The sequence below is a fragment of the Phaeocystidibacter marisrubri genome, from assembly GCF_008933165.1.
GTDB classification, from domain to species: domain Bacteria; phylum Bacteroidota; class Bacteroidia; order Flavobacteriales; family Schleiferiaceae; genus Phaeocystidibacter; species Phaeocystidibacter marisrubri.
This window is the reverse complement of record NZ_WBVQ01000001.1, coordinates 1,553,037-1,642,620: the sequence shown is the minus strand read 5'-3', so window position 1 is coordinate 1,642,620 and position 89,584 is coordinate 1,553,037. Positions and strand designations below refer to the sequence as shown.

The window sequence follows — 89,584 nt, the reverse complement described above, 5'->3', positions numbered from 1 at the left end:
TTATTTGATGTGGTGGCCATCGACTCATGGCAAAAGCTTGGCATCCCTAACCAGCGATTTGATGAGCTGAGAAACGAATACCCAAACACGGTGTTCATTGTCATTTTCCAACAAAACGGAGAAGGTGGCACGCGCGGGGGAGTGACGGCTGATTATGATGCTCCTGTATCCATCAAAGTTCATAAAGTCGATGAAACCTTTGATTTGAATTATGCGCGATTTGAAAAGAACAGGGGAAATAGGTTAGATGACGCCTGGATTGTATCAAGTAAATCGATTGTAGATTTAGATACAGCTACGCAAAGTGCACGAGATGATCACAAATAATGTTATGTGCATAGTATGGTTTTAATCAGTTCGATACAATTTCTATGGTCTCAAAAGACGAGTAAATAATACTTGTGACTCCAAATTCAAGTTCTTTGCTTGTTAGAGTAAGAATATGGTACTCGGTGAACTTTAAAGTCTTCAATATGAACGCTTCAAAAATGTACTTCTAACTGTCTTGTTTTAGGGAAAATTACCTTCAAATGAACAATGAAGGAACCAGAAGAAATGAAAAAGTACATTGCAAATGATTGCGACTTCATCAAATCAACTGGACCTTCATTGAATGAACACAGAGTCAAGTAGTTTAAATGGCGAGAACCTACTAAAACTACATCCTACTCACCACTAACCTTGACCAAACTATACTTACTCTGTGCTACTTTCTTATGGGTAATTAATTTTTAATAGTGATTAATGACAAGCATAATCCTACCCGTGAGACACCCCGAATCTGATACATTCCATCCCTTAAGAAACTTAAATCAAGTAGTTTCGAATCATTTATCATTCTAACATCCAAAGTCAACTTTTTTCCATACAAATTGACTATTTCAATAGAATCGAATGCTTCGGTCATGTTCTCTAAAAAAATAATATTCTCTTTGTTTTGATTTATGAACCTAAAAAACATATTGACTTTCGATTCATTTCCTATTCTTATACACTCGACGTCCACCTAAAGCCATACCAGCTACAGCTAGAACTTCTATAAATCCAAAGGGAGCAGGAGTTTCCGGATCACCAGGTTGTGCCATTACTGACATCGGAAGAAAGACCACTATTAGTGTAGCAATCCATAAATATCCATTTCTTCGCATGATTATGATTTTTTTTAAAAAATAGCTAGGAGACTTCACTCTAATTAATAATTCTATGAACAGAATCAATTAAAGTATTGTAAAAACATTGCCTGAAGACTCCCAGCTATTATTCTTGATTATTAATTATTGATTGCTTTTAAAACAATTTGATTTGACTCAGAACCTTCATCAAAGAAAACACGAACCATGTAAACTCCATTAGGTAATTTAAATGAATGTCTTGTACCTTGACTAGAATTCGTGATGAACCTACCACTTAAATCATAAACATTTACACTGAAGTTCTTTTCAAGATTTGATTGCACAGTCAAGACACCATCATTTGACCAACTGTAGATACCATGGTCATTCTGAGTATTCTCATCTAATGTAAGAGAATTGGAAAAGAATATTAGAAAACGCTCACCTACAAAAGAGGTGTCATTAGTGAAAACATATGGAGAGTTCGTTAAATTATGGATTAATCCATCTCGTTTATCTTCAAGATAAACACTGCGATATGAATACAAGTCTGAATCGTCTATTTCTATAGTGCAAGTGGCCCCATGATTCCTGTGAATAAGACCGACATTAAAAATGGCAGAATCAGAAGTCGAAATTCTGTTAATACTATAAAACTCTCCGTACGCTTCTGAATAGAAAGTCGGAACCGATGGATTATTAAGTAATTTTCTAGCATCGAATTTTGAATCATAGTATTCCGTCGCACCGGCATCGAATCCAACAAACAATTCATCTTGGTTCAAAGAGTCTAGAACTTCATGCAAACTGATATATACGCCATCTGCCACATTCTTATACAACTCTTGAGCAGTATTAATTCTTAAATTCGATCTCTGAAAGTTCAAACTCATAGTACTACTACCCGGGTCTGAGTCCAACTGCACCCAAAACGCTTGAAATGGTGAAATGTATCGGCTTCCGCCATTTACAGAAACATTTGAAACATATGAACTATATCCAGTTCCATTATAAACATGTATGGCGTTATGTAAACCAGTCTGACCCACCTGACCATTCCAATCATAATAAGCAGTAAAAGGATTTGATATTAAATTCCATCCTTCAGTATTAGACACAGCTGTTCCACCAACGAATTGTAGACCAGAACTTTGTCCATCATTATATTCCAGAGAACAACTCTTATCTGCGTTATCAATCGTTCCGGTAACTTCTATTGTTCCCGCATCAGCTCTTACAAAGTCACCATACTGATTGGACCCAACATACATCGCTACACCAGTTCCAGGGTTCAGAACAGTATTTACATTGCCATTGCAAGCTGGAATCCAAGATGCATTGCTAGCATCCCACTCCCATACAGATCCTTGCGGGCTATTGCTTGTATTTAAATTTGTGCCCGATTCAGCAAAATCAGTCAATGAAACATCAGTCATTGGGGCACCTAAATAATAGTATCGTCCATCCGAACTACCTCCATCTAAATCAAGCCATGCCTGCATAGTGACATCACCATTAACAGTACCCGCACCAAATAGCGTCGATCTTACAGATGGAGAATTAACAGCAAGTTTTAATAAAGCATTAGTTTTTAATTCAGTACCACTCTCTACTTTTACATTACAATATACATCCAACATCAATCCAGATATATAAGTAACTTCTGAACCACTAAACTTTAAAGTACCTTGTCCAAGAATCCCTAATCCATTATTAACAACGGATTTATTAACCGTCACCGTGTCATTAATATTTAACGAAAGAGAAAACCCATTATCAATAATCAAGGTGCTACAACTAAATGATCCAGGAACAGCGGTGTTCGATTTAATAACAGCAACATCACTAGAAGACGGATTGTTAGGTGACCAATTCTGACCATCCCATATACAATACTCACCTTCTTTTAAAGTGATTTCCCATAATTTATTAGACAGAGTGAGTCCAAAGTTTTGTGAACCGCCAAACGAATATACTTTAGTTTGGTCATATGTAGTATTCGATACAAACCTTCTCTCAGTAAAAGCACCAAGAGAATTACTTAAATTAAATTCATTCATTGTGCCAGCATTCTCAGAAGCATTTAGCACATCGTCGCCTCCAACAAATGTCCATGTAGAATCCGATATATCATACATCCAAATGTCATTTAATGACCCAGAATTAATTCCGTTAGTTTCATAGCCTGTACCTCCAAAAATGTACATTTTATCTCCGACTAGCACAGAGGAAGTACTGGTTCTAGGCCCTGGGAACAACGTATCCGGCACTCCTAGATTGTTATGACTCCAGCTAAATGGTCCGTAAGCTCCACCTAGAAAAGTCCAATTAACTCCACTCCATTTCCATAATTCATTTGAAAATTCTCCACCACCGCTAGAACTATTAACATATCCCCCGAACATATAGATTGCTCCATTCGAGTAAACCATCGTAGCACCACCCCTTGACCCAGGATTGTTAGTGGCCGTGTTAGAATTAATTCCATCGTTATAGCTTGATTCGAGACCACTACCCGTGCCTTTAAGCCAAGTCCATTGATCATTAGTTGTGTTAAAACGCCACAAATCGGCAATCTGCGCACCGCCAATATCAGTAGCTATACCAGCACCACCATACATATATACATACCCTGCATTAACGTCGTTTGCAATTGTGCCAGAATTACGAGCAGATGGATAGTTCGTAGCACTTTCGACATTTATTGTGCCATAAGAACCTGATGAGATTGCACCTTTATCACCTACTATATAAGTCCATTTGCCATCTAACAAATTGTACTTCCAGGTGTCAGCCAATCTTGTATAGCCGCTTGTGTTGGATTGATCCATTCCGTAACCACCAAACAAATACAGATGAGTTGATGTTTGCCAAGTAGTTGTATATATCCTAGAGGAAGGTATATTATTCACATCACCGACCCTTTGGGTTCCATAAGTTGCTCTAGTATCTTTATTATCAGATGTTCCTCCAAGGTAGGTCCAGTACCTTTCTTCAACGTTATATTTCCATAAATCATTGAGGTAACCTCGCACACCATTGCTAGTTATACCTACGCCTCCAAATAAATACAAATCACCATTATCATGCATCCAGATCGCTGAAGCCGATCTTGGACCGGGGTTCCAAGTAGATCCCGCAATATTCTGCGTACCATATATGCCTCCAGCAATACGATCGTCATCACCTTTAAACCAAATCCAAGAATTTGACGACACATCGTACTTCCATAACGCGTTTATTTCGCCAAAAAGCCCCGATTTATCTTTTGCTGCACCGCCAAAAACAAACACATCGGAACTGTTGCCATCCTTCCATGCGACACCGCGATAAACACTTCCAATTAGATTAGTGCTATTTTGTACTCCTTTCGTTCCAAAAACGGGTGTCCTGTTAAGTCCTGACTGACCTCCGACCCATGTCCAATCGTCTGTACTAATGTCATAGGACCATACATCAGCTAAATTTCCAAAACTGGATTGATCATACCCAGCACCTCCGATGAGCATAAGTTTTGTATTATCTTCAACCCAGAACAAAGGTGTTTCTCTACCTCCAGGAAGATTTGAGCCATTTTCAACACCCTTTGTGCCATACGATGATTTAATATTTACTGCATATGTAGCAGTGTTTCCTTCAATTGGCTTAAACTTATTAGAAACCATACTATACTTCCACATATCTGACAGGTGTCCGTAAGTAGAAGTATTGCCATATCCTAATCCACCATAAATATAAACCACACTGTCTACAACCCAAGTAGCAGTCCGTTCTCTAGCGCCAGGAATATTTGAAGGATGATAAACACTACTTTGGTTAATTGTAGTTTGCGCACATTGACCGCTACTCCCAGAAACCCAGGTCCAAAGTTCAGTAGAGGGGTCGAATTCCCAAACGTCATTTAACTGACAATAACCACCTCCATTATAACCTCTTCCACCAAACATATAGAACTTTCCTGTGATTGGTGATTGCCAATAAGAAGCGTTCTGTCGAGCACCAGGATAATTCCCTGAAGCGGAAGTGCCTTTTGTTCCGTAAGAACCACCCCATATTCGAGTCAACCCCCCTTTGACATAAGTCCAAGTTCCATTATTCACACTATATTTCCAGAGATCGCTGCACTCACCGAAAAGAATATTTGAGTCATATGCAGCACCACCGAATATATATATACTAATATCACCACCACTCTCATCTATCCACATTGCCGCACCCTCACGACCACCCGGAAAATTATTAGATGATGGAGTTCCAGCAGTTACTGATGGATTATGACTATTGATAGTGGTCTGTCCTGAAATCCAAACCCATTCGCTTAATTGTGAATCAAACTTCCATAAATCGTTTAGATGCCCATAATTTGCATTAGCATCATACCCCAAGCCTCCAAAAAAATAAACATCTCCGTTCGAGCTCTTAGCAAAAGCAACGCCTTGACGAGCTCCTGGGGTTATTGTTCGGTAGTCTAGGCCTTTAATGCCAGGAACTGTTTTCGTTTGATTTACAAGACCGTCTATCCAGACAGGTTCAACCTGACCAAAGCCAAGTAAACTCACTAGAAAACCTAGCGTAAGAATTTTTAACTTCAAAGGCATAATAAATTTGGTTTGACGGCGATTTCACCGAATTAGTTAAAGTGTTTTTAAGGCATCGAATCTATTTCAACCAAGGGATTGAGCGTCTATTATTTCGACAGTTGGTCATAATTATGACATCAACATGAAAAAACCCTTTCGTTAAAACTGTTTAAACTTGGAACGGGAGTGTTATTCCAGAACGTTCAGAATAGCTCGTAGTTTCGACCTGAATGAAGGTCCTACGTCTAACAATAATGAACCAACCTGAACGTAATCGAACTTATCAGAAACCGTATTGACATGTTTCGAATTCACAATCGTTTTACGATTGATCCGCCAAAAACAATTAGGCAACTCGTCTGAGATTTTGGATAATGTTTTACGAATAACTTCTGATTTAATATCAGATTCGTTCTTAAAATAAATCTTCAGTTTCCTTGGTTGATCACTCTCAATCAGAACGATATCAGAAAATTTTACACTTCGAAAGTGAGAAGCCCCAATTCTCAAAAAAACGAACGTCTGACATCCTTCCATGTCAGAACAATTTGAATAAGCCATAATGGAATTTATTACCCCCCTTCACCTAGAAAGAGGTGTACTCTTGTTTCGGCAAGCTAACGTCTAGTTTAGACTGAATCGAAGTGTTTTCGATGATTGAACTGATTTCAGCATGAAGGATACCATATTCATACAGTTTAAAAATTCAGGTAAATGCCAGGGAGGAAAGCTATTCACTACTGAAGTCTTACTTAGTGTCCTAACTTATATGAGATAGGTAATCGACAGTTCCAATACATAAGGAGAGAACTAAGCTTCCCGTAAGCCTTATAAATAGGCGATAAACCCAATTTGAAAGAACTAGATATTCCTCAGGCTGGAATCGGTGTGCTATTGTCATATGTTGTTACAATTGTTGTTAGATAAGTTATTTTAAAGTGGTTAAATTGCTGATATATAAATTTTTAAGTACTCAGTGTAATCTACCTTCTAAGCAGACGGTCATAGGTTCGAATCCTATCCGGATCACAAGAAAAAGCCAAGGCGTAATTGCTTTGGCTTTTTTTGTTTAGATATATTTCTGTACTTCATCAGATGACCAAGAAATATAAAATCTCTCTGAATATCGCACTGGCTTTGTTCGCCTTGACGGTAGGAATTTTCAAGGCATTTGATCTTGAGGATGAATCTACTTGGGAAGTGGTGGTTGTACTTTTTCCATTCTTTGGAAGTGCGCTAGTTTTTATGGGTAATGCTTACTGGTATAGTAGGAGTAGGTAGAAGGTCTGCGGTCTCTAGCCATATCATACCTGAATTCTCGCCTCCTTTCGGCGTCTCTGTGAAGTCATCCTTTCACCCTCTCTATTTTCATATATTTAGAATGGACAATCATACTACCTGACTATGAATCAGTTTACACGGTCTTTCGCAGTGCTTGCGTTGGGGGTACTTTCCGCTCCTGCATTATCGCAGGGGAGATTTAACCAAAACATTATGCCTTTAGGGGATAAGGAGGCGCTGATGGCCAATACCGGAACGGGGGGACATGGCTCTTCGGGGGCCGTGTATTACAATCCGGCTGCGCTGACGGAGTTAGAAGGTTCTAGCTTTTCATTTTCGGGAAATGCCTACTTCAGTTTTGATTTTAAAGCTGATCCACTGGTAACCCTAGGGAATGATGAGTTGGATTTTGAGGGGGCAGGTTATCGCTCACTTCCCAGTAGCATGATTGGAACCCGATCCTTTGGAGATTGGGTGGTGGCTTTCTCTCTTTTGGTTCCGTATCACTTTAATTATGAGGGCAAGAATGATTGGATTATCAATAGTCCCTCAAATCCGTATAACATTACCATTACTCAGGACTATAGAGAGGAGTATTTCTTAGGCGGACTCTCTACTGCTAAGAAGCTTGGCAACGGATGGTCACTTGGGTTGACGCTGACCGGACAGTATTACTACAGCTTGTTCACCACGGGGTCGAATGGCTATTTTATCTCAGACCCTACCATTGCGAGTATTTCACAATCTCGTCAAACGCTGGAGTCGTATACGCTTTTTGGAGTGGTAGGGATCCAGAAGAAGTGGGAGGATTTTGCGCTCGGACTCCGCGTTTCTTCACCGAGTATTCGCCTTGAGGGTTCAGGAGATTATTACCAGTATTCTTACATCAACGATGGATCGTCACCTCCGACTTCAAGTGTGTTGGATCTTGTGGGTAAGAAGGTTCACCAGAAGAATCCTATGGATTTTCGATTGGGGTTTTCATATCAAGTCTCAAAGAAAATCTTTTGGGCCATGGATGTAGCGTATGCCATGGAAGTTACGCATGATTATTACGAAGGCGAGGCGCCTGTAGACCCTGTGAGTCCTGAGAACATCCGAATAAGCACAGGGTTGAACGCTACGATAAAAGAGGATATAGATTCTTACTTTGGAATCAGTTATAACCCGTACAAGGAAGTGGTAAACGGTGAGGAGAGGCAGCAGAGCTTAGTGAGTGTTTCGGGCGGAAGCCGATTGAAGATTGCAAACTCTGTGAATACCATTGGTCTATTCTACGCTGTTAGCGGCTTGGAGAGCGCGGCAAGAATTGGGTCGGAAGATTCAATTCAATACCAGAGCTATTTTGGAGTGTCTGTTGGAACCACGGTGCAATTGGATAAATAATCAGTTCTAGATAGAATGGAAGGTGCCTCCACTTAGGAAGGTACTTTTTATCAGGATCACAATTTTCTAAATCAGGTTGAAGCGGTAGTTCAAACTGAGTAGGAACTGACTTCGTTTCCCAAATACTCCCAGTTCTGTGCGCGCAATCCAGTTCTTATTGAATTGATATTGAGCCCCTAGAATGAGGTTGAAGGGCGCAGTGACTTTCTTTTGAAGTTCGTAGTCGATCGTGGCATTTCCAACATCATTCCCCTGACCAAATTCTTCGATTTTATCAATGATTTGATTGGCGACAAGTCGTTGAGCTGGCGGGAGCCCGCTGGCCCAGTCGCGCATGGTTTCTATGTTTTGTCCCGTGCCAACACTGGGGAAGATGTCAGAGATGGGCAGATTGCCTCGCGTGTCGTTTTGGAGTTTTTGATAGAAAGCTCCCACCCAGATTGCCATGGATCTATCCGGGCGTGTGGGATTGAGGAAGTTGTGGCCTACTCGAAGACTAGAATTAAAGGCAGGCACAGGTTCAACAAGTGCTTCTACATCCACGAAGTTGTAGTTGTTATCCCAAGCAATCCAGACGGGCCCCACGGCGCCAGTTAGGGTGGCACCAATGCCGTAGGATTGAGCGGTGAAATGTTGTGAAGTTTGAAAACCAATGGGTTTCAATAAGGTGACTTCTGTGGTGGTGGTTCCTCCGCCCAGAATTCCGTAGAGGTTTAGAAAGGGAAATAGCCAGATATCCGGACGAACGGTATAAGCATGCGTGGTAGCGATAGTAGGTCCAAATTCGATGAAGCTACTCATGTCCACTTTTTGTCCACCATTGAAACCTATGGACGTAGATTGAATGGTGATTTCTTGGGTTTGTGTAAAGTAGACCGGACTAATGCCTGCGGCCAATTGAAGGTCAAAACCTCTCCGATAGGCACCTTTGCCGTAAATGGGCAAGTAATAGTCGTAGTCCATCGTTTGTAGACTGTCGAAATACGCCTTGTACGCTTCGTTCTTTTCGCGATTTACACCCTGTGCCATAGAAGTTAGGCTAGAGGTGATTAAGGCTAGTAAAAGTAGCTTCTTCATACGCTATTATTCTGGGATGTCGTGTCTACCAATGGGTATGCTCACATAGATGTACCCAATGCGATTTTGTTGAATGCCGTCGTTCTTTGAAACATCCGTGAGTCCCATGTAGTAGCGAACTCCCGTTGTGATACCTCGACCGTGGAAAAGCTTGTATCCAACGCCAACAGTCAGTCCAGCATCCCATCGATGGTGTTGATTGATCAAGTCGTGTTTGTACTCCAAATCGTTATCGCCGGACTGTATTCGAAATCGATCATAGGCGGCGGTCATAAATCCCACTTGTGGACCTCCTTCTAAAAAGAGGAAATTCGGGAAACGGTAGCGAATGAAAGCGGGAAGATGAATGTATCCCAATCGTCGCGTTACCTTTGATTTGTCAAGTTGATCGTCGATAGAGCTAATGCCTGTGGTGTAGGGGGAAATATTGGCTCCACCACCTGGAGATTTCACGATAAACCCCGTGTGCAAGAACCACGATTCACGGATTCGAATATCAAAGTACATCCCCAAATTCAAGGTGTAACGAGCTTTGAGTTCTTCCGTTTGCGTCAAAGTTGGAATCGCCAATCCTCCATCCAATCCAAACTCTACACCATCCGAGTTTAACTTATCGCCAAATAGCAGGGAAATCAGTATTTGCGATTGTGCCGCTACTGACATTCCTAGAAGTGCTATGACGAATAGTTTTTTCACTTAGAGACACATCTAAATCCCAGGTGTTCTTGACCAGAATCAAAAGCAGTTGCCATTCGAGCAGAGGGGCGGTAATTGCTGCAGTATTCTGAACTACAGAGGAAAGACCCACCTTTGGTAACGCGTTTAGGGACGAGTGGGTCATTCGGGTCGTAGCTCTGCGAAGGGCCATTCGGGTTCACGCATCCACGCACTTTTGCCAACGCTTTATTGCTCCGGTGGGTATCGGGACGATACCAGTCGGAGGTCCATTCCCAAACATTCCCAATCATGTCGTACAGCCCATAATCATTGGGAGGGAAGCTCTTAACGGGAGCGGTGGTTGAATAGCCGTCGGCGGCAGAATTGCCGTCAGGAAAAGTGCCTTGAAAGTAATTGGCTAGATATTCTCCTTCTGGAGTGAGTTCATTGCCCCATGCGAAATCGCTGGGTCCATTTCCTCCAAGCGCAGCAATTTCCCATTGTGCTTCGGTTGGTAAACTCTTGCCCGCCCAATTGGCGTAGGCTTGTGCGTCTTCAAATGCGATGTGAACGACCGGATGCTGGTCTTTTCCTTCAATGGAACTGTTCGGACCGTGAGGATGCTTCCAATCGGCGCCTAATTCCCATTTCCACCACTGCGACAAATCGTATAAGTTGGCGGCTTGTGCTGGTTCAAAAATCAATGAGCCAGGCTGAAGAATAGAATCCGGTGGTCGAGGTGTGTTTGGAGGAAGTTGCTTCTTGATTTCCTCCCAATCTACTGGACGTTCTGCCACGGTTTTGTAGCCTGTAGCTTCTACAAATGCCCTGAATTGAGCATTGGTCACTTCGGTTTCATCCATCCAAAATCCGTCCACTTCAACTTCGTAAACCGGGCCTTCTACATTCTTGGCTTCCGAACCTTCGTTTCCTACACGGTATGTTCCTCCTTCAATCCAAACCATGCCCTCGTGTTCGGGATCTGGCGTGGAGTTACAAGAACTGAGAAGGCTAAATGCAACAGCTAAAAGGAGTAGCGGGTATTTCATCTATCGTGTTGATTTCTTATTTAGTTGAAGGTTGTGCTCGAATCAGAAAGATAGTTAGAATCTCTTAGCGATGCCTGCAGAAATGCCGTAGCTATCGTACGCATCTACTTTGAGATCCCAGTTAACGGCCATCACAAACTCCATATCCCACCTCATTTCTAGGGAGTAGTCTGCGCCTATTCTAAACAGTCCGTAGTTGCCCTCTTTGGCTGTTTCAAGGCCTCCGCCGATGTAAGCGAGAATCGATTTGTATTGATAACCGGCAGTGATGCAAGAGGCTATTGGTCGGGATCGTTCGATTACTATACCTTGATTTTCAGTTGATTCGTATTCGAAGGATTCAATGATGATTTCATTGTGCCATCCAAGCGTGATTCCATTGGGAAGGGCATAATTGTAATCGATCGCCCAAGAGGGAGTTATAATGGCAGTGGTTATACCGTTTTTAGCCCCCTTTGGAATGATGCTATGACCGATTAATACACCGATGGAATTGGGCTTGCCTTCAGGTTCTGTCTGACTCATTCCGGCGTTCGAAATACAAAACAACAATAGGAAGGAGAGGAGGAAATAGTGTCGAGGCATAGTGGTTAGGTTTACCACAATATACCATTTGTACGTGGAAGTCCATTGAGTCGTACAAGTGTAGTAGAGAGAATATTTCTAAATTGGACAGATTCAAAAATTCAACTGAAAACTAGATTTAATGAAGGTTATCAAATATGGCGTTGTACTATCCATCGCATTTCTAGCCTCATGTGGCTCCGCTCAATTGGCTTCCCCAACAACTTCTGATGTAGAGAGAGTAAGCACTGCTAACCCGGACCTCACGCTTGCGGAATTGACCAAAGGCTACGAGTTGTACTCTGCGAATTGCAATAAGTGTCACGGCTTAGAAGATCCGAAAGCCTATACCGAGGAGGAGTGGAGACGTCTTGTTCCAGCCATGGTTCCGAAGGCAAACAGAAAAGGTTCTACCCTCACACCTTCTGATGAGAATCTGATTTTGCAATACGTATTGGCTATGGGGCCTCATGCAAAGTAGGTAACCGTAACCTAGTTTCAGTATACGTCACCTTAGAGTTCTACCAAATCAAACGTCGGATAGCCTCTTTCTCCAACATTGTTGTAGAAATCAGTAAACCGGAGTTTGTAAATTTTACCCGATACGCTTCGAATCACATAAATGATGGAATTGTCGATTTCGTAAAGTCCTGAATCGAAGTTGTACTCTTTCCATTCATAGCCAATCACATCGTGTTGACTGGAGAAGGAGAGCGCGGTGCTGGATTCATAGGTGGTATTCTCCCATGAATCGCTAGAAATTGCCACTTCCACTTGGTGTGGGTTGATGAGAACTCCAGTAACCGAGTAGGGAAGGGGGGGATTGTGGAATACATAAGTGTAGGGCGTAAACCAAAGATCCCAACCCGCACGATGAGGCTCTATGTCAACCACAGATCGACGATCTATGCTGAAGCATGTGTAGGTAGTATTCGCTGCTTTTGCAATGGTGAAAGTGTCTTCTGAAGTCAAGGCCAAATCGGCCACTCGAATGGAGTATTCGCTTTCAGAATGACTGAGTATTTGCAGTCGAATATAGCCTCTGGAACTACCGTCAACGTTACGTCCAAGGTCTAACGCAAAAAATCCGGTAAGCTGACGGTAGTCGCCAAAAGCAGTGCTGTCTAAATCTCCCTTGGAAGAGTCGTATTTCCAATCAAGACTGTCGAGTTGAAGAGGCGATGAGAACTCTTTGTTTACATGTGCAACTGCATTGTAAAGGGCGGAATTCAAGACGATGTGATAGCCTTCTTCTGCGGATTCGAAGCCGAGATCCCATTCGGTCTTTACATTCTGACGAATCACGGTTTTTTCTTCTAAACTGTAGTACAGTTGATGGCTGTAATCAGGCCCGATTTCTACAGAATGACTTTCTTCTGAACCAGATGTATGGCCTGGAATGGCTACCTCGTCAGGCTGGCAAGCGCTGAGAAGAAGAACAGCAGTGGTGAGTATTGTGATTCTCATTTTCCGATGGTATATGATAATCCGATGAAGTAGGATCTTCCCCAGTTTTGAGGGATGGAGCCACCTCCTGAATGCGCTCCACTACTTGAGGTTGCGTTTAGTAAGGTGACGTTGAAGAGGTTTTTAGCGCCTGCTGTAAGTTTCAACTTGCGCTTAAAGAAGGAAGTTGATGCGGTTAGGTCCATGGAGTGATAGTCGTCAATTCGCGTTTGGTAAACCTGGTCGTCCGAATCTATTCCGTACCCCAGTTGCACGCCATTGTACTTGTAGAATAGGCTTAGATTGAGGTTGATGCTAGGGATGAAATACTTTAAGGTGCTCTGAATTTCTGGGCTGTAGAGTACGGGTTCTTCGGCTAATTCGATGGTTCGACCAGATTGCCCTGTGTATGCGACTCCAAGATCAATAGACCACTGCTCGTAACTCAAAGCGGTTCCCAAATTGATTCCCATGGATTGAAACTCGCCTATATTCACATAGCTGTAGAGTGTGGAACTTCCGGTCTGAGCGAGGGAGATGAGGTTTTGAATATCGTTGTAGAAGGATTCCACCCACCAGTTAAAACGACCTCCACTGAACGTGTGGTTGTGATGAAAGCTCACTCGAAAATTGTGGCCATCTTCAGGAAGAAGAGAGGTGTTGCCATGGATGTCGTGGTTGATATCTACAAAATCGAAATAGAGTTCTTTCAATGAAGGTGATCTAAATCCTCGAGCATAGGAGAAGCGCATCACGTTTTCGCGCTTTCCCCAGCGGAGTTGGAAGGAGGGAATCACAGGAATTTCGAAGGTGCTGTTGTAGCCGAAGCGTACGCCGGGGCGAAGAATCAAAGCTTCAGTAATGTTCCATTCAACATCGGTGAAGCCTGCAATATTGGTAATTTGTTGCCGTCCGTTTTCAATGCGTCTTCCTACAGTAGATTCCATGTTCATATCGTAACCCAAGGAGTATCGCACGGCATTGCTGTCGGCGGAAGAACTCCAAGTACCTCTGCTCATCCAGGAATCAAATCGAGTGGTGTCTTGGTCGCCGGAGTTCGACGATAATTCAGAGTCGAGGTTCGTGAGGTTTCTTACAAAGGTGTTCTTTGTGCGGTTGTAGTAATTGTAGGCTGTGAGAATGTTGAGTTGAGAGTTCGATGGGGTTTTCCAATTCACTCGAATGGAAGCGTCGTTTCTATCGGTTTGGTATATATCGTCAAATGCCGTTTCTCCATAGGGACCGCGAGGTAAACCCCTGTTGGTCATTTCTTCCGTGTAGATAGAGGCTCCTAATCCGATGTTGAGGTTTTGTCGTGGGTTATAGTCGTAGTTCAGACGTCCCATCCATTGGAGTTTGGGTTTCCAAGTTTGGAAGCGGGATGAATCGCTGATTATTTCAGATAGATATTGGAATTGAGGGTCTCCATTGGACCAACCGTCAAAGTATTGTCGGCCACCGTTGAATTTAACTTGGTGTTTGGAGGTGCCTAGGTTAAGGTTGAGGTGGGTGTTGTATTGTCCCACCGACTCATAGTAGGTTTTAATTTGAGCTGCGGTGACGTTGGTGTTTGGCTTGGTGATGATGTTGATGGTTCCACCGAGGGCGTCGGTGCCGTATTGCACGGAGAGAGGACCTTTAATGACTTCTATGCGCTCCACGCTGTTGGCGTCAATCTGACTAAGGTCGATGTTACCGTCTAGTCGGCCGACCACCGGGACTCCATCGATGAGAACCTTGATATTTTGTCCTGAAACGCCTTGCATTTCCATCTGGCTTCCAAGAACATTGTCTTGATAGCTTCTGAGGTTCAATTCTTTAGAGAGGATTTCGCTCACATTGTTGGCGCCCATTTGTTCAATGCGAGATTTTTGGATGACGCGAACATCGTGAACCGCAGCCTCTGCGGTGGTTGGCGCATGTTGTCCGGTAACGACGATGTCTTGTAGGATCTCAGAACGGGGTTCTAGTTGAACGGTAGCTGGGATCTGAGTAAGTCGGGTTTCGTAGGTAGAATATCCCAAGGCATCAATTGCAATCAGTTGGTTACCATCGGTTTGCTTATTGATGGTGATTTGACCTTCACGGTTGGAGAAAATCACGTTTTCAACCGTTCCACTGGGCGACTTAATCTTCACACAAGCGTACGGAACAGGCAACTTGTTTTCGTCCACAATGTGAATAGTATGCTGACTCCATGCTGTGAGGGAGGTCAGGAGTAAGAGTAGGGTGAGGGGGAACGTGCGGTTCAATTTGCTTCAGTTCAAAGTGAAACCCTGAGTCTGAAGGGTTCCAGACTCAGGGCAATTGCACAAAGTGCAACACACAACTATGCTTATTCTACAGAGCTTACAGTTGGAGTGAGTGTGACGTACTCATTCATCAGTTCTTTCAGCTCTTCACGTAATTCGGTTTCAGAAAGGTCTTTTGATTCTTCTTCAAAAGCGTACAATGCTTTCCAAAGGAGTTTGCCGTCTACAAAAGATTCAATCTCTACGTTGTTGTTCGGAAGGAGAATTTCGTCCCATACCGAACGAACGGTTCTCCAGTATGCCTTGTGCTCATTCCACCAAACTCGTGCTACCTCACATTTTGAATCATCAGTAGAGGTGTAGCGGTTGAGGCCGGCTTCGCTAACAATAGGTGTTTTCTCGCCGTCTTTCAGAACGGTTTTGATGTTTTCTTGAATGTGATCAAATCCATTTTCTGTGATTTCATGGCGGTTGGTACGCTCCATGACATTATAGTCGCTGCGCTTGGTGTATTCACGTCTAGGAAGTGGCGCGTTGGTAGTGCTTTCCCAAAAAGATCGACCATCAACGTGTACCCATGTTGCGCTTCCTTGGTAGCGGGGACTGTCATCCACTTGGTAGACCTTCTGTGTCCACTGACCTTCTGCAGAGTTTTCATCAAGCTTGACATAATCCCATTTGGAATCTCCCATGAAGTTGTGGATGTCTGTGTTTTCGAACAACCAATCTTGTCTCCAGTGTTTTACGATGATGGAATCGTTCACCACCAAAATGTGTTGAATCACAATTTTGTCATCTTCCGTTTCATCCGCAAAAATCCACTCTGCTGTGGCATGTGCATGATACGGTTCACGTCTTTCGTAGTCTTCTGCATAAATGAAGGTTTCCACGAAGTCGAATTCAACTTCTTTACAACCGCATTGCGCGAGGATGGCATCGCGATCTTCCTGACTCTGAGCAAGGGTAGGTACGCTCAAAAGGCTCAATGAAAGAAGGGCTAATTTTTTCATTTCGATGGTTTATTGGATGATGATTCTTTCGGTTTGAACGTCGGATCCACTTTGAACGCGAAGGATATAAATCCCTCTAGGCAGTGCGCTAACGTCGATGGATTGTGTGGATAGGCTGGATTTCAAAGAAGTTGTGCGTACTATACTTCCATTGGTGGAAAGGAGTTGAGCGGTAGCATTTTCATTGTAATCAGAAACAATCGTGATGATGTCTGAAGCGGGATTGGGATACACCTCTATGAAAGAAGACGATTCTTCATTTAGGCCAATGGTAGAAACCAAACTTTTATTGAAGTACATTTTTCCCGTAGATGATCCACCAAATCCTGTGAACACAACCTTGTAAATGTCCTCATTTGCTGTTTTTACGAAGTACACTGTACTGTCTGCGATATCATATCCGCCTTGAGAGAAGTTGTATGACTTCCAATCGTAGCCAATGGTGTTCATATCGCTTGAGAATCCCCATGAACCCCAGTTGGTATAGGTATTTGGATCATTTACTGGATAGGCTTTTACCGCTTGTGCATCAGGCTGAAGAAGAACACCTGTTACGTTGTATGGCATTCCGAGGTCTGCCGTGTACTTTCCGAAGTACAGATCCCAGTCGCTTTGTGGCTCTACTTGTACAGATGAATGGTTAATTAGGCTGAAGTAGCCAAAGTCGACATTTGTAAAGTCTGATTTAGTGAGCACGTGCGACATGTCCATGCTATTGTCGAGGGATGCATGATGGAAGTAGAAAGATCCTGAAGTGAGAGAGTTGATGATCAACTTTTGGTAAGAGCCATTCCCAAATTCCAATACAAAGATTCTATTTCCGGTAATGACGTGAGTGCTCATATCGTATTCACCCCAACCAACGTCCAAACCGTTTTCCAGGGAATTGAGTGCACCTTCATACCAACTGATTTCCCCGTTTGTCAATTCCGTCCATCCAGATATACCGGTTGTGTCTAGGGTTTCAAAATCAGATGTATCACCTGGATAGGCCCATGCTCGAATACCGCTTCCGGCGTTGATACGGATAGCATATCCCGTTGGAGACACATCAAATCCAAGATCCCAGATGCTGACGTTGTTAGAAGACACTTCTCCATTGGAAAGGCTGTACCATACTTCACTTTGGTAGCCTGGGTCAAGGGAAACTGAATCTTGCTGCGAGAATGCGATAGAGCTAGTGAGGCAGGCAAGGGTAACCGTGTATAAACGCTTCATTATCTTTATTTAGATTGATTTAAAATAACGAGGCAAATATAGTTGTGACGAAGAATAACGTCAAAGGAAAAGCCAATAAAATTAGAAGGATTCTAAATAGCGGTCTAAATGATTAATAATCAAACAAATGAAGTTCGATTACTGGTGTATGTTTCAAGATGTGAAGTATGAAAATGACGGTATACGTCGAAAATATCCTATACAGATGATAAGGTTCGTCGACGTGCTAATGCATGGGAAGGTACTCCCGTATTATGGGAGAGATGGAAGAACGATAAGAATACTTTATACCATTATTATATAGCGCCTCAGAATTCACTCAAATATTTAGAGAGTGAATCACCCGAGTGGATATTCAATTTTTTTCGGATTCGGTGTCGGGCTACATCCACGGAAGCGGATTTAATATTCAAGCTTGTGGCGATGGACTTAGAACTTTGGCCCAATCGCAAGAGTGTACAGATGCGCAATTCGTGAGAGGTGAGGTCGGGATGGGAGCGCTGGAGGCGTTGGAGGAACGTCTCTTCTGTAGTCTCACTAAAATGAGATTCAACGTAATAGCTGGAAGTTGCACTTTTCTTTCTTTGGATGAGTTGCTTCATCTCTTCGAGGTAGTAGGGGTCCGAAGTGCGTTGGAACGCAGAAAGGCGATCTTCAATTCGCTCGATAAAAGCGTGATGATCTTCGATGAAGTCTTTGATATGCATATTACTTCCAGTCTTGTTGATACCATCTATACGCCCAGTATTCTTTTCACGTTGGGGTGAGATCGAAAAAAAAATGAAATAGTATTCTGATTTGATTTTTACCTGCGGCAAACGGGCTGTATTGTTACGATTTCAAGTGAAATAGTATTTTTTGTAGGGTTTATCGTTCAATTTCATTGTAGAGAATCCTTAATCTGCTATATTTGGGATGCACGATTCGTTTTGAGAGGGCGAATCTTGTTAAATTATTCACACAAATTCTTCGCCATGAGAAAAATTCTACTCTGGTGTAGTGCTGTATTCGCGTTGACCTTGTCGCACACAAGTAACGCGCAATGTTCAGTATCTACATTTCCTTATTTGGAAGATTTCGATGGGGCATCTTGGGGGGTATCTACCACCTTCGATCCGTGTTGGACGAGAGTTTCGGGCACACCAGCTTGGACGGTCGACAACAACACAACTCCATCATCCAGTACGGGCCCTTCTGCCGACCATACGGGCGGTAATTACCTGTTCTTGGAAGCGTCTTCAGGTACCGCCGGTAACTACGGTTACGTGGAGACTCCTTATTTTGACCTTTCTGGTCTAAGCAATCCAGTTATTTCCTTCTATTATCACCGCTATGGTCAGACCATGGGGGATATGATTATTCAGGCATCACTGGATTCAGGTGCAACTTGGTGTACGGTTTACCGATTAACGGGTCAAACACAAACGGCATCAACAGATCCTTGGTTGTTGGATTCTGCAAACTTGACTGCGGTTAAGTCTACATACACTAAACTTCGTTTTGGTGGTGAGAAAGGATCTAGCTTCTACGGAGACATGTCGATTGACTCTGTTGCGGTTTACAATTCAACATCTGCTGTGTGTAATATGCCAATCTGTTTGGCAAATTCAAATGTAGGTTCATCTACAGCGGATATTACTTGGACTTCAACCAACAGTGCATTTGACATTGAGTACGGTCCAGCTGGTTTTACACCAGGTATGGGACTCGGTACAACAACAACTGCAACTTCAACATCAATCACTTTGACAGGACTCTCACCTGCTACGTCTTATGATGTTTATGTTCGTTCAGATTGTAGTTCAAGTAGTTTGGGTACGTCTGATTGGGCGGGACCAACTTCTTTCGTAACGTCTTGTGTTACCGTTACTTCTTATCCTTATGATGAGAGCTTTGACAGTACTAACGTTTGGTCTCCTACTACAACGTACGACCCTTGTTGGAACATTACTGCGCCTAGTTCTTACCGCTGGCAAGTAAACAGTGGTTCTACGGGTTCTAGTAGTACCGGTCCATCTTCGGATGCTTCGGGTTCAGGTCAGTATCTCTACACAGAAGCATCTTCTTCTGGTGGTGATGCTATTATGGAAATGCCTCCATTTGATTTGACTTCCTTGACTTCTCCAGAGTTGAGCTTCAAGTACCACATGTACGGACAGACCATGTCTGACTTGTATATCGAAACATCAGTAGATACAGGTACTTCTTGGTATACGGTTGACAGTTTGATCGGACAACAACATTCTGCTAGTTCAGATCCATGGTTGGAGCGAATCATTGATGTGACATATGCTAAAACTGCATACACATTGGTTCGTATTCGCGCGGTGAGAAGTACAAACTTCTACGGTGATGCTTCTATTGACGACGTGAGCATGCACGAAGCTCCACCTTGTCCTAATCCACAATTCTTCCAGTACTTCAATTTAATGCCAACTACTGTTGATGTTACATTTGTAGGTGCTGGTAGCGTTTACAACGTAGAATGGGGTCTTTCTGGATTTACTCCAGGTACTGGAACCTTTGTTTCTTCGACCAATGACACGATTTCATTGAGCAACTTACCTGCGGGAACATGCTTGGATTTCTACATTCAGTCTGACTGTTCTGCTTCGGGTAACGGTACATCTGTATGGTCGGGTCCTTTCTCTTTCTGTACTCCATGTAACGCTGCTAGCTTACCTTATATCCAAGACTTCAACACATGGCCTTTGGTCTGTGAAAACCCAAGTGCAGGTACTGCTTCATGGCAGGTTTACGGTGCAGATTGGGCACGTGCTAACTACTGGAGTAACAACAACGCAGATTTCATCATGGAAATGCAACGCGTGGACGTTACTGCAGACGCGAGATTGTCTTTCGTTTGGTCGCACTACAGAACTTCTCCAACTTCTTATCCTGATGACGACTTGGCTGTACTTGCTCGTCCAGTTGATTCAACCAATTGGGATACCTTATGGTATGCAAGAGCTGGTGATGGTAACTTCGATTCACAAGACGGCGCACTAACAACTACGCCAGGTACAGGTATTCAAGAAATTGTTCTTCTTCCTTCCCACTATACTGGGCAAGTGGTTGAGTTTGTGATTAACGGACACTCTAGCTGGGGTCCAGATGCATTCGTGAACGACTTTGTAGTTGAAGAAGTTCCAGATTGTTTGGAGCCACTTGGATTTAACCTTGTTTGGGTTACAGATTCATCTGCAGCTATCACTTGGACGGCTGATACTTCAGCCACTACTTCTAACGTAGAATGGGGAATCGCTGGCTTTACTCCTGGTACAAGTACTATTTACACAGGTACAGGTGATTCCGTTTACCTAACAGGTCTTCCTCCAGCAACGCTTTTGGATGTATATGTGAGCGTAGATTGTGCTTCAAATTCTACGTCTGTAGTTTCTGGTCCATTCCAGTTCAGAACCAATTGTCCTGCTTACTTCTCTGCGCCGTATAGTGAGAACTTCTCGTTGTCTACATACGGGACGGCAGATGCGAGTTTGGCATTTGAGAATTGTTGGACAACCAATACAAACTCTAGTTACCGTTGGGAATCGGAAGATGCATCGGGTGCGAATGAGAATTCATCTAGCACAGGTCCATTCTACGACAACACCACTCCGACTACTTCAGGTGGTGGTTACATGTTTACTGAAGCTTCATTTACAGGTTCTCCTGCAGAATTGTACTCTCCACTCATTGAATTGTCATCATTGACAACTCCAACTCTAGAGTTTGCATACCATATGTATGGTCAGACCATGGGTACACTTCACGTAGATGTTTGGAACGGTAGCATGTGGGTAGACGACGTATGGATGCTTTCAGGTGAGCAACAAACTGCCGGTAGCGATCCATTCTTGTTGGCTGAAGTTCCACTAGCAGCATTTATTGGAGATACTATTCAGCTCCGTTTCCGCGGTGAAAGAGGTAGTAACTTCTACAGTGATATGAGTATTGACGACGTATCTATCAGTAACGGTCCGGCTTGTTCCGTAGTTTCTGGTGGTTTTGCAGAGAACATTACTTCATCTGCTGGTGACCTGAATTGGTCTGCATTCTCTACTTCTGATTACAACATCGAGTGGGGTCCATGTGGATTTACTCCAGGAACGGGTATTGGTACAGTGGTTACAAACGTAGCTCCAGGGTATACCCTTAGTGGTTTGAACCCGAATACATGTTATGAATTCTACGTTTCAAACAACTGTGATGCTTCTAGTACTCAATACGGTCCATTCAGCTTCACCACAGCTTGTTTGGCTCAGTTGAATGGTGTTTACACTGTTGGTGGTACACCTGGTCCTAACAACTTCGCTGATTTGGATACGGCTATGGCTGCACTCGTTTGTGGTATTAGTGGTCCGGTAACGTATCAGATTGTAGGTACTCAGGCATTGAATGGTACGTTGACCATTGGTGAGATTGACGGTGTGAGCAATACGAATACGTTCACCATCGACGGTCTTTCAACTGGTACACTTACGTCATTCGGTCTTACACCAATGATTAGTATCGAAGACGCCAAGCATGTTACAATCACTGGATTGAACATTGTGGATAGTGCTTCTAGTGCTGCGGGTATCCGCGTATTCGGTAACTCTGATAGTATCACCATTAGCAACAACAACTTGTTGGTTGCTCCAGGTTCTACTTCAAGTGCAAGTACGGTTATCGGTGTTACCAACTCATTGACTTCTATGTCGAGCACAGGTGGTGATGCAGATTATATCACAATTGTGGATAACACAGTGGTAGGTTCTTACTACGGTATCAACGTAATGGGTAACTCAACAACTGTTCACACTACAAATGCTGTGATTGAGAGAAACCACCTTTCTGGTCAGTACTACTACGGATTGCGCGTGTATTACTACGAGGATGTAGAGATCAACGATAACTACATCGCTCCTAGCACAAACACTTCTGGTGGTTATGGAGGTTACTTCTATTACCTGCATGATTACAACGTAGTAGGAAACTACATCGCAGGTCGTACTTATGGTATCTATGCTGCTGGTTTGAACCGTTACGACGCTACGGCGAACGGATATTGGGCCAACAACATGATCATCAGTGATGGTTCTACCACTCAAAGTGCATTGTACATCACTACTTCATGTCAGAATCTGGATTTCTACCATAACTCAATTCGCAGTAATGGTTACGGTATTAGAGATTTTTCCACTTCTAACTATGACTTCCGTAACAACATTGTTGTTGCAGGCAACTTGGCCATCGACTTCAGTACCGCTCCAACAGCGAATGACACGATGGATTACAACTTGTTCTACAATACCTCTGGTGGTAACTTGGCGGAATATCCTGCAGCTTGTGCTGATCTTGCAGCTTTGCAAGCAGCTCAGTCTGGATACAACACGAACTCTGTGAGTGCGGATCCAATCTTCGTTACAAATGATGACCTTCACTTGACAGGTTCTGCAGCGAATGACGTGGGTGACAACTCCGTTGGTGTAGCTGAAGATTACGACGGTGACGTTCGTCCAGCTTCTGGTTCTACAGTGGTAGATATGGGTGCTGACGAATACACTCCACTCTTGTGGGATGCTGAAATGATGGCTATCTATGAGCCAGGTTCAGGTGGTTGTGGTGACTCTAACGTTGTGGTTTCTGTGATTGTACGTAACCTTGGTTTGAATGACATCACTAGTTTGGATGTCTTTGCAGACGTTACTGGTACCACTACGGCTAACTTGAATACTACGTACACAACGACCATCCCAAGTGCGGGAATGGATACGATTGTTGTGGGTACCTTCAATATCTACAACGGTGGTAGTGTATCGGTTGATGCATACTTATCATTGACGAATGACGGTGACTTGACAAATGATACCGCTGCTTCAGTTTCTGCGAGCTATATCTCTTACGAGCCGCAAGCAGTTGCTAGCAACGACACAGTTTGTGAAGGTGACATGGCTAATCTATACGCAGTACCTCAACCAGGTGTGATTTATGGATGGTATGAAAACACAACCGACACTGTACCTGTATCAACAGGGGATACGTTGAGCGTAACAGCTGATCCAAATCAGACTACTTACTACCTCGGTTATGTAACAAGTGGAGTGGACTCTGTTGAGACTACATTCGCTGGTGGCAACAGTTGTGGTGGTGGTAACATGTTCGACTTGACTCCTAGCAAGCCTCTATTGGTTGAAGGATTCGTAGTGAACACCACATCTAGTGTAGGTACATCCATGACTGTAAACGTTTATTACGTGACTGGTGGTTATGCTGGTAATGAAACCAACGCAGGTGCATGGACCCTTCACGAAGCCGTTGCTACGGTTTCAGCGGGTACAGGTAACGGTACTCGTGTTGAGTTCCAGAATCCATTGGTGCTTTCTGCGGGAACTACCTACGGTATGTTCGTAAACTTCGCAGCGAGCTACACAAATGGTACACAAACCATTTCTAACAGTGACTTCACTATGGATCTAGGTTTGGGACTTTGTGGTGCGTTCTCTGGTACAAACCCTGGACGTATCTTCAACGGTAGAATGCTTTACCGTGCAGGTAACTCTTGTAGCCCAACTAAGATTCCAGTTAGCTTCACGATCAACCCAGCTCCAACTGCTGCAATTACGCACAACTGGGTAGGTGGTAACGGAACGGGTCTTGTAAGATTCGATGCAACTGGTTCTACTGACGCTACAGATTACACATGGGACTTCGGTGATGGTAATACTGCCACTGGTGATACAGTTCACAACATCTATGCAAACGGTACGTACTACGTAACGCTTATCGCTAGCAATGCTTGTGGATCGGATACCATCATGGATACAGTGATGATCGAAGGAATCGGGTTGAATGAACTTTCAGGAGTTCAGAGTGTATCTCTATTCCCGAACCCTGCATCTGCTAACGTAAGCTTGAGTATTGAAATGGCAGAAGGCCAAGACATGACATTGGAAGTTGTAAACCTTCAAGGTCAAGTTCTGTACACCCAATCACTCGGAAGAGTAGAGGGTGAGTACATTTGGTCATCTGACTTGAGTGCTCTACCAAGAGGTGCTTACTTCGTCCGCCTAACAGGTGAGACTGGAGTGAAAACACTTCCTTTGACGCTACAGTAAGTCGAATTAGACTTTAAGCATAAGCCCCGGCCATTTGGTCGGGGCTTTTTTGTTTCATGAAAAACCATTTCACTTGTAATTTCCTCGTTTATTATTCTATATTTGGTATTGTCCGTAAAAACGGATGTCGCGCAATTTTTTTTCATTTTCAACACAAATTCTTCGCTATGAGAAAATCATTACGATTGTGGGGAACGCTGTTGGCACTAGGTGTCTCGTATTTGGGATACAGTCAATGTGCCGTCAATACGTTCCCTTATTTAGAAGATTTTGATGGAGCATCGTGGGGGGTATCTACCACCTTTGATGCCTGTTGGCCACGATCGTCAAGTACTCCAACTTGGTTCGTAGACAACAACACCACTCCATCATCGAGTACAGGGCCTTCTGCCGACCATACTGGCGGTAACTACCTGTTCTTAGAGGCTTCTTCAGGTACAATTGGGAACTACGGTTATGTAGAAACTCCTTATTTCGACTTGTCAAGCCTATCAAATCCAGTGATCTCTTTCTATTACCACCGCTATGGTCAGACCATGGGGGATATGGTTATTGAAGCATCTCTGGATTCTGGTGCATCATGGTGTGTCATTTACCGACTTTCAGGTGAAACACAAACTGCAAGTACCGATCCTTGGTTGTTGGATTCAGCAAACTTGTCCGCTGTAATTTCGTCATCTACCAAACTGCGTTTTGGTGGTGAGAAAGGATCAAGTTTCTACGGAGACATGTCTATTGACTCTGTTGCTGTTTACAATTCCAGCTCCAGCGTTTGTACCATGCCGATTTGTTTGAACAATAGCAATATTGGTTCTTCAACGGCTGACATCAACTGGACTTCCACGAATTCAAGCTTTGAGTTGGAGTATGGTCCCGCTGGATTTACTCCAGGTATTGGAGCAGGCACTACGATCACTGCAACGGCTACAACTGCATCGCTCACTGGTTTAACACCAGCAACAGCGTATGATGTTTATGTTCGCTCAAATTGTAGCAGTGGCGGCTTGGGTTATTCCGATTGGGCTGGCCCAACTTCTTTCGTGACCACTTGTGTTACGGTTGCTACCTTCCCTTACGATGAAGACTTTGACGGAAGCACCTGGTCTCCGTCTACAACGTATGATCCGTGTTGGAATATTACGTCTCCTAGTTCTTTCCGTTGGCAAGTAAATTCAGGTCCTACAGGTTCTAGTAGTACAGGGCCAAATTCGGATGCATCTGGTTCAGGTAAGTACTTGTACACCGAGGCTTCTAACTCAGGTGGAGATGCACTGATGGAGATGCCTCCAATGGATTTGTCTTCATTGACTTCTCCAGAATTGACCTTTAAGTACCACATGTATGGTCAGACGATGACTAACTTATACATTGAAACTTCAGTAGATACTGGAGCTACTTGGTCAACGCTAGACAGCTTGATTGGTCAACAACAATCATCTTCTACAGAGCCATGGCTTGAGAAGATTGTTGATCTTACTCCAGGAAAGACTTCTTACACGCTTGTTCGCATTCGCGGTGTGAGAAGCACGAATTTCTATGGTGATGCTTCTGTGGATGAAGTAAGCGTACATGAGGCACCTCCGTGTCCAACTCCACAAAACTTCTCTTATGCTAACCTTACTCCAAACTCTGTAGATATCACATTTACTTCTGCAGGTTCCACTCAACAAGTGGAATGGGGTCCAACAGGTTATACACCGGGAACGGGTCAGATTGTATCTACTACGAATGACACCGTGAACGTAACTATGTTGCCTCCGGGAACATGCTTGGACTTCTATGTTCAGTCGGATTGTTCGGCTTCAGGTAACGGTGTTTCTGCTTGGTCAGGACCGTACACTATCTGTACGCCATGTTTCGCTGCAAGCTTGCCATATACTGAAACATTCGACAACTGGCCTCTTGACTGTGAAGATCCAAATGTGGGCCAAGTAGCTTGGCAAGTGTATGGTAACGATTGGGCACGTGCTTATTTCTGGGGTAACAACAACGTTGACTTCATTATGCAAATGCAGAATGTTGACGTGACCGCAGATGCAAGGTTGTCTTTCAAGTGGTCACACTCTGGATTGTATGCAACCTCTTACCCGAATGACGATCTAGCTATTCTTTCACGTCCAGCGGATTCAACAGCATGGGATACCTTGTTCTACGCTCGCGCAGGCGATGGTAACTTTGACTCTCAAGACGGTGCGGGTACAACCACACCGGGTACAGGGGTTCAAGAAATCATTCTTCTTCCTTCACATTATACAGGTCAGGAAGTTGAGTTTATCATTAATGGTCACTCAAGCTGGGGTCCAGATGCATTCGTGAATGACTTCGTAGTAGAAGAAGTTCCTGCTTGTTTGGAGCCTCTTGGATTCACGACCACAATGATCAACCCTGATTCCGTGGCGTTCTACTTCACAGCAGACACTTCTGGTTCTTCTTGGAACATTGAATGGGGTCCATGTGGATTTGCTCCAGGTACTGGTCCTACTGGTACTTTGAACAATGACACATCTGGTTTAGGTGGTCTTACTGCAGCAACCTGTTATGACCTCTACATTCAAACAGTGTGTGGTTCTACAGGTCAAAGCATTTGGGCTGGTCCATTCTCATTCTACACTGCTTGTGATACATTACCATTGCCTTGGAACGAAGGTTTCGAATTGATGCCTAGCGTAGGTGCTGGTATTGTACCTCAATGTTGGGATTATTCAACCACAAGTACATTCTACTTGGGAACAGCTTCTGGAACATCAGGACAGAACCCTGGTCCAAATAGCGGAACTAAGTATTTGTACCACAGATATAGTTTCAACAACGAATGGTGGTCATTTACTCCAGAGTTCAATCTATCTGCAGGTCAGTCGTACGAGTTTAGCTTCTGGTATCAAACTGAGGGAGCTACGTCAATTGATCAAATGACAATTGCATACGGTGCGGGTCAAGACCCTAGCCAAATGACTTATTCTGTGGCATCACAAACGGGTGTGTCTGCAACGGGTTATACTCAATTTGTTGGAACCTTCATCCCACCAGTTTCGGGCGTTTACCACATCGGTATCATGACCATGACGACTGGTTTCTCTGGAGGTATCAACATGGACGATTTCCAATTGCGTCTAGATCCATCTCCATGTCCGAATGTTTCTTCATTGACAGCTAATATCATTAGTGAGAATGAAGTTGACCTTCTATGGGGAGCTACATCTAGCCATCTAACATTTGATGTAGAGTGGGGACCTCAAGGATTTACTCCTGCCACAGGTGCAGGTCGTATGGTTACTGGTCTTACTTCACCTACCTTGAATATCGATACACTTAGTGAGAACACTTGTTACGATTACTACGTAACCGGTTACTGTGCGAGTGGTGCAACCATTCAAATGGGACCTTTCACTTGGTGTACTCCATGTAGTGCGGCTCCAATGACGTACACAGAAGACTTCAACGCATGGCCACTTAACTGTGTGGACCCAGATGCAGGTGATGTAGCTTGGGCAAACGACAACGGTTGGGCTGAGGCGTACTTCTGGGGTAACAACAATGCACAATTCGTCATGAATATGCGCAACGTTGATATTTCAGTAGATGCACGCGTGAAGTTCAAATGGTCACACTCTGGCCAATATGTAGCTAGTTATCCTGATGATGACTTGGCGGTATTGGCTCGCGTATTGGGTACTACCACTTGGGATACCTTGTTCTACGCTCGTGCTGGTGATGGTAACTTCGCTTCGAACGACGGTGCAGGTACAACTACTCCAGGTACAGGTGTGAACGAAATCCTTGCACTTGACGCTGCTACCTATACAGGTAACACTGCTGAGTTTGCTATCATTGGTAATTCAGACTGGGGTCCAAGTGCGTTTGTGGACGACTTCATTGTTGAACCACTTCCATCTTGTCCGGAGCCTTATTCTGTAGATTATCTACAAGCTTCTGCAACATCTAATTCTGGTGTGATTTACTTCAGTCCAGGTGGAGCAAGCAACTTCAACATTGCTTACGGTCCTGCGTCTACTACACTAGTTCCTCCTGCAACTTGGATGAATGCAACAAACGATACTGTAACGTTGACCGGTTTGACCGACAACACTACGTATAATGTTTGGGTACGCGATAGCTGTGGAGTGGGTGACGTGAGTTTCTGGACAGGTCCAGTTCAATTCACTACACTATGTCTTCCTTACACCATGCCTTATTTCGAGGACTATAGTTCTTGGCCTCCTGCATGTATGGATATTGACAACGGTGATTACCCGTGGATCAGTTATCCAGGGTGGGCTGAAGCTGATTTCTGGTCAAGAAATGATGTAGATTATGAAATGACAACTCCACTTGTAGTACTTACAGATAGTGCTGAGTTGAGCTTCAAATGGTCGCACTCTAACCAATATGCTACATCTTATCCATACGACTCTATGCAAGTTCGCGTAAGAGCTGTTGGTGGTCCTTGGACCGTTGTATGGAGTAGAGCAGGTCAGGCGTTCGGTTCTGCCGACGGTGCGGGAACAACCGTTCCAGGTTCTGGTGCAACGGAATACATCGGTTTGGATTTCCAAGCAGGTGATACCATTCAAGTTGGATTCTTCGCGCACTCTGACTTTGGTCCGGATGTGTTCGTTGACGATGTTCAGATTTACAAGAAGCCAGCATGTGCTAGTCCTTCAAGCCTAGGTGCATTTAATGAAACTTCTACAAGTGCAGATGTATTCTGGACAGAAGGTACTTCTGGTGCCACTACTTGGTATGTTGAATACGGTGCTCCTGGATTTATGCCAGGTCAGGGTACTTCAATGATGGCCACAAATGATACTGTGACGATTTCTGGTTTGGCAAGTGCTTCTGCATTCTGCTACTATGTCACTGAAATTTGTCCTAGTGGTATGGATTCTTCTTCAACAGTGGGTCCGTTCTGCTTCGGTACGCTTTGTCCTTCTGGATTTAGTGCTCCATACTTCACGGATTTGGAAGTTCTTTCGCCAGGTCAGATTTCAACAGGTTCTTTGGAAAACTGTTGGAACTTCTACAACAGCGGTTCTACTATGCCACGTTGGGAAACGGAAGATGCTTCTGGTGCAAATGAGAACTCATTGAGTACAGGTCCATTCTATGACCATACTTTGAATGGTAGCACAGGTGGTATGTATGTGTACCTAGAATGTAGTGGTGGCTCATTGGGAGACACAGCTGTATTCCAAGGTCCATGGGTTGATGCAAGTGCTTTGAACGTTCCAGAACTAAGTTTCTGGTACCACATGTACGGTCAAACTATGGGTAACCTTTATGTTGAAGCTCGCGATGCAGCCGGTATGACTTGGATGCGCGTAGATTCAATTATCGGTCAACAACAATCTGCTGGCTCTGACCCTTGGTTGGAAAAAACAGTATTGTTGAATACGTTCAGCTCAGATACTATTCAAGTACGCTTTATTGGTGAAAGAGGTAGTAACTACTATAGTGACATGTCACTAGATGATATCTCAATCCGCGAAGCACCTACTTGTCCTCAAATCAATGCGATCAACTTTACCGCTGTGAGCACTACTGGTTCTACTGCGAACTGGACTCCAACGGTAACAGGTCAGACGTATGAAATTGAGTACGGTTCAGGTGGATTTGCCATGGGATCAGGTACTTCGGTAGCTGCAACAGGTAGCTCGTATACCTTCAGTGGCTTGCCTACTAACTTGCAACAAGAGATGTACATCCGCCCAATTTGTGGTGCGAACGATACCGGTATGTGGACAGGTCCATTCAAGATTGAATTGACTCCAATTCCATGTGACGACTTCGAGGCGTACAACACTGGTTTGGTTGATGAACAGTCTGTTCTTTGGAGCGGTTGGAACAACACCAAAGCACAAGATGGCGAGGTAGTTAGCTTCCTAGGTTCTCAAGCCATGCACATTCACGAAACAGGTACAAACAGTACTAGCGACGTGGTGGGTGTATTCGATACAATTAATTCAGGTGCTGCTGTGGTTTCCTTCGACTTTGCCTTGGCAACAGGTGCAGGTGGTTACTACAACATCCTTCATAACTACACTGGTCCGACTAACGTTTGGGCGATTGAAGTTTACATGGATGCAAACGGTACGGCAACAGTTAATGGTGGCACCAATAGTTCTGCTGTAATTGGTACATACCAATTCAACACAACAGGTTGGAACACGATCGAGCATCACATTGATCTTGATAACGATACCGCATGGATTGTTGTAAACGGTTCGGTAACGAACGTAGGATGGCAGTTCTCTTTGGGTAGTGTGAACTTCGGTGACCAATTTAACGCGGTGAATTTCTACGCTGCTGCGAATACTGGTCAAACTCCGAACTACTACATTGATAACTTCTGTGTATGTCCGTCACCAGCTGGATTTAATTCAACGAACGTGACTTGTACTACGGTTGAATTGGATTGGAGCTCTTCTGAGCCTACTTCTATCCTTGAGTACGGTCCTGCAGGATTCACCATGGGTTCTGGTACGATCATGAATGTAGCGGCTCCTTACACTGTTTCTGGCCTAATGGCGAATACAGCGTATGAGTTCTACGTGGGTAACGAGTGTAACGGCGATACAACGTTTGTTGGTCCGGTTGCAGTTACTACCGCAAATGGTCCACTACCATCGCTTAACGCGGCGTATACCATCGACTCGGTGACTGCTTCTGCTGGTTATGTATCACTGGTTTCCGGTGCTGCTAACGCGGATAGTGTTTATTGGGATTTGGATGATGCAATGACAGCGTCTACAACCGATGTGAATGCGATTTATACTTCCGGTGGTGTGAAGATGGTCATCGTGACCGCTTACAATGACTGTGGAAGTGTAACAGACACGGTAACATTCGACGTCAACATCTCCATTGTGGAAAGTGAACTTAGCCGTACGCTAAATATCTTCCCTAACCCTACAGGTGGTGTAGTAACACTCGACTTCAACTTGGATAACAACAGTGAAGTGAGTGTATCTATCATCAACGTTCAAGGTCAGGAAGTGATTAGTGAACAGCTTGGTAGAATCAACTCTTACAACGGTCAATTCGACTTGAGCAAGCTTCCTAAGGGAGTTTACATTGTCAGAATTCAGTCCGGCTCACATATTGTGAATAGAAGAGTGACTCTGCAATAAGACTTAGAGAATTCATTCTCTTTGAGAGGAAGCCCCGGTGGAAACACCGGGGCTTTTTATTTGAAAACTTGTTCCTGTGGTTTCGGATACTCTCGTGAAATGTCTCAATTTTGCAGCGTGCATGTAGGTGATCACATATTCTTTGTAGATGGTTCCGGCGGTGGAATGATCGTGGAGCTCGACAAAGGCCTTGCTTTGGTGGCAGCGGATGATGGAAGAGAGCTTTGGATCGAAGTTCATCAATTGGAGAAGTACGAAGGAACTGACTCTACATTCTCCTCCATCCAACCAGAGACTTCGTCTCATAGTGATTCAGCTGAATGGGGGGTAGGTGCTGTTGTGAGCTACTTGAATGAGCCCGGCGGAGGGAAAGTAATTGATGAAGGCGATAGAGGATACCTCGTTTTAGATTCAGATGGATTTGAACGTTGGTTTCGAAAGACGGAGCTCGTGCTCGTTTCATCCGCCATTACCGCAGCACTGCAAGAGTCGGAGACTATTAATAAAGATAGCTCTACGAAAGTCTTCAAGCCACGAAAGAAAGAAACCAATATTCTTGAAGTAGATTTGCACATCCATGAACTCTTGGAATTCGATTCCCATTTGTCGGATCATGAGAAATTGGAGCATCAACTTCGAGTAGCTAGGCATCAAGTTGAGAAAGCAAGAAAGGGGCACTACAAGAAAGTCATTCTGATTCACGGCGTTGGCAAAGGGGTTTTGAGAACTAAAATTCAAGAAATGCTGGAAGGAATGGAACGAATTGAATATTACGATGCCTCATTGAGAGAGTATGGAACAGGAGCCACCGAAGTGGTCTTTAGATAGTATGTTATACATCGTTCTTTGAAGATTTTCCGCGGACCACATCGCCAGCTTCGGTTGGAGGAAAGTCCGGACAACACAGAGCGCCACGCTTCCTAACGGGAAGGTTCCGTTATGCGGAAACAGCAAGTGCAGCAGAGAGTAGACCGCCTCGACCCTCGTGTTGGGGTAAGGGTGAAAGGGTGAGGTAAGAGCTCACCAGTACGGATGGCGACATGCGTAGCTAGGTAAACCTCGTGGGTTGAAATGTCATGTATACCGACAGTCCCGCAATGGCGGGATAAGGGCTGCTCGCCTAATGTCGGGGGGTAGGCAGATTGAGGGTGCGGGTGACCGTACTTCTAGATAAATGATGTGGATTGCTTCGGCAATAACAGAATCCGGCTTATGAGCGGAATACTTCAATACGATGTAAATCAAAAGCGACTTCGGTCGCTTTTTTTGTTTTCTACTCTAAATGGAAGGCCTTCAGACTTATCTTTGCCGTATGGGTATGCGCTCAAAAATCGGAGAGTACAAAGCTGTGTACAAGCGTGCAGGCTGGAAGGGATTGGCCAAAGAACTCGGTCCTAAAGCGGCCATTCTTCTCTTCTTATTTTTCTTGATCAAAGGCCTGGTTTGGCTTGCCGTTCTGTTTGGTGGTTACGAAGCCCTTTCCTGATCTCTACTTCTTGTAAATCTCGCACAAACAAGGTCGTGTTTGCTAAATTTTAGGCGAGGTAACGATCTATTCTTATCTTGATAGTATGAAGAAACCAACTGTAAAGAAGCCAAAGCGCGCTCGTAAGGCAAAACGTAGTGTAAAGACAGGAACAGCGCCTGGCTCACTCATCTACGTTGGTGAACAAAAGGTTGAACGAGTTAAGGCTCAATTGATCCGATATAATGAGGATGATTTTGAGGAAGATAGAGATTTGTCGTTCGATAAGCCCGTGGCTAACATGCTCCGAGATTCACATGTTCAGTGGATCAACCTTCACGGTATTCACGATGTAGATCTCATTCAGCGAATAGGTGCAAACTTCGATATCGATAAACTGATTCTCGAGGATTTGTTGGACACGACCCAACGCCCAAAAGTAGAAGAGTTTCCCAATTGCTTGTTCTTCACCTTGAAGAGTATTGTGGATATCGAAGGAACCGATTTTCAGATAGAACAGATCAGCTTTATCCTCACCGAGAACAGCGTGATTTCACTTCAAGAGAAGCCAGCGGATATCTTTGAGAATATCCGAGAGCGATTGCGCAATAAAGCGGGACTCGTTCGATTGAGAACCGCAGATTACCTTCTGTTCTTGTTATTGGACGCTGTAATCGATCAGTATTTTGTGATACTTGACGAATACGATTCACTATTAGAAGAGCTTCAAGAAGAGATTGTTACCCGTCCGCAAGACGATACCTTAGTTCGCACGGAGAAGCTCAAGCGATCATTGGTGTTGCTGAGAAAATCAGTGAACCCCTTAAAGGATACCGTGAGTTTGATGAATCATGGAAATATGCGCTTCTTAAACGATGACTTCTTGAAATACTACAGCGATCTCAAGGACTCAGCACTGGAAGTGATTGAATCTGTGGATGCCTATCGCCAAATGGTTGAAGCACTTGAAAATCTTTACCTCTCACAGCTATCACAGAAAAACAACGATACGATGCAGGTATTGACGGTGATTGCTACCATTTTCATCCCTCTCACCTTTGTGGCTGGAATTTATGGGATGAACTTTGAGTACATGCCAGAACTTCAGTGGAAGTATAGTTATCCCGTCTTTTGGGGCATCATGATTATCGTGACGGCGATTATGATTCGCTACTTTCGTCGGAAGGGCTGGTTTTAGATTTCGTTCTCTTAATCTTGATGTTCAGATAGGCGAACGCGATGCTCATCATTGGACTGAGCCAGTTGAAAATGGCGTAAATGAAGTAATCGCCTGTGGCAACTCCCAATGCACTACTCTGATACGCTCCGCAGGTATTCCAAGGAACGAGAGCGCTGGTAACGGTTCCACTGTCTTCTAATGAACGAGATAAGTTTTCAGGAGCTAGACCTCGCTCTTTGTAGATGTCTTTGTACATCTTTCCCGGAATCACGATGGCTAAGTACTGATCGGAGGCGGTTAGGTTGAGAAAGAAGCCTGTTCCGATGGTTGACGTAATAAGTCCTGCGGCAGATTCTGTAAGGGAGACGATGGCTTGTGAAATTCTGCGCAAGAAGCCCGCTGATTGCATGGCTCCACCAAAGAACATCGCTGAGATGATGAGCCAGATGGTTGTCATCATTCCCGACATACCAGAAGAATTCAACAAATCCCCAAGTACAGGATGATCTCCTCCCAATTGGGCACCCTCGGTGAGTCCTCTAAACACACCCAAATATCCAGAATAGCCATCTAGCGAGGTGACACCCGCAATTTCGGCTACAATATGAGGTTGAAAGATGAGGGCAAATACACCACCCGCAAGAGCTCCAACTAGGATGGAAATAACTGCATCTACCTTTGCTATAATCAACCCCAAAGTGACCAACGGCACCAGCATCAACCATGGTGTGATGTTGAATCGAGCGAGGATATCTTCAGAAATATTCAATGAACTTGTTCCAGTCACGTTGGTATCTCCAAAAAGACCAATCAGAGTGAAGACTATGATGGTAATGATAATACTCGGCACCGTGGTTATGGTCATATAGCGGATGTGGGTCACCAAATCTGTTCCAGCCATGGCAGGAGCGAGGTTGGTGGTGTCACTTAAGGGCGACATCTTATCGCCAAAGTACGCACCGCTAATTACTGCACCTGCTGTGATGGGAGGCGAAAACCCCAAAGCAGAGCCAATGCCCATGAAAGCGAGTCCAATGGTGGCGGTGGTATTCCAACTACTCCCCGTAGCTACCGAAATAATGGCAGAAATAATGATGGCTGCCGGCAAAAAGTAGTTCGGGTTCATGATTTGAATTCCGTAGTGCACGAATGCTGGAATCACACCACTAATCAGCCAACCACCTGCCAATGCACCAATCATCAACAAGATGAGAATGGCCTTGGTGGTGTCCATGATGCTCTTGGATACAGCTTCAAATACATCCTCCCAACTCTTTCCAAAGCGAATGGCCATTCCACCCGCAACCAAGCCGGCAATGATAAGGATCATCTGGTTACTTCCAGAAAGAGGGTCAGCACCAACTTCTTTGAACTCTTCTTTCGAAAAGATAAACACGTTTAACGCAAGGGCAATAATCAGAAAAATGACCGGGGTAAGGGCCATTCCGAGGGAGGGACGTCTGTTGGCGACCATTAGTATCTTGGATTTGAGGGCAAGATACTAAATGAAGCTAAGCGAGCTCAGGCCAATTTTGAATTGCTTCAAACACTTCCGTAGTGGGCAATCCAACTACATTGTAATACGATCCACTCAACTCTGCAATTCCAACCATCCCAATCCATTCTTGGATTCCATAGGCTCCAGCTTTGTCAAAAGGCTGATAGGTATCTACGTAATGTGAGATCATTTCCTCACTCAATTCCACAAAAGCAACTTCCGTTGTAACGTGAAAAGTGTGAAGCAATTCGCGATTGCACAGACATATACCACTGATGACCTGATGTGAAGTTCCCGAAAGTGAACGAAGCATTTCTACTGCACTTTCTCGGTTGGCAGGCTTCCCATATCTTCGGTTTTTCTTCCACACTTCGGTGTCTGCGGTGATCAATAACTCATCATCTACTAAAGTTTCACGAAGTGCTTGGGCTTTGCTTCGCGCTACCCATTCAACCGTTTCTTCCGCGGATAGATGATTTGGTGCCGATTCATCTGCATCACTCACTCTCACTTCAAAGTCATATCCCAAGTCAGCCAAGAGTTGCTTTCTTCTCGGAGAACCCGATCCTAAAATGATTTTTTGGAAGCGTTTCATAGTTATAGGGTGTAGATGAGTACAATGGGAGAGAGCAGGCCTAGAAGCATATGGATCTTAAGCCATGTAGAAATTTTGTGGTACTGGGTTGCTTTTTCAGCGAGCACAAGTGCAACGGCAATGATGACTAACGGTAGAATTAGAACGATGCTGGTCCAAATGAGGACTTCGTAGTGGTCGGGGTAGAAGAGGGATGAAACCCATAAAAGCGCAGTGATATCTAGCGTTATCAGGAAGAGAAGGACGGATTTTACCGTGCGACAATTAAACGTGATAGCGAATGTCTTGTATCCAGAAGCGGTATCTCCTTTTACATCTTCCAAATCTTTTACGATTTCCCGGATTAAGGTGGATAGGAATGCGAATGCGCTCAACACCAAGAGTGTGTTCCAGCAGGTATTGAAGATAGGTGATCTGCTACTTTCTACAGGAAGAAGGTCGAACAACGCAACGATGAGCACATTGGTGCTAGCTAGGAAGGCGATGATAATGTTTCCAATTAGAATACGTCCTTTTAGCTCCATGGAATAAAGCCAAAGCAGCACCAAATTGAAAGGGTAGATGATGACATACTCCAATTGGTCATTGAGGTAAGCAACTGCACAAAAAAAGACGAAACCTATCGTGCTCAATATTCCGAACAGCCAAAAGGCCGCATTTTCAGTGATGGTAACGCCTACACTTCGCTTTTCGGGCTTATTGATCTCATCGGTTTCCTGATCAAATACGTCGTTGATGATATTTCCAGCACAGCCAATGCAGAATAGAGAGACAAATAAAAGAAGGAGTTCAACCGTAGAAAGGCCAGATTCACCCATCAGTGGTTGTACAAAGGCATAGTGCAACACGATGGGAATTCCTCCGATGAAGAGAACATTCGCAAATCGCACCAGCTTGAACCATTCCTTTACCATGTATGGTCGCCTTCTAACATCCAGTTGTTTTGCACTTTAAGGGTCTGTTCAATGATGTCACGTACACAACCTTTTCCTCCATTCTTGGGGGAAACATAATCACAAATGGCTTTCACTTCTTGAGCGCCATCGGCAGGAGTACAAGCCACACCAGCCATTTGGAGGGCTTCATAATCTGGAATGTCATCGCCCATGTAAAGCACATCTTCAGGCTGCAAATCGTACATCAAAAAGAGTTCTTCCATGGCTTCTTTCTTGTCGGAAGAACCCATCCAGATGTCTTTCACACCAAAAGACTCCATTCGTTCTTTTACGGTAACGCTCTTACCTCCCGTTATAATGGCGATTCGATACCCCTTGCGCAATGCCAATTGTAGAGCGTATCCATCTTTGCTGTGAAACGTACGGTAGGGCTCCTGACCAGGGATGAGGAGAACGGTACCGTCTGTGAGTACACCGTCTACATCAAACACAAATGTATTGACGTGGTTGAGCTTCTCTTTATAGTTCTGTTTCATGTCTATTTTGAATGTGCTCCGAGAGCAGGCGGTAGATTTCATTTTCCGATGGACTCAATATACTTTGATGTGCCATCATGGTGATGCGGTCTTTGCGAACGGCTGGCCCTGTTTGAGATTCGCTGGCCTGACCTGATTTCGCGACTTCAGCCGTTTTATCGATCAGTGGATGTAGCAAATCAAAGGGCACGTTGTACTTCGCGCAAATGTCGGTGGCAATTGCGTTGATGTGATTGGTGAAGTTGTTGACGAACACTGCGGAGGCGTGGAGGGCTAGCCGTTTTACACTCGACATTTCGCGGATATCCGAACTCAATAGAGTGGCTAATTTTTTTAGGAGGGTAAGTCCGTCTTCCGTGTCTGATTCCAACAAAAAAGGCACTTGGCTAAAATCTGTATCCTTTCCTTTGGACATGGTTTGGAGGGGATAAAACACCCCTACCTTTTCAGATCCATTGTACAACACGTCCATGGGAGTAGGCCCACTGGTGTGTACGAGTAGGGTGTCCACGAGATCAAAACTAGCCGCCGTTGGAGCAATAGCGCCATCTGAGATAGCGAGTATGAGTACGTCTAATCCTGAAGTTTCCACCTCGGATTCGGGAATGAAGTCAACACCTAATTCGTTAGCAAGTGCACTACCTTTTTCAGGATCACGGGCACTTACCGACAATTGGATTTCGGATTTAGATTTCAACGCCTGTCCCAATGTCCATGCGGCGTTTCCATTTCCGTATATCCCAACTTTCATCATGTAGAGAATTTAGCTCTTCTTTTTGAGACGTTGGTAAACTGCCATGAAGGAGCCAATCCCCATCAAGATACAACCGATCCAAAGAATATTGATGTATGGGAATACGATGGCCTGAACGATGATGACATCTTCTTGCGCTTCGCGGTGTTCCCATGCCTTGATGATAATCTTTTGTTGATTGGCATCTGCTGAGGCAAACTGGAACTTCAAACCCACTTCTTCTATAATGGCATCCTCAAAAGATTCGCCCTCTGTGGTGATGTGATAAATCGGAATAGCGTGATAAATGCTGTCTTGCATTGTGCGAATGCTCAAAGCTGCACCCACTGTGGCGCCAGAGAACTGTCCATCGGCTGCTTGAATATCGTACACAATCACCGAGTCGAGTGTCAACTGATGCTTGTTGAAGATAAAATGTGGATCTGAAACTTCAAGTTGAGCTTCAATTTCATTCTGCCAGGGGTTGAAACGAGTGGCAGAATCTCGGAGATCCGCGTAAGTGACGTGCGTGTAGATGTCTCTATTCCAGTAGTGTTGGGTAGAAGGTTCTGGAACATTCCCCATTCTTTCATTGATTTGGAAGAAAGGTTGAACACTGAATGAGACATTTTCGTCACCTGGCTCCCAGATGTTTAGATCAAAATAGATGTTTCTGCCATCGGTGGAACGATTGGTCCACTGCATTTTATAACCTCGGGTTTCGGCTGTGTCGTTAAGCACCAAGAGTTTGTTCTTGTTGGCTGGAAGGTCATCTGCCAAAAACGATTGGTTCTGCGTAATCACTTCCTGCTGTCCTTGAGAAATAAGTGTACCCAAGAGAATCATTCCAAAGCCTACGTGCGCTACAGAAGGTCCAGAAATGCCTTTCCACTTTCTACCTACGCGGAACCAGAAATCCAAGTTGGCTATTACGGCCCATGTAGAAGTGAAGAGCATCACAATGTAGAGTGGATGTTTCATTCCGAGCGTCAATACCATCACAACGGTTAGCACCAAAGTGATGAAAATGGAAGCACTGATGCTTTTCCAGAACTGCTTTGCCGTGCTACGCTTGTACGTCAGGAATTGTCCGAAGGCTACTAGAAGCCCCGTAACAATGGCAAATGGAAGTTGGTAGCGGTTGTAGTGCTGAACTGGGTCGTTTGGATTGGCGAGTTTTTCCGTGAAAAGCGGAATCCATCCATCAGGCCCAAAGAGGCTGTTCCAAACTGGAATTGAAGTAGAGAAGGTAATTTGAAGTGAGGAAAGTAGGAGAACCATGGCTCCAATGAACATCCAAAACTCTCGAGAAGACAGCTCGTCTTCTTTCCCCATCTTTTTAAACTGCTTGAATCTCCAGAAATAGAGTGCAAACGATCCAATAACGAAACCGAGCAACACCAATAGAAGTTGAGCGTGAAGACCCAAATCCACAAAACTGTGAACAGAGCTATCTCCCAAGATTCCACTTCGAGTAAGGAAGGTAGAATAGAGAATCAACAAGAAGCTCAATATGGTGAGAAGGTAGGCAGAAGGGAGTGATCCTCCTCGGTTTTTTTGAATCAACAACAAGTGAGCGGCGCCCACCATCATCAACCAAGGAACCAAGGATGCATTTTCCACGGGATCCCAAGCCCAGAATCCACCGAAGCTCAATGCTTCGTAAGCCCATGCTCCACCCATTAAAATTCCGATTCCCAGAATTCCAACGCTGAAGAAGGCCCAAGGCAAGGCGGGTTTCACCCAATCTTTGTGGTTGCCGGTGAGCAAGCCTCCAATGGCATAGGCAAATGGAATCAAGGTAGAAGCAAATCCCAAGAAGAGGGTAGGCGGGTGAATGGTCATCCAATAGTTCTGGAGGAGGGGATTCAATCCGCGACCGTTCTTGAATTCGTCGATCAGCAATAAGTAATTCGCGTTTTTAGTCCATGGAAGTCCGATGTACTCTGGCAATTCGCGAATGAGCAAGAATGGACTCAAACCGATTTTGGTATCGCCAATGTAAATGCCGAGCAGCATGGATGCCAAGAAAGCCTGAATTACCACAATGACGCTCATCGTAGACGACTCCCATTTCTTCGCGGTGAACATCACGATGATTCCGAGCACGGCATGCCAGAACATCCACAGAAGGAAACTACCTTCTTGTCCTTCCCAGAAACTGGAGAACATGTATCGGGTAGGGAGTTCGTTGGAAGTGTGGTTCCAAACGTAGCTGTATTCGTAATAGTGATTCAGCATCATGTAGAAAAGCGTTCCTACAATGCCGAATACCGATATGGCATGCATGAGGTAAGAAGCACGGCCTAGTTTTCGCCATTCCAAACGATCTTCTCTTTGCCAGAATTTACCATAGGCGAACAAGGCAAGGATAGAGGTTGCAAAACTCAGAATGACAAAAAAGCGACCGAGGTCGCCTACAAACAAATGTTCTCCAATATATTCCACGGGTAAGAAATGTGGGATTAATCTTCAGAGCTGTAAGAGTCTGTTGCTCCGCTCATCCGGTTTTGTTCATTGTACTTTGAAGGACATTTCATCAACACTTCTGAGGCAATAAATGCAGTGTCGGTGGCAAAACCCTTCATGGTGATCTTTTCACTCTTTTCGAAGTCGGTGGGTTTTGGACTGTTGTAGTAAACCACACGCTGACTACCAGAATCGTCTACCGCGGTAAAACGAAGCATGGTGGTGTTTGGATTGAATGTGATATCGTGCTCGAGATTTAACTCTCCAACTACGGTGTACGTCTCTCCAATGTTTTGATCGGCGCGATCAAACGTAACGTACGTGCTCGCATCCTGAAAGGTGGAAATGATACCGCCAATTAAAACGGCAACTACCACAAGTAGGATGATGTGTGAAGTCTTCATGCTTTTATCTCTTTCTCAATTCGATTCATCTTTTTTTCCAATCGAACCATGTTAACAATCAAACCCACGAAAATGATTAGCAAAACGCCAACAACCACGTAAATTTTACCGTTGCTGCGCATAACGTCCGCCATTTCAATGGATTCACCAGATTCCTGTGCAAATGTGAGGGGAGAGAATAAGGTGAGGATAAGGGTGTTAATCCAATATTTCATCCGTAATTTCCTTTTGATTGATGATAGCTTCGCGAGCGGTCTTAATTCTGAAAGTGAGTTGGGCAAACCAAACTCCAATAAGGTTCCATCCAATGACAGCGGGGTAGAATACCACACGCATTCTCGAATCGAGGTCGTATTGATTGAAACCTGCATTGCCTCCGTTGCCTGGGTGTAGAGAGTCGGTGAGTCGAGGTAGAACCCCGATAAAGACAATCATCAGCACAAAAGCGAATACGTTGTAAACTGCACTGAGTCGGCCGCGTTGGTCTTCATTATTCATAGAGCCTCTCAAGATGAAGTAGGCTGTATAAATCAAAAGGGTAATGGCCGTTCCGTTCAGTTTTGGATCATTGGTCCAAAAAGTTCCCCAAGTGAATTTTGCCCAAAGACTACCCGTAACTAAGCCCATCAAGGCGAAGAACATTCCCGTTTCGGCAAAAATGCTTGCTCTTTTATCGAAGCGCGGATTTTGAGACTTCAAGAAACGAATGGAGAAGATCAGGGAAACGAGCATCATGGGAACCATGACGAACCACATACTTACGTGAAAATACAGGTTACGGATACTCTCGTTTAGAACGTCCAAACGCGGGACTTCATTCAAGAAACCTGCGTAGATACTATAAGCGACAAGCAGTACTCCAACTGCCTTCCACCAATGTTTTTTAACAGACAAAATGTGGATGTTTTTAAGCTGCCCAAATGTACGGAAAAATGAGCATCGGCAATGAAATTGTCCATGAACTCAAACACGATGTTCACGATAGTGTGTCCCTTTCGTTCAACTTGATTACGTACTTCTAGTACCTGTCGATTGACAGTAGGCAATTTGACTGTAAGTAAGAACGAGAGCTAACGCAGTGGGAATCCACTATCAACAGTAAAAATTGTTTGCTGAACTCACAGTCGTGGGCGGTTGCGGAGGGAGGTCTTTTGGGGCTTCCCTCTTTTTTATTCCCTCCAGATTTGAGGATAAAGGATGAAGGAGAGGATTCCTGTAAGCGACGAAAACAATAAGAGGAAGATGAGATAGGTGTTTTCTCCCCAATTCATTCCCAAGCTTGCCACATGACTGGCTCTTACCAAAAGTATAGTGAGGGGAAGCATGAGCGGGATACTCAATACGGCAATGAGCACAGTGTTGTTATTCGTTTTTGCAGAAATGGCGGAGAGTAGCGTTAGTGTGGTAGAGAAACCTACCGTTCCTATGATCACCACTACCAACATCTGGAGATTGTCAATAATGGGATTGCCGAGTAAGAAGGTGAACAATCCGTATGTGAACACTCCAATGATCACGAGCAAGATGGAATTGTAGATCATCTTCGCCAGAATCATCGAGCTAGGGCGAACGAGTTGGGCGTAGTACCAAAACCGATTTTGACTCTCTGCACTGAAACTACGAGTGGCAGAAGAAAGGGCTGAAAAGATGGTAATGATCCAATACAGAGCAACCCATGAAAGTCGATTGAGACTGGTTTCTCTAAAGATGAAATAAGAGAGATAAGTGGTACTGACCGCATAGAGAAGTGTGGCGAAAATCGCATACCGCTGACGAAAATCGAGCTTGAGATCTTTGGCAATAAGATATCGGATTTCTCTCCACATGCTGCGAAGATACGTGCTATCGCATCAAAAGCGTAGTATGAATTCATCGAAAGTGACACTTCTGCACGCTAACTTGCGTATTAGATGAACATGAATTTCCATCTTTCCATGAAACCTATTTATCGCGTTCTACTATTCCTGCTCGTTGCTTCTACATTAGCGATGGGGCAAGTTCGCGGAGTACATCTGGAACTCAAGGCCGTACTACCTCCCAACACAGATTTAATCAATTATAGAGTTGAGGTGATTGATAGCTCATTCACGAATCAGAGAGTGGTGCACGAGCTTTTCACCGATTTTGCGGGAGAAGTTGACTCCGTTCTTTCAGGAGCATACGATTCTGGTCAGATGATTATTCGCGTGTGGGGGTGCAACCAACAACTCGCATTTAACAAATCTGCAGCGTACGACACTATCAATGGAATCACATCAATGACGGATACAGCATATGTATCATGTGTGGATAGTTGTGAAGGGACCGTTACAGATCAGTTGACCAACAATACACTCACCTTGAGTTATGTCAATCATCCCAATTGGACAGGGCAAAACATGCGTTACTCCTTTTCAGATGGAACGACACAGAGCGGGGCCAATATTTCCAAAACATTTTCAATACCAGGGAAATACTATTGGGCTGCAGTGCATTTGGGGTGTGTAGTGCGTCAGGATACGGTCACAATTTCACCTGCCGACAGTTGTGAGGCCAAGTTTATAGTAGATACCGTCAATAGTTTTGGAGGGAACTTGGTGATTTGGAACATATCCGACTCCACCAGCTTTGGAGCCGATTCTCATACCTATTTCTGGAATTTTGGAGATGGAAATGCTGCTCAAGGTCCTTTCCCAACCCACGTTTATAGTCAGCCTGGAGCTTACAAGGTGAGTGTTCTGATGGAAGAGTACGATTCTCAAAACACACTAATTTGTTCTAGTTATCATGTGGAAACCGTAGGTATGGATGCCAATGGCGACTTGATCTACAAAACGGGGTACACCTTGAATGTGATGGATCCGTATACCATCGGCATAGAAGAAAGCGAACCCCATGAGTTTATCGTGTATCCTCAACCAGCGAATGATGTGATTAACATTGAATCAGAAGCCGTCATCCATGGGTTTTCGCTGTTTGATCTCTCAGGTCGAGAAGTGCATTCTCAAGCTACCTTTTCGAATAAAATCACAATAAATACAAATGATTGTCCCTCTGGGATGTATGTATTGCGTATTTCAAGTAGCAATCGAGTTCAGCATCTGAAAATCAGAGTTGAATAAACAAGGGTTAACTGCGCCGTGTAAGGGCATGGCGCAGTTTTTCAATGAGCTAAACCAAAATGAAAGGGCAGACCTTCGTTGATTTATTAGGTCTGTTTTCTGGAGTAGATATGTTGAACATAAAGACAGCGGGAAGAACGGTCGTTGAAAAATGCATTATTCGCTAAGAACTGCTCTTAGTTAACGCTACATCATTGGAGGTGTGCTCTGTGTACAACAAAGCGTACCTTTATTTGGCGCAATGAAGGAAACACTCTCATTTACAGATCTTGTTGTTCGTTGTCGGAAAAATGACCGACGCGCTCAAGCTATGCTGTATGAGAAGAGCTTTCCTGCGCTGATGAAAGTGTGTAGGCGCTATCGCAAGCAAGACGAAGATGCGAGGTCATTAGCCAACAGTTGTTATCTCAAAATTCTATTGAATTTGGAGAAGTATGACGAGGCACAGCCCTTTTTACCTTGGGCAATGACGGTAGCTGTTCGAGCGTGTATCGATGAATTGAGAAAGTCGAAGACATACAATGAACAGGTGTTGCTTAGCGACGAAGAACGTCCGTTTCGAGACGACTTCAACGATTCGGTTTCCAATGATGTTTTGAACACCATTTCTGCAGAAGAAGTGGATTTGGTGATGAACGCATTGCCTGAAAGACAAAAACTGGTGTTCAATATGTTTGAGTTTGAAGGGTACAAGCACGAAGAGATTGGAGAGATTCTCGAAATTTCCGTACGAACCAGCAAACGCTTATTACAAGCAGCTCGCGAAACGCTTCGCGGGCGGTTGATTCGGCGGTATCAATTGAAAGATGTGATTTGATGAAAAGCGGATTTACAAACTGGCTAAAGGCAAAACTCGATTCCTTCGAGGATACGCCAACTCCTTCCGATTGGGCGGCAATGGAGCAGATGATTAATTCTCAACCATCTCTGGTGGCGAAACCGTGGTATAGATCCCTCGGCGGCGTTTCTGGAATCGTCTTGTCCACGGCTGTGGTCATCGGATCCATTTTTTGGTTCACAAGTGAGAATGCGGAATCTACCCAATTAGATGCACAAACTGCACCCGCAATCGTCAATACCCCATCAGGATCTACTTCTAATCTTTCTCCTGCGACAATCTCAAATACTTCGTTAGAGAATAACTCTTCCACGGAATCTTCACCTTCTGTTTCTCCTTCTTCAGAAGTCACAAGCCCATTGGGTACTAATCGCTCCATAGGTGCAGATGCATCGAGTGAGAACACGATGGCTCGTGTCGGACAGAATGAAAATCAGGATGTTTATACCCGCAGGAATTCAGCATTGGAAGCAGGTGAATCGTCTCGAACACTCGCGCAACAACCGTCTTCGGAAGAAGGAGGTGCGGTTCCAACGACATCCGATGAGCGCTCCAATATCGCGTCTGCTGATCCATACGAGATCGCTTCTACGGAGTCAACTTTAGCTAATTCTTCAGATGAAAAAACGGGAAGTACGGCTGTAAATTCTGAATCCACTTTCGGGGAAAATATGGAAGTAAGAGGAGAAGGTGAAAGTATCACAACTCCTAGCCGTCCATCTTCCTCTTCTAATGATGCGAGCTCTAGTGAAGCCAATGCTGCCAGCGTTGCAGAGGAGATGAATGACAATGGAGGAGGGAATACAACGGCCACTGCCGAAGAGGCTGGAGCAAATCATCCATCGAATGCTGAGACCGAAGAAAAACCATCGTCTGCTGTCATTCGCAATTCTTCTAACCAGCCTTCACCATGGTCCATTACAGCCTATGGAACATTTGCTGCAACCTCAACACCACCAACAACCGCAGAAGGAAATGTTTTCTATGAAGTGACTTCTCCAGTGGGCTTTGGACTTGAGGCAGATTACCGCATCTATGGCTGGAAGTTCTCGAGTGGTTTGAGTTATCTCACCGAATCTCAGAAAACAACGCATTATGAGTATACCGAACAAGAGATTTTAAGCAGTCTGAGCTGGTTCGAGTGGGATACCACCTATACCCAAGTGGTCGATTCTACTTGGCAGATAACAGGGATCAATACCGGTAGGTGGGTGTACGATACCACTATGACCTACACGACTGACAGCATATTGAAAGAAAAAGGGGATACTGTTCTGGTGCGCACTGAAACAGCAGACATGAAACAAATGAATGGTTACCGCATTTCCGTTCCTCTGATGGTAGGTATGGAATGGGAATACGGGAAGTGGAGTACCAGTATTCAAGCTGGTCCCATTCTTACGTTCTCTTCTACCCAATGGTATCAAGGCGAGGTCTATCGTTCCACTCACAATAGTATAGGAGTGGATTTGGCGGCCAGAATGGAGCTGGGGTATTCCATTACACCGCACTGGCAAGGCATCTTCCGATTGGGGTATCGGACGAATGCTATGCCTTACAGCGATTATCGCAAAGCGGCGTGGACAAGAAATTCTGTTCCATTGTCATTGGGCGTTCGGTATAGGTTCTAGGGATAAAACTACAGTCACGGGTAAACCAAATGTGTAACTTCGCGTTACTGAATTAAATACAACTCCCGTGAAATACATTATTCCAATTCTTGCTATCGCAACTGCATCGTGCAATACCAGCACTGCTCCGTCGGCTTCTCAACCTGCTGAAGTTGCAGAGGCAAGAATCCAAGAACACAAACAAATGGATAGTTTCTACAGTTTTGAAATGACAACGCTTGATGGCGAACCCTTTAATTTTGAGCAATTGAAAGGCAAGCGTGTCTTGATTGTCAATACTGCTTCAGAGTGTGGTTACACTCCTCAATATGCTCAACTTCAAGAGCTTTACGAAGAGTACGGTGGAGAGAAGTTTACCATTATTGGTTTTCCAGCCAATAACTTTGGTTCCCAAGAACCGGGTTCCGATGAGCAAATTGCTACGTTTTGTCAAAAGAACTACGGGGTTTCATTTCCTATGATGAGTAAATCATCAGTAGTAGGTGAAGACATGAATCCGGTGTATCGTTGGTTGACATCAGCTTCTGCCAATGGAGTTTCCGATGGTGAAGTGAAGTGGAACTTTCACAAGTTTACCATAGATGAGAACGGCGTATGGACGGCTGAGTACCCTTCTAGTGTTTCTCCTTTGGACAATGCAATTATCGACTTTGCCTCGGGTAAATAATTCATTTAGAAGGGATATCCCACACTGTGTTTAAACATCATTTTAAAAAGAATTCCCACCTTTGCGCGGGAATTTTTTGATTCAAGACTCATGAAGTTAGATATACTTGCATTTGGAGCTCATCCAGACGATGTAGAATTGGGCTGCGCTGGAACCTTGGCAAAGGCGGCTGCCGCGGGAAAGAAGGTTGGAATTGTGGATCTCACCCTTGGTGATCTCGGAACACGAGGAACACCGGAGATTCGCTTGAAAGAAGCAGCCAAAGCTGGGGAGATCTTGGGATTGAGTGCAAGAGAAAATCTGGGATTTCGCGATGGATTCTTTCAAAATGACGAAGAGCACAAGCGCGAAGTGATTCGAATGATTCGCAAGTATCAACCCGATGTGGTGATTTGCAATGCGCCTTCCGACCGTCACCCTGATCACGGAAGAGGTTCTGAGCTTGTGGTAGAAAGTGCTTTTTATGCGGGGCTACGCAAGATTGAAACTGTAGATCAAGGTGTGAAGCAAGAAGCATGGCGCCCATCTAAGGTATATCACTACGTGCAGTTTTATGATCTAAAGGTTGATTTCAGTGTAGACGTTACAGGATTTGTAGATCAAAAAATGGCTTCGATTAACGCACATGAGTCGCAGTTCTATAACCCAAACAGCGATGAACCAAAAACGGTAATCTCATCCAAGCAGTTTCATGATTCCATAACGGGTAGAATGGTGGAATGGGGTAGAATCATTGGCGTAGAACACGCTGAAGGATTCATCGTAGATCGCACTCTTGGCGTAGATCAAATCACCGATCTTATTTAGAGCTGGCCAATTGGCTGTAGATGGTGAGCCACTGATTGGCTACCACCTCAGGTAAGAATGGCTCCACCTGCAACATTTTCGACTCTATCGTTGGATAGGGTTGAGAGGTGGATTCACGCATGCATCGCAAGAGGTCGAGATCATCGTCTACTCTGCTCCAAATGACCAGTTCATCTCGTAGGAAGGTTTCAGGGCCTCCACAACGCGTGCATATCAGCTTTTTTCCAAGGGCAATGGCTTCCAGACAAACCACAGAGAAGGTTTCCCTTCTACTGTTTACAATGACCGTCTGAACGTCATTTAAGGTCTTGAGAGAATCGTGATGATCTAGTCTTCCGTGGAAGATAACCGCATCACCGAGCTGCAATTCATCACTCAAGTCTTTCAGACGTTGTTCATCTTTTCCACCACCCATAATGTGGAGGGTGGCATCGGAATGTTCTGCTTTGAAGTTTCTAAACGCGCGAAGAGTACCGCTGATATTCTTGATGTTGTCATCCAAATCAGCTAGAACACCAAAGGAGAGTATGTTTTGCTGAGGTGGCTGGGAGTGGATACTCTCAGTGTCTACCACATTGGGGACGATTTCAATATCTTTTCGTCCGCTGGCTTTGATCATGGCATCCGCCAAGAAACCACTCACCGTGGTAACAACGTTCACTCTTTTAAGTAAAGCGATGGTCAGTGCTTTTGCAATGGCCTTTTTATTTTGAAAACGATGATCGAGGTAGCCCGACCAATGCTCTGTGAGGACAATGGGAATACTTGAGGCCTTGGCGTATTCGACCATAATCCACTGGTCATTGTCGGCAATGTGAAGATGGATGACATCAGGTTTTTGCCCCTTCCAAACCTCATTGATCAATCGGCGAATTGAACTCCACTTCTGACCCGTGTTTTGAAGCCTTTTACCTTCAGGGAAATAGTGTCTAATGGTGGGAATTCCATCTTCCGTCTCCGAGGTACATTTATACTTCTTAGCGGTTCCCCAATACAGCACGGCTTGTTCCGCAACACCTTTGCAAGCGATTATTTGATTCTTTACGAAAACTCCATTTTGAGGATCTTTTTCGTTCGGATACCACTTAGCGAGGTGAAGTATTTTAAGTGGGGTAGTGGGCAAGTGTTGAAATTGAGATTAAACCTGAGGCTGAACTAAGATAATCAAGCCAGTCATAACCGCTAGTTGAATCACGAAGATTATTACTCCCAATAGCAATCGAACAGGACCTTCTGTCCAAAGTTTACTCAACTTAATCTGCCAACCTATGGCGACCATAGCGATGGTAAGTATAATCTTTTCTATAGTGTGAACTAGATCGGTAAACGAATCTGGTAGTGGAAGAAACGCACCAATAGCGGAAGTGAGAATAAACAGCCAAAGGAAGGTAGGGATGAGCTTCAAGCTCGGCTTGTTTGTGCCATTACTTCTAGATTGGGTGAAGGCAAAAATCAAAGCGACAGGAAGCAGCATTCCCACTCGAAACATCTTAATGGTTGTGGCCCAAATTCCCACGTCGGAACCTAGTGTGTTTCCGGCGGCTACAGCCTGTCCCACGGCTTGCAACGTCCCCCCAGTGTAGAGGGCTTTTTCAATCACATTTAGATCCATATTGGCCAACACCGAAGGAATGATAATCAGACCAAGCACACCCAACAAGTTCACGATGGCGATTCCCGTGCCCGTACTCTTTGCATCCGCTTTGATAATTCCACTGATAGCAGCAATCGCAGAAGCGCCACAAACGGCATTCCCTACACCCAGAAGAATTCCATCGTCTTTACTCAGGTTGAATCGTTTGTAGAGAAGGAGTCCACTTATGATTGCAATAGTCATAACAGCGATGACGATCAATCCCGTTTCCCAGGGCGTGGAAGATTGAAATGCGATTCCCGTTTGTATTCCCATCAAGATGATGGCATAGGCAAGAACGGTCTTTTCGGAAAACACAATTCCCGGTTTCCAAGCTGAAGGTGTTTGAATCAAATTGCCACCCAGAATTCCGAGAAGCAATCCCCATACTACGCTGCCAAGTATTCCTGTAGTTTCTGATAATCCGTACGATAGGCCTGTAATGAGCACCATGACGAGCAGACCCTGAAAGTGCTGAGATTGAAGCTTCTCCATAATTCCTGCGAAGGTAAGGCAGGAAGACACAATTTTTTTGTGATAACCGTTTGGATTGTATTGTTGTTTTTACCTTATATTTGCGCCCTCAAATGGTGGTTGTAGCTCAGTTGGTTAGAGCGCTGGATTGTGGTTCCAGAGGTCGCCGGTTCGAACCCGGTCTTCCACCCGAAGAAAGCTTCATCGTACGATGGAGCTTTTTTTTTGCCTCGATTTTGCGGAGTTCCTGCAACTACCTCGCTTATTCTAGTAGAGGGGTAAAAGATTAGTTCTATGGACATTTCATCCAAAGAGTTTATCGAGAAGATATTCGACTACGAGAATGAGAAAGAGTGGTCGTTTAAAGGATCTAAACCAGCAGTAGTTGATTTCTATGCCGATTGGTGTGGACCTTGTCAGGCAATGGCACCGATGTTTGACGCATTGGCTTCCGAATACAAAGACAAGGTAGATTTTTTCAAGGTGAACGTAGATAATGAGCAGGAGGTATCGGGAGCATTTGGCATTCGAAGCATTCCTACCATTTTATTTATTCCTGAAAAAGGAGAGCCAATGATGCAGCCAGGAGCGTTACCCGCAAATGTCATGCGCGATGTGATTGAAAAGAGATTGTTGATATAAAGAGATCCACTGTAAGCAGATAGAGCTATGAAAGAGAGAGCAGTGGAAAAGCCGTCCTTAGGGGCGGCTTTCTTTTTTAGAATACAAAGTCGTATCCCTTTAATGTCATTTTGCGGTATTTCTTCTCATTGAACATGTACAGTTGAGAAGGCTTTTTGACATCTGAAGTTGGATCTGTTTTCTTCTCCAGTTCAATCAACAGTTCCGATTTTAATATTTTTCGTCTGAAGTTTCGTTTGTCGAAAGATTTGCCCAATGCACACTCGTACAAACTCTGTAGTTGATTCAGTGTGAACTCTCGAGGTAGCAGGCTAAATCCAATCGGTCTGCGCTTTACTCTTCTCTTCAGTCTTTCTCTCGCAAATTCAAGAATCTCGTCGTGGTCATATGCCAATGGAGGAACATCATCACTAGCGTACCAAGCGTGGTCATCTTTCCTCAATGAGGTTTTGAGTTGATCATCGAGTTTGACCAATCCGTAGTAGGCGATATTTACGACTCTTCCGGCTGGATTTCGGTACAGTCGCGCAAATGCGTTCAATTGCTCGAGATACCAATCGTCTTTTCCGGTGACTGTAGACAGCAATTCCTTTGCGGCTAACTCAACGGCAACTCCCGGTTGAACTACTCTGGTCGGTAAGATCAGTGCTCCACTAAAGGGTTCATTCTTCTTTTCAGCCACGAGAATTTTTAGGTCGTCGCCGTCAAAGCCAAACACTACAACACTCGTTACAAGGGCAGCGTGAAAATCCGATTCTTGAAAGTCTACTTGCATAACTTAGTGTCTAAGTTACACTTTGGAAAGAAGAATTCCACGGCCTAAGACAATAGTCCAGAAAAAAAATGTCCCGCTCGTAGGCGGGACATTCTGTTATCGTTTTGAAAACTTAGTTCGCTGCTTCAGCTACTGCATTCTCCAATTCAAATTCACTCAAATAGCGTTCTGCTTCCAAGGCTCCCATACATCCTGTACCGGCTGCAGTAATCGCTTGGCGATACACTTTGTCTTGTGCATCACCTGTAGCAAATACACCAGGTTTGTTCATAGAAGTAGATCCTGACTTAGTTTTGAGATATCCCACTTCATCCATGTCTAACTGACCTTTGAAGATATCTGTGTTTGGCTTGTGACCAATGGCTACGAAGAAACCTGAGCATTTGATCACCTTTTCTTCTCCAGATTCTCTATTCTTAACGCGAACACCTTCTACCACTTGGTCTCCCAAAACTTCTAAAGTTTCGGTATTCCAAAGCACTTCAATGTTCGGGTTGTTCATCACTCGGTGTTGCATGGCTTTCGATGCACGCAACTCATCGCGACGAACCAACATGGTTACCTTCGGACAAAGCTTGGCGAGGTAAGTTGCTTCTTCAGCGGCAGTGTCACCACCGCCTACAATCACAACTTCTTCCCCCTTGTAGAAGAAGCCATCACATACGGCACATCCAGAAACACCGTGGCCTTGAAGACGTTGCTCACTTTCAAGTCCCAAGTACTTTGCTGAAGCACCCGTAGAGATAATCACTGAACGGGCTTGAATCTGCTTCGATTGATCGATGGTCAATGTGTGATATTCACCCGGAATGTCCGTAAAGTGTACATCGGTTACGAGACCAAATCGAACATCGGTACCAAAGCGCTCAGCTTGTGCTTTGAGGTCTTCCATCATTGCCGGACCGTCAATTCCTTGCGGATATCCTGGAAAGTTTTCTACTTCCGTGGTGGTGGTTAACTGACCACCAGGCTCCATTCCCGTGTACATAATGGGTTTCAAATCGGCTCTTGCCGCATAAATTGCCGCAGTATATCCCGCAGGACCACTACCGATAATCACACATTCGTGTCTTTCAATATTGTTGTCGCTCATGACCTATATTTTGATATCGAACTTTTTCTATTGCCAAAAGTAGGGCAAAGATTATTGATGAAAGTAATGACGTCATTGATAGTTTCAGCTTACAGGGTGGGGGAGGTAATAGTGGGTTTAGTGGGTTTGTAGGGTTTAAGGAGTTTATGGGGTTTAAGGGGTTGGATGCGGGGTGACGGTTGGCGGATGCTGGGTGGAGGGTGATAGATGATTGATGACGTATGATGGGTGACGTATGATGGGTGACGGATGATGGGTTACGGATGACGGATGACGGATGACTGGAGATTGAAGTAAGGATATCGGAGGCCGTCGCCCTTAGCCTGAAGCCTATTCCGTTATTTAGACGAAGTGAGACTTTTCAACAAATTATCCAAGTGAGATTGGGACATATGTTCGCAGAAATCCTTAGTGGGTAAACAATTAGCCCACCTCCCCGTTGGTGACAACTTACGCCAATCAAACCTTCCAACCTAGCTTTAATCGAGTACAAACGACAGTATACGTTTACATACGTTTCCAGTTGGAGCAAAAGGAAACCCCGACAAAACTGTCGGGGTTGAGGTATCAAATGTGTAGCAATTAGAAATTGGCTCGAACGGACATCACAAAATTTCGTCCCGCTCCAGATATGCCTGAACTATACGGACGATAACGTTGATCCGTGAGGTTCTCGATTCCGGCGCTTACGGTCATATTTTCGGTGACATTGTAAGCCGCTTTGATGTTAAGAGTGTACCAAGATGGAGCATAGTTGTTGCCGTTGTCATCCTTGGCGTAGATCTCATCCTTCCCTTTCTCACTATCGGATAGATTGTCGTAGCTCTGTTCCCCTTGGTATTGAGTATACAACTGAAGCTGAAGCCTATTCGCGGTGTATGTCAGGCGACTTGTACCAAAGAACGGAGCAGCGTGGCGTGATGGACTTAATTCTCCATTGTCCATTTCTTCTTGACCTTTCTGGTAATTCACTCGAGTAGAGAAGCCGAATCCCGCTGGAAGTTTAATTTCAATTCCCGCTTGAACGCCATATACGCGTGCTTCAGCAGCATTTTGAATAGCCTGAACGCGACTAAGCATGCCATCGTACATCATGCTGTCAAGTCCATTAAGCTGATAGTCTCGGCGGACCAATGCGTTTTCAAGGAATGTATAATAGCCACCAAGGTCAACTCGGACGGTTTTCCCAAATGTCTTGGCGATGTTCACGTCAAAGTTGTAGGCATACTCAGCTTCCAAATTCGGATTGGGAACCACAACGGAACCGGGCTCTGAATCGAACACCTTACCAATGTCGTCTATGTTTGGTGATCGAAAGGCAGTTCCCAGATTGGCGCTGATTACCCATGTTTGACTAGGACGGTATACAGCGCCAATGCTACCTGTCAATGCGCCATTGTTCAATTTCGTTGTTGTGAATGGGAACGGATAGAAGGTGGTGTCGAAGTCGGCATTAAGCATATACTGGTTGTAACGCAAGCCTGCTTGAATCGTCGTATGCTCATTCACGTGATATTCATCGTTCAGGTAAATGGCAATAGAGGTCCAATTGGATTGCGGATACCGTGCAGGACCAACGGATTCAGCTCCAGTGGTAATGTCTGTGATTCGACCACTTGATTGGACGAGATTGGTCACGTATTCCACTCCATAAAAGAGGGTATGCCCTGGAGTTACTTCTCGGTTGAAATCAATGTTAACTGAGTACGCTTCCACTTCTTCTGCATTAGTGGTGCGATCCGACTTGTTGAGCGAACGATCAATTCTACTCTCTTCAAAGTGTTGCTGAGCCACACGTATAGTCATTTCATCATAAATTGAATTACGACCATAATGCGTGGCACTCAGGTTGTTCATCATCCAAACCTGCGGACCATACTTCCATTCGGCATAGCGAGCAGTACCGTTTCTCATGCGGTTGTGTCGGTCATACCTTCCGTACGAAGAGGTCTCTGAATAATGGAATCCATATTCAAAGTTCCAGTTTTCATTCGGCTTAAATCGAACCTTTTGCATGAAGTTTGTTTGCGAGTAGGCCGTTGGAACTTGAAGCAAAGGGTCATCTTGAGTAACAATCACATCCGTACTGTCTATTCTATTGACATGATAGGGTTTGAGGTAATCGTCGGGACCATTGGAGCCCTGACGTAGGTGATCGAAATCCCAAGTGCTAAAACTGGTGACCATCGCCCATTTTTTCCAACCGACATTTATGTGAAAGTGCCCTGTTTTTTCGCTATTGGCCGATGAATATCTAGCCGTTGCAGACCCTGTAATAAGGGGTTCTCCATCAAGCGATAACTGCGGGGTAAGCGTCTGAAAACTCATCACTCCTCCAATCGCGTCACTTCCGTAAATCACCGAGCCAGGTCCAAATAATACTTCTGTATTTTCAGTAGCAAATGGATCAAGACTAATGACGTTTTGAAGGTTCCCTCCTCTAAAGATGGCCGTATTCATTCGGACGCCATCCACCGTGTAGAGGAGACGATTGGTGGCAAAGCCACGGATCATAGGACTACCGCCACCTTGCTGACTCTTCTGAACGAAGACTTGCCCAGAGATAGACAACATGTCTGCGGCGGTTTGGGGATTTTGAAAAGCCACTTCACGTTGTGAGATGGTGGTGATTTTGCTCGGAACATTGTCCGAAGTCTGACGCCATCTCGATGCAGAGGTTACTACTTCTTGTAGTCCCATCTGCGACAGTTCAAGGCTCACTTTAAAACCCTCAACTTGTAGTTTTTGATAGGTGGTGATGACAGGAGCATAACCGAAGGTTTGAATTTCAATTTTCTCGAATCCCTTCATTTCAGAGATATCGGCTTGCCCATCTGCATTGGTGACGGCATAAGCACGTGGGACTTCACTGAAGATTGTGACGAGTTCAAGGGGTTCACCGTTTTCTGCATCAAGAACGGTAAGGGTTTGGGATAGGCCTATGGCAGACACACCCATGAATAACAAAGTGTAGATATACTTTATCATGATTGATTTATTCTGTTCAAATTTCTCCAGAGATGGAGATACAACATGCTTAGGATTGGCAGGTTGCTACGAACAGAGGAGGAGGGCTACAAATGTTGATGTGACCACTTGAAAGGTGCATCGCGTATGCCGTATTATGAGTTGAACTCAACGACAGAGGCTGCGTGAATTGAACGGTAAAATTATCCTTGTAAAGAGAGGAGTAAAAATCCTTTATCAGTACTAATTGATCTTGCTGAGTGGGATCTTTTTTGTGAATATCGATGAGCAGTGTGGCCAATTGCCTCTTGAGTTTACTCTCCGCCTCATCTCGGTAACAAACGTAGTACACACTATCCCCTTGGTTAGAGCTGCGAACCACATCGTACATCGTTTGGTTCCACTCAAATTCTGTAGCGTGTTCCCACTTCAGATCTTCTGCTTCTCTCTTTGAAAAGGATAAGTGAACCAACTCAGACTCATCCATACCCGCGAGCATCATTCGCTTTACTTCTCTTTTTACCTCTCTTTGCCGAGATTTTAAGTAGAGATAGCTCACAGCTGCAGGTGCTGCGAACGCGATTAGGAGTACTATGGAAAGAATCTGTCTTTTCAAGGGGCAATTTCTCCTTACAAAGGTACGCTCCCAGTGGAAGAATTGCTATTCCTTCCACTTTGATGTACATCACTTTCAGTATTTAGTGACGTCAATTGATGTTGAGTCTTTGTAATTTACCACCTCAAAATAATCTTCTATTCACCATGAAAAACGCTTTTGTTCCAGTTTTGATGTCTGTGTTCCTCAGTGCATTGATTTCTTGCTCGCCTTCAGACTCCGCTCCTTTAGAGAAAACAACTTCAGAAGAAGTATTTGAAATGGAGGAGGTGCCGATGGAAAAGGAGGAGAAAGAGGAGAAAGAAATGCCCGTGGTAGATTCTGTAAGCGAGGTAGTGGGTGATGAAATTACTACTCCAGCAGAACCTGCCGAAATGGATAGCCTCAGAAGGAAAATCTTGGATCGATTGCTTCAGGAAAAAACAATGAATAGAGGTCTGGATACTTCAAAATAATTAACAATGAAGAAATTACACTACAAGTTAATGTGGATCGGCACCGTTGTGTCGGCTCCACTCTTCGCCCAATTATCACCTAGTACCGAGCGAGTAATTGAGCATATCTATGAGGAGAAGATTGAATCGCGTAATGCGGAATACAATCTCATGGAGAACGCTGGTATCGAGGCGGGTTCCGGTGAAAAAAGAATAAATGGAGCGAGTAATCGCCGAGGCGCGGAGATATCTATTGCTGTCAATCCAACCAATCCAAATAACTTGGTTACCAGTTTCATGTTGGATTCAGTTGCACTTAGTTTTCCAATCTACTATAGCAATGACGGAGGTTCATCGTGGACGAAAAGCAGTTTCGATTCTCCGGGATTGCTCAGTCAGAATTATCCCGGACAGAACATTGCGGGGGGAGGTGATCCCGTCTTTGAATACGATGCGCTGGGCAATGCGTATTTCAGTTGGATTTACTTAACCTTTAATCCAAGCCGAATGGACACTGCTTACATGCGAATGTTCTGGGCGAAATCGACGGACGGCGGAGCGACTTGGACAACCCAAGGTACTACCTTGATCGGTGAGGGAGCATTTCTGTTGAATGGCGGTGGAATTAGTGGGATTGCTGAATTTGGTGATGGGATTTTCGACCGTCAGTGGTTTGATGTCGACAGAAGTGGTGGTCCAAATAATGGTACTGTTTACTGTACAACCTACTATATACCTCATGCTACAAGTGCCATGGCCAATGAAGGAATGGTAGTGAGCAAGATGACACCGGGAACAAATACTTTTGTTCGAGCTGGATATGCGGATACAGGATCTACCCAGTTCGGAAATGTGATTGTCAATCAGAAGAATGGCAATGTGAATGTGTCCTTTGTAGATGTGGCGAACAATCAGATTAAGTTTGCTTCTTCTACAGATGGCGCGCAAACTTTCAGTACTCCTGTGGTTGTCGCTCAAGGTGTGAATGTGTTTGGAGGTGGTGGTATTGTGCATGGTAGAGAAAATGCAGCAACAAACCTAGCCATTGATTCTGCGGGTAATTTGCATCTCGTTTGGAGTGATTTTACCGGTGGACAATTCGATTCATACTATTCTAGATCAACAGATGGAGGTCAGACTTGGAGCACACCTACTGATTTAAGTGTATCTCTTGCAGGTCGCAATCCATTTATGCCAACTGTCGCAGCTAGTCGCAACCGGGTTTGTATCTCGTACTATGATGTCAACTCCAATAAGGTGTCTAATTATCGCTATGCCATTTCTGATGATCTCGGCGTAAGCTTTACTGATTCCGCTACACTTTCTTCAGGAAGTACGAATTTCAGCTCATTTGGTATACAGTCTTTCTTTGGTGATTACAACCGTTCGGTAATGATGGGTTGTAAACTCTTTACAACGTGGGTAGATGGACGAAATGGTGTACCTATCGCCTATGTAGCGGTTGTAGATGTTTGTAATTCTATCGGTGTGAGCGAATACAGTGCGCTTACTCCTAATTTCAGTGTCAGTGGGGCTTATCCAAATCCTTCTAATAATGAGATTCGATTCACGGTAGATGCCTTACAGTCAGGGGATATTTCATATCGCGTCTACAACCTCACAGGGCAAGAAGTAGCGCAATCGGAAGTGTCGTATAGTACAGGCATGAATACGGTTACTATTCCTTCTGCGGATTGGAGTGAAGGTGCTTATGTGATTCTATTTGAGTCGAGCAATGGTGCTCAGTATATGCGAAAAGTTCACGTGATTCACTAAAACATCACCGCCATTTATGAAAAGCCGAAGATATCTCTTCGGCTTTTTTTGTGCCCCTCTTTCGAAATTAATGTTCAGGTGATGGTCAATTTCGATATTCATCGTAAAATTGCGATGAATTTATAAAGTCATGGGAACGACGAAGGGCGAATTGTTTACAGAAGAGCAGAACCAGATTGCTGCAATGGCCAAGGTGATCGCGCATCCAGCTCGGGTGGCCATTCTCAGTTTTTTAGTGAATGCTAAAGATTGTGTGAACAAGGATTTGGTTGCAGAACTGGGCTTAGCACAGTCTACGGTGAGTCAGCATTTGAACGAGTTGAAGAAGGCGGGGCTTGTGAAAGGAACTATTTCAGGAGTGAATACTTGCTACTGTTTGGATGTTGAAGCCTGGGAGATGTACCGTTCCACCCTCGGTGGCTTTCTTACGGAATTGAACGACTTTAATACCACTTGTTGCTGATGCATTTATACCATGAACTAGAACAGTCGATGCGCGCATTGAAATTCGATTTTAGTGAAGAGAGGAAAGCGCTATTGCGTGCAATCACGGCGAGAATTCAAGAGCAATTGGACAGTGGGGAGAAGGTGAATCTCAACTTCATCTGTACCCACAATTCCAGAAGAAGTCAGCTGGCTCAGGCTTGGGCCCAGGCTTTGGCGGTGTATTACGATATTTCTGTAGTTTGCTTTTCTGGAGGGAGCGAAAAAACAGCCTTTCATGTGAACGCTCAAAAGGCATTGCAACAATCTGGGTTTATAGTTGAAACAGAAGACCAAGCCGACAATCCTATCGTACGTGTATCCTTTTCTCCTGAAGTGAAGGGATTGAAGATGTATTCGAAGAAGTATGATGAAGCGGGAGTGGACTCCTTCATCGCATTAATGACATGCTCAGATGCGGATGAAAATTGTCCTTACATTCCTGAAGCATCGGCTCGAATAAAGTTTACGTTTGATGATCCCAAGGTTTTCGACAACACCGATCAGGCCGTTTCTGGTTATGTAGAGCGTTCGCTTCAAATTGCAGCTCAACTCAAGTTTATCTTTTCAAATCTTCATATTTAATCTACATGAAGAAGCTTAGTTTCTTAGACCGCAACCTGACCCTATGGATATTTCTCGCCATGTTTATAGGAGTGGGAATTGGATATTTGTTTCCGGGTACTCCAGATGTAATTGATTCGTTCAGTGTTGGATCTACCAATATTCCCATAGCCATCGGACTCATTGTAATGATGTACCCACCCTTGGCAAAAGTGAATTACAAACTCTTGCCCTCTGTTTTTAGAGATGTGAAAACTCTCTCTCTATCCTTGGTGCTCAACTGGCTTATAGGTCCAACACTCATGTTTGCGTTGGCCTTGATTTTCTTACACGATTATCCAGAATATATGGTGGGATTGATTCTCATCGGTTTGGCAAGATGCATTGCCATGGTGTTGGTTTGGAATGATTTGGCGGAGGGAAGTTCAGAGTATGGAGCGGGATTGGTCGCTCTGAATAGTCTCTTTCAGGTCTTTGCATATAGTTTTTACGCCTATTTATTCATCACCGTTCTACCGCCTGTGTTTGGCTTCGAGGGTGCTGTGGTTGATATCACCATTGTGGAAATTGCTGAAAGTGTTCTCATTTACTTAGGAATCCCATTTGCCCTGGGATATTTGTCGAGAGCCACGTTGGTGAAAGCCAAAGGCGAAGAATGGTACACTAAGGTATTTATCCCTACCATCTCGCCATTGACGTTGATCTCTTTACTCTTCACCATTGTGGTAATGTTCTCCCTAAAAGGTGAGCTAATTGTCAACATTCCAATGGATGTGATTCGCATCGCAATTCCACTGTTGATTTATTTCATATTGATGTTTGGGATAGGCTTTGTGGTGAGTAAAATGCTTGGAGCTAAGTATGACAAAACGGCTTCGATTGCTTTTACAGCAGCTGGGAACAATTTTGAGTTGGCTATTGCCGTAGCGATTGCCGTTTTTGGATTGAATTCCGGTCAGGCTTTTGCTGGTGTGATAGGTCCATTGGTAGAAGTTCCTGCTCTGATCCTATTGGTTCGTGTATCGTTTTGGCTGAAGAAGCGGTTTAGAATGGAGGGGTGATTACCTTTGTAGGATGAAGTATCGTAGATTAACTAAAGGAGAGTTTGAAGAGCTCCACGAAGAGTTTATCATGTTTCTTTCTGCCAATACCATTACGGGCGACGATTGGAAGAAGATTGTATCAGAAGACATTGAAACAGCGGATAAGCTGATGGATATGTTCAGTGATATTGCCTTTGAAAAAGTACTTTCATCAGCAAAGTATGTGGAACGCGTATCAGAACGAGAGGTGATGAGTGCGCGCTTTGACGATGCGGAGGCGGAGATGATCATTCTTCGGTCTACGGGGGAATCTGTCATTCCCGCAAATATGCCAGCTTTAGAAATGAAAAAAGCCTTGGAGTCCAAGGCTTTTGAATTGATCAAAGGATCAAAAAAATATCGTTTAGAACGCGAGCAAGAAATGTTTCAACTATTGATGCAGAACGCTATCATTTCTGACGGTACGTTGTTCAAACAGCTCAAATCGCTTTTATAATTCGCCTTCTATTTATTCTGCGGCCTCTTCTGCTTGAAGACTCTCTTGGTATTCATCCCAAGTTTTCTCGAGGTAAATTCCGTCTCCAAAGAATTTGGCGATAATTAAAAACTCACCTGCCTGGCGGTAGCCCGGTACAGGACTCAAGTTCTCTAAATCTGCATTGAGAAATACAACGGTTGGGTAACTCAGTTTTCCGTTCAACAAGGTGGCTGGAAGCTCATTGTAACCGCGTCTTCCACTGGCTACGTACTTAAATGTTTGCCCCTTAACGGTGATGTCATCTCGTTCTTCACCGTCTAGTTTTACATTGAGAAAATGGGAGTTCATGTAAGCCACCACGGCAGGATCTCTAAAAGTGGTTTGATCCAAGCGCTTGCACCAGCCACACCAGTCGGTATACACATCTACAAAGATGGGAAGGTTGGCGCCGTTTTCATTGGCCTCTGCCGCTTCCTCAATGCTCATCCAATTGATGGTATCATCTTCAGATTTCATGACAAACGAACTAATGCCAAAGGCCACAGTGAAAACAGTAAGGATGGAAAGTAACTTCTTCATATCAAAAGGTCTTGTGTGCTAAAATAAAAAAAGCGGGACGTCTAATGTAAACGTCCCGCTTGAAATATCCTTACGTGAATGAGTTAGTGGCTGATAACTTCAGCTTCTTCCTCAATGAGATCACGTTCTGCCTCTTCAGCACCGTGGGTTAGTTTTTTGAGTTTCTTCAAGAAGAGAATCAACAAAATACCAAAGGCTACTGTGAAGATGGTCAAATACATGAAGGTCTTGTATTCTTGATTACTTTGCTCTTCTTCAATTACGAAAGAGACACCGTAGTTCTTGCCATCACCCATGTTTTCTGTCTTCTGAACGGCATCTTTATCCTTCTCAAAAGTCAATTTTGCGTGATACACATCATTGCCTTCGGCTTTTCCTTCTTCTAGGTAGTTGTGAAGTCTTTTTTCCTGTTCATCATTGAGTGAGAAGAAATCACTGATGTCATCTCCAGAAGAAATGTCTTGGAATTGAATGTCACCGTTAGCTAGACGAACCTCAGTCTTGATAGAGAAGTTCTTATCTAAGTTGATGGGATAATCATAAACATCTTCAATCCCATTTACCGTTTTAATTTCAATGGTGTCTTGGGAAGTGTACTGGAATACTTGCTCTTTTGAAGCCACCATTTCCGTGCTGTACGGTTCAAGTTGTGAGCTTTCACCAATCGAACCTGCTAGCTTGTTTCCGAAACCCGTAGCGGCAAAATATATACCCATCATGATGGATGCATATTTAACTGGAGCCAACTTTGTGATGAAAGAAAGGGAAACTGGTGAAGTAGATAATTCACCGATGGTGTGGAAGAGGTAAGCGAGGAATACCCATACCATTGCAGCTTTACCGAAGGCTTCAGCAGAAGCTTCTTTACTGGCAAACATCATGAAGATGTAACCTAGACCCATGATAATGGTACCCACGGCCATCTTAAATAATGAAGAGGCTTCTTTGCCTGTTCTTTTGCGCCAAGCCCAAAAGCCTGCTACAAGTGTTCCGAAAATGATGATATAACCAGCGTTTAGAGACTGGAATACAGCCGCAGGGATTTCTTGTAACCAACTCAATCCAATGTTACGATCAACCTTCGCATCTGTATAGAGATTCATCAAACCACCGGCTTGTTCAAATGCACCCCAGAATACAACTACAATCAAGAATGATAGCAAGAGAACAATCACGCGGTCCTTTTCAATTTGAGTTAAAGGACGCTTAGCAATTTCAGGATCAATACCTGAATCAGAAGAACCAATGTGGTCACCAACACCTTTCAAGTGCTTTTGACCCGCCATATAAACAATTTGGCCTAAAAGCATTCCGATACCCGCAAGACCGAAACCGTAGTGCCAACCATAATAATAGGCTACCAAACCTACTGAAATACTTGAAAGGAAAGCACCGATGTTGATACCGATGTAGAAGATGGTAAATCCACTATCACGACGAATATCACCTTGTTGATACAAGCCACCAACCATGGTAGAGATGTTAGGTTTGAGACCACCCACACCTAAGATGATTAGAATAAGACCAGTGAAGAATGCCCAATCTTGTGGGATAGCCATTGTACCGTGTCCCAAACAGAGCAGAATACCACCAATCAATACGGTCTTTTTCTGTCCGAGGAATTTATCAGCGATATATCCACCAGGAATAGAGGCAACGTAAACAAGCATGGTGTACCAACCATAGAGCCATAAAGCATCTTTGTTCGACCAACCTAGGCCTGGGTCAATACCCGTTGCTGATGCGGCTACGTACAATGTTAGAATCCCGCGCATTCCATAGTACGAGAATCGTTCCCACATTTCTGTGAAGAACAAAACGTATAGTCCTACTGGATGGCCAAAGAGCTCTTTCCTCTTGATGGACTTGGTATCATTTGACATATGAATGTTCTTATTTGTTGAGGTTTGTTTTGGGCTGCGCCAAATTATAGATTTTCAAGGATAAAGTTGGTCATCTTGGTGTAGAGGTGGTAACGAGTGTTTCCGCCATAGATACCGTGATTCTTATCGGGATAGATGAAGAGGTCGAATTGCTTGTTGGCTTGTACCAAAGATTCAATCATACGCATGGTGTTTTGTACGTGAACATTGTCGTCCGCGCTTCCGTGCACCAATAAGTATGCCCCTTCTAATTTTCCTACGTGATTGATTGGAGAGTTGTCATCGTAACCGTCGCCGTTCTCCTGAGGAGTACGCATGTAGCGCTCGGTGTAAATGCTATCGTAAAATCTCCAGTTGGTTACCGGAGCAACGGCAATGGCCATTTTAAAGGTTTCGTGACCTTGCGTGATACAGTTGGACGACATGTAACCGCCGTAGCTCCAACCCCAAATACCAATGCGCTCTGAGTCGATATAATCGAGTCCTCCTAAGTACTTTGCCGCTTCAATTTGATCGATGGTTTCGTACTTGCCGAGTTGTTGGTAGGTAACCTTCTTGAACTCACTACCTCTTGCTCCAGTACCGCGGTTGTCCACACACGCCACAATGTATCCCAGTGACGCGAGGTATTGATAGTACATCCCGTTGATGGCGTCCCAGTTGTTGAGTACTTGCTGACTTCCTGGTCCACCGTACACAAACATGAGTACCGGGTATTCTTTCTCTTCGTCAAAGTCGTACGGCTTAATCATCCAGCCATTCAAGTCCACGCCTTCAGATGTTTCGAAGTTGAAGAATTCTTTCGGCACATACTGATAGTTCTCCATGCGTTGCGCTAAATCGGCGTTGTCTTCCAATGTGCGAAGTTCTGTGCCGTCTGCACTGTGCATGGTGTAAATGGTAGGTGTCGTCACATTCTCGAAAGAAAGGAGGTAGTACTTCATGGTTGGACTGAACTGGGCGTCGGCGATACCTTCTCCTGTGCTGAGTCTTTCCATATCTCTTCCGTTCAACCGCACGCGGTATACTTCGTGCTCCGACGGGTCTTCTGCTGCTGCTTGGAAATAGACATGTTCGTCATCGGTTCCGTACACCACCAATACATCCCAATCTCCTTTGGTGAGTTGCTTCTTTACCTTTCCGTCCTCATTCGCTAGGTAAATGTGGTTATAACCGTCACGCTCACTGGTGAAGATGAGGTCGTTGTCTTTGGTAAACATGAAGTTATCGCTGATTTCAACGTAGGCTTCATCTGTATCGGTAAGGAAGCGTTCCGATTCGTAGTCTTCTTCGCAATCTACTTCCCAAAGAACCAATTCGTTTTGGTGACGATTTGTGGTGAAAATCACCGCTTCATTTTCGTTGTTCCAAATGATGCGTGGGATGTATTCGTATTCCACTTCATCTTGAAGAACAGCAGTGGTCGTACCATTTTTGGTGTCGAAGATATGTGCGGTAACCACGGAATTTGCTTCACCTGCTTTCGGGTATTTGAATACATCTTGAGTAGGATACAATTCCGTTCCATATACATCCATAGAGAATTCAGGAACCTCTGTTTCGTCAAAGCGAAGGAAGGCGATGTATTCGCTGTTTGGCGACCACCAGAAGGCACATGGAAATGCGAATTCTTCCTCGTAAACCCAATCGGTAGCACCGTTGATGATGGAGTTTTGCTCTCCATCTGTGGTTACCTGAGTCACTTCGTTATTGGCCAAAGTGAGCACGTATAAGTTGTTTTCTTGAACGTAAGCTACTTTCGATCCATCTGGAGAGAAGGTAGCATAGCGAACTTTACCCTCACCAACTTTCGTAACCGACGAATTGGTCAAGTCGTACATGTAATAGTTGGCACGTGTACTGTGACGATAAATGGACTCTACATTAGCCGCTAAGAGGACTTTGGTTTGATCTGCACTGAAGGAATATTGTGTGAATCGAACATCTTCACCTGCCGCTTCAGACACTTGCTTCTGAGTGAGGATGGTTCCAGCTGGATTCCCAGTAGCAAAGTCGTATTGTTCAATAGAGCGGCCACTAATTCTGCTGTTTTGGATCATGGTGTAGTGTTCACCGTCTGGCATAGCTTCAAAAGCTTCGGGTGAGCCAGCGTAGAATTTAAACATCCAAACATCCTCAAGCGTAATGGGTTGCTGAGCGAAAGCACTTCCGCTAAAGAGAAGCGAAATTGCCAGGGACGTGCGTAAAAGGGTACGACGCATATGCATTACTTTTGGTAAGTTCTGTGATAGATAACGGCCGAAAATAAGCATTTAGAATGGACGAGTTCACTAAGTTGACCCAAGAACATGTGACACATCTGCAAAAACTCCTTGGCAATGAAGGAGTTCGAGTGGATGAAGAAAGTTTACGTGAATATGGTCACGATGAAACAGAAGACCTTGTGCACATGCCGGAAGCTGTGGTATTCCCTTCATGCGTAGATGAAGTTTCGGCTCTTCTAAAGTACGCTAACGAGAATGTGATTCCCGTAACCGCGGTAGGTGCGAGAACTGGACTTTCTGGTGGTGCATTGAGCACACACGGAGGTATTGCCCTGAGTATGGAGAAGTTCAATGCGATCCTAGAAATCGATCAACGGAATTTTCAAGCAACCGTGGAGCCTGGGGTGATTAATTACGTGTTTCACAGCGCTTGCAAGGAAAAGGGATTATTCTATCCGCCAGATCCAAGCAGTTGGGGTAGCTGCACACTAGGCGGAAATTTGGCCTATAATGCTGGAGGACCTAAGGCGGTGAAGTACGGTGTAACCAATCAGTATGTACTCAATTTAGAGGTTGTTTTGGCCAATGGTGATGTGATTTGGACAGGCGCCAATGTTCTCAAGAATTCTACTGGATATAATCTCACACAACTCATGGTGGGTAGTGAAGGAACGCTGGGCATCATTACAAAGATTGTCTTCAAACTTCTCCCGTACCCGTCGGAGGATTTAACTCTATTGGTCCCGTTCACTTCGGCCGAGAAGGCTTGCGAAGCGGTTTCTGCAATTTTCCATGCGGGGATTACACCTTCAGGAATGGAATTTATGGAGAAGGATGCCATTGATTGGACCTTGAAATACGTGGATGACGTAAGTGTTCCTACTGGGGATCACATTCGCGCGCATTTGCTGATTGAGTTGGATGGAAACGATAGAGAAGCCCTGTACACTGATGCGGAGAAGATTGCTGCATTGGTAGAGGATTTTGATGCAGTTGATGTGCTCATCGCTGAAAGCCAGGCCCAACGCGATGCCCTTTGGAAGTTAAGGCGAAGAGTGGGGGAGGCAGTTAAGAGTCACAGTATATACAAGGAAGAAGACACCGTAGTTCCTCGTGCGGAGTTGCCGAAACTGTTGCGCGGAGTGAAGGAAATTGGTGAGAAATACGGCTTTAAGTCTGTCTGCTACGGGCATGCAGGTGATGGGAATTTGCACGTAAACATCGTGAAAGGAAATATGACGGATGAAGCCTGGGAGGTAGAGTTGCCCAAAGGGATTTCTGAAATTTTTAAGCTGGTTGTTTCCCTGGGAGGTACACTCTCTGGTGAACATGGAATCGGTTTCGTTCAGAAGAATTATATGGATATTGTGTTCAACCATGCGAACTTGGCGGTTCAAAGAGCTATCAAAAAGGCACTCGACCCTAAAGGAATACTAAACCCTGGGAAGATATTTCCAGATCAACATCTTTAAACAACTCTCTCCCAATTGGCTACGTACACTCAAATTTTTGTTTTAGGGAAACCTTGCTTCTTCAAACCTGAAGATCGTTTGGAGGTGGAAGTCAACTATCCCTTTGTTGCACTGCTCTCCGAGAAGGATAAGAAGACATTTTACCGTCGACTTTGCACATTGATGCGTTCGGTTCAACTCCATGAAAAGGGAGTGGAACTCAGTAAAAATGACCGAATGCTTATCGCTGCTCCTGCGGTAATCTTGACCTTCGGATTTGAAAGATTCCACTGGGGAAACTTTCGTCACGTCTTTGTGTATCCCATAGCCTATCGAAACAGTAGAACAGGACAATATCACCATGGAGAAACCAGTCCTAACGGAGCAGTAGTCGTTAATTGGAAGAGAGTGAAAGAAGGGATAGATGATCCAGATGATGCCATTCACCTCTTATTTCACGAATATGCCCACGCGCTTGTATTGAGTCGGGCAAGCCGCTTAAGACGAAGGGACCGTCGATTCGTGAAAGCAGCGAGCTCCTTTACCAAGCAATATTTCAATAGAGAAGACATCCGCACAAGCTCCCTTATTCGAGAGTATGGCTTTACGAATGAGATGGAGTTCTTTGCCGTAGTTGTTGAAGTTTTCATGGAACGAGCAGACGATTTGAAGCGTGAGCATTCCTTCCTGTATAGAGATTTGATTCAACTGTTGAAGCTTGAACGGTGGGAGTCAATTATTCTGCGACAAGCGGCTTGGTTTCGTTGATCCAGTGAATCGATGAAGCACAGCACATACTCATTTGGTGTGGTGCAATCGTCGGTGCTTTCTAATTTTGAGGACATAAGACTTAAAAAATGCGCTCACTTCTCTCACTTCTCTTTTGTCTTACTACACTGGTTTTGCAAGGTTCACACCTCAGTTTACTGGGTGGTACGCTTTGGTATGAATATGTGGGTAATGGCCAGTTTGTCTTTCACTTAGATGTAATTACAGATTGTGGAAGTCCGACCAATAACGTGATGTTTCCACAAGTCTCGATGTCGACGGGTGTCAATCTGAACTATGTAAATCGCACCATTATCGATGAGCCATGTGTGAACCTCGGAGCGGGGTGTGATCTAAATGCATCCACCTCTGGATATACAGGTGAGAAGCATTATGTACAACACTTGGCCTCACGACCAGTAACCGTTTTAGCACCTGCGCCTGGGTCGTATCACGAATTTACCATTGTAACGTCTCAGCCGCGACAGCCTTCTGATAACCTCCCCACTGTGAATAACATTTTTTGCATTCGGGTGAGGATGTACGCCGAAGGATATCCAAGGTCAAGCCCTAAGTTTATTATGCGCGGAACTCCAAATGTTCCCGCCATGTCGAATTTTCGAATGGATATGCCAGCAGTGGCACCTTATGGGGATAGCATCCATATCAGCTATGCGCAAGCGATGATTAGTCAGACGGCCTTTGCTCCGTTCACTACGGGGTATACTCTCGCTAGTCCTGTCAAGAATATTCAATCCAACAATGTAAACTCGGGCCTTACCTTAGCTAATAATTGGAGTAACTATGATCAGTTCCTGATCACGAAGAAGGCAGAAGCCTTTGTAGATGGGCTGCGGACTTCTGAGGTGATCTGCGAGCGTCATTATCAAGCGATTCCCACTTATGCGAGTAGTACAGCTTACCCAGTACCGACAGTAACGGCCAATCAGCCTATTCAGCAATCTGCAGACGGTTCTTACATCCGTGCATTTGTTCCAAAAGGGGACACTTTACAATTGCAATTGGCTGCTTTGGATCCAGGTTCGGCTACCTTGGATGCATTGTATGAATCCTTTGTTGTGAATGGTTCGGGAGCCTCTTTTAATACGAGTCCGGGATATACGAATCCGAGCCTGATAAATGCGCTTCAGATGGAGTTTGTATGGATTCCAGATTCATCGACCGTTCGGGGAATACACCGAAATATTATACGGTTTAGAGATGATGATTGTAATCGGTCTGTGGCCTACCTAGTTGTGGATTTAGTCACGGATTCTATTGGTCTACTGCCCAGTGATACCATTCGGTCTTGCAAGGGAGCCATAGCCGCTATGCCGCAATTCATCAGTGGTGGGAACTTCCATTGGGAACCCATGACCAATTTGGATAATCTGTACGGTTATCCGAGCAATCACACCTTTGATACCAATAGAGTGTACACCTTGTACAACGGGCCTATTCCTGTCTACAAAGTATATACCGAGGTTATTCCATTGAGGACTCCAGAAATCTTGCTCACCAATTCACAAGTACAACTGAAAGACCCTCGCCCGTATGATGAGTGGAAGTGGTATCAGTACGAAGTTTTGATTGACGAGGATCGTACGACCTTAGATTCTTCGGTTCATCACGGACGATTCCATGTAGTAGCACGAAAGGAACTATGTGATCGATACAGTAGTAGGGCACATTTCTCAAAGATTGGGTCTTATTTGGCCGCCATGCATAGAGATACGTCCATTGAACGATTTGAGACCTATGGACCGGGTTCTGAATTTGAAATGACCATCCACAACACGCGATCTAATCCCGTGTGGCTGGAGGGGATAGTTCTTCCCGGGATTGAGCCTAAACCCGGACAAGTATTGGTGGGGAGAATTTACAGACAAAATGTACTTCAATACACAGATACACTGGAAGCGAACGATAAATTCAGTCTGATTCTCAAAACAACTCATGCCTTTGCTGGGCCAGATTTGATGATGACGAGAGGCACTTCGTTTACCATCAATATTGAGATTTTAGCACAATCCGACAGTGTCCGCGTTCCCATTGATCGGTTGTATGATATGCCTTATCCCAAAGAGGGATTCCAGATGTCTTCGATGTATAATTCAACTGAATCGAGTAGAGTAGTGCCGTTTGTCGTTATGACTACAGACAATATACGGGTAGTGGAACACACGGATACGAAACTTCATGTTTACCCTAATCCTACTACAGGATTGCTGCAATTGGACGGAGTTGAGGATAGTGCTCCATATTCAGTCACCAACGCTACCGGGGTTGAGGTGGTACGCGGTCAATTGCCGGAATCTCACTCTATAAATCTTTCCTCACTTCCAGCTGGAGTGTACGTCATTCGTGTGAATGAAGAGATTCAGCGAGTTATCCTTCAAAAATAATTATAACTAAGGTTTTAGTTTAAACTAAAGTTTTAGTAGATTGCGGTATGAAGAAGAATCATACCGAATTGACGAAGGCTGAAGAAGAGGTGATGCAACACCTCTGGGAAATGGATGGAGCGTTTGTGAAGGATATCATTGCGCGCATGTCCGATCCAAAGCCTGCCTACAATACTGTTTCTACCATTGCCCGCATTCTGGAACAGAAGGGTTTTGTGACTCACGAATCGCATGGTAGATCACATAAGTATGTTCCCATTATAGCGCGAGATAAGTATCGATCACTAGCTTCCAAAAGTCTCTTGGATCGATTTTTTGACAAGTCACTTAGCGGAATGGTGCACTTCTTTGTAGATCGAGAAGATGTCTCAGTCAACGATATTGATGAGATGATGCAAATTCTGGAGGAAACCAAGAGGAAGAAGGTGTCCAAATGAGTTTCAGTTCCATGATCATATCAGTGGTGCTGGGAATACTGGTTTGGCTTTTCTGGAAAGTGTATTTGAAGAGCCGCGTTAGTCTTGCGCAAGCCCGTTTCTTTCTTCTGCTCTCGGTTGCAGTGGTGGTCTTCATTCCGTTTATTGCTTTTCCTGCTCTGCGCGAAGTAGCTCCTCGGCTACTGCCAGAAATATCTGTTGTACAGAATAGCCTAGCATGGGTTCCGAGTTCTAATAAGGCCATGCAATTTTCAGCTAAGCTGATTATCGTCACGGGATCATGCGTTCAAGTCGTCCTGTTTATATGGACTTATTTCCGCATTCAACGGTATAGAAGAAAGGGGCAAAAGTCATTCATTTCCAATCACCGGGTAGTCGTACATCCAGATGTGCCCTCTCCGTTTGTCTTTATTCGAACCATTTTCTTACCACACATGAATCGAGGTGAGATGAACTGGGTGATTGAGCACGAAATGGCACATCTGAAGCTTGTGCATCAATGGGACAGTAGTTTTTTGTTGATCGCAAGGACGCTAGCTTGGTGGAATCCGCTTCTATGGACGCTATCCAAAGAGTTAAAACTAACGCATGAAAAACAAGCCGATTTGGCTGTAGTGCAATCAAAAGGGAATGCAGAAGAATATGCTCAACAATTGGTGGATTATGCCGTGAAAGGGGGATTCGCATTCGCACATAACTATTCAATTACTCATCAAATTAAAGAACGAATGAAAAATTTAAATGCGATTCAGAAGAAGTCAACTTCTGCCATGATGCTATCTACTCTCTTTCTTTTTATGCTCTCTTTTGGAGCCATTTATGCTCAAGAGTCTTCAGCATTATCGCCTATTCAAGTTGACCAAATGCCACTTTTAGCTGGATGTGAAGAGGGGGATGAGGCTTGCTTTAACGAGAAACTGTTGGAGCACGTGGTTTCCCAAATGGAAGTTCCCAAAGGAGTTGAGTTTACTCAGGAACCCGCGCGTTTCTGGGTGAGTTTTGTAATCGATGAAGAGGGAGATGTGGGAAGCGTAGAATTGATGCGCAGCCCTTGTGCAGATCCAAATTCAGAAGAATGCGCTGAGGTGAAGGCAGAAATCAGTGATGCACTTACTTCACTTCCAGTAGAAAAGGCGGCGGTGAAAGGCGGTGTTTTTGTGAAGGTTGAATATACCGTACCCGTTGTTATTGCAATGAAGGGAGAAGAGTAGGGCAGTACCCTCTTAAAATTCATGGTAAGGTGAGGAGTGATTCCTCGCCTTATTTTGTTCTAGGGCGGAAGGTTTTGGTAGAGTGTTCTACTGCCTTCATCAAGTCTTCAAGCTCTTGCGGGCGGAGGGTGCGGTAATGCCCCACGGGAATATCCAGCTTGATATTCATCACACGAATGCGCTTGAGTTTGGTTACGTTGTAGTCGAAGTACTCACACATTCTCCGAATCTGGCGGTTTAAGCCTTGTGTAAGGATAATTCGGAAGACGAATTTGCTGATCTGTTCAATCTCACATTTCTTGGTAACCGTATCGAGAATGGGAACCCCACCGGCCATTCCGCGAAGGAATTTTTCGGTGATAGGACGATCTACGGTAACAATGTATTCCTTTTCGTGACCGTTGGAAGCGCGCAAAATCTTATTGACGATATCGCCGTCACTAGTGAGGAGAATGAGTCCTTCTGAAGGTTTGTCGAGACGCCCAATAGGGAAGATGCGCTCTGGGTAACTGATGTAGTCAATGATATTGTCTTTCTCTCGCTTGGTATCAGTTGTGCAAACAATTCCGATGGGCTTGTTAAAGGCCAAATAGGTGAATTCCTTTTGGGTATGGCCCACAAGCTTTCCATCTACGCGAATTTCATTGTGTGGACCAATCTTGGTGCCCATGAGCGGCTTTTCGCCATCAATGGTAATTCTGCCTTGCTCCAACAGCTTATCTGCTGCACGTCTAGAGCAAATGCCACGTTCACTTAAAAACTTATTGATTCTTACGAGTTCTGACACGGTATTCGAAATATGCTACAAAGGTAGAATAGATTCTAGAATCAGTGGTGAAACCTCGGCATTAGGCGGGTCATGAATGGATTTGTTTGAGATTTGGTCAAAGAAGGTGAGGTAGTGAAAGTTTACTCCATGTAGAATCGCTAAATTTAGTCCCCAAAAGTTATCTGCCTAACAACACACCCAAATGTTTAAATATTTCAAGCACTTCAAACAGGATTTTCCTGCCAGTATTGTCGTTTTCCTCGTTGCATTACCCCTTTGTTTGGGGATCGCTGTAGCGTCGGAAGCGCCACCTTTTGCTGGATTGCTCTCTGGGATCATTGGTGGTGTGGTGGTCGGATCACTGAGTAAGTCGCATTTAAGTGTAAGTGGACCTGCGGCGGGATTGGTAACCATTGTAGCCGCGGCCATTTTGGACTTAGGTTATGAAACCTTTCTATTGGCTGTATTGATTGCCGGACTGATCCAGTTTTTACTAGGTTTGGTTCGAGCGGGCATTATTGGTCACTTCTTTCCATCTTCTGTCATTAAGGGAATGCTTGCTGCCATTGGTGTTATTCTCATCATGAAACAGGTGCAGCACATATTTGGGTACGATGGTGACCCAGTAGGGGAAATGGAGTTTTTCCAACCCGATGGCTTCAACACTTTTACCGGGATGATTCGTCCCTTCCAAGAGCCCGTTTTAAGTGGAGCCATTCTCATTGGTTTCATCTGCTTGGGCTTACTCATTTTGTGGAACAGCAAGTTTGTGAAGAACAATCCTTGGTTGAGCAAAATTCCAGGTGCGGTTTTGGTGGTTATTTTGGGTGCCGGACTTAATGCATTGTTCATGAATATTGCTCCCGACTTAGCCTTGGGAGAAGCTCACTTGGTGAATGTTCCAGAATTCTCCAGTTGGACGGATTTCAAAGACAAGCTTATGACACCCGATTTTAGCAATTTGGGAGACAAGCGTGTGTATATCGTGGCTATAACGCTTGCATTGGTTGCTTCTTTGGAAACCCTATTGAGTATTGAAGCGGTAGACAAGATGGATCCGCACAAGAGACGCACCTCTCAGAACGCAGAGCTACGCGCACAAGGTGTGGGGAATATGTTGAGTGGACTCGTAGGAGGATTGCCGATTACCGCTGTGATTGTCCGATCTACTGCGAACCTTGAAGCCAAAGCACAAAGCAAGATGTCGGCCATCTATCACGGTATTCTCATTCTAGTTGCTGTCTTTGTGTTTCCATATATCATCAACTTGATTCCAATGGCATCTCTGGCGGCCATTCTATTGATGGTTGGTTACAAACTCACACAGCCATCCCTCTACAAGGCACAATTCAATTTGGGGTGGGATCGATTTATTCCATTCCTTGTTACCATCATCGCTATTCTCTTCTCGGATTTGCTGATCGGTGTATCTATTGGTTTGATCGTTGGTATTTTCTTCATCCTTCGCGCCAACTACCGAGTGCCTTATCATTACAACGAAGAGGAGGTAGAAACCAATGGAAGTAAGGTGATTACCATCCGTTTGTCAGAACACGTTTCATTCTTAAACAAAGCGAGTTTGCAATTGAATTTGGATCAACTGCCTCACGGTTCTACCGTTGTAATTGACGGCGAATTCACGAAGGATATCGATTACGATTGCTTGGAAGTCATCTACAGTTTTGTAGAAGTTGCTGATGAACGAGAGATTCAACTAACGCTGAAGAACATTCCGTCATTAGAGAGTTTCCATCGAAAATAGAAATGGAATTGAAATAAGAAAGGCACCCAAATGGGTGCCTTTTTACTTTGGTAAACAAGGATGTTAATCGTTGCCTAGCATACTCATTACATAGTAAAGTAATACGGTAATAGCGGCCAACGCACTCACCAAGTACGTGCGAGCAGCCCATTTCAATCCGTCAACGGCCATTTCATGGGTAGCCGGACTTGTGATGTTCGCATTTTCAAGCCAAGCCAGTGCTCGGTTCGTCGCATCGTATTCCACAGGTAGCGTTACCACAGAGAACAGGGTAACTACAGCTTGGGCACCGATGAAAATCCACATGACAAGTTCGTAGTTCCAAGAGAATACAAACATTCCAAAAATGGCCATCCAGAAGATGATGTTCATCAATTTACTGCTGAATTGAACTGCTGGAACCATTGCGGTTCTCATGTTCAACCAAGCATATCCTGTAGCGTGTTGAATCGCGTGTCCACATTCGTGTGCTGCAATGGAAGCTGCAGCAATGGAACGTCCGTTAAATACATCCGGACTCAAGTTCACGGTTTTGTTTGCAGGATTGTAGTGATCGGTGAGTTTTCCGGGAACGGAGATGACTTTTACATCGTGAATGCCACTGTCGTGCAGCATCTTCTCGGCAACTTCTCTACCGGTGAGTCCAGCATCTACTGGAACTTTGGAGTACTTCTCCATTTTGCTTTTCAATCGACCTTGAACGACAAAGCCGATTATCATGAAGCCAATTACAATTATCCAGATCATTTTCTTGTTTCGTTTACTGAACTTGAAATTTACAAATCCTATGCCTACTCTATGCATGGAGTTCGATAGATTTGTAGAATAATCACACACCATGAGTAAAGAAAGACCTCTAATCCTAGTTTGTAACGACGATGGTATCACTGCACCGGGTATTCGAACCCTTATCAGTGAAATGAATCAACTGGGTGAGGTTGTGGTAGTTGCGCCAGATTCTCCTCAGTCGGGAATGGGGCATGCGATCACGATTAACGCTACTCTGCGCTGTGATCCTTTCCGATTTGATGACGGCCCGCAAGTGGAATATGCCGCTTCGGGCACTCCGGTGGACTGTGTCAAACTGGCAGTAAACGTCATTCTGCCTAGAAAACCAGATTTGTTGGTGTCAGGTGTGAATCACGGATCGAATTCCTCCATTAATGTCATCTACAGTGGAACAATGTCGGCCGCCATGGAAGGTTCTCTAGAATCCATTCCATCTATTGGATTTAGTTTGTGTGATTTCGATTGGGATGCAGATTTTGAAGCAGCCCGTCCGTACATTCGCAAGATTGCTTCAGAAGTGTTGGCCAACGGTATCCCACAGGGAACTTGTTTGAATGTAAACATCCCCAAGAATACGAAAGATGGCTACGCGGGAGTTAAAGTATGTCGACAAGCACGTGCGAATTGGGAAGAAGAATTCGACGAGCGGAAAGATCCACGCGAGCGCAAGTATTACTGGCTAACTGGAAAGTTTGTCAATTACGATCATGGTGTGGATACCGATGAATGGGCTTTGGAGAACAACTTCATTTCCATTGTTCCCGTAACTTCTGATTTTACAGCGCACCACGCTATTTCTACCTTGAACAGTTTGAATCTTGAATAGACCTTCACCACAAAGACGTCCCGGGCCAATGCCTCCAAGACGTTCGAATAAAAAGACGAACATTGAGTTCATCTTGGGCTTAACCCTTGGACTCCTTACTCCCGTTTTTGCCATTGCCATTCTCTTGGAATACTATCCAAGGGTAAACCCGAATGAGCCCCTTGATCACTTCACGCAAGTATTTCTCTACTCGCGCGTAATCATCTTTGCGGTGGTGCTGAATGCGGCCGTCTTCTTCGCGGGGCTTCGCTTTAACCGCGAGGGCTTATCGAGAGGGATTCTGATTGCCTGTATCATCTGTGTACTGGCCGTAGCTTATCTGAAATTCTTCTACGAATGAAGTACTACGTTATTGTAGGAGAAGCATCGGGGGATCTTCACGGAGCCAATTTGATGAAGGCACTAAAGACGGCAGATTCGAGTGCAGAATTCCGTTTTTGGGGTGGTGATCAAATGGAAGAAGTGGCAGGCGTTTCGCCCGTTAAGCATTACAAAGAACTGGCCTTTATGGGCTTCATAGAGGTGATCATGAACCTTCGTACCATCTTGGGGAACCTGAAGTTGGCCAAGTCGGATATCGAAGAGTATCATCCCGATGCCATTGTATTGATAGATTACCCAGGTTTTAACCTTCGAATTGCCGAATGGGCGAAGGAGAAGGGCATTCCTGTCTACTATTATATCTCTCCACAAATTTGGGCTTGGAAGCAGAATCGCGTACATGCTATTAAGAAGAATGTCACCAAGATGCTGACCATCCTTCCGTTTGAACGGGAGTTTTACGGGAAGTTTGATATGGAGGTAGACTTTGTTGGTCATCCATTACTGGACGCCATTCAAAATCGCACGGAACGCACGGTAGAAGATGTTTTGGGAAAGGATGATGGTCGTAAAATTGTTGCCCTTCTTCCGGGAAGTAGAAAACAGGAGATTGAATCTATGCTGGCGACGATGTTGAAGATGCCTGCTCAATTTCCCGAGTATCGCTTTGTGGTGGCAGGTGCTCCTAGTCAGGATGAAGCATTCTACAAGAGCTTGGGTTTGGGAGATGCAGAATTGCTGATGAATCAAACCTATGATTTGCTTTCTATTTCGCATGCAGCTTGCGTAACCAGTGGAACCGCCACTTTGGAAACCGCACTCTTCAATGTGCCTGAAGTGGTCTGTTACAAGGGGAGTGCTATCTCTTATCAAATCGCCAAACGCTTGGTAAAAGTGAAGTACATTTCACTGGTCAATTTAATTGTGGATAGAGAGATTGTTACCGAACTCATCCAAGGCGATATGAATGCGAAGAAACTCAAGAAGGAGTTGGCACTTGTTTTGGAAGGAGAGAAGCGCGAGCAAATGTTAGAAGATTTGAGCGAACTCCGATCGGCACTTGGCGGTCCTGGGGCTTCGCAGCGCGCAGCAGATGCGATTGTAAATCACTTGAAAAAGTGAAAATTCGGCTCGTCATACTACTTGCATTGGCGAGCTTGGCCGGAATGGCGAACGACACGTTGCGCGTTCGACTCTTTTCGGATAAAACCGTTTCCAATACACAGATTCGGGTTCGAGCTGGGCATTATGCCTGGGTTGCCATGACATCTGATGGGGTCTATGTAGATACCATCGCTGATGCTAGTCCGCATCGCAACTGGCTATTCGATATCCGTCCCACTTCTGATGATCTTTCTATCCATCACTCCGGGATTAGCTTGGGGAGATATCCCATACTCAAATTGGTGCCTCTCACTGATAGTGCTTGGTATTTGATCAAGGGCTATGGTCCTGAGCGGGTGTATGAAGGCGCACTTGAGATTCGCAGAAACGGTTCTCAATTAACCTTGATTGGTGAGGTTGATATGCAGTCGTACATCGCAGGTGTTGTGGAATCAGAAGGAGGGCATTTTACGCAAGTGGAATACTTTAAAGCACAAGCCGTTTTAGCGCGGACTTGGTTAATGTCCAATTGGAGAAAGCACATCAGAGAAGGTTATAATGTTAAGGATGACGTTTCCTCTCAAGCCTACTACAGCATGGCTTATCTTCAGAACAGCTCAACCATCCGAAGGGCGGTTCGAGAAACGGGGGATTCTATTTTGGTGGATTCAGATTCCATTCCTGTGCTCGGTGTTTTTCACTCAAACAGTGGCGGACAAACGGCAAATTCTGAAGAAGTTTGGAGTAGAGAAGTGGCGTACTTGAAATCGGTGAGCGACACTTTTTCTTTGGAAGGGGATAAGGCGGTTTGGACAAAGACCATCGACAAAGAGGCATTCATCTCCTATATTGCTGGAAAGGTGAACGCCAATCCGAGAGATGCCAATTTTAGAGTGGCGGTATTGGAATACAAACCACTAGGTCGAGAAGGATATTTCTCATTTGCAGGTAGGCGAATGAAATGGCGCGATGTCCGTTCTCACTTTAACTTGCGTTCGGCTTGGTTTAGTGTAGAAGAGAATGGCAATTCTGTCATCTTACACGGTAGAGGATTTGGCCATGGAGTTGGTTTATCTCAAGAAGGAGCCATGATTATGGCACGCATGGGATTCGGTTACAAATCCATACTTGCTCATTATTTTGCGCAAACTCATGTGGTGAGTTTGGGCGATGTGCGGTAAAGACAGAGTAAATTGAGGATACCAAGTCTGTCCTCTCTTGAAAACGCACAAACTTCCCTTTCGCTTAGCCTATGGCGTACTTGCTCTTTCTGCGGGTATTGTGACGCATCCCATTTCAGATTGGGTCATATGCAGCATCGCTTTGCTGATTTCACTCATTGCAGTCATTATTTGTGCTCTTCGCACTCTGTTTCCTCACACGGCGTGGCTTTTCCTGTTCTTCGGTTTGCTATCGGCTTTTCTCTTTGGAAACGGGCGTTATAGGTTGTCGGTAGATTTGTTGGAAGGAGTCGAGAATGGGTATTGTACCGATTTTGTTCAGCTCGATTCACGATGGACGAATACATATGGAAAGTATACAGCTGAGGTGACCACGGATGATGGGCGGCATTGGAAGGCGTATAGCCAGCGGCCCGATACCACTTTGGAGCCAGGCTCGGTCTTACACGTTTCGGGCTACAGATCAAGGTTCCAAGCACCGGTTTATCCCTATCAATTTGATGAAGAGACTTATTACCACAGCAAGGGATTCAGTGGAAAGTGGTATTTCGATGGTCTTGTATTGATTCGGACTCAACGCGAACCTTCACTCCGAAACCAAATAATCGACAGGATTCGCTCTTGGCCTGTGCGTCCCGCCACCCGTGCTTTCTATTTGGCCATGATCACGGGAGAGAAAGGGGATATTGAGACTGAAGATCGAGAGGCATTCTCACGATCGGGATTGGTGCACATACTGGCGGTTTCAGGATTACATGTAGGATTGATTGTGGCCTTTGTAAACGGCGTGTTTTTCTTTTCTGTATTTCGCCAAACTGAATGGGGGAGGTGGATGGTATGGGCAATAAGCCTGATTGCGCTTTGGTTCTTTGTCTATATCAGCGGAAGCAGTTCTTCGGTGTTGAGGGCGGCAATTATGTTCAGTGCGGTGGCAACAGCAAGGGCGCTCAAGCGCAAGGCGGCAACACCTGAGGCTGTTTGGCTTTCGGCCTATTTATTATTGTTGATCAATCCATATGAAGTCTATGCCTTGGGTTTTCAACTCAGCTTTGCAGCGGTGTTTAGCATTGTGTATGGACATGCATTTGTTCAGAATTGGATAAGAGAGCGGTATGGTTCTTCAAAAAAGACAAAAGTTCTATCTCTGTTGTCGGTGAGCTTTTGGGCGCAGTTGGGGACAAGTCCGATTACGCTGTATCACTTCCATCAATTTCCCAATTTCTTCCTTTTCAGTAATGTCCTATTTCTTCCCTTTGTTCCAATATTGCTAGGATTGGGAATTCTGCTTACCCTTTGGAGTGGCTGGTCCATACCTCCAGTGTGGTTGTTTCATCTCGTAGATGGAGCGGTGAATATCTTCAATTATGGCGTTCACTGGGTTTCGAATCTGCCAGGTTCCGTTACAGAGGGAATCTACTTGTCAAAAATTCAAGCTTGGTTGTGCCTGTCGTTTGTCGTGGTTGTTATCATTGCCATGTATCAAAGGAACTTGAAGGCATGGGGATTGGGCATCATACTTCTATCGGTACTACCCTTTGCCAGAGAGGGGAAAACAGATGCATATTGGGTTCATCATTTTAGGGAGAATACCATTTTAGAGATGGAAGAAGCGAATGGCGTTCAGCTCTATATGGCAGATACCACTTTACAGTCGGCTTTTTTCCGACAAACCAAGTTCTGGCGCTCCAGTAGAGGCGTTCAATCGGTTTCGGTGAGCTATTGGGAATTTCAGCCGTTGGAAGAGGGCGGTGAGAATGACTACTTCGCAGTTTCTGGAGACTCAATACTTCAACAGTTCCGTCAGTCGTCGCCGTAGTTCTTCCTTGTCCTTGATCACACTGATTTCTCCATCAAGCACAATGGCTATTTGTCCCGTTTCTTCACTGGCAACCAAGCAAACAGCGTCTGTTTTTTCTGATAGACCTACGGCTGCTCTGTGGCGGAGACCGTAACGCGCTGGGATTTCATCGCTTTCTGAAACGGGCAAAATGGCGGAGGCCGACATGATCTTATCTTGAGCAATAATCACAGCGCCATCGTGAAGTGGGGCATCTTTAAAAAAGATACTTTGAAGAAGTCGGCTGCCCACTTTTGCATTCAAGGCTACTCCTGTTTGAGCGTAGTAGCCCAAGGGCATTTTCCGTTCAATGGCAATCAGAGCACCTGTTTTGGTTTCTATCATCTGACTCATGGCATGAACAATGGGATCAACATCCACTTCTTGTTCTTCGCGTTTCAGCCAAAGTAATTGTCGCAGGAAACGTCTTCGTCTCCCGAAACTATTCGAGCCAATCATCAACAAAAACTTTCTAACCTCCTGTTGAAAGACAATGATGAGCGCAATGAAACCCACATTGATAAACTGTTCCAGAATTTCTGAAAGCAATTCCATGTGGAGTACGGCTGCGATCTTCCAAGTGATGTAAATGGCAACTACACCGCCAAAGATGTAAATGGCCGGAGTTCCTCTTACTAAGCGATACAGACTGAATAGAACGCCTGCGAAGATGAGAATTTCCAGTGCGTTAAGCGCGAATTCGGCTGCAGTCATTAGTTACTTGGACTTATTGAGTTGACGCCACAAGGTACGAGTTTCCACAGCGGCCTGCACATCGTGAACACGCAGGATATGCGCTCCCGCTTCTAAGGCGATCATATTCAAAGCGGTGGTGCCATTCAATGCTTCACTCGGCGATGAATTCAATGATTTCCATATCATCGACTTTCTGCTTAGGCCAACAAATAGTGGATGTCCCAATTCGTGGAAGTAATCCAAGTTTCTCAGAATTTCAAAGTTCTGCTCCACCGTCTTTCCAAATCCAAAACCGGGATCAATGAGTACATCGTTTACGCCTAGTTCCATCAGTTGCCGCGTTTTCGTCGCCAAATTCGCCACAATTTCTTCTACCACATGAGTGTAATTTGGATCGTCTTGCATGGTTTCGACGTTCCCCTGAATGTGCATTAAAACGTACGGAAGCTTCAACTTGGCAACCATTTCAAACATGTTTGTATCAAAGGTTCCCCCAGAGATGTCGTTGATGATATCCGCGCCACAATCTGCTGCGCGTTCTGCCACAGAAGAGTGATAGGTATCGATACTAATAAGCGTATTTGGATGCTCTTTTCGGATGCGAATGAGTGCATTTTTCAATCGGGTCCATTCTGCTTCTGCTCCAATTTGTTCCGCTTTAGGTCGGGTAGATTGGGCTCCGAGATCAATTCCATCGGCACCATTTTCTATCATCTTGGACACTTTCGCCAAAACATCCTCCTCAGAATGAAGCGTTCCGCCATCAAAAAAAGAATCAGGGGTTAGGTTCACAATCCCGAAGATGTGGGGGGAAGAAATGTCGATAATACGTCCACCTACTCGGATGGTCGATTTCCGCTCTATTTTGGTATCTTTCGCACTCAGATTCTTCATGAAGTCGTGCCGTAATTTAGCTGGCAGGCTGAATCATCAAAAGTAGCAAATGAGCGATACACCCAAGCAATTTGATCAGGTAGTAAACGAGTGTAGAACCCTTTTTGAGAAAAAGTTGGTCGACTACGGTGCTGCATGGCGAATTTTGCGCCTTCCTTCTCTAACGGATCAAATCTTCATCAAAGCGCAGCGATTGAGAAGCATTGAAGATAAAGGGACGCAGAAAGTGGCCGATGATCTAAGAGGGGAGTATATCGGTATTTTGAACTACAGTGTGATTGCGCTCATCAATATGGAACATGGCGTGGCCGATCAGATTGATATGGATACGGCTGAGGCTATGCGCGAATACGACAAGCACGTTGCCGCCATTAAGCAGTTGATGATGGACAAGAATCACGACTACGGAGAGGCGTGGCGAGATATGCGCGTTCCTTCTTTCACCGATCTCATTTTACAAAAGTTGCTTCGCGTAAAGCAAATTGAAAACAATGCTGGCAAAACCTTGGTTAGCGAAGGGATTGATGCAAATTATATGGACATGTTTAATTACTCTGTCTTCGCACTCATTCAAATGGAGGAAGCGGCGAAGGCTGAATAATGAAGGGATAGAAGACTAAAACTTATGAGACGTTACCTGGTACAATTCATCCGAATACTTGTCGGAGCCCTCTTTATTTTCTCGGGATATGTGAAGCTGAACGACCCTATGGGATTCGGCTTTAAGCTGGAAGAATATTTCTCGGAAAGTGTGTTGAACTTACCATTCTTTACTCCTTATGTAGTGGAAATGGCCATTGCTATTTGTGTGGTAGAGATTGTAGTGGGACTCACTTTACTGCTTGGTATTTGGAGAAAGCTCACCCTGTGGGTACTTACGGTGATGATTGTCTTCTTCACTTTCCTTACGTTCTATTCCTCGTATTACGACGTAGTAACGGATTGTGGATGTTTTGGAGATGCCATTCCACTCACTCCGGATCAGTCGTTTGGAAAGGATGTGATTTTGACCATTCTTATTCTCATCTTGGTATTTAACAGAGATGTGATTCAACCTATTGTTAGAAAGGGGACAGGTGGGGCCATTGTAGCTATCGCCACCTTGCTTTGTTTCTACAATTCGCACCACGTTTTGAACCATCTTCCTCGTCAGGATTTTAGAGCGTACAAGATTGGAACGGACATCGCAGAAGGCATGAAGTCGGCGGAGGAATTGGGAAAAGAAGCTCCCGTATATGAGACCTTCTTCATCTTTGAGAATGAAGCCGGGGAACGCGTTGAGGTGAGTGGAACGGCTTACGTGGAAGACAAGTGGTACGAGAAGACCGAATGGACCATGTTGAGTGATCTCTCTGAATCTCGCAAAATCAAAGACGGATATGAACCACCGATTCACGATTTCATCATGGAATCGGATACGGGAGATATTACCACTTGGGTATTGGAACAACCCAAGGTCATCCTCGTTCTTTCTTACTTGCTTGAAAAGGCCGACAGTGATGGATTAAAGGCCATAAGCGCATGGAGCTGGCCGCTTGAAGAAGCGGGATATAAAGTTTTGGGCTGGACAAATTCTGGCTACGAAGCGGTTGAAGAAGCTCGTCATGAGCACTCATTGCCTTTCAGTTTTGTTTCTGGAGATGGAACCACCATCAAAACCGTGGTTCGCAGTAACCCTGGAATTGTAGCTTTAAAGAACGGCGTGATTGTAGGGAAGTGGCATTGGAATGATCGTCCAACGACTGCTGAATTGGAAGAGGTTTTTAAATGAGATGGGTGAGTAGCGTGCTGTCTAAGCTGGGCCAAGCGCTCGGAGTTCTTTGGGGAGTGGCTACGTTGATTTTCGTCTTGTTTAACGTGCTGACTGGAGATCCCGCTCGGATGATGATGGATCAGCGAGAAGACGAGCAAGTCCTTCAAGCTATACGGGCCAAGCTTGGCTTAGATCAACCCATGCTTACACAGTATGGGTATTACTTGAACGATTTATCGCCCATCAGTTGGCACAGCGGGGTCGCATCTAATTATACGCATTTTGAGAATCACGCTTACAGCGGTGTTCCTCTGTTGAAGGTAGAAAGCGGAACACTGGCCCTAAAGTGGCCGTACCTCCGAGAATCGTTTCAACAACAGGGACGTTCCGTGGGGAGCATCATTTCTGAAACCCTACCCAATACGGCTGTTTTGGCGATAGCCAGTATCTCTCTTGCCATTCTATTCGGAATATTGATTGGGGTACTTTCTGCCCTTTGGAAAGACGGTTGGTTTGATCGTTTTTGGACCGTTGCCGGAACGCTAGGGATGTCGGTTCCGTCCTTTTTCTCAGCCATTCTCATCGCTTGGTTGTTTGGATACGTTTTATCTGAGTACACTGGGTTGAGCATGACGGGCAGTCTCTACGAGGTAGATGATTACGGAACAGGGCGTTACTTGGCCTTAGATCATTTGATATTACCAGCCATTACCTTGGGCATTCGTCCCATTGGAGTCATCATTCAGCTCACGCGAAACAGCGTACTAGAAACGCTTAATCAAGATTACATTCGAACGGCAAAGGCCAAAGGACTGAGCACTCGACAAATCGTTTACCGACATGTGATGCGAAACAGTCTAAATCCTGTAGTAACAGCGGTGAGCGGATGGTTCGCCAGCATGTTGGCCGGTGCAGTGTTTGTGGAATACATCTTTGGTTGGAATGGGCTGGGCAAGCAGATTGTAGATGCGCTCAACCAAAAAGATTTGCCCGTAGTGATGGGGGCCGTGCTCACCATTGCTTCCGTATTCATCATCATAAATATTTTGGTGGATATCACTTATAGGATTTTAGATCCTCGCATTCGAGCGTAAGCAGGCCATTGAGAAAATTCCTTCGATATTCTCTATTTGAGTTCCGGGGAAAAGTCTAGGCAAAGGATTAAATTCGTCTCAAATTGAATTCCCCTTCTTATGAGAGCACGAATTGTAGCAGGAAACTGGAAAATGAATACTGTCCCTTCTGAAGGAGTGGGATTGGTAGTAGAGATTCTCGAGAAACTCGATTCAAAATATACAGGAGATACACGCGTAATATTATCGCCGCCTTTCACCCATTTGATTGATGTGATTGATCATGTGTGGGAAGTCCCTCAAATATCAGTGGCTGCACAAAATTGTCACCACGAGGACAATGGAGCATACACCGGAGAGATTTCTGCCGGGATGATTTCTGATTTAAATATTGATGCCGTCATCTTGGGTCACTCTGAGCGTCGCCAATATTTTGGCGAAGATGATGCGCTATTGGCCAAGAAAGTAAATGCTGCTATCCGCAATTCTTTGATGCCAATCTTTTGTGTTGGAGAGGTTTTGGAGGATAGAAAGGCCAATAAACACAATGAAGTTGTTACTTCTCAACTCACTCAAGGTTTGTTCCATCTATCGTCAGAGGAGTTTAAAAACGTAATTATTGCTTACGAACCTGTTTGGGCAATTGGAACGGGCGAGACCGCTTCGCCACAACAAGCACAAGACATGCACAAATCAATTCGAGCGCATGTGGCGAGTAAGTATGGTGAAGACGCTGCTAACAACGTGTCCATTCTTTACGGAGGTTCGGTAAAGCCGAATAACGCAAGTGAAATCTTTAGTCAGCCTGATGTAGACGGTGGATTGATTGGAGGCGCTTCTTTGAACGCCGATGATTTTGTTTCCATTGTACATGCGATGGCTCCTGCAAAAGGTGGATTGCACGCGGTATGAATTACATCAAATTAGCCTTTCATATCGACCCTATTGAGCCGGGTAGAGATATTCTCTATGCAGAACTCGATGGACTTCCTGTAGAGAGCGCCACCGATACGGATACAGGAGTAGAAGCCTTTATTCCCGAAGATCAGTATTCCGAGGTTTCTGAGAGTGATTTTCCAATGACCTCGGCTGTTGCCGAATTGAAGTGGACGGTTGAAACTGTGGAACAGCAGAACTGGAATGCCGAATGGGAAAAGAATTTCGAACCCATTGAGGTGGGAAGCGGACTTCACATTCGAGCTCCATTTCACGAAAGCAGAGCGGCAGAATTTGACTATGAAATTGTCATCGAGCCAAAGATGAGCTTTGGTACGGGACATCACCAAACCACTTGGCTGATGTGCCAGTATCTTCTCGATTTAGATCTAAAGGGAAAAGACGTTCTCGATATGGGATGTGGCACGGCAGTATTGGCCATTTTGGCGAAGATGCGTGGAGCTGCTTACGTAGAGGGAATTGACATTGAAGAGTGGGCGGCAGAAAACTCGAGAGAGAATGCCGCACGCAATGGATATGAAGATATTCACATCATTCACGGCGATGCCTCGGATTTAGGGAAACGGAAATTCGATGTGATTATCGCGAATATCAATAGGAATATTCTAACCAGAGACATGGAATCGTACACTTCGGTATTGAATCCTGGAGGGACATTGCTCCTCAGTGGATTTTATGAAAGTGATATATCCGTTCTGGAAGGAGTAGGGAAGCCATTGGGCTTTCATCCTCAGCGCATAGAGACGAAAGATCGTTGGGCTGCGTTGATATGGAGTAAAGACTGAAACACAAGAACTACATGGGGAAGTTTACGATCATCAAACTCTTGGTGTGCGGACTATTCCTCTTCTCTTTCTATGATGCCAATGCACAGGGGAGGTTGAGGGCGTTCACTGCCGAGCCACAAGCGTATTTTGACGAATTGACGGAGTTCATGGGAGATATGGACGATGTAGATTCAGACAGTTTAGAATTATTGCTGAACCGTTTCAAGATAGTTTGGGAGGGATTTAGTGAAGGTGATCGAGCTTCTCAATACGACTTGTCGAATAATTTGCTTCGCAAACGCGTCGTGCATTACGACGCATGGAGAAAATTGCTGAAAAGTGAGATTTACCTCGCCGAGAATGAAGAGGTAGAGGACCTGTCACAGGCACTTGTTTACCTGTCCAATTATTCCAAAGAAGAGGGAAGTCGATTTATCGTCGCCCTACTCGACAACATCTACATTGCCCTCCAACCTGATATCGTATTTGACAATGGGCGTTTCCGCTGGGAGGCTCTGAATGGCACGGCGGACTTTGCTATGGTGGATGGGATGCCTACAATGACCTACCAGAAAGTAGACATGTGGGGATATTATCGTTCCGATAGCACATTAGTAGAGATGACCTCAGGGGTCTATAATATTCAAACCAATGAATTTAAAGGAGATGGCGGCAATGTGTTTTGGACCCGTGCGGGAATGTCGGCCGATACCGTTTACGCCGAATTGTCTACATACGCGATCTCCATGGATAACGCCGGATTTAAGGCGGATTCCGTTACCCTTCATAGTGTTCTCTTCATCAAAGAGCCTCTGCTTGGGTATTACGAAGAGCGCTTGACTTCCAACCCCAATGAAGTCAATGCAGTATTTCCTCGCTTCGTGGCCTATGATAGAGTGGATATCAAAGACTTCCTACCGGGGGTAGACTACGAAGGTGGTTTTTCTATGGTGGGAAGGAACTTCTACGCTTCGGATGAATTGCCGAGTAGAGCGGTTATGAAGTTCCGACATGAGAACGACTATCAAGTGGTTTTGAAGGCTGAACGCTTTTTGCTTCGGGATGATCTTGTACGCTCAGAAGCTTGCAATGTTTACATCAAGCTGGGTGAGAAGGACAGTCTTTATCACCCTAAAAGCACCATGCAGTACCTGCCAGAGCAGGTGAAGTTGACGCTAACGCGAAACGATGAAGGCTTGTCGATGACGCCGTATACCGACAGCTACCACGACATGGATATTTTTCCAGATCAGATCACCTGGCGGATGAATACGCCACAGATGTTCATTCAGAACTTGAACTTGGGATCCACCACTCCGGTGGTATTTGAGTCGAAGAATTATTTCCGAGGCGAGCGCTTTAGTGCTTTGGCAGGTCTTGATAGAGTGAATCCTCTCTATCGCTTGCGCGATGTGGCCGTGGCGAGGGATACCGCTGATCAGAGTTTGGAGTCGGTGGCCAGATATCTCCGAATGGATGAATTGCACGCCGAGCGCTTCCTGATGCTGATGTCGATCCAGAACTTTATCAATTACGACATCATCAATAAAACCGTCTCCTTCAACGACAAACTGTTCGATTATATCCTCGATTATGAAGGGTACCGCGACTACGATGTAATTCGCTTTGTTTCTGGTGTTTCTAGAGGAGCCAATGCCTCTATTTCACTGCTGAACTACGACATGGATATTGTGGGAATTAACTCCATTGCCTTGTCCGATAGTCAGGAGGTTGCACTCTTTCCCACCGAACACAAGATTACAGTTCATGAAGGAATGGACTTCGACTTTGACGGCAAGATTCAAGCGGGTCGATTCTCCTTCTGGGGGAAAGGGCATTTCTTTGATTATGACATGTTTCGGATTAGTATGCCTGACATCGACTCTATGCGATTCAAAGTGGAGGAGTTCGACGATGGAACACGTCTTCCAGGAACCCGACCGAAGTTGGTGAGTGTAAAGAACACCTTGCAAGATATCAATGGGGAACTGCTGATTGACCGGCCGAATAACAAATCGGGGAAGGTTAGCTATACCGAGTACCCCATCTTTAAATCGGCCACAGAGAGTTACGTTTACTACGACAATCAGTCCATTTACGAAGGCGTGTACGACAGAGAACGCTTCTTTGTGGAGCTAGAGCCGTTTGAAATCGATTCCCTAGATAATACCAGTACCGAAGGTCTAACCTTTGACGGTGTTTTTGTGTCCGCCGGAATTTTCCCAGACATGCCGCAAAC

Annotated in this window: 72 protein-coding genes, 1 tRNA gene, 1 other RNA gene and 1 pseudogene (1 of these 75 running past the window's edge); 40 read left to right on the top strand and 35 right to left on the bottom strand. The window is 44.7% G+C overall.

The features are described 5' to 3' along the window. Positions 1–327 (top strand): annotated as a pseudogene (locus F8C82_RS14735) (antirestriction protein); the annotation flags it as partial. 647 nt (positions 328–974) lie between these two features. Here F8C82_RS14735 and F8C82_RS14730 read toward each other — a convergent pair. From F8C82_RS14730 to F8C82_RS14990, 3 genes are all read right to left on the bottom strand, one after another. Beyond that, positions 975–1,148, bottom strand: a complete 174-nt coding sequence (locus F8C82_RS14730; protein WP_170266185.1) for a hypothetical protein — start codon at positions 1,146–1,148, stop codon at positions 975–977. Between the two features lie 122 nt (positions 1,149–1,270). After that, the gene (locus tag F8C82_RS07295; RefSeq protein ID WP_151692885.1) at positions 1,271–5,710 is read right to left on the bottom strand and encodes a Kelch repeat-containing protein; all 4,440 of its coding nucleotides are present in this window, start codon (positions 5,708–5,710) and stop codon (positions 1,271–1,273) included. Positions 5,711–5,881: 171 nt separating this feature from the next. Beyond that, on the bottom strand, positions 5,882–6,229 hold the full coding sequence (locus F8C82_RS14990) for a LytTR family transcriptional regulator DNA-binding domain-containing protein (RefSeq protein ID WP_223279500.1): 348 nt from the start codon (positions 6,227–6,229) through the stop codon (positions 5,882–5,884). A gap of 558 nt (positions 6,230–6,787) precedes the next feature. Between F8C82_RS14990 and F8C82_RS07285 the strand changes: the two genes are divergently transcribed. Both F8C82_RS07285 and F8C82_RS07280 read left to right on the top strand, forming a co-directional pair. After that, positions 6,788–6,973: a hypothetical protein gene (locus F8C82_RS07285; RefSeq protein ID WP_151692883.1), complete on the top strand. Its 186-nt coding sequence runs from the start codon at positions 6,788–6,790 to the stop codon at positions 6,971–6,973. Between the two features lie 123 nt (positions 6,974–7,096). Further along, on the top strand, positions 7,097–8,359 hold the full coding sequence (locus F8C82_RS07280; RefSeq protein ID WP_151692882.1) for a hypothetical protein: 1,263 nt from the start codon (positions 7,097–7,099) through the stop codon (positions 8,357–8,359). A 66-nt stretch (positions 8,360–8,425) separates the two neighbouring features. On the opposite strand, the gene F8C82_RS07275 is transcribed toward F8C82_RS07280, so the two are convergent. The 4 genes from F8C82_RS07275 to F8C82_RS07260 are packed head-to-tail and all read right to left on the bottom strand — an operon-like array spanning position 8,426 to position 11,727. Then, on the bottom strand, positions 8,426–9,436 hold the full coding sequence (locus F8C82_RS07275) for a hypothetical protein (protein WP_223279459.1): 1,011 nt from the start codon (positions 9,434–9,436) through the stop codon (positions 8,426–8,428). A 6-nt stretch (positions 9,437–9,442) separates the two neighbouring features. Next, positions 9,443–10,099 carry a porin family protein gene (locus F8C82_RS07270; protein ID WP_151692881.1) on the bottom strand — a complete coding sequence of 219 codons (657 nt, stop codon included), beginning with the start codon at positions 10,097–10,099 and terminating at the stop codon, positions 9,443–9,445. Between the two features lie 29 nt (positions 10,100–10,128). Continuing rightward, positions 10,129–11,142, bottom strand: coding sequence for a formylglycine-generating enzyme family protein (locus F8C82_RS07265; RefSeq protein ID WP_151692880.1), 1,014 nt, complete (start codon positions 11,140–11,142; stop codon positions 10,129–10,131). Positions 11,143–11,196: 54 nt separating this feature from the next. After that, the gene (locus F8C82_RS07260) at positions 11,197–11,727 is read right to left on the bottom strand and encodes a hypothetical protein (RefSeq protein WP_151692879.1); all 531 of its coding nucleotides are present in this window, start codon (positions 11,725–11,727) and stop codon (positions 11,197–11,199) included. 121 nt (positions 11,728–11,848) lie between these two features. Here F8C82_RS07260 and F8C82_RS07255 point away from each other — a divergent pair, with 121 nt between their 5' ends. Then, positions 11,849–12,187: a c-type cytochrome gene (locus tag F8C82_RS07255; protein ID WP_151692878.1), complete on the top strand. Its 339-nt coding sequence runs from the start codon at positions 11,849–11,851 to the stop codon at positions 12,185–12,187. Positions 12,188–12,219: 32 nt separating this feature from the next. Here F8C82_RS07255 and F8C82_RS07250 read toward each other — a convergent pair whose 3' ends face one another. The 5 genes from F8C82_RS07250 to F8C82_RS07230 all read right to left on the bottom strand — a co-directional run bounded on the left by F8C82_RS07250 (position 12,220) and on the right by F8C82_RS07230 (position 18,339). Next, positions 12,220–13,173, bottom strand: a complete 954-nt coding sequence (locus tag F8C82_RS07250; RefSeq protein WP_151692877.1) for an HmuY family protein — start codon at positions 13,171–13,173, stop codon at positions 12,220–12,222. After that, positions 13,170–15,404 (bottom strand): TonB-dependent receptor plug domain-containing protein, encoded by a 2,235-nt coding sequence (locus F8C82_RS07245; protein WP_151692876.1) that lies wholly within the window; start codon positions 15,402–15,404, stop codon positions 13,170–13,172. The genes F8C82_RS07250 and F8C82_RS07245 overlap by 4 nt, the downstream gene beginning before the upstream one ends. 83 nt (positions 15,405–15,487) lie before the next feature. Further along, entirely contained in the window at positions 15,488–16,414 is a 927-nt protein-coding gene (locus F8C82_RS07240) for a DUF6607 family protein (protein WP_188477410.1), read from the bottom strand. A gap of 9 nt (positions 16,415–16,423) precedes the next feature. Further along, the gene (locus tag F8C82_RS07235; RefSeq protein WP_151692875.1) at positions 16,424–17,632 is read right to left on the bottom strand and encodes a T9SS type A sorting domain-containing protein; all 1,209 of its coding nucleotides are present in this window, start codon (positions 17,630–17,632) and stop codon (positions 16,424–16,426) included. A 308-nt stretch (positions 17,633–17,940) separates the two neighbouring features. Further along, the gene (locus F8C82_RS07230) at positions 17,941–18,339 is read right to left on the bottom strand and encodes a helix-turn-helix transcriptional regulator (RefSeq protein ID WP_151692874.1); all 399 of its coding nucleotides are present in this window, start codon (positions 18,337–18,339) and stop codon (positions 17,941–17,943) included. 267 nt (positions 18,340–18,606) lie between these two features. On the opposite strand from F8C82_RS07230, the gene F8C82_RS07225 reads away from it, so the two are divergent. From F8C82_RS07225 to corA, 6 genes are all read left to right on the top strand, one after another. Next, positions 18,607–24,732 (top strand): PKD domain-containing protein, encoded by a 6,126-nt coding sequence (locus F8C82_RS07225; RefSeq protein WP_151692873.1) that lies wholly within the window; start codon positions 18,607–18,609, stop codon positions 24,730–24,732. Between the two features lie 167 nt (positions 24,733–24,899). Further along, a complete protein-coding gene (locus F8C82_RS07220; RefSeq protein WP_170266184.1) occupies positions 24,900–31,859 on the top strand; it encodes a T9SS type A sorting domain-containing protein in 6,960 nt (2,319 codons plus the stop codon). Between the two features lie 99 nt (positions 31,860–31,958). Then, the gene (locus F8C82_RS07215) at positions 31,959–32,687 is read left to right on the top strand and encodes a Smr/MutS family protein (protein WP_151692871.1); all 729 of its coding nucleotides are present in this window, start codon (positions 31,959–31,961) and stop codon (positions 32,685–32,687) included. Positions 32,688–32,711: 24 nt separating this feature from the next. Next, positions 32,712–33,088, top strand: an RNA gene (rnpB, locus tag F8C82_RS07210) — RNase P RNA component class A. 89 nt (positions 33,089–33,177) lie between these two features. Next, positions 33,178–33,345, top strand: a complete 168-nt coding sequence (locus F8C82_RS14725; protein WP_170266092.1) for a hypothetical protein — start codon at positions 33,178–33,180, stop codon at positions 33,343–33,345. A gap of 85 nt (positions 33,346–33,430) precedes the next feature. Further along, entirely contained in the window at positions 33,431–34,522 is a 1,092-nt protein-coding gene (gene corA / locus F8C82_RS07205; RefSeq protein WP_151692870.1) for a magnesium/cobalt transporter CorA, read from the top strand. Here corA and nhaC read toward each other — a convergent pair. The 10 genes from nhaC to F8C82_RS07155 form a co-directional block, all read right to left on the bottom strand. Next, a complete protein-coding gene (nhaC, locus tag F8C82_RS07200) occupies positions 34,485–35,978 on the bottom strand; it encodes a Na+/H+ antiporter NhaC (protein ID WP_151692869.1) in 1,494 nt (497 codons plus the stop codon). The genes corA and nhaC overlap by 38 nt on opposite strands. Before the next feature lie 37 nt (positions 35,979–36,015). Next, positions 36,016–36,597, bottom strand: coding sequence for a Maf family nucleotide pyrophosphatase (locus F8C82_RS07195; protein WP_151692868.1), 582 nt, complete (start codon positions 36,595–36,597; stop codon positions 36,016–36,018). A gap of 2 nt (positions 36,598–36,599) precedes the next feature. Further along, positions 36,600–37,511, bottom strand: coding sequence for a geranylgeranylglycerol-phosphate geranylgeranyltransferase (locus tag F8C82_RS07190; protein ID WP_151692867.1), 912 nt, complete (start codon positions 37,509–37,511; stop codon positions 36,600–36,602). After that, positions 37,505–38,029: a KdsC family phosphatase gene (locus tag F8C82_RS07185; protein WP_151692866.1), complete on the bottom strand. Its 525-nt coding sequence runs from the start codon at positions 38,027–38,029 to the stop codon at positions 37,505–37,507. The genes F8C82_RS07190 and F8C82_RS07185 overlap by 7 nt, the downstream gene beginning before the upstream one ends. Next, positions 38,013–38,783: a Rossmann-like and DUF2520 domain-containing protein gene (locus tag F8C82_RS07180; RefSeq protein WP_151692865.1), complete on the bottom strand. Its 771-nt coding sequence runs from the start codon at positions 38,781–38,783 to the stop codon at positions 38,013–38,015. The genes F8C82_RS07185 and F8C82_RS07180 overlap by 17 nt, the downstream gene beginning before the upstream one ends. 9 nt (positions 38,784–38,792) lie before the next feature. Beyond that, entirely contained in the window at positions 38,793–41,210 is a 2,418-nt protein-coding gene (gene ccsA, locus F8C82_RS07175; protein ID WP_151692864.1) for a cytochrome c biogenesis protein CcsA, read from the bottom strand. Positions 41,211–41,227: 17 nt separating this feature from the next. Further along, complete coding sequence (locus tag F8C82_RS07170) at positions 41,228–41,635, bottom strand: cytochrome c maturation protein CcmE domain-containing protein (protein ID WP_151692863.1); 408 nt, start codon at positions 41,633–41,635, stop codon at positions 41,228–41,230. After that, complete coding sequence (locus F8C82_RS07165; protein WP_151692862.1) at positions 41,632–41,850, bottom strand: CcmD family protein; 219 nt, start codon at positions 41,848–41,850, stop codon at positions 41,632–41,634. The genes F8C82_RS07170 and F8C82_RS07165 overlap by 4 nt, the downstream gene beginning before the upstream one ends. Beyond that, on the bottom strand, positions 41,834–42,529 hold the full coding sequence (locus F8C82_RS07160) for a cytochrome c biogenesis protein (protein WP_151692861.1): 696 nt from the start codon (positions 42,527–42,529) through the stop codon (positions 41,834–41,836). The genes F8C82_RS07165 and F8C82_RS07160 overlap by 17 nt, the downstream gene beginning before the upstream one ends. 275 nt (positions 42,530–42,804) lie before the next feature. Continuing rightward, complete coding sequence (locus F8C82_RS07155) at positions 42,805–43,461, bottom strand: heme exporter protein CcmB (RefSeq protein WP_151692860.1); 657 nt, start codon at positions 43,459–43,461, stop codon at positions 42,805–42,807. 108 nt (positions 43,462–43,569) lie between these two features. On the opposite strand from F8C82_RS07155, the gene F8C82_RS07150 reads away from it, so the two are divergent. From F8C82_RS07150 to bshB1, 5 genes are all read left to right on the top strand, one after another. Then, on the top strand, positions 43,570–44,736 hold the full coding sequence (locus F8C82_RS07150; RefSeq protein WP_170266183.1) for a PKD domain-containing protein: 1,167 nt from the start codon (positions 43,570–43,572) through the stop codon (positions 44,734–44,736). A gap of 241 nt (positions 44,737–44,977) precedes the next feature. Next, the gene (locus F8C82_RS07145; RefSeq protein ID WP_151692858.1) at positions 44,978–45,553 is read left to right on the top strand and encodes an RNA polymerase sigma factor; all 576 of its coding nucleotides are present in this window, start codon (positions 44,978–44,980) and stop codon (positions 45,551–45,553) included. Next, a complete protein-coding gene (locus F8C82_RS07140) occupies positions 45,553–47,205 on the top strand; it encodes a hypothetical protein (protein ID WP_151692857.1) in 1,653 nt (550 codons plus the stop codon). Before F8C82_RS07145 ends, F8C82_RS07140 begins: the two co-directional genes overlap by 1 nt. Positions 47,206–47,389: 184 nt before the next feature. Next, the gene (locus F8C82_RS07135; protein ID WP_151692934.1) at positions 47,390–47,872 is read left to right on the top strand and encodes a glutathione peroxidase; all 483 of its coding nucleotides are present in this window, start codon (positions 47,390–47,392) and stop codon (positions 47,870–47,872) included. Positions 47,873–47,962: 90 nt separating this feature from the next. After that, positions 47,963–48,679, top strand: a complete 717-nt coding sequence (bshB1, locus tag F8C82_RS07130; RefSeq protein ID WP_151692856.1) for a bacillithiol biosynthesis deacetylase BshB1 — start codon at positions 47,963–47,965, stop codon at positions 48,677–48,679. Here bshB1 and F8C82_RS07125 read toward each other — a convergent pair. Then, the gene (locus tag F8C82_RS07125) at positions 48,672–49,802 is read right to left on the bottom strand and encodes a glycosyltransferase (RefSeq protein ID WP_151692855.1); all 1,131 of its coding nucleotides are present in this window, start codon (positions 49,800–49,802) and stop codon (positions 48,672–48,674) included. The two genes, bshB1 and F8C82_RS07125, sit on opposite strands and share 8 nt — an antisense overlap. A 15-nt stretch (positions 49,803–49,817) precedes the next feature. Further along, positions 49,818–50,807: a YeiH family protein gene (locus F8C82_RS07120; protein ID WP_151692854.1), complete on the bottom strand. Its 990-nt coding sequence runs from the start codon at positions 50,805–50,807 to the stop codon at positions 49,818–49,820. A gap of 94 nt (positions 50,808–50,901) precedes the next feature. On the opposite strand from F8C82_RS07120, the gene F8C82_RS07115 reads away from it, so the two are divergent. Further along, positions 50,902–50,977 (top strand) — tRNA-His (locus tag F8C82_RS07115). A 103-nt stretch (positions 50,978–51,080) separates the two neighbouring features. Next, positions 51,081–51,428, top strand: a complete 348-nt coding sequence (trxA, locus tag F8C82_RS07110; protein ID WP_151692853.1) for a thioredoxin — start codon at positions 51,081–51,083, stop codon at positions 51,426–51,428. 76 nt (positions 51,429–51,504) lie between these two features. Here the strand turns inward: trxA and F8C82_RS07105 are convergent, their stop codons facing one another. The 4 genes from F8C82_RS07105 to F8C82_RS07090 all read right to left on the bottom strand — a co-directional run bounded on the left by F8C82_RS07105 (position 51,505) and on the right by F8C82_RS07090 (position 56,879). Further along, positions 51,505–52,203, bottom strand: a complete 699-nt coding sequence (locus F8C82_RS07105; protein WP_151692852.1) for an NUDIX hydrolase — start codon at positions 52,201–52,203, stop codon at positions 51,505–51,507. 112 nt (positions 52,204–52,315) lie between these two features. Next, positions 52,316–53,296, bottom strand: a complete 981-nt coding sequence (trxB, locus tag F8C82_RS07100; protein ID WP_151692851.1) for a thioredoxin-disulfide reductase — start codon at positions 53,294–53,296, stop codon at positions 52,316–52,318. Positions 53,297–53,878: 582 nt separating this feature from the next. Continuing rightward, positions 53,879–56,284, bottom strand: coding sequence for a TonB-dependent receptor plug domain-containing protein (locus tag F8C82_RS07095; protein ID WP_151692850.1), 2,406 nt, complete (start codon positions 56,282–56,284; stop codon positions 53,879–53,881). A gap of 49 nt (positions 56,285–56,333) precedes the next feature. Then, positions 56,334–56,879: a hypothetical protein gene (locus tag F8C82_RS07090; protein ID WP_151692849.1), complete on the bottom strand. Its 546-nt coding sequence runs from the start codon at positions 56,877–56,879 to the stop codon at positions 56,334–56,336. 146 nt (positions 56,880–57,025) lie between these two features. On the opposite strand from F8C82_RS07090, the gene F8C82_RS07085 reads away from it, so the two are divergent. From F8C82_RS07085 to F8C82_RS07060, 6 genes are all read left to right on the top strand, one after another. Then, positions 57,026–57,334 carry a hypothetical protein gene (locus F8C82_RS07085; protein ID WP_151692848.1) on the top strand — a complete coding sequence of 103 codons (309 nt, stop codon included), beginning with the start codon at positions 57,026–57,028 and terminating at the stop codon, positions 57,332–57,334. A gap of 6 nt (positions 57,335–57,340) precedes the next feature. Next, positions 57,341–59,089, top strand: a complete 1,749-nt coding sequence (locus tag F8C82_RS07080) for a T9SS type A sorting domain-containing protein (RefSeq protein ID WP_151692847.1) — start codon at positions 57,341–57,343, stop codon at positions 59,087–59,089. A gap of 130 nt (positions 59,090–59,219) precedes the next feature. Next, positions 59,220–59,552, top strand: a complete 333-nt coding sequence (locus tag F8C82_RS07075) for an ArsR/SmtB family transcription factor (RefSeq protein WP_151692846.1) — start codon at positions 59,220–59,222, stop codon at positions 59,550–59,552. After that, the gene (locus F8C82_RS07070; protein ID WP_151692845.1) at positions 59,552–60,157 is read left to right on the top strand and encodes a low molecular weight phosphatase family protein; all 606 of its coding nucleotides are present in this window, start codon (positions 59,552–59,554) and stop codon (positions 60,155–60,157) included. The genes F8C82_RS07075 and F8C82_RS07070 overlap by 1 nt, the downstream gene beginning before the upstream one ends. Next, on the top strand, positions 60,157–61,197 hold the full coding sequence (gene arsB, locus F8C82_RS07065; protein ID WP_308419990.1) for an ACR3 family arsenite efflux transporter: 1,041 nt from the start codon (positions 60,157–60,159) through the stop codon (positions 61,195–61,197). The genes F8C82_RS07070 and arsB overlap by 1 nt, the downstream gene beginning before the upstream one ends. Positions 61,198–61,210: 13 nt before the next feature. Next, positions 61,211–61,675: a DUF6495 family protein gene (locus F8C82_RS07060; RefSeq protein WP_151692843.1), complete on the top strand. Its 465-nt coding sequence runs from the start codon at positions 61,211–61,213 to the stop codon at positions 61,673–61,675. A 12-nt stretch (positions 61,676–61,687) separates the two neighbouring features. Here the strand turns inward: F8C82_RS07060 and F8C82_RS07055 are convergent, their stop codons facing one another. From F8C82_RS07055 to F8C82_RS07045, 3 genes are all read right to left on the bottom strand, one after another. Next, positions 61,688–62,236, bottom strand: coding sequence for a thioredoxin family protein (locus F8C82_RS07055; RefSeq protein WP_151692842.1), 549 nt, complete (start codon positions 62,234–62,236; stop codon positions 61,688–61,690). Positions 62,237–62,319: 83 nt separating this feature from the next. Next, positions 62,320–64,119: a peptide MFS transporter gene (locus F8C82_RS07050; protein WP_151692841.1), complete on the bottom strand. Its 1,800-nt coding sequence runs from the start codon at positions 64,117–64,119 to the stop codon at positions 62,320–62,322. Between the two features lie 44 nt (positions 64,120–64,163). Beyond that, positions 64,164–66,341 (bottom strand): S9 family peptidase, encoded by a 2,178-nt coding sequence (locus F8C82_RS07045; protein ID WP_151692840.1) that lies wholly within the window; start codon positions 66,339–66,341, stop codon positions 64,164–64,166. 56 nt (positions 66,342–66,397) lie between these two features. Here F8C82_RS07045 and F8C82_RS07040 point away from each other — a divergent pair, with 56 nt between their 5' ends. The 5 genes from F8C82_RS07040 to F8C82_RS07020 all read left to right on the top strand — a co-directional run bounded on the left by F8C82_RS07040 (position 66,398) and on the right by F8C82_RS07020 (position 72,616). Further along, positions 66,398–67,816 (top strand): FAD-binding oxidoreductase, encoded by a 1,419-nt coding sequence (locus F8C82_RS07040; protein WP_151692839.1) that lies wholly within the window; start codon positions 66,398–66,400, stop codon positions 67,814–67,816. 15 nt (positions 67,817–67,831) lie between these two features. Next, on the top strand, positions 67,832–68,563 hold the full coding sequence (locus F8C82_RS07035) for a zinc-dependent peptidase (RefSeq protein ID WP_151692838.1): 732 nt from the start codon (positions 67,832–67,834) through the stop codon (positions 68,561–68,563). Between the two features lie 89 nt (positions 68,564–68,652). Beyond that, the gene (locus tag F8C82_RS07030) at positions 68,653–70,968 is read left to right on the top strand and encodes a T9SS type A sorting domain-containing protein (protein WP_151692837.1); all 2,316 of its coding nucleotides are present in this window, start codon (positions 68,653–68,655) and stop codon (positions 70,966–70,968) included. Positions 70,969–71,015: 47 nt separating this feature from the next. Next, a complete protein-coding gene (locus F8C82_RS07025; RefSeq protein WP_151692836.1) occupies positions 71,016–71,405 on the top strand; it encodes a BlaI/MecI/CopY family transcriptional regulator in 390 nt (129 codons plus the stop codon). Positions 71,406–71,416: 11 nt separating this feature from the next. Then, positions 71,417–72,616 (top strand): M56 family metallopeptidase, encoded by a 1,200-nt coding sequence (locus tag F8C82_RS07020; RefSeq protein WP_170266182.1) that lies wholly within the window; start codon positions 71,417–71,419, stop codon positions 72,614–72,616. 49 nt (positions 72,617–72,665) lie between these two features. On the opposite strand, the gene rluF is transcribed toward F8C82_RS07020, so the two are convergent. Next, positions 72,666–73,403, bottom strand: coding sequence for a 23S rRNA pseudouridine(2604) synthase RluF (rluF, locus tag F8C82_RS07015; RefSeq protein WP_151692834.1), 738 nt, complete (start codon positions 73,401–73,403; stop codon positions 72,666–72,668). 184 nt (positions 73,404–73,587) lie between these two features. On the opposite strand from rluF, the gene F8C82_RS07010 reads away from it, so the two are divergent. Beyond that, on the top strand, positions 73,588–75,147 hold the full coding sequence (locus F8C82_RS07010) for a SulP family inorganic anion transporter (RefSeq protein ID WP_151692833.1): 1,560 nt from the start codon (positions 73,588–73,590) through the stop codon (positions 75,145–75,147). A 63-nt stretch (positions 75,148–75,210) separates the two neighbouring features. Here the strand turns inward: F8C82_RS07010 and F8C82_RS07005 are convergent, their stop codons facing one another. After that, the gene (locus F8C82_RS07005) at positions 75,211–75,894 is read right to left on the bottom strand and encodes a zinc metallopeptidase (protein WP_151692832.1); all 684 of its coding nucleotides are present in this window, start codon (positions 75,892–75,894) and stop codon (positions 75,211–75,213) included. Positions 75,895–75,985: 91 nt separating this feature from the next. Between F8C82_RS07005 and surE the strand changes: the two genes are divergently transcribed. From surE to F8C82_RS06980, 5 genes are read left to right on the top strand one after another with little or no spacing between them, the layout of a single operon-like run. Then, complete coding sequence (gene surE / locus F8C82_RS07000) at positions 75,986–76,762, top strand: 5'/3'-nucleotidase SurE (protein ID WP_151692831.1); 777 nt, start codon at positions 75,986–75,988, stop codon at positions 76,760–76,762. Positions 76,763–76,790: 28 nt separating this feature from the next. After that, positions 76,791–77,102 (top strand): hypothetical protein, encoded by a 312-nt coding sequence (locus tag F8C82_RS06995; RefSeq protein ID WP_151692830.1) that lies wholly within the window; start codon positions 76,791–76,793, stop codon positions 77,100–77,102. After that, positions 77,099–78,205: a lipid-A-disaccharide synthase gene (gene lpxB / locus F8C82_RS06990; protein WP_151692829.1), complete on the top strand. Its 1,107-nt coding sequence runs from the start codon at positions 77,099–77,101 to the stop codon at positions 78,203–78,205. The genes F8C82_RS06995 and lpxB overlap by 4 nt, the downstream gene beginning before the upstream one ends. Then, entirely contained in the window at positions 78,202–79,368 is a 1,167-nt protein-coding gene (locus F8C82_RS06985) for a SpoIID/LytB domain-containing protein (protein ID WP_151692828.1), read from the top strand. Before lpxB ends, F8C82_RS06985 begins: the two co-directional genes overlap by 4 nt. Positions 79,369–79,405: 37 nt before the next feature. Beyond that, positions 79,406–81,184 (top strand): ComEC/Rec2 family competence protein, encoded by a 1,779-nt coding sequence (locus tag F8C82_RS06980; protein ID WP_151692827.1) that lies wholly within the window; start codon positions 79,406–79,408, stop codon positions 81,182–81,184. Here F8C82_RS06980 and cdaA read toward each other — a convergent pair. Both cdaA and folP read right to left on the bottom strand, forming a co-directional pair. Further along, entirely contained in the window at positions 81,149–81,919 is a 771-nt protein-coding gene (gene cdaA, locus F8C82_RS06975) for a diadenylate cyclase CdaA (RefSeq protein ID WP_151692826.1), read from the bottom strand. The two genes, F8C82_RS06980 and cdaA, sit on opposite strands and share 36 nt — an antisense overlap. 3 nt (positions 81,920–81,922) lie before the next feature. Continuing rightward, entirely contained in the window at positions 81,923–82,795 is an 873-nt protein-coding gene (gene folP, locus F8C82_RS06970; protein WP_151692825.1) for a dihydropteroate synthase, read from the bottom strand. A gap of 49 nt (positions 82,796–82,844) precedes the next feature. Here folP and F8C82_RS06965 point away from each other — a divergent pair, with 49 nt between their 5' ends. From F8C82_RS06965 to F8C82_RS06940, 6 genes are all read left to right on the top strand, one after another. Then, complete coding sequence (locus F8C82_RS06965; protein ID WP_151692824.1) at positions 82,845–83,396, top strand: DUF1599 domain-containing protein; 552 nt, start codon at positions 82,845–82,847, stop codon at positions 83,394–83,396. 24 nt (positions 83,397–83,420) lie between these two features. After that, positions 83,421–84,566, top strand: a complete 1,146-nt coding sequence (locus F8C82_RS06960) for a BT_3928 family protein (protein ID WP_151692823.1) — start codon at positions 83,421–83,423, stop codon at positions 84,564–84,566. Beyond that, a complete protein-coding gene (locus F8C82_RS06955; RefSeq protein WP_151692822.1) occupies positions 84,563–85,642 on the top strand; it encodes an ABC transporter permease in 1,080 nt (359 codons plus the stop codon). The genes F8C82_RS06960 and F8C82_RS06955 overlap by 4 nt, the downstream gene beginning before the upstream one ends. A 99-nt stretch (positions 85,643–85,741) precedes the next feature. Next, positions 85,742–86,533 carry a triose-phosphate isomerase gene (tpiA, locus tag F8C82_RS06950; protein ID WP_151692821.1) on the top strand — a complete coding sequence of 264 codons (792 nt, stop codon included), beginning with the start codon at positions 85,742–85,744 and terminating at the stop codon, positions 86,531–86,533. Then, positions 86,530–87,363, top strand: coding sequence for a 50S ribosomal protein L11 methyltransferase (gene prmA / locus F8C82_RS06945; RefSeq protein ID WP_151692820.1), 834 nt, complete (start codon positions 86,530–86,532; stop codon positions 87,361–87,363). The genes tpiA and prmA overlap by 4 nt, the downstream gene beginning before the upstream one ends. A 14-nt stretch (positions 87,364–87,377) precedes the next feature. Then, positions 87,378–89,584 carry the 5' end (the start) of a hypothetical protein gene (locus F8C82_RS06940; protein WP_151692819.1) on the top strand. The gene runs 2,233 nt beyond the window's last position, so the window shows 2,207 of its 4,440 coding nt (coding positions 1–2,207); its start codon is at positions 87,378–87,380; its stop codon lies beyond the right edge, outside the window.

Bases quoted from the DNA above. Each gene is read 5' to 3' on its own strand.
- F8C82_RS07170 (WP_151692863.1), bottom strand. From the start codon at position 41,635: ATGAAGACTTCACACATCATCCTACTTGTGGTAGTTGCCGTTTTAATT.
- corA (WP_151692870.1), top strand. From the start codon at position 33,431: ATGAAGAAACCAACTGTAAAGAAGCCAAAGCGCGCTCGTAAGGCAAAA.
- F8C82_RS07045 (WP_151692840.1), bottom strand. From the start codon at position 66,341: ATGCGTCGTACCCTTTTACGCACGTCCCTGGCAATTTCGCTTCTCTTT.
- F8C82_RS07105 (WP_151692852.1), bottom strand. From the start codon at position 52,203: ATGCAAGTAGACTTTCAAGAATCGGATTTTCACGCTGCCCTTGTAACG.
- folP (WP_151692825.1), bottom strand. From the start codon at position 82,795: ATGAAGAATCTGAGTGCGAAAGATACCAAAATAGAGCGGAAATCGACC.
- F8C82_RS07055 (WP_151692842.1), bottom strand. From the start codon at position 62,236: ATGAAGAAGTTACTTTCCATCCTTACTGTTTTCACTGTGGCCTTTGGC.
- F8C82_RS07020 (WP_170266182.1), top strand. From the start codon at position 71,417: ATGATCATATCAGTGGTGCTGGGAATACTGGTTTGGCTTTTCTGGAAA.
- surE (WP_151692831.1), top strand. From the start codon at position 75,986: ATGAGTAAAGAAAGACCTCTAATCCTAGTTTGTAACGACGATGGTATC.
- F8C82_RS07195 (WP_151692868.1), bottom strand. From the start codon at position 36,597: ATGAAACGCTTCCAAAAAATCATTTTAGGATCGGGTTCTCCGAGAAGA.
- F8C82_RS07040 (WP_151692839.1), top strand. From the start codon at position 66,398: ATGGACGAGTTCACTAAGTTGACCCAAGAACATGTGACACATCTGCAA.
- F8C82_RS07225 (WP_151692873.1), top strand. From the start codon at position 18,607: ATGAGAAAAATTCTACTCTGGTGTAGTGCTGTATTCGCGTTGACCTTG.
- F8C82_RS07025 (WP_151692836.1), top strand. From the start codon at position 71,016: ATGAAGAAGAATCATACCGAATTGACGAAGGCTGAAGAAGAGGTGATG.
- F8C82_RS07150 (WP_170266183.1), top strand. From the start codon at position 43,570: ATGAAACCTATTTATCGCGTTCTACTATTCCTGCTCGTTGCTTCTACA.
- F8C82_RS07285 (WP_151692883.1), top strand. From the start codon at position 6,788: ATGACCAAGAAATATAAAATCTCTCTGAATATCGCACTGGCTTTGTTC.
- F8C82_RS07270 (WP_151692881.1), bottom strand. From the start codon at position 10,099: ATGTCAGTAGCGGCACAATCGCAAATACTGATTTCCCTGCTATTTGGC.
- F8C82_RS07275 (WP_223279459.1), bottom strand. From the start codon at position 9,436: ATGAAGAAGCTACTTTTACTAGCCTTAATCACCTCTAGCCTAACTTCT.
- cdaA (WP_151692826.1), bottom strand. From the start codon at position 81,919: ATGACTGCAGCCGAATTCGCGCTTAACGCACTGGAAATTCTCATCTTC.
- F8C82_RS07295 (WP_151692885.1), bottom strand. From the start codon at position 5,710: ATGCCTTTGAAGTTAAAAATTCTTACGCTAGGTTTTCTAGTGAGTTTA.
- F8C82_RS06955 (WP_151692822.1), top strand. From the start codon at position 84,563: ATGAGATGGGTGAGTAGCGTGCTGTCTAAGCTGGGCCAAGCGCTCGGA.
- F8C82_RS07085 (WP_151692848.1), top strand. From the start codon at position 57,026: ATGAAAAACGCTTTTGTTCCAGTTTTGATGTCTGTGTTCCTCAGTGCA.
- F8C82_RS14990 (WP_223279500.1), bottom strand. From the start codon at position 6,229: ATGGAAGGATGTCAGACGTTCGTTTTTTTGAGAATTGGGGCTTCTCAC.
- F8C82_RS07075 (WP_151692846.1), top strand. From the start codon at position 59,220: ATGGGAACGACGAAGGGCGAATTGTTTACAGAAGAGCAGAACCAGATT.
- F8C82_RS06965 (WP_151692824.1), top strand. From the start codon at position 82,845: ATGAGCGATACACCCAAGCAATTTGATCAGGTAGTAAACGAGTGTAGA.
- F8C82_RS07030 (WP_151692837.1), top strand. From the start codon at position 68,653: ATGCGCTCACTTCTCTCACTTCTCTTTTGTCTTACTACACTGGTTTTG.
- F8C82_RS07180 (WP_151692865.1), bottom strand. From the start codon at position 38,783: ATGATGAAAGTTGGGATATACGGAAATGGAAACGCCGCATGGACATTG.
- F8C82_RS07005 (WP_151692832.1), bottom strand. From the start codon at position 75,894: ATGATCTGGATAATTGTAATTGGCTTCATGATAATCGGCTTTGTCGTT.
- F8C82_RS07265 (WP_151692880.1), bottom strand. From the start codon at position 11,142: ATGAAATACCCGCTACTCCTTTTAGCTGTTGCATTTAGCCTTCTCAGT.
- F8C82_RS07190 (WP_151692867.1), bottom strand. From the start codon at position 37,511: ATGGTAAAGGAATGGTTCAAGCTGGTGCGATTTGCGAATGTTCTCTTC.
- F8C82_RS07240 (WP_188477410.1), bottom strand. From the start codon at position 16,414: ATGAAAAAATTAGCCCTTCTTTCATTGAGCCTTTTGAGCGTACCTACC.
- F8C82_RS07010 (WP_151692833.1), top strand. From the start codon at position 73,588: ATGTTTAAATATTTCAAGCACTTCAAACAGGATTTTCCTGCCAGTATT.
- F8C82_RS06995 (WP_151692830.1), top strand. From the start codon at position 76,791: ATGCCTCCAAGACGTTCGAATAAAAAGACGAACATTGAGTTCATCTTG.
- lpxB (WP_151692829.1), top strand. From the start codon at position 77,099: ATGAAGTACTACGTTATTGTAGGAGAAGCATCGGGGGATCTTCACGGA.
- F8C82_RS07095 (WP_151692850.1), bottom strand. From the start codon at position 56,284: ATGATAAAGTATATCTACACTTTGTTATTCATGGGTGTGTCTGCCATA.
- F8C82_RS07250 (WP_151692877.1), bottom strand. From the start codon at position 13,173: ATGAGAATCACAATACTCACCACTGCTGTTCTTCTTCTCAGCGCTTGC.
- F8C82_RS07080 (WP_151692847.1), top strand. From the start codon at position 57,341: ATGAAGAAATTACACTACAAGTTAATGTGGATCGGCACCGTTGTGTCG.
- F8C82_RS14725 (WP_170266092.1), top strand. From the start codon at position 33,178: ATGCGCTCAAAAATCGGAGAGTACAAAGCTGTGTACAAGCGTGCAGGC.
- F8C82_RS07235 (WP_151692875.1), bottom strand. From the start codon at position 17,632: ATGAAGCGTTTATACACGGTTACCCTTGCCTGCCTCACTAGCTCTATC.
- bshB1 (WP_151692856.1), top strand. From the start codon at position 47,963: ATGAAGTTAGATATACTTGCATTTGGAGCTCATCCAGACGATGTAGAA.
- F8C82_RS14730 (WP_170266185.1), bottom strand. From the start codon at position 1,148: ATGCGAAGAAATGGATATTTATGGATTGCTACACTAATAGTGGTCTTT.
- prmA (WP_151692820.1), top strand. From the start codon at position 86,530: ATGAATTACATCAAATTAGCCTTTCATATCGACCCTATTGAGCCGGGT.
- F8C82_RS07280 (WP_151692882.1), top strand. From the start codon at position 7,097: ATGAATCAGTTTACACGGTCTTTCGCAGTGCTTGCGTTGGGGGTACTT.
- F8C82_RS07070 (WP_151692845.1), top strand. From the start codon at position 59,552: ATGCATTTATACCATGAACTAGAACAGTCGATGCGCGCATTGAAATTC.
- F8C82_RS07185 (WP_151692866.1), bottom strand. From the start codon at position 38,029: ATGAAACAGAACTATAAAGAGAAGCTCAACCACGTCAATACATTTGTG.
- F8C82_RS07155 (WP_151692860.1), bottom strand. From the start codon at position 43,461: ATGTGGAGAGAAATCCGATATCTTATTGCCAAAGATCTCAAGCTCGAT.
- F8C82_RS07145 (WP_151692858.1), top strand. From the start codon at position 44,978: ATGAAGGAAACACTCTCATTTACAGATCTTGTTGTTCGTTGTCGGAAA.
- trxA (WP_151692853.1), top strand. From the start codon at position 51,081: ATGGACATTTCATCCAAAGAGTTTATCGAGAAGATATTCGACTACGAG.
- F8C82_RS07050 (WP_151692841.1), bottom strand. From the start codon at position 64,119: ATGTCAAATGATACCAAGTCCATCAAGAGGAAAGAGCTCTTTGGCCAT.
- F8C82_RS07230 (WP_151692874.1), bottom strand. From the start codon at position 18,339: ATGCATATCAAAGACTTCATCGAAGATCATCACGCTTTTATCGAGCGA.
- trxB (WP_151692851.1), bottom strand. From the start codon at position 53,296: ATGAGCGACAACAATATTGAAAGACACGAATGTGTGATTATCGGTAGT.
- F8C82_RS07220 (WP_170266184.1), top strand. From the start codon at position 24,900: ATGAGAAAATCATTACGATTGTGGGGAACGCTGTTGGCACTAGGTGTC.
- F8C82_RS07060 (WP_151692843.1), top strand. From the start codon at position 61,211: ATGAAGTATCGTAGATTAACTAAAGGAGAGTTTGAAGAGCTCCACGAA.
- nhaC (WP_151692869.1), bottom strand. From the start codon at position 35,978: ATGGTCGCCAACAGACGTCCCTCCCTCGGAATGGCCCTTACCCCGGTC.
- F8C82_RS06960 (WP_151692823.1), top strand. From the start codon at position 83,421: ATGAGACGTTACCTGGTACAATTCATCCGAATACTTGTCGGAGCCCTC.
- F8C82_RS07165 (WP_151692862.1), bottom strand. From the start codon at position 41,850: ATGAAATATTGGATTAACACCCTTATCCTCACCTTATTCTCTCCCCTC.
- F8C82_RS07135 (WP_151692934.1), top strand. From the start codon at position 47,390: ATGGATAGTTTCTACAGTTTTGAAATGACAACGCTTGATGGCGAACCC.
- tpiA (WP_151692821.1), top strand. From the start codon at position 85,742: ATGAGAGCACGAATTGTAGCAGGAAACTGGAAAATGAATACTGTCCCT.
- F8C82_RS07140 (WP_151692857.1), top strand. From the start codon at position 45,553: ATGAAAAGCGGATTTACAAACTGGCTAAAGGCAAAACTCGATTCCTTC.
- F8C82_RS07255 (WP_151692878.1), top strand. From the start codon at position 11,849: ATGAAGGTTATCAAATATGGCGTTGTACTATCCATCGCATTTCTAGCC.
- F8C82_RS07215 (WP_151692871.1), top strand. From the start codon at position 31,959: ATGTCTCAATTTTGCAGCGTGCATGTAGGTGATCACATATTCTTTGTA.
- F8C82_RS07260 (WP_151692879.1), bottom strand. From the start codon at position 11,727: ATGCCTCGACACTATTTCCTCCTCTCCTTCCTATTGTTGTTTTGTATT.
- F8C82_RS07120 (WP_151692854.1), bottom strand. From the start codon at position 50,807: ATGGAGAAGCTTCAATCTCAGCACTTTCAGGGTCTGCTCGTCATGGTG.